The organism is Bacillus sp. GBSW19 (genome assembly GCF_002998655.1).
Taxonomy (GTDB): Bacteria; Bacillota; Bacilli; order Bacillales; family Bacillaceae; genus Bacillus.
This window is the reverse complement of record NZ_PVRF01000001.1, coordinates 345,796-460,079: the sequence shown is the minus strand read 5'-3', so window position 1 is coordinate 460,079 and position 114,284 is coordinate 345,796. Positions and strand designations below refer to the sequence as shown.

Here is a 114,284-nt window from a genome sequence, read left to right as displayed (position 1 = left end):
ATTGTCCCCTTTTTTCAGCGGTCTTTTAAGTGACATGTATGATTTGCCGTCTTTTTCGAAGGTCTTAGTCAGCTCAAGCATGATGACGACATTTGCTTCATCCGGGATTTTTGCTCCTGTCATGATACGGATGGCTTGAAAGGGACCGATGGTTTTTGCTGAGACCATTCCTGCACCAATATGGTCAATGACCTCAAATTCAACCGGATGCTCGCTTGACGCTTCTTTTGTATCTTCTGCCCGAAGTGCAAAACCATCATACGGGGAACGATCAAATGCAGGAACATCATGATCTGCTAAAATATCTTCTGCAATGAACCTTTCAAGGCTATTTTTTAAAGGCACCCATTCTGCTTCTCCATGCTTTTCATATTGATGGACTTTCTGAATGGCTTCTTCTACTGGAATTGGCTGACGTCTTTCCATCACACTTCACTCCTATATCCCTAGCAGTCTTGCTAGTAATGAATTGGCTGCTTTTTCATCATTCGTCCCATGGATTAATGCACGTCCACCTTTGAAAAAGACAATACGATAAGATTCATAGCGGACATGGATTAAGAAGTCATTCACTTCCACCTCACAAATAGATGACAGCCTCTCTTTCATATGCTGAAATGATAGATTTGCTAAATCTTTAGATACAACTTGAACTGTATCCCGTCCGCAAAGAATCGTCGTTTTTTTACGCTGCTCATGTAAATAAGGATAGGTTCTTTCTTCACCGCAGGATGGGCAGTTCTTCTGCTTAGTACGAGACAAATCCATTTTAAATGATGTCGCCTGCCAAAGATCAAATGTGACAAATTTCCGTTCGATTTGATCTTCATGTCCTGTTAAATATTTTAGCGCCTCTGTTTGCTGATAAGCAGAAACCATTTGAACTGCTGGAGAAATAATCCCCGCTGTATCACACGTCAAGCCGCCAACAGGCAGTTCTGTAAAGACACACGATAAACACGGCGTTTTATCCGGCAAAATGGTCATATACATCCCCTGGCTGCTCACACAAGCGCCATATATCCACGGCGTCTTCGTTTCCTGCGATAAATCATTCATCACCATTCTCGTCTCAAAATTATCCGTCGCATCAATGACAATATCTGCGCTCTGAAATAACGGTCTTAACAGCCTCGCGCCTGCATCTTCAATCAGGGCGTGTATGATCACTTCATGATTGATCTCTTGGAGACGTTTTTTTGCCGCAGCTGCTTTTGGCACATGTGCCTTTGCATCATGTTCTGTGTACAGCTGCTGCCGCTGTAAATTTGAAAACTCTACATAATCACGATCAACAATCGTCAACGTGCCGATCCCAGACCGGACAAGCCCTTCAGCGGAGGCAGTTCCAAGTGCACCGGCTCCAACGATCAGAACATGACTGTCAGCAAGCGCACGCTGACCCTTTTCCCCAACCGGAGGGAACAAGATTTGTCTTGAATATCGGTCATTCAATGCTGTTCTCTCCTCACCATTTTTATGTATCATATCATACCGTTTTCAGGTAAATCGCTTCTTTTATTGATATTTCGAAATTCATTTGGTGTTACGTTCAGTTCCTCCTCTGGGACGATGCGCACCTTAAGCCTTTGAAGTAACTCTTTGATGGCTAATTGATTCTCTTTTAAACACGCATCAATGGACGGCAGACAGCGGCGGTGATAAAGCGCAAATAAAGGCTGTAATCTGCCCTGAACAAGCGGGATGATAGCATCTACGTGCTCGCTGCAATAGGACGATAATGCTTCGGCGGTCTCCCTCCGTATGAAGGGCATGTCACATGCCATCACCAAATACCATGCTGCTTCTTGCTTTTGCATCGCCGTATACATGCCGGCAAGCGGCCCGCATCCGCGCACCCGTTCATCATCTAACCACACACTTCGTTCACCTCTTTCTTTAAAAAAGGGCAGAAGTGATGGATGGCTGATGATGACCGTCTGTCCTTTCAAAAGCTGATTTTTCACATGCTCATATAGTGGTTTTCCTTGATACATATAACTTGCCTTTGGCTCTCCAAAACGTCTGGAAGCTCCTCCAGCTAAAATGACATTCACTACATCCATTCTCTCACCCTCCTTGGATATGGTTGTTCTAATCGCACTCATTTCGCATACTTTATTGGTAACATGAATAAGGAGGGTCTATCTATGAACAGGCGCCATGCTTCTCCCCTATTCCATGACCTATCTCAAGAGAATTTATACTTAAAAGCTGAAACAGCCAAATATCAACAAATGATCTCTGATTTACAGTCCTCATATACGTATTCTAAAAATAAGAAGTTAACTCAAGAATATCATGAGATGAAAAAGGATTACACGCTATTAAAACAACAATTGGATGAAATGACCATTGATCAAGACGATGCAGCCTCAAAAATACAGGATCTCTCCTACAGCAAATCTGAATTATTACATAAAATAGTCCTTCTTCATGAAATGCTGCAAAAGGAAACCTTTCATAGAAGAAAAGAAACGGAAGAAAAACACCGGCTGCATTTAAAAGTGATCAAATATAAAGAAATCTCTCAACAATTAAATGAACGGATGCAAGATCAAGATCAACGGCTTGCAAAAGAGGAGAAAAAAGGAAATACTTTATCCGCTGTGATTGAGAAACTGCAGCAAACATTGGGTGATAAAAACGCAGAGCTCCATTTATTACAGGAAGGCGTCAGACATCTTCAGGAGCGTTTTTATGAAACACAAGAGAAATTACTGCAAATTGAAAAAGCAAAGGAAACGATTTTTTATGAAACGCTCACAAGCTATCAAAAGCAGTTAGCAGAAAGTGAGGAATGGATCGCATCTCATTTTGCTGATATTGACCAGTCAGCTCAAACAAATTCACAGCCATTCTCTCGAGACAGCTTCCTGCAAACAACGGAAGAAATCGAACCCATCTTGAAAAAGCTGAACGAACAAGTTCAAATACTCCAGGCACAAGTCGATGCGGTGCAGCGAAATGGAGAGGTCATGACAGTGAAGATCGATGGCTTCAAAAAACAGCGTGATCACCTGTCAAAGGAACGAAAAATTGTCTATACAGTTGACCAAAAAAAGTAATTCTCGCAATAAAAAACTGCTGGCTTTTACGTCAGCAGTTTCTTTTTATTTATTCGTCTTCTGTTTGAATGTCGCCTTCTAAAATATACTGTCCGCGATATGGCTTTTTCACTTCAGGATACATTTTAATTAAGCTTTGCATAAACGTTGTCATATTTGGAATTTCAAGACCGCTCTCTTTTTCAATCTCTTTTTGAAGCTCAGAGCTTTTAATCGCCGCATTATGACGCTTTAACGTTTTAATCGCAGCTTCACGAAGCTTAGCTGCCTTTGAACCAGGGCGGGCTGTGCCTCTTCTGCGTCTAGTAGATCCTTCAGGAATACCTACAGGTACACCGTTTAGCTGTCCTGTTCCTAAAGATGATGCAGGATTTGATTGTGATTGTGCCGGCGGCTGGTAGCTTCTCATTTCTTGTGCAGCCAGTTCAGCTAATACAGGCAGCGAATCCGTCTTTCTTTCTGTACGCACTTCTTTTTTTGTATCTGACACTAGACCTGTTCCTTGACGGTCTAATTCTCTTAATTTTGCATAAATCGCATCTCGCTCAATTTGATATTCACGGATGACCTTTACTTCTGCTTCGTTTAGTTGTTCCAATCGTAATCGTAACGCTTCCCTCTCATTAAACAATGGATTTCCCCCTCATCATATAAAAAATATTCTATAGTAAATATTAGATTAGAAAACTAATTTTATCAACTATTTTTTTATCATTTTACAGTTTGCTATCAGATAGGTATTTTCAACTAAAATTTTGCCAAAGAGGAACAATCGGCATCCATTTCATTGCCACTAAAGGCTTTTGACAAACTTTAAAATATTGTAAAAAATTTGAATAAACACTTATACTACTTGATTTACATCGTTATTTACCAAACTGAAATTTCTTTTGTGCAAAAACGTTCTGAATAGTAAAAAGTTAAAATCTTTACATTTTCATTTCAAAACAAAAAAGTAAATAGGTCTTAATGCCCTTTTGTTTCAGGAATATTTTTTAATAAACTCCCTCAATTTCTCTTTTCTTAGGAATGACACGTACATAAAAGTCCATTCCGTGCAATAGGTCGCCTATTTTTGTCCATGAAAAAACCCCCATTTATGGGGGAAAGCCTATTCTGCGGCCTTTTCAGACTCAGAAAGCACTCGATTGACACGTTTCTCAAGCATTTTCATTCCGCTTCCGCCAGCTTGGAAGTGGCGCAGAGCACCTGTTTTATCAAATACATAATATGCTGGTACATATTCATTTTCAAAGGCTTCTGTTAAGTGATGATCACTGTCCACAAAAATTGGCTGCGTGATTTCATGCTCTTTCGCAACCTCTTTGATTTTATCTAGATCTAGGTCATCCTCTGAACGCGGCATATGAACGGCTACAACGTTTAGTTGATCCTTGTATTCATCACGGAATTGATTGACTTGAGGCATGGCCTCTTTACAAAGATGACAGCTGACTGACCAGAAATGAATCAATGTTGGTTTGTCACCAATTAGATCTTCTTTTGTTACTTCTCCATTTAACCATTCTTTTGCACCAGTTAGTTCTGGCATTGGTTGACGTAATTTCATTTTGAAGCGCCTCCATCCATTGTATGTGTCGAAACAAAAAGGTCTAACATCAGTTAGACCCTCCTGTTTCTTCAGCTATCAATTAAAGTGTTTTTTGACCAGGCTTCCAGTTAGCTGGGCAAAGTCCACCAGTTTGTAATGCTTGAAGAACACGTAATGTCTCATCTACATCACGACCGATATTGTTGTGGAATACTGTTTGATATTGAAGTTCGCCTTCTGGGTTGATAATGAATAGACCGCGAAGTGCAATACCTTCTTCTTCAATTAAAACGCCGTATTCTCTAGATACTGTGTGGTTTGTGTCAGCAGCTAGCGGATATTTCAATTCACCTAGACCATTTTCTTTACGGTCTGTGTTGATCCAAGCAAGATGCGTATGGATTGTATCAGTAGATACACCAATGATTTCTGCATCTAAATCTTCGAACTCATCATAACGATCGCTCATTGCTGTAATTTCAGTTGGGCAAACAAATGTGAAATCCATTGGATAGAAGAAAAGAACTGTCCATTTGTCATTCTTCATGTTTTCCTCTAAACTCACTTTACCAAATTCCTTGTTAGCAAGTACTGCTTCCATTTCAAAACGTGGAGCTTGTTTTCCTACAAAACGCTCTGCCATATGTAAATCCCTCCAAAAAATAATATCTTTATACAGACTTCTAAGCTGTATATAAAATGAGAATCAAAAGTTGAAATTCTCATTTAGTTAATAACTTCACAATTACAATTATAATACTTAAGCGGTTTTTAGTCAATATTAATTAATAATAAATTTAATTAACGATTTGTCACAATCTCTTGCTCCACTTAACAAAAGTTTAACATGTCTTGCATAAGGGAACAAATGATTAGCTTCTCTATTAGAGCATACATAGAAAGGTTTTGAAGAACATGAAAGCATTTGAACAAGTAGATTGGGTTTCCATTATCCTCAATAGCAGTATGATTTTGCTAAAACTAATCGTTATTTTTGCGATTTATTTTATCATCAGAGTCATCGGAAACAAGATGATTAGGCGTGCCTATTCCACATTCTCTGAAAAGCATGACGTCTCTTTATCAAGAGCTCAGACGCTGCAAAGTCTCACGTTAAATATTTTCGCCTACATATTGATTTTTATTCTAGTGGTCATGATCCTCGACTTATTTCATTATAACCCGACCGCTTTGCTAGCTGGCGCAGGCGTTGTGGGGCTTGCGATCGGTTTTGGCGCTCAAGGACTAGTGAGTGATATTGTGACAGGATTCTTTATATTATTAGAGAAACAATTCGATGTGGGAGAATATATAACAGTTGCTGGCTTTGATGGGATCGTAGAACAAATTGGACTTAGAACCACTCAGCTTCGAAGCTTTGACGGCACCCTTCATTTTATCCCAAATCGAAGTATATTGAACGTGAGCAACCATTCAAGAGGGACGATGCAGGCACTCGTTGATATCGAGTTATCTCCAGAAGAGAATGTGGATCAAATGATCACAGCCCTTCAAGCTGCGTGTGATGAGGTTCGGGAAGAAATCCCTCAAATTATCGAAGGACCTCAAGTTGTCGGCGTGGAGGCGTTCGGCTCCTCTTCCCTCGTACTGCGCATCATAGCTAAAACCGAAACAATGGAGCAATGGCGGGTAGAACGAATCTTGCGCAAAAAAATGAAAGAAGTACTCGATATAGAAAAAGAGCAAAAAGAACCGGGATTATAATCTACCGGTTCTTTTTCTTGTTTGTTTTATTGAACACGCTGTTCTACTTCTTGACAAATTTCATCAGCCGTCATACCTGACGCAGTAATCACAGATGCTTTTGTCGTTGTGTCTGAAATGCCAAGAACATTTGAATCCAGCCCTGTGACCACATAGCAGTCACACTGATCCATTTGCTGTTCATTTTGAATACGTACGACGTCATACCCTTTTTGCTTCAGTAGTTCTTCTACATCGGATAAAGATGGTTCTACACCAATTCTTGTCATAATCAAGAACACCTCCTGTTCATAAGGTGTACAGGAGGCAGCTTGATTATTCATTCACCTGCTTGCTTTTTGAAATAAGCTGTCATAACGTTTACAGCTGTTTCTATCGCTTTTTCATCAGGCATGAGTTTTGCATGATGCAGACCATATTCTGAATCGACCCCTAACCAAAACATGAATCCAGGGTATTTTTTCAACATGTAGCCAAAGTCTTCTCCTGTCATGGCTTCTCTGCATTCAACCACATTCGCAAGCCCTTCTCCGGCAACATATGACATAAATTCCTCTGTCAGATCCTTTGAATTGTCCACTTCGTAATAAGATGAAGGGTATCGCACGGTTGCCTTGCATTCGTAGCCAATTTCAATCCCTTTTGCTAGTGCTTCAATTCGCTTTCTCACCTTATCCATAGACTCTGGTGAAAGTGTACGAATAGTGCCGTCAAGCTTTGCATGCTGGGCAATGATATTTTGAGCCGTTCCGCCGTTAATCGTGCCAATCGTAATGACCGCACTATCAAGAGGATCGACATTACGAGAAATAACCGATTGCAGTTGACCTACAAGTGCACTCGCAGCCACAACCATATCATTCGCTAAATGAGGGTAAGCAGCGTGTCCGCCTTTTCCTTCAAGATCAATCACAAGCTCACTCGTATTAGCAAATAACAGCCCTGGCTTTGTGGCTATCGTTCCGACAGGATATTCAGGTGCAATATGCAGCGCTGTAATAAAGTCTGGCGTCCACTTTTTCAGCACATCGCTTGTAAGCATCGGTTCAGCTCCGCCTGGACCTTCTTCTGCCGGCTGGAACATAAATAATAGATCTTCTTTGATTGGCTCATGAACGAAATGATCAATGATTCCAAGTGCGATGGTCATATGAAGGTCATGTCCACATGCGTGCATGTTCCCTTCATGTACTGATTGAAATGGATACCCTGTCTCCTCAGGAATAGAGAGGCCGTCCATATCTGCACGATAAGCAAAAACGCGCTCAGGATTTGTTCCCTTTACTTTAACAAAAAGTCCAGTGCGCCACGTTTCCATCTCAACTCGATCTTTTGAATAAGCACCAAGATGCTTGATGAGATACGCTTGTGTTTTGAATTCCTTAAAACCAAGCTCAGGGATTTGGTGTAAATCTCTTCGAATGGATATTAATTGCTCACGATTTAACAAGTGAACTCGCTTCCTTTCCTCTATACGAATAAGACGTGGATATATATCATCCACGTCTATGTCTTCAACTGCGAATTATGTGAATTAAAGCTGACGCAGTTCTTGTTTGATTTCCGTTTTACCTTTTGTTTTTTCATCAATGTCTTTGATTTTCTTTGCAGGTGTACCTGCTACAACTGTGTAAGGCTCCACATCGTTCACAACGATCGCACCAGCTGCTACGACTGCACCTTTACCAATTGTCACACCTTCTAGAACAACAGCGTTCGCACCGATGACAACATCATCTTCTACAACAACTGGTTTAGCAGACGGCGGCTCAATGACACCTGCAAGAACAGACCCAGCACCGATATGACAGTTCTTACCTACTGTTGCACGGCCACCAAGCACCACGTTCATGTCAATCATGGTACCTTCACCGATCACAGAACCGATATTAATAGAAGCTCCCATCATGATGACTGCATTATCACCGATTTCTACTTGGTCACGAATGATAGCACCTGGCTCAATACGTGCTTTAATGTTCTTTAAATCTAACATCGGGATTGCAGAGTTGCGGCGGTCATTTTCCACGACAACATCTTCAATTTTGTCTTTGTTCGTTTCCAGCGCTTCTTGGATTTCGCTCCACTCACCGAAAACAACTCCAGTGTTTCCTGTGATGAACGTTTTTGCATGTTCACCAAATTTAATACCTTCTAAATCACCTTTGATGTAGACTTTCACAGGTGTTGATTTTGTACTATTTTGAATAAATGAAATAATTTCATTAGCGTCCATTTGTTTCATGTATGTATGTCCTCCTCTTAATTTATACTTCATTACTGTACCAAAGGAGAGTTTTAATGACAAGTGAAAGAGTTGACTCTTCAATGGAAAATAAAACAAGCGGGACCGATTACCCCGCTTCCTGCTGGTGAAGATGAACAAATTGTTTGCCAAAAGAAATCAATTTCTCTTCTTCTTCTCCTTCTGGATTCAGCTCAATCTTGACTGATGGCAAGACAATGTCACCGCCAAGTTCCTTCACTTTTTCTTCGATTAGGTCAACAGCTCCGCAAAAATGCTCATAAGATGTATCCCCAGAACCGAATATAGCAAATGCTTTTCCCGTTAAATCAAGCTCTTCCATTTCTTCATATAAATCAATAAAATCATCAGGAAGGTCACCATCTCCCCATGTGTACGCACCTAACATAATGTGCGTGTAATCATTGAGAAGCTCTGCATCAATATCCATCGCTTCATGCCGGTCCACGCTAGCTCCCGCTTCTGTTATTCCTTTTTCAATTAAATCTGCCATCGCTTCTGTATTCCCAGACATCGTGGCATACACCAATAAAACCTTTTCTGTCACTTTTTCTTCCTCCTTATCAATGAATCAATGCCGGCTCCTCATATGGCCTCACAAACTTGCTTTCATATAAACCAGCACAGAAAAAGTTTTCATTTTGATTGGCTACACGAAAACCGTGTCCTTTGATCGTATCAAACCATTTGAGCTCTTTTTGCTCAATATCAAGCTGATACACTTTAGAAAATCCGTGTTCATCTTGTGAGGTGGTCACATATACAATGCCATTATCCTCTGACACATCCAAAAATGATTCCTCTCTAGCAAAGGCCTGTGATTGAATATCATGCAGCATATTTGTATGTAAATCTAAAATTTGAACAGACCCCTTTTTTCCTTTTTTTGATCCTAATGCGCAAACAAGAAGATGTTCCTGACAGAGCAGCATAGAAGCTGTCATCCGGTGCTCCTCTCTGTTTAGGAGGAAAACCTGCTCACTCTCCAAGTCATACATCCATATTCCTCCGTGAACCTCATGAATCTGTGTTCCAATATAAAGGTGATCACCTGCAGCACATAAAGAACGAATAACAGGCGGGTGGTTCACATGAGCAAATGGCTTCATAATTTCCCAGGAAATCCCGAAATCATTTGACACATAAATACTATGTTTTCCATGTGCACACACAAACCCGTCTTTGCGTCCTGTAATAGACCAAACGACTGCATTTGTTGGAAATGATGATAGCGCCCATGTATTGCCTTCATCTCCTGATCTAATCACTGTGCCATTTTCACCAACACCGAATAAATAAGGTCCGATATAGCTGATGGCATGAATTTTATGCTTGAGCTTAAAGAGCTGCTGCCACCCGCTCTCCACACTGTAGTGAAAAATACCTTCCCGTTTTACAGCGACAAAGTATCCACCACTTTTAGAAGCAGCAACAGCTGTCGCTCCTTTATGAAACATGATTTTCAACTCGTTTCTCAGATAACGCCGCCCACGTTAAGAAGCTCGTAGCAAATTCCTGACAGCACGCCACATCCTCATCTGTATCTGGCGCAAGCTCCATTTTCAATGTTTCAGGAAATACGGATGCACCGGTTGATTTGAGCATGTTATGAAATGTATGGACAGCCTCACAAAACTTCGGGTAGCTGTAATCTCCAGATCCGAACACAGCTGCTTTGATGTCACTTAGTTCAAGCGTAGAGACCTCTTCATAAAAATCCTCAGCTTCATAAGGTAAATCACCATCACCCCATGTATAAGAACCGATGAACACATAATCGTATGAAGAAAGGTCCTCTGCATTCGTATCATCAAATTCCATCATCTCCGTATCTATCCCTTTTCCTTCAAGTGTTTGCTTTATGATTGCTGCCATATCTTCTGTATTACCAGACATACTCGCAAATGCAATTAGTGCTTTCATCTATCGGTCACCTCATCTAAATGATAATCATTTTCAATTATTATATGTACACTTTAAATGATAATGATTTTCATTGTCAAATGATTTTATGAAAAAGCTTTGACCAATCATTACTATAACCCAATGAAAAACCCGCTCATTCCAATTGGAAGGCGGGTTTTTCATATCGAAGAGATCATCGGTTCCTCATTCGTTCAATTCATCTATTCGAATAAAATATGGACCATAATCCGTTTCGTGCGTCATCACAAATGTCCATTTTTCATTCCAATCCATCACATACATATCGTTATAATCCATATTATTAGACTCATATGGTAAATCATTGATTAAAAGAGAGCTGGCATTTTCGAAAAGATACGCCTCGTCAACAAATTGATAAAAAACAGTACACTTATCCTTTGATTGGTGAAAAAATGCGTCTATCGCTTCAGCCTTTTCAAGGCATGTAACCATTCCAAAACTGCATAAATGCCATAAAAAATCATCTATTGATATCTCGTTTTGTTCTTTAATTGAAAGATGACTAGCAAAACGTTCACGCCACCTCACGCGCAAACGATCTCCCCATTCAGGTTTGTTCATTTTGATTAATTGATTGTTTTTCATAAGATCGAAGTCTCCTCTATGATTCGCTCCATCTATCTATTGGATATGCGTGCAATAAGTAAATTTAATCAAACTGATTATTTACCTAAAAAAGCACCTTCCTCTTCCAAGAAGGTACTTACACCGCATCACTTTCAAGCATTTCTTTGACCACACCGACAAATGCTTGCACCTGTTTTAATTGAAAAGAAGCTTCATAGCCTAGCAGCCATGTGTCACGTCCGATTTGCTCTCCATTCACGTCAACAAGCGGTGTTTTATGAACACTTTTTTCGTGGTCATATAAGGTGACTGAAGGCAAAATGGCGTAGCCGATGCCGTGGTAGGCCATTTGTTTACATGTCTCAATCTGGTCCACTAGAATCGTCTGCTTTGGAGACACTTTAAATTTTTGGTGCCACCAGTGCTGGATTTCCTGATAATACGTGCTGTCACTTTTAAATTGAATAAACGGGCGTTCTGTCTCGATTAACTCGTCCACGTCTTTGATGACAGAATCGACTAAATATAAATGATCTGTCATCAAATATTCCTTTGTTCCCTTCCAATCAGGGTTTCCGCGAATAATTCCAATGTGCACGTGGTCCTCGTATAAGCTTTTGAGCATTTCACTACTCCAGCCGGTCACAAGTGATACCTTCGCATTTGGATATTTTTCGACATACCGCTTTAACACTTTCGGCAACCAGTGCTGTCCAATAATGGATGCAACCGCAAGCTTTAGTGTACCGTGAATTTCCCCTTCAAGTTCATCGATTCGTTCTCTCACTCGATCTTGCTCAACCGTCACCTCTTTTGCAAATTGAATGATCTGTTCACCTGCCGAAGTCACGGTGAGCCCTTTCTGAGAACGAAAAAAGATTTTGGTTCCCCACTCTTTTTCGATCGTCTGCAATCTTTGGGATAAAGCAGGCTGAGAGACAAAGAGCCGCTCCGAAGCCTTTCTCATATTCAATTCTTCACTAAGCACAACAAGCATATGTAACTCCTGAAGCTGCATGGGCGTCCCCTTTCTCTCTATAAGATTTTCTTATTCCATATGGTCATTATATAAATTATAGCTTATGAAGGCAAAAAAATAAGCTGGGCTTCAGCTCATTTTTTCGCGGCATGAATCACTTCATTTAAGCGCTTTAATACAACACGTCGTGTAAATATTCCTTCAAAGACTTGCTCCTCATTTTCTACACAAACAAATCCATTATTCGTCACAGCGTGAACGCCTTTTAGCACAGGGTCCGTTGTTTTAAGTCTTGGAATATCAGTCAGCATGACCTCTTCTACCTTCAGTTGGTCCAGCTTTTCGAATTCAATTCGTTCTAAACCAAAGATCTTATCCATGATCATATTCGTTCCAATTAACCCATGCAGATGATAAGAAGGATCTAAAACCGGGATGGCTGTATATCCTGTTTTTGTTAGTACCAATAAGGCATGCTCAAGGTTATTTCCAATTTGAACATGTGCCACTTTATCTGCATCAATCATATGCTCGGCTATTGTTGACTCAAGCAATTGAGTTGGTTCTATCTCTATCATGTTTCTTCGACCCCTTTTCTCTCGATCATCAATCATACATTCCCCTTTACCATTAAGCATAAACTAAAACGAAATTTGTCGAAAGATTTTTTCTGCATAAAAAAGATACTCAGCTCCCGAGTATCTAATAGAATGTTAAATCAATATTAATTCTCAAACCTTACTCTGTCATACAATGTGATCAATTGCTTATACGTATTGTCATCGACATTTTTTGTTCCACATTCTATATCATTGATCTCACTGCTTAGTAATTCGACAGCATATTCCTGATTCAGCAATACGTTTAATAATAGCTTTTTCTCTTCTTCATTAAAACGATTTTCGATGACGCTCATCCAACATCAGGCCCCCTGTTTCATATATGCTTTTATATTGATTAGCAGGCTTTTGAATGTCTGCTTCCTCTCTATACAGCTAGAATAAGGAACTAGAATCGAATCGTCAACCGCACGTTTCGACAAGGTTTGGAGAAAAATGACGGATTTTATTTTGTGTATCGATTGGCATAGCAAAATGCTGCGTATGAGTCGGGTTTTATTTTAGCTTCAATTCCCATAGCTGTGATCATTCCGGTCATTTCCTGGATCAGCTCTTTCGTACTTCCTTTTTTGCCAATATCTAGATGGGCTTCAAAACGGAGGTCTGCCCCTTCCTCAGCAAACGGAAGAAGCAAATCCATCAGTTCTGTTAAAGGTCCCTCAAGGATGTCTGCACATACCTTTTGGCTAAACGCTGTCTCTAATGAAATTTTTTCTCTAAGACTTTGCACAGGCCTGCTGATCACTTGTTGTGTGAGGCAGCCCCAAGCCCCTTTGCCAATCCGGTGGAGATGAATTGCAGTCATAAATCTTGTGACATTTTGATTGACCTGAGAGTCCGTACCAATTGATAACACATAGGCGGATCTAGGGTCTTTTCGAATAAAGTCTTTCATTCTCATGACGACATCAGAAAACGCTAAATAATCTTCAGAAAGATTGTAGTAAAAAGAATCACTCACAGAAAGGAACTCCTTTTTAATGGTCTCTTATCCGAAATATGCGCTGATTGATCATCTTCCATTTGTACACAGCCAATAATGACACATGTATATTGCCGCAAATAAACGAAGGAATCCTTAGAAAAAACATTTCATACGATTCAGCTTAGGATTGTAGAAGCTCAAAAATCTCAATCGAAATCATATCAATGTTGTCAAATGGGAAAGTATTTGGCTTATCCCCTTGTTGAAAAACAGTCAATTCAAACGTTTGATTCTTTTCGAAATACTTAACACTACAGATTTTCTCACCGTTCACTTCGAAATAACGCTGTGCCGGTTCGTTTGCAGCTTCTGCTGTCTCTTGAAGACTTTGCAGCCTTGTAATGATACCCATTAATTGTGACATTCTAAAAAAAGACTCCTTTCAAAAAACAACTCAAGATGAACCCGTATTGATTATACACAAGTCCTACAAAGCATCATACCATAAAGTGTTCTCAGATGATATTTTTCCTCTTGAATTCAAAAAAAGAAAAAGAATCTGTTTTTTTAGTTTGAGTCTTTTTTCTGATCTCATGCGCCATGTTTTTTATAAACCCGCAGATCTCATCAGCCGTTTGGCAATTTCGTCAAAATCCTCTTTGGAAATGCCTGGGGCAAACTCTTCCGGTAATTCTCTATAATCTGGCACAGGTGCTCCTTGAGGCGTACCCTCAATCACTGTGAGCGGCTTTCCATCAATCGGATGGCTGCCTTTCCAAATCTTATTAATGTCCTTGTAATCCGTATCACTAAATGTGTACAGCTTTGTATGGACATTTTGATCTTCAAATTTCCTCGCTGAATCAAAGTATTTGTTGTCGAGGTTTGGGATCGGCAACATCTTTCCTAGATCTACACCCGTGGCTACCTCAAGCGCCTTTGCATATGCCACAACATGCACTCCGCCCCTGACGAGTAAATAACCGATCATCTCTCTTGCTGTAGGATGATCTGTCATTTCATATACGCGCATTTTGTGTGTACGAGCTCCGCATTCAAGGAAGAAGTTATGAAGGAGGTCAAGAATCAGGTTGCCGCTTGAGAACACATTCTCCCCGGTCCAAGGTTTTGCCATGGAATCAAACGGATAGCCTGTTTGAGCCGTTTGAATAAAATGCTGTGTATTTCGTTTATCGACAGCCGCTTTCATCGGTGTCGTATCTGGATCTCCGCCATGGGTGGTCCCTGTAATCATAAGATTCACAGCTGTGGTCACAAGTTCTACATGACCGAATTCTTCAGCCGTAATACTGGATACGAGGTCATAAAACGGTTTGAGTTTTCGTTTTCCTCTAAAGTTAAAGGATTGAAACATGTAATTATTTAATGTGGACATTTCACCGAATTTTCCGCCGAGTAATTCTTGCACAGCAGCAGCACCATTTGCATCTGGGTGATCTGGTCTTGGCAAATCAATCAGCAGCCGCTTGTCGCGTTTGATCATGACGTTCCCTCCTACCGTCTAACTATCATCACTTAAGATGTATGGAGGGATTGGGATGTCCTATGCATGAGGAGAAGATGAAAAGCACAAAAAAAACTTGGCGGGGGTAGCGCCAAGTTTTTTGGATCTTGATCTGATAGAGGGGTTGGGGAACAGAGAGTAGCTTCTCTCTATAACTAAATGATAATGATTATCAGTTTCATTGTCAACCATTTTTTATTTCTTTTTTCTATTTAAAAAAACAGCCTAAACGGCTGCTTTTAAATTAATCCATCTTGCTCATATAAATAGGCATACGGAAGGTCTATAAACAAATACATGTCTCCCTCTAACGGATAAGAAAACGTACGTATCCTCTCACCGGTTTCTAAATCGCTGTAAATATCACTGAAAAATCCTTTCCCGCTCATTCTCATTTGGAGAATATTCGCTAGGAAATAAGGGCGCCAGCTCCAGTTTTTCTCGATATATTCAGGCTGAAACAGCCATTCTTTTTCTTTTTTAAACACATTACCAGTGATTTGAAAGCCTTCTTCATTACACATATAAATCCGAAAGCTGCAATCCGTTAATTCTAATGCCAGCTTTTGTATGAGTTCATCATTTGTGCTGCATGATTTTTTTAATGTCGTGACCGCTTGATGAATTCGCTTATAAAATGTTTCAGAATGTTCGTAGACAGTTTGAAGTTTCTTTTTCTCATGGGCAATAAATTGCTGGAATTCTTCTCTCAGCTGATCTTTTCGTTTATTGCGGTCGATTAATTCCGCCACCGGCTCGTGAAGATAGAACCCTTGAAAGTATCTGCCGCCATTTCTCCAAGCATATTGCAGCTGAAAATTTGCTTCAATGTCTTCATAAATTAAAGCCGCCCCTATTTTTCTCGCAAGCAATGAAATGCTGTACAAGACATATTCATAGGAAGGAGAAGGAGCCGATGCCCTTAATGCGTGTAAATCTATTTTTAATAGATCGGGTGAGAGCAAGGCAATCCGGTCAAGATTGCTGCTTTCTTTTCCAATATTCGAGATGGCGATTTTAATACCATATGTACGAAAATACGTTATCGTATGGTAAAGCTGTTCAATATCGCCGCTAAACGTATGCTCTGTAAATTCGATAACAAACCGATTAAGCTGAATGCCCCTTGCTTCATATTCCTTCAAAAGTTCTAAAAAGCTTTCACCATGATCAAGCATCAGGATATTTGCATCATGATTAATAAAAATGAGCAAATCATCATCTGCTGTTGTGAAAAGATCGAGTGCTTGCGTCAGTACTTTATGATCTACTTCCACTTTATATTCGTCAGGAATAGATGAATCCGTAAAGAAGGAGCCTAGGCTAACTGTTTCAGACTCAAGCTTCATTCTTCCTAAAATCTCATAGCCTATCACTTTTTGCTCTTCCGCACTGAATATGGCTTGATAGTGCGGGAAAACATCTTCAATATTCGTTAAAATATCCAATGGATCGACCATTTTCATCACCTGCTTCTCTCTTTGTGTGATTATAACACATCAAAAGCAGGTCTTACATCGTCATTCAAAATGGGGATTGGTTGAGCCATTGACCCCCATCCATCGTGATACAATCTCCATTTATATATGAGGCTTGCTCAGATAATAAAAAGCTCGCAAGCTCTGCAATTTCCTCTGGTGTGCCCAGTCTGCCAAGAGGAACACTATCTAATGTTCTTTGCGCTGCCTCTTCCGATTCCCACAGTTTATCCGCACCGCCTGTTCTCTCGATTGGTCCTGGTGCGATGGCATTGACGCGAATTCGATATTGCTTTCCCCATTCCACTGCAAGCGTTCGAGTGAGAGATAAAACACCTGCCTTTGCTGCCGCTGAATGCGCCACACCTACACCAGCACCCCATGCATAGGTAGCCACCATATTGATCATACTTCCCCTTTTCTTTTGACGAATCCAGTAATTGCCCACTGCATGACTGCAAAAAAATGTTCCATTTAATACAATATCAATGACAGCCTTCCAGCCGTTAGGAGACAGTTTTTCTGCTGGAACCAAAAAGTTTCCTGCAGCATTGTTAATCAGAGCGTCCACATCACCAAATGTATCTACCGCAAACTTGACCATTTGATCGGCATCCTCTGGATTTCGCACATCCATTTGGAAGTAAGCGATCGAGCCGCCATTCTGCTTTATTTCATTTGCCGCCTTTTCTAACGTTTCTTCCGTTCTTCCAGTAATCACGACATTCCAGCCTCCGTGTGCCAAATGGGCAGCCATCGCCTTCCCCATTCCGCTTGATCCCCCTGTGACAATCACTGTTTGTTTCGTCATTTGTTCTCCCCCTCTGTGGTTTTGAATGACTATTCATTCATTATTTTCTATCATATCATGATTGACCCTAGATGCACCATATGGGAGATTCATCAAATATGATGCTATACTTAATTTTATTTATAAAGGAGTCTTATATGAAGCAACTTTCTCGGAGACAGTTTTTAAAAGGAGCAGCTGGCGCGAGCATTCTCGGTTTTTTAGCTACAACATGTGGATACGGATATGCCAGATACATCGAACCACGCATGATCGATACCGTGTCACTGACCATTCAGGATGCTCAACTTCCAGCTTCATTTGACCAGTTTAAAATCGCTCAATTTAGTGATGTTCATTTAAGTGATACATTTCCTGCGAAAGAATTAGAATCCGTCGTCCAGCAAATCAACGCTGAGTCTCCAGACCTCATTGTGTTCACAGGTGACCTCGTTGATTTTCAAGCATCGATTGAAGAGCATGAAAAAGCGAAAGCATATTTGACCAAGCTCCATGCCCCGTTTGGTAAGCTCGCAATATGCGGAAATCATGACTACGGACCATTTGGCGTTGATCTTTATGAGAAAACGATGAAAGCTTGCGGTTTTACAATATGTAAAAATGATGTGTTTCAATTAGAAAAAGAAGGGGCGCATATTCAGATTGCTACATTGGATGACCTGATGATGAGTGTGCCGGATTATGACCTGATTAAGCGGGAAGTATCCTCTGATTTATTTACGTTACTGCTCGTACATGAGCCTGATGCAGCATTGGAGTTAAATACAACTCCCATTAACTTGCAGCTTTCTGGACATACCCATGGCGGACAGGTGCAGCTTCCTTTCTATGGCCCCATTCTCACAGCACCTTACGGCCATACATATGTGGAAGGTTTATACGGAAGTTATCAGCACCGAATCTATGTCAACCGCGGACTTGGGACAACAAGACTGCCACTTCGATTTTTAGCCAAACCTGAATTAACCTTTTTCACCCTCTCCTCTCGCATTTAGACAGAAGCCAAATTGCTCCTTTTTGCATATGTATAATCAAAGATCTTTCTCATGACAAATGTTAGGAGAAACCTTCCTTCGCCTGATTCCGTCCATATATATATCTAGTGACGGACATCATGGCTTCTTTTATTTGAGTGAAAGGAGTGTCCTTTGGTGCTGCGATATACGGTGAAAAATGGAGAAACCCTTGCTTCTATAGCACTTGATTTCCGAACAACAACAGATGCTTTAAAGGCTGCAAATCCGTCACTTCAAGGTCAAGAGCCTGTACAAAATGAGGTCATCATCATTCCTGGTCTGCCCGATCCTAGTTCGATCCCTTACCGCATCTCTGTTTCGATTTCAAGGAAACGTCTCGTATTGTTTTCTGGATCACAGCTTATTCGGTCGTATCCGATCGCAACAGGAAGAATTTTAAATATGACACCGACAGGTTCTTATTATATTGTCAACAGACAGCCAAACCCAGGAGGTCCCTTTGGCGCCTATTGGCTGAGCCTATCGAAAATTCATTACGGCATCCACGGTACGAATAACCCGTCTTCAATTGGTAAAGCTGTGTCTAGAGGGTGCATTCGTATGTATAATCAGAATGTCATCGAACTTGCTTCAATCGTTCCAAACGGAACACCTGTGACCATTAGCCAGTAGGAGAAATTAATTGTATGAATGCTTAAAATTTTATATGATATAAAGTGGGATCTTCAGGTTAAGGAGCGTATTTATGGATATTTTTAAAAACAGAAATTTTGTTCGTCTCTTTTTTGCAGCACTTGCTTCGCAAATGGGGACAACAGTAGGCAATATGGCGTTTGCCTTTTATTTGCTCGATCATTTTAGTCATCAGCCCGCCTATGCCACATTAGCAGAGCTCATGTATTCACTTCCAACGATCTTTGTCTTTTTTATGGTCGGTGTAGTAGCAGATCGTTTTGATCGTAAAAAAGTCGCAGAGAATTGCGATTGGATACGAGCTGGGCTGACGATTGTTTTATTCATTGTGATTTATTTCAATTCACTTCCACTTATTTTCTTGATCTTGTTTATACGAAGTGCCATTACGAAGTTCTTCTATCCAGCTGAAGCCTCTCTCGTTCAGGCGATTTTAAATAAAGATCAATATGCCAAAGCCGCTGGCTTAAATCAAATGCTGTTTAGTTTATTCATGGTATTTGGTGTTGGAATCGGTGCTATTATGTATAAGACAATTGGACTTCACGGTGCCATTACCATTGATTTGATCAGTTTTATTGTTTCAGGCATCCTGATTCGTTCATGTAACATTCCAATTGAAGCACGTCAGCCAAATGGACAAGCAGGCTGGAGAGGCATGACCATTAAAACGTCTCTAAAAGATTTTAAAGAAGGCATTCTTTACATTATAAAAAATAAATTATTGGCTTCTTTAATTTTTGGCTTTTTTGTTTTTGGTCTAGTCAATGGCGCATTTGCTGTACTTCCAATGTTTACAATGAAATATGGCCTTTCACCGGACCATTTTGAACTGCATACATCCTTCTTTACAATCGCGATCGGTGCCGGTCTACTTGTTGGCAGCTTAATGGGCTCTGTTCTCGCTAAAAAAGTAAAGATGCAATATCTCATGTCGCTTCCGATTTTGGTTGCAGGCATTCTGATTTTTGTACTTGGTTCCACCCATACACTATGGTTGTTTTATGTCACATCATTTGTCATTGGTACATGTATTGGACCGGTCAACATTGTCATTGGCGGCTGGCTGCCGAGAATCGTCCATCCTCGTCTGATGGGACGTGTGTCAGGATGGGTTGATCCACTTACCATGTTTGCTCAATCCATGACATTAGGTCTGATTGCGGTACTATTTCCAAAACTCATTACAAACGTTTCTTATATTTATTACGGAATGGGCGTTATTATTTTACTCGTTTTCCTTTTTTACTTCATTACACTGCCGAAGTTCAGCAGAGAAGCTGCCGACTTAGACGTGCAGCGAGAACTAAAAGGCCAGGGAGCGCAATAATTGAACAGGAAAAAGGGCTTTCTTTAAAAGGAAGTCCTTTTTTTCATAGCTGAAACGCCCTACGACGTTATTTACTCTGTTGATTGAAGCTATTTGAAGCAACATCAACCAATAGAGGAGTCAACATACCCTTCAATCGATCCATTCTTCTTTTTTAACTTTTACCTCTTACATCCATTCTATCAATCCCTTTCATTATTTAGCCTTTATTTCTTTTTTTCAAAAAACAGGAACGTGTATAAAATTGCAAAAATTTTTATAAAATTTCTTTACATCTTTGGAAGTTTTATAGTAGGATAGTCAGGTTGGAGGTGAGGGGTATGCTAAAAAGTTATTATTTTATTCATACAAAAGATGATCAAGGACAGTATGTTGTACATACAGAAGATTGTGCATTTTTAGGTGATGCTGCAAGCCGTAAATTGATTGGTCTGCACATGAGTGGCGAGAGCGCCATTGATGAAGCTAAACAAATGACGAATGAAACTGATTTTAATGGTTGCTTCTATTGCGCTTATTCAAGTCATAAGAAATAGACCATGTTGTTAAACCATATGTTCGACATGTTGTCAGGCATATGGTAAAGTTTCAGACGCAATATGTAAAAATGAATCCAAATTGAGAAACTACCCATTTATTTAAATAGGTAGTTATCATGAACTAATAGTTCACTTCATATATATTTCATTCAGTCAATTCTTCTGCCCTTCTTGCAATGAACGTCTCTTCTCCTTTGCCCACCAATGACACCGTCAGCAATGGATTTGCCAACATTATCGAAAAGATGCTACTTCAAGATATCCCTCATGCTGGTCAGCTAAACCGCTCTGAATGCTGCAGATCCTTCAATTAAAGAAGTTTATAGAAGTTACCTCCTCATTATGTGAAAGTTCAACAAAGCCTCATCCTGCTTCAAAAAACGGACTTCAATACAGAAATTGCTTACCAAAGCAGCTTCAACTATGCTTAAAAGAATGAATATACAACACCTTTAGCATATAGAAAATGAAATGCGCCGCATTCTTTCCACCTGAAACAGATAGAAGAAAAATCATAGTGAATAGATGCTGTGTCTTTGCTGATCATTCTGCCATTTTTATATTCAACCACGTTTTAGAACCCTCCTGAATGGCTATTGTAGATAAGAGGGCTATGAATCCTATCGCTTTTACAATATCTCTATTTGCAATTTACTAATAAAAACGTATAATTTATACTAAGCACAGGAAGACGAAAGACAAAGGAGAGAAAAAATGGACGATTATGCTCATACTAAAGACATAGAACCTACAGCAGAAAACATCGCAAAAGCCATTTATACTGTTAACCGCCATGCTAAAACCGCACCAAACCCCAAGTTTCTTTATCTTTTGAAAAAACGTGCGCTGCAAAAACTATTGCAAGAAGGTAAAGGAAGAAAAGTGGGCCTACATTTCTCTAACAATCCCAAATATAGTCAACAACAGTCCGACGTGCTGATTGAAATTGGAGATTATTATTTTCACCTGCCACCAACCAAAGAAGACTTCGAATTTTTGCCACACTTAGGAAATTTAAATCAATCATATCGCAATCCGAAAGCGAATATGTCATTAAACCGAGCAAAGCAACTACTTCAAACGTATGTCGGTTTAAAAGAAAAACCTACCGCCACAAAACAAAAATCACATTACACAAAGCCCGTCTTCAAACGACTCGGGGAAAGTTATTTTTAAACAAAAAAACCACTCATGCCGAGTGGTTTTTTGTTTAGATAATAAAGTGATCGACTTTTTCAATCAGCTGATGAATTTCTGGTTTACTAATTTGATCATCTGCACCGATTGTTTCCCCTTTATGGCGCAAATCTTCAGTGATTAACGAAGAGAAGATGAGAATCGGTATGGAACTCGTTAAAGGATTTTCCTTCAACAGTTTCGTTAATCGGTGACCATCCATTTTTGGCATTTCAATATCCGTAATAATCATATCAATTTCTTCTGTCACACTGATTCCTTTACTGACAAGGTCCATGACGTGGTCATATGCCTGTTTGCCATCTTCAAAGGTCACAATGTTTTTATAGCCTGCTTCGGTTAATTCATTTGTTAATAAACGCATGAGAAGCGGAGAGTCTTCAACGACATAAAGCTTCTTCCCTGTTCTTCTCTCGTCTTTCTCACCGTCAAACATATGATACGTTTCTACTCCAGAAGCGGATTCAATATCATAAATGATTTTCTCGTAATCTGGAAGGAAAATCATTTTTTCATCAAGCTTAATGATGCCCGTTAAATGACGGTCCATCCCTTGATTGAGTGCAGTTGGCTTTTCAATTTCTTCCCAGCTGACGCGGTGAATTTGTGATACCGTTCCTGTATGGAACACAAATTTCCGTTGGTTGAATTCAGTCACAATATATTTCTCTTGTTCTGACTGATCTGACTCGACATTAAAAAAGGAAAATAGATTGATGACTGGTAAAATCTCGCCTCGTAAACTAATCATCCCTTCTACATCTTGATGAGAGTGCGGTACAACCGTCACCTCAACCGGCTGAATGATTTCTCTTACTTTCATGACGTTAATGCCGAATTGATTTGAACCAATTTCAAACTTCACAATTTCCAATTCATTGGTACCAGAGTCAAGTAAAATTTCTTGTTTGTTTAAAGCCACGGAAATCCCTCTATTCTTCAATATAAGATTGTACTTTTTATATCGGCAGCATAGGTAAAAAGTTGACGTTTCTTTACGCTTTCTCTCGTACGAATTGATGAATCACAAGTCCTATCGCTGCAAGAATGAGTAAAGACCCTAGTGCAAGGCGGCTTGCGAGATTTCCGTGCTCTGCAAACAGCAGAGTGACTGAGCCATAAATGATGGGTCCAATAATGGAAGACACCTTCCCTGAGAATGCAAAGAGACCAAAGAACTGTCCTCTCTTTTCCTTAGGTGTCAGCTCAATTATCAATATTCGTGATGCCCCCCAGCTTGCGCCGAGTGAAATTCCGAATAAACTGCCGGCCACCCAGAAAACCCATTCCGTTGTGGCTGTCACAGCCAAAATCAGGGCCACGATCAAAATCACATACACGACTGTAATCGAGCGCTTTGCCCCAATCGCCTTTGTGATATATCCAAATAGAAAGGAGCCAATGATACTTGAAATGGTCGACACCAGATAAAGCAGAATAAATTGCCCAGCGGTAAAGCCAATGATGATTTTGGCATAAACAGCCATCATCGCAATCGCTGTCTGTAAGGCATCATTCATAAAAAAGAAAGCAATCATAAAGATAAAAGCCGGCTTGAATTGCTTCATCTCTTTAAACGTGCGAATAATTTCTTTATACCCGCTGAAAAATGACGCCTTTTTCTCTTGCTGCGGCAGCGGATGAGGGTCTTTTACAAAAAAGAGAAAGGGCAGGAAAAAGAGAAAGAATAAAAGCGCTGTCGGAATAAATGCTTCATGAAATTGGTCATTGCCGACAAGTAAATAAACTGAGAGACCGACAAGCGTCCCTAAATAACCAACGGCAATGCCAAACCCAGAAATAAGCGGTATTTCATCCTTTGTCCCAAGATCGGGCAGAATGGTGTCATAAAACACTAGGCTCGAGTGATAGAAAAATTTTGCGATCACAAACAAGGTGACCACTACTAATAAGGAGACAGGCAGCCCAAACCATTCGCTTGAGAAATCAATTCCAGCAAAGATCCCCATCAAAAACGTACAAGTTATACATATTAAAGTAAACACTGTGATGTAGCGCTTCTTTTTTCCTGTACGATCGATCAGAACCCCGTATAATGGTGTAAAAATGACGAGAAAAATGCTGGCTAGTGCGTTTGCATAAGAAATAAACGTACTGGCGATCTGATCCATTCTCGCACTTTCTCCAATCGTTTCCTGCAAGTAGAACGGGAAGAAAATGGTGATCATATTGGATGAAAATATCGTATTTGCAAAGTCATACAATGCCCAGGCCAAAACGGGTGCTGTCAAAAACAACCCGAAGCCTGCCCCTTTTTTCTGCATGGTCTTTTTTCCTGTTCTCAATCGTTTGTCTCCCTTCCCTGCCTGATTTTTCACTATCATTCTATTTTATGTTATGCTTCACTCTTCCATACAAGCAATCTATACAAAAAGCACCCCTTACGATTGAGCAGAGGTGCTTTTTTTCTTTATTTCTTCACAACAATCGTACTTGCAATTAAATCGTGAAGCGCTTGTTTTTTCTCTGTGAAAAAGGCAATGATGTACCCAATACATAAGATTGGAGACAAAAAGACTTTTGCAAAAAAGCGGCCAGTTGCTCGTCCGAATGTTACTTTTTCGCCTGTTACTTTTGTCACTTTGATCCCAAGAGCCATCTTACCAAGAGTTCCTTGCAGTTTTGATGCTTCCATAATAGCGTAATAAAGCCATGTCAACACGATACCGATTAAGATCGATGCTACGTAGAAAAAGATAAGTCCCATAATGACAGCCCATTCTTCATCCGTCATGACGGTTGTGGAATAGTAATAGCTGTCATCCTCTAGCATAAATGCTGCCTCTGGGCTTGAGACAAAAAAGAGTGTGAACAAAATAAACATAATGAAGGCATAAGGAACACTGATAATGACGCCGTCCAAAAGGTGGGCAAGAAAGCGGTAGCCCACGCCTGCTAGCTCAGGATGCTTCTTTTCTTGAATGTGTGGTTCTGTTATGTTTGTTTCCATCCTATTTCTCCTTTATTATGTATGTTTTCTATAAATTTCTTATAATCATTCGTTATTATATCTTATGAATATAGTAAGATCAATGGAGTTGTACACTTTTACATATATTTTAGATCAGTTTGTTCTTAATGTTTTATGTGAATAAATACTGAAAATTTGTGAAAGTCATGGCTCTTCTAGTTCTTTTACCTCCTGATTTTTTAACATTTTGTGATATTTTCGTCTTGTTTCCATTCTGCTGTTGACAACCGCTCTTCACATGGTACAATAGTCAAGGATTTTTTAAAGAAAGGTGTTCATGATGGGAACTGTCGTACTATTAAAGAACAACGAAATGACTGTGATTGAAGATATTTGCGAAGCTGATTTTTTGGACATGAAGCATGATTTGTCAAATGATGACGCAGCTTATATCTCTTGGTATGAAGATTACGATACTGCTTATGGATATTGATTTCATTTCATAGATGAAGCGTAAAAAAAGGCGATACAACCTAAGTTGGTTGATCGCCTTTTTTACGTTTGTGAAGTTCTTTCACTTTCAGGTTCTACATGAATAAAGATTTGTGCATGCGGAAATTCTTGCTGAATCTTCTCTTCAATTCGATCACATAATTGGTGAACATCTTCAATCGTTGTCTTACCATCTACAATTAAATGGAAATCAATATATTCCTCTGCACCGGATCGTCTTGTTCGAAAGTCATGATATTCGATGAACTCTTGACTGAATCCTTGAATGATTGCTTCTATCGATTTTTCTTCCTCGGGTGTTAGCCGGGCGTCTACAAGCGGCGGGAAGGCTTCTTTCATGAGTTTAAATGCTTCACGCATAATAAAGAGAGCGAGTATCATTCCAATGATCGGATCTAAGAAATACCAATCGGTTAATGCTACAAGCAATAAACTGAATGCGACCCCTAGTGACGTATACACATCTGTTAACAGGTGCAATGCATTCGATTTCATGGCAACAGAATGCACTCGCTCCGCCTCTTTGTTCACAACCTTCGATACGATAAAATTGATGAGCGCGCCTATCAGCATCACCACAATGCCAAGCACAGGCAGCTTGACTGGCTCTGGGTGCATTAATTTGTGAACACATTCGTATATGATCCAAATGCCAGCAACGAAAATCAGCAAGGTCTCAATCGTTCCAGAAATATTTTCGACTTTTCCATGTCCATAAGGATGTTTAGAATCTGCTGGCTTTCTTGAAATACGAACAGAGATAAATGCAATAAAAGATGCCATTAAATCGAGAAAAGAATGAATGGCTTCTGATAAAACCGCAACAGATCCAGTGAGCAGACCCACAATGATTTTTAAGATGACAACAAATGTGTTACTCATCACGGATAGAAACGCGATTTTCGATGTCTTCGCTGATTGTTCCATCTATCGTCCTCCTTTAGGAGATCGTATGTCTATGAAAGCAATTCCCATGACCTGATTCTCACGTTCTTTCAGTTTACACAGTTGTGACGTTTTCTAATCCTGTTCACCGCAGCCTGTATTTTCTCGTGAGGTTACGCTATAATAAATGTTGCTCTTTCTTCAATATATCACTCATGCTGTGATGAATAGGAGAATAGACTACAGATAATGATATCCAGTGCCTTTCGCGGGTGACATTTATGCAGTGAATGGTAAAATAGGATAAAAACATAAATTTTTAAGGTGATGAGAAATGGAGCATTTGCTGAATCCAAGAGTAAAGGATATTGAAATTTCAGGCATTCGAACATTTTCAAATCTCGTATCGTCATATGAGGATGTCGTTTCTTTGACGATAGGCCAGCCCGATTTTTATACGCCGCATCATGTCAAAACAGCTGCCAAAGCAGCCATTGACGAGAATTTCACCTCGTACACTCATAATGCTGGTTTCCTAGAGCTAAGACAAGCGATCCAGCACTACATCAAGAAGAAAGTCAATCTTGATTATGATGCAGAGTCAGAAATCATTGTGACGACAGGTGCAAGTCAAGCGATTGATGCTGCGTTTCGAACCATTTTGTCAGAGGGTGACGAGGTCATTTTACCTGGACCTGTCTACCCTGGCTATGAACCGATCATTCGAATGTGTGGCGGGAAGCCTGTACATATCGACACAACGAATGCTGGCTTTAAATTAAATGCCAAGCTGATTGAGGATGCATTAACGGAAAAGACAAAGTGTGTTGTGCTTCCTTATCCTTCGAACCCAACTGGTGTCACGCTTTCGGAAGAAGAATTGAAAGAGATTGCCCAGCTCCTTGAAGGAAAAGACATCTTTATTTTATCCGATGAAATCTATAGCGAGCTGACATTTGACCGGCCGCATCATTCAATTGCCTCTTTCTTAAAGGAACAGACCATTGTGATTAACGGACTGTCTAAATCTCATAGCATGACCGGTTGGAGAATTGGCTTTTTATTTGCTTCAGCTCCAATTGCTAAACATGTATTAAAAGTACATCAATATAACGTGTCTTGTGCCTCGGCTGTCTCACAAAAGGCGGCACTTGAAGCTGTGACAAATGGTGTGGATGATGCACTCATCATGAGAGAGCAATATAAGAAAAGACTCGATTATGTATATGATCGGCTCATTTCTATGGGGCTTCCGGTCATTAAGCCTTCTGGCGCTTTTTATATTTTTCCATCCATTGAATCGTTTGGGATGAGTTCCTTTGATTTTTGTATGGAGCTGTTAGAAAGTACAAGACTTGCTGTTGTACCAGGGTCTGCTTTCTCTCCACTCGGCGAAGGGTATGTGCGTCTGTCCTATGCTTATTCACTTGAAACACTGAAAGAAGGACTTGACCGCCTAGAACAATTCGTCCTTGAAAAACGTTCCATTCATTTAACAGACTGAAACAACGGCTCTCTTGCCGTTGTTTTTATTTTGCAGGAAACATGATGTGAAATACGGTGCCCTTTTCGGGATGACTATCCACACGGATCGTCCCGTTGTGATTTTCTAAAATATTAAATGTCACCATGAGGCCAAGTCCAGTGCCTTTTTCCTTTGTCGTTAAAAAAGGCTCTCCTATTCGCTTCATGACCGATTCAGGAATGCCGACCCCTTCATCACGAATGGTGACGAGAATCCCATCTCTTTCTGCTTTGGCCGTAATGTCAACCTTACCTCCGTCCGGCATGGATTCGACGGCATTTTTGATTAAATTGATAAACACCTGCTTGAGCTGATTTTGATCCCCGTTCATCAGGAGATCCTCTTCTATCTCACTTGTATTCATTAAAATACCATTTAAGTTCGCTTGTGTTTCTAATAGAGCCGTGACTTCGCTGATGATTTTTTTCAAATCAAGTGTCTGCATCGATGCCGTTTGCTGCGGTTTTGCCAGCATGAGCAACTCGCTTAATATAATCTCTATCCGGCTCAGCTCAGAGAAAACAATCTCGAAATATTGATCGCGATCTTTTGTTTTCGGTTTAATGAGCTGCAAAAAGCCTTTGATAGCGGTCAATGGGTTCCTGATTTCATGTGCAATGCCAGCTGCCAATTGACCTGCGATCGATAATTTTTCAGATCGGAGCATGAGCTCTTCTGTCTGCTTACGTTCCGATATATCTCTTAAAATAATTTGAACGGCTGTTTCCCCAAAGAATGTGGTTGGGATACACACCATTTCAGTATAAATCAGCTTGTGTTTAAATGTATGACAGCTCATCGTGACAATCTCGGAATCTGATGCTCTTTCAATAATACGCGACAAGCTCTTTTTCACTTTTTGCTGGTCACAGGAATGTATCTGGTGGAAAATATCCTTTCCTATTAATTTATCGTAATGTTCGGCTTCAAATAATTTAATGCCTGATTCATTCATAAACACCCATTTATGATCATGAATGACCGCAATCGTATCAATGGAGTTTTGGATGAGCAGCTGATACCGCTCCCGGCTTTTTTGAAGAACGGTTTGGAATTTCTTACGGGATGAAATGTCCACTAACAGCAAAAGCTCTGCCCGCTGATTTTGATAGATCGTAGGTGATGACTTCACTTCGATATGAATGCTGCTCCCATCTTTCCGCTTCCATATCTGTTCAATCATTCCGACTGGAAGGCCTTGCTGCAGCCTCGTAATTCGGCTTCTCACAATGTCATGGTACTCCTCAGCAATAAAGTCAAATGCAGTTTTGCCGATCATGTCATCTCTTGTACTTACCCCCATTAATTGAAGCATCGCATCATTCGCATAAACAATTTCCCCTAAAATCGTAATACATAACGGATTTGGCAGCATGGCAATCAATTGTTCAGCTTCACTGACATGTTGGAAAGCCGGCAGACTGCCTAACGACTGTTCTGACACTTCTGATGTTGTTTGAAATGCTGCTTTTTGCGGTTCAGCGTCCAGCACCCTCATTTTTAGGATCATTTCTCTACTTAATTCACTGTCTAACTCATCACAAGCAACAAAATCAATACTAGCTTCAATCCATACAGCTGTTAGGTCACTTCTAAGCAGCCTAAAGTGGGAAATCTCTAGCATGTGCTGATTGTAGAAATAACTCTCGACGAGAAATTGATCTTCGGTATGAACAAAGTCTTTCAAAAAACACCCTAGTAAATCCTTTTGTTCATAGAGCAAAAGCTGCTTACAGTTAGAAGAAATGTAGAGAAAGCGGCCATTAGAAGAAAGAACGGCATGTAAATCAATATTCGAATAAAGCTGATTCGAATCTTTCATTTTTTGTTCCATCGTCGTCCGACCCTCCTTTTCATTTTTTAGGGTTGTCCTTAGATTGATGTATAAAAAAGATTCGCTAGAAAACCCGTATTTTCCTTCCGTCATCGAGGGAAACGTCCATATTTTCAGCAAAAAAGAGCACATTCTCTTGCTGTGCTCTCTGCTGTTTACTGCTTTTCGTATTTCTTTTGTAATTCAACGTACTTATCAATAATTTTACTTGGGATGGTTTTAATGACGGAATCTTTATCTGAGACATAAGGTGTCACGACACTAAAAGCCACCTTCGGATTGGACGATGGATAATATCCCCCAAAGGTTAAATTGTACGTGGCATTTCCCCACCAGCTGCGGTTAGCACCATAGTAAAAGGTTTGGGCCGTCCCTGTTTTTCCTGCGACATCATGCTGACCAAAACGGCCAGCGGCAGTTCCACCTGTTGATGTGACCATTTTCAGCCCCATTTTGACGCGGTCAATATCTGCTTTCGAGTTGTTAATGGTGTTCAGCACTTTCGGCTCATATTTTTTCACGACTGGGCCTACTTCATTCTTCTTCGTTGGAAGGTGAACGCTTTTCACCACTCTTGGCTGAACGCGATTTCCTCCATTGGCGATCGTCGACATGTACTGGGCAACTTGAAGCGGTGTATACGTGTCATACTGGCCAATTGCTTCATCGAGCAAAAGTCCGCCGACCGTCTTAGGATGTGTCTGCATCCCGCTTGATTCCTGCGGCAAATCGATCCCTGTTTTCACGCCAAGACCGAATTGCGCATAGTAGTTTCTCATTTTTTGTAAGTGCTCAGGTCTTGCCGGTAACGGCCCATCCTTTTGATAGGTGATGCCCGCCATTCTCATCGCTACTTGGAACATGTAGACGTTGGAACTTTTTTGGAGAGCCTGAAGGTCATTGACCCATCCAAGAACTTTGTAAGACTGTTTCGGCTTTCCATTACTTCCTGCAAAATAAAGCGGTGTATCCATATAGGATTGGTTGTGTGACATCCCGTCCTGATAACCGCCAAGTACTGTGGCTCCTTTGACAACAGAGCCCATTTCGTACTGGGTCGTAAATGTTCCGATGGCATAATCTGTGACGTCTCTGCCATCCATTTTCTTGCCAGACATCGCAAGAACATCCCCTGTGTTAGGGTCCATCATCACGACAAATGCGCGGTCCATCATATAGTTTCTCGCACTAGCGGATCTAAGCTCTGATTCGACGATCTTGTCGACTTCCTTTTGCAGCTCCATATCAAATGTCAGTGCAAGATCAAGTCCTCTTCGTCCCTCTGTCCGCTTGATTTCATCGAGCAGCTTCCCGCCAACCTGAGTATATTGAACGGTCGCTTTCTCTGGGTTCAGAAAATCCTCGTATTGATACTCTAAATAGCTCTTCCCTACCCGGTCATTTCGTGAGTAGCCTCTTGCCATATAGTAATCTTCACGCTCTTTTATAATGCCTTGCTCTGGTGTGGTCACACCGCCAAGTACATTATAAAGCGTCTTTTCATACGGGTATTTTCTTGTCCAATCATTGATGACATTTACACCAGGCAGTTCATCCAGATGCTCTGACACAAGTGAAATCTCTTCATATGTCAAACTCACGGATGACGTCTGCTTTGACTCTTTTGTTTCATCGAGTAAAGCCACTTTTTCGTCCCCTTTTTTCTCTTCGTTCGGGTCCATTGCTTTCACAATTTGAGGCTCAAAGGCATATCCGCCTGTAAATCTACGATAGATCGCTGCAACTGCTTTTTCCTCTGCATCGTTTTCGATCGCCTTGACTTCTTTCTTAGACACACGCTCTACTTGAAGCGGATAGACATCCTTTGCTTTAAGATCCTTTTTCTCTGCTTTTGAAAGGAGCTTATCCGCTTTTTCCGGGTGGCTCGCCAGCCAAAAATCTCGAATGTCACGCTCTCTCAAAAAATCAGTATCCATTTTTATATAAGTTGCAAGTTTTCTTGCTACTTTAATCTTATCCTTCGCCTTCACACCACTTTCTGATGTATAAACGATGGCAGGTACACTTTCGTTATCAACGACGACTCTTCCTCTCGCGTCATACATTTTTCCTCTCGGAGACGGGTATGATGCTGTTTTGACCTCTGTTCGGTTTGCTTGCTTTTTATAATCCTCACCATTGACGATCTGCAGCACACCAAGCTTGATCACAAGTCCAGCAAATAAACTAAAGACAGCGAAGAAAAAGAGATTAATCCTCCAGGCGTTCCGGCGCTTGAATTTTTTCTGCTCGGCACCACCTTGATGCTGTTTCTCTCCCACTTATGTAGCTCCTCTCATCCTTTCAATCTTTTACAATTACCACTCATTATTGTAACACTTTTGTAATAGTTGTTACAGCGAAACAAGTGAAAAAAAGCTGTCAATCCCTATTATGCAAAAAAATATACTAACACTTTAAAATATTGGTATGTTTATGTCGTTTTCATTAAATGGAAGAATTCCCTATCCTTTGATATGAGGCGGGTTTTTTTGTGACTTTAACAAAAATGACAAACAGGCATTGTCAATGGAGGATGCTGGTACGTTTATAACAAAAAGTCCATGTTATGATTTTCTGTGAGAAAACAAAACAAAGATTTTAGGAGGAGTTACAATATGAAGAAGAAATCATTCTTTTTTTCAGCGCTAACGGCTGCTGCACTCATCACGTTCACTGGGGGACATTCAGCTGATGCGAAGGAGCTTAACCTGAAACAAGTAATACATGTACAGCATCAAACCATTGATCTTCATACATTAGCTGCAAAATTACATATCTCTTCAGATGTAAACAAGCTAAGCAAGTCGAATCAAAAAGAGATCGAAGCTCTTTTAAACAAGCTGATCAAAAGCGGTCAACCTGTTACTGGCACAAAAGTGGTGAAAGAAGTAAACAAAGCAAAAAATGAACAAAAACAAGAATCAGTGAAAAAACCTACTGCTTCTAAACCAAGTGCGCCAGCAAAACAAAATACAAACAACAATAACAATACAAAAGCTGATCAAAAAGACACAACGACAGCAAAAGCAGACAGCAGCTTGAATGCATTTGAAAAAGAAGTCGTTGAGCTTACAAACAAAGAGCGTGCAAAGCAAGGATTAAAAGCACTTTCTGTTGATTCAAAACTAAGCAAATCTGCTCGCGCAAAATCTCAAGATATGAAAGATAAAAACTATTTCTCTCATACAAGCCCAACTTACGGATCTCCATTTGATCAAATGAAGAAATTCGGTATCACTTACAAAACAGCAGGTGAAAACATTGCCCAAGGTCAAAGATCTCCTCAAGAAGTGGTGACTGCTTGGATGAACAGTGAAGGTCACAGAGCAAATATCTTAAATAAAAGCTATACACATATCGGTGTTGGTTATGTGAAATCTGGTAACTACTGGACGCAGCAATTCATCGGAAAATAAGATATCTAAAAAACCTGTCCCTAAATGGGACAGGTCTTTTTATTTTACCCATAATTTATATATACTCTGTGTGCCGCTGTTTTCTTCGCCCTGTTCGCTCAGCTTTTCATAAAGTGACTTTGCAAGTGAAAGTCCTGGCATTTCTTCTCCCATCAGTTCTGCTTCCTCAAGTGCAATGCCCATATCCTTGATAAAATGCTTCACGTAGAACCCTGGCTCGAAATCACCTTTCAGCATTCTTGGTGCAAGGTTTGACAAGGACCAGCTTCCTGCTGCGCCCGTTGTGATGCTTTTGAGCACGTGCTCTGGATCAAGTCCTGATTTTTCGGCATAGGCCATAGCCTCTGCAACGCCTACCATACCTGCTGCGATCGCAATTTGGTTACACATTTTGGTATGCTGGCCGCTTCCTGCAGGTCCTTGATATTGAATGTTTTCGCCCATTTGCTCAAATAAGGGCAGGCACGCTTCATAGGCTGATTTTTCTCCGCCAATCATGATCGCAAGCGTTCCATTTTTTGCGCCTACGTCTCCGCCAGAAACTGGTGCATCTAACGCAAACAATCCTTTTTCTTTCGCTTTCACTTCAATTTCTTTTGCCAGCTGAGGCTTCGATGTCGTCATATCTATCAGATAAGTACCAGGCGTAGCATGTGCCACAATCCCCTCTTCACCTAAATAGATTTCTTCTACATCTGATGGATATCCTACCATTGTGATGACAGCATCTGCATGTTCTGCAATTTCCTTCACTGCCGGCTTCCATGATGCGCCTTTTTGAATGAGCGCATCTGCTTTCGCTTTTGTTCTTGTATAAACGAGAACTTCATAACCAGCATCCATTAAATGTTCTGCCATACTGCGTCCCATTACACCAATTCCAATAAAACCAACTGTTTTGATTGTCACCCCATGTTCCTCCTTAAAGAGACTTTGTCAATCCACCATCAATGATGAGTGTTTGACCTGTCATATATGTACTTGCTTCAGATAAAAGAAAAGCTGCATATGCTGCAAATTCCTCTGGCTGTCCGTAGCGGCCAAGCGGAATCGCACGTTCAGCCTGTGCTTTGATTTCTTCAACTGTTTGGTGCTCTGCCTGTGCGCGGTGCTTGTCCAGCTGTTTAACGCGGTCTGTTTCAATTTTCCCTGGGGCTAACGTATTAATCAAAATTCCATCCTTTGCAAGCTCCTGAGCGGCTGTTTTTGTCCAGCCGACAATAGCTGGTCTAAAAGTATTTGACAGCATCAAGCCTGGGATCGGTTCTTTTACTGACATGGACGCAATGTTTAATACGCGTGCGCCGTGTTTTTTCAAATAAGGCAAGGCCTCTTTTAATAATCGAATATAGCTGAGTAAATGAAGCTGAAATGATTCCAACCAGTCCTCATCTGTTAAGGTTTCAAGCGTCCCTGTTTTTGGCCCGCCTGTATTGTTCACAAGAATGTCTAGACACTTCTCATCACCAGCTGCCGCTTGAACGAGCGCCTTGATTTGCTGCGCGTCAGACACATCACATACTTGATAAGTCAGCTTTCCTTTTACAAGCGGAGATAATTCTTTCACCGTTTCTTTCAGCGTGTGCTCATGCCTTCCTGAAAGCATCACATCCGCTCCCTCTTTTGCTAGAGCAAAGGCAATCGCTTTTCCGATACCTTGACTGCTTGCAGCGACCAATGCTTTTTTCCCAGATAAATTGACATTCATGTCAACACCTCCTCTGCTTTATTTTATCATACAAAAAGAACCTTGCTCACGCCGCAAGGTTCCTTTCCGCTTGATTACAGCTTAAACCGGTCAACCGCCTGACGTAATGCCTGGCTTGATTCGTTTAGCATTTCAGTCGAGGTTTTCGTTCTTTCTAACGCTTGGACTTGTTCATCTGTAGATGCATGCACTTCCTCTGCTGAAGCAGCAGATTCTTCTGAAATTGCAGCAATGCTTTGAATGGAGTCACTCATCTTCTGCTGTTCTTCTGTCATTTCATTGATCTGTGTATGAATGCTGTCGATTGAACCGACAAGTGCCTGCATTTCCATTGTGATACTGCTCAGTGCCTCGCCTGTTGCATTAATGGCTTCACCTTGTTCCTCATTCATCTTACTTGCTGCTGTCATCGCTTCAGCCGCCTTCTTCGATTCATCTTGAATGAGTTTGACGGTTTCACTAATGTGCTTTGTTGATTGCGCAGATTGTTCAGCAAGCTTTCTGACTTCTTCTGCAACAACAGCAAATCCTCGTCCGCTTTCTCCGGCTCTTGCTGCTTCAATGCTTGCATTCAGTGCAAGTAAATTCGTTTGATCAGAGATTTCAGAGATGGCGGTCACAACGTTTTCAATATTTTTCGTTTTATGCTCAAGGTCTAGCAGCATTTGCTCTACCTTTTTCGATTCTTCGCTCGCTTGTGTTGATTTTTGGACGAGCACACCAAGTGCATCAAGCCCTTTATAGCTTGCATCTTCAGATGATTTTGAGTTGGTTTGCATTTGTGAGGCAAGCTCACCCATATGGCGCACTTTCTCATACAAATGCTCTGATTTCTCATTAATCGTTTCTGCATCTGATGCCTGCTTAGACGCCCCTGTTGCCACCTCTTGAATGGCCGTTGCAATCTGTTCGCTCGACAGCAAGGTTTCATTTGATATTTGTGTGACTTCATCCGTTGATGTCACTACTTGGTCTGAAGCCCCTTTTACTTTTTCAATTAACTCTCTGATCCCCTCGGTCATTTGATTAAAGCTCTTCGTGAGGAAACCAATCTCATCTTGAGATTTCGTTTCAAGTGAGCTGGTTAAATCACCTTCAGACACCTTACGCACATGCTCGATCAGACGCTTGATTGGCGTTGTGATGCTTCTTGCTAATAAGAAACTGAGAATGATCGCAAGAACAATGGCAATGACTGAAATAATGATGCTTGTCTGATTCATTTGTTCTGTGATCCAAAGCAGTTTCTTTTTCTCAAAGCTGACACCTATTGTCCAATCGGCCTCTTTGATTTTAGATATGACCGTCAGTTCTTTGTTATCATCAAGACCGGAATTGTCGATCGCTTTTTTTACAGAAGCGACTTTTGATATGTTTTTTCCTTGCTCAGTTGGATGTGCCAAAATCGTTCCTTTGCCATCAACTAAAAAAGCGTTTCCCATATAAGGAATCTTTTGTTCCTTTATATACGATTGAATGGAAGACAGCTTCAAATCAAGTCCTGCGACTCCAACAACCTTTCCATTTCGCACAATTGCCTTGGTGGCTGAGACAACCATTTCATTCGTTGCTTTATCAATATACGGATCTGTCCAGATGACTTCATCAGGCTTTTCAGCCGAATTGATAAACCAATCTCGCTTAGTTGGATCATATCCTTCACCAAAATCAGACTCTGGGAAGGCAAACATTTTACCGTCACTTGTTCCTATATAGGCAAGTGAGATGAGTTCATCCTGCTCCTGCAAGACTTTTAGTTCATCGTTTTCAAAGGCTAATGTTTGTTTTGTTTGCTTTTGTGCAAAATCTTCAGTCAGTGTACTTGTTGCCAGTTTGTTAATTGTACCCCCGTAATTATCAAGCTTTTGTGCAATAATATCTCTCATGCTTTCTGCTGTTGCCGCTGTGGTGGTTTTTGCATCCCGTTCAATGAGTGGTGTTAATACTATGTTGGAACCCACTTGAACGGCCACGACGGTTAAAATTAAAATAACTGAGATGAAAACAGCTATTCTCACTTGAAGTTTCTTAAACATCTCATCACCCCTACATCCTACTTTCGCATCTTATTTTGTATATCGGCAAAATTGGTACCGCATTCAATAGTTGCAAGAAAATTTAAATAGAAAAAACAAGCCATAAAGGCTTGCTTTAAGTAAAATATTCAATTTTTGCAGACGGAAAGTACTGATCGATATATGATTCTAACGTCTGTCTTAGTTCTTGTTCCTCATCTTTTTGATAGATATATTTCCCAATTCCATATCTCCCCCACTTGTAACGTCTTTTTTCTTCATCCAATTCTAATTTTGATTTCGGATAGTTTTTTTGGATCACACGCTTCGCTGGTTTTGTAAAACGATGCTGAATCATTTCAAAGGTGATATCGTGCCTGACATCCTCAGTTAGGGCTGCATCGAGCTTTTCAAAAAGAACTTTATATCCTTCCTGCCAGCCTTCGTGAATGTAAATTGGGGCAATAATAAAGCCAAGAGGATAGCCTGCTTTTGCGACCTTAACAGCTGCTTCAATCCGCTGATCTAACGGTGATGTTCCGGGTTCGAAATATTTAATGACATAATCCGCATTGATACTAAAGCGGAATCTTGTTCGGCCATTATGCTTTGCATCAAGTAAATGATCGACATGATGAAATTTGGTGACAAAGCGAAGCTTACCAAGATCAGTCTGGCCGAAGTATTCAATCGCTGCCTTTAGTGTATGTGTCAAATGGTCAATTCCTACAATATCTGAAGTACAAGAAGCTTCAAATCTCGTGATTTCAGGCGCACGCTCGTTCATGTACTGCTCCGCCTGATCTAATATTTCTTCAACATTCACATATGTTCGAATGTACGGCTTACTTCCCATTGTCGTTTGCAGATAGCAATAATGGCAATGCCCCATACATCCTGTCGCAAATGGGATCGCATACTCTGCAGATGGTTTAGACGTATCAAACTTCAACGTTTTCCTCACACCAATGACAAGCGTTGATTTCGCATTACGATACTTTTGCAAGTCATTTTTACCCGGAATATTTCTTACTTGGTTATGTGAAGTCGTTTCTCTTATTTCAATACCCATACCCTCGAACTTTTCCTTCAGCTCTCGTCCTAACGGGTACTCTAACGCCCTTGGTTCAATGTAAACAAGCTGGGGCACAAAAGGTTTGATCATATTTAGCACATCCTTACCTTATAGGTTTTCATACGGTTACTTTAACCGCGCAGGATGGCTTTTATCCTTTCTAAAATCTCCCTTATTCAAACAAATCTTGATAAAGAGCTTCTGCTTCTTCATATGTTGGAAAGACCGCATCATCTGGAGCTAAAGGATGATACGTTTCAAGTAAAAATAGGGCAAGCTCCTCTTCGTTATATGGATGTGATACAATTTCTGCTTCTTTGATTTGTGCTACGTTTGCTGCATGTGGATTTCGATAAATCACATATACTTGATCACCCGGTTTATAGTCTGAGAAAGGCAATCTGGTCACCTCCATTTTTCTTATAGGATGCCCTTCTCTCTGCCGGATATGACCCAATATGATAAAATTCGACAAAAAAACCAGACAGGGTTACTGTCTGGTTTGAATTCACTTAGTGATGTTGAAACGTTTTCTTCACGAAATCAACCACTTCTTCTGTTGTGCTAAGTGATAAAATATGCTCTTTAAATGATGCAGCTTCTTCCTTAGAAAGCTTGCTTAGCTGTGTTCTTGCTGGAAGAATAGATGTTGCACTCATTGAGAATTCATCTAATCCTAATCCAAGTAGAAGTGGGATTGCGATTTCATCTCCTGCCATCTCACCGCACATGCCAACCCATTTACCTTCTTTATGCGCTGCTTCAATAACAAGCGTAATCAAACGTAAAATCGCTGGATTGTAAGGCTGGTAAAGATAAGACACTCGTTCGTTCATTCGATCAGCAGCCATTGTGTATTGAATCAAATCATTTGTTCCAATACTGAAGAAATCAACTTCTTTTGCGAATTGGTCTGCGATGACAGCGGTTGATGGAATTTCTACCATTATACCGATTTCAATGGAATCGGATACGTCTGTACCAGCGGCAACCAATGCTTCTTTTTCTTCAAGTAAAATGGCTTTTGCTTCTCTAAATTCTGATAATGTCGCGATCATAGGGAACATGATTTTCAAGTTTCCATATGTACTTGCACGAAGTAAGGCGCGTAGCTGTGTTCTGAAAATCTCCTGTTCTTCGAGGCAAAGGCGGATCGCTCTAAAGCCAAGGAACGGGTTCATTTCTTTTGGAAGCTGCAAGTAAGGGAGTTCTTTATCGCCACCAATATCAAGTGTGCGGACAACAACCGCTTTACCTTCCATCTTCTCTAACACTGTTTTATAAGCATTGAACTGTTCTTCTTCTGTTGGAAGCTGATCTCTGCCCATGTATAAAAATTCTGTACGGTACAATCCGACTGCTTCGCCGCCATTTTCAAGTACACCTTTTACATCTTCAGGTGTTCCGATATTTGCAGCTAGCTCTACGTGAACGCCGTCTTTTGTGACCGTTGGCTGGTCCACCAGTTTCGCCCATTCCGCTTTTTTAGCTAAGTAGTCTTCATGCTTTTTTTGATACGCTTTCACTTCATCTTCAGAAGGCTGAATGATGACGTCTCCGCTAATACCATCGACAATGATCAGATCATTGTTTTTCACCGTTTTTGTTGCTTCTTTTGTTCCAACAACTGCTGGAATCTCCATAGATCTTGCCATGATCGCTGAGTGAGAAGTACGACCGCCGATATCTGTCGCAAAACCTTTGACGAATTGTCTGTTCAGCTGAGCAGTATCAGAAGGTGTTAAATCTTCAGCGATGATGATGACTTCTTCAGAAATCATGCTTGGATTTGGAATGTCAACGCCTAGCAAATGTCCAGTTACACGTTTTGTTACGTCGCGAATATCCGCTGCACGTTCCTTCATGTATTCATTGTCCATTGCTTCGAACATGGTGACAAACATTGTCGCTGTTTCTTTTAAAGCAAATTCAGCATTTACTTTATCAGAGTTGATTTTATCCTTTACTGGGTTTAGCAGCTCTGGATCACTTAACACAAGAAGGTGTGCAGAAAAGATATCTGCTTTGTCTTGGCCAAGCTCTTTTAGCGCATGTTCTTTAATTGCTTCAAGTTCTTGTTTAGAAACATGAATTGCTTCTTCAAAACGCTTCACTTCTGTCTCTGGATCATTGATGTCTTTTTGGTGAACTGTTAAATCTGGTTCTTCCAGACGATATGCTTTTGCAATCGCAACGCCTGCTGAAGCACCGATTCCTTTCAGTTGTTGCATTACTCGCCTAGGCCTTCACTTTTCATTGTGTCTTTAAGCGCAGCAAGTGCATCATTTTCATCAGAACCAGAAGCAGAGATTGTGATTGTAGCACCTTTCGCAATTCCTAGAGACATTACACCCATAATAGATTTCAGGTTCACTGTTTTACCATTATATTCTAAGTTGATATCAGCATCATATTTACTAGCAGTTTGTACAAGAACTGTTGCAGGACGTGCGTGAATTCCAGAATCTGCAGTTACTTTGAATGTTTGTTGAGCCATTTTTATCAATCTCCTTTTTATACAATTAATACATCCACAATATTATATCATACTGCCGAGCTTGTCATCTAACAAGAACGGCAGTTATGAAAATTATTTTGAAATTTTCATGATGTTTTCTTGACCAGCTTTGATTTCACCGGATTCTTGAAGGTCAATAAATTGTCCTTCACCTAAGTTGGTAAATACAATTGGTGTCATCAAAGATGGTACTTCAGACTTAATTTTATCAATATCAACCTCTAAGAGTTTTTGACCGATTTCTACTTGATCTCCCTCTTGTACAAATGCTTCAAATCCTTCTCCTTTAAGGCTGACCGTATCAATACCGAAGTGGATTAAAATTTCAAGTCCACCGTCAGATTGCAGGCCAATTGCGTGTTTCGTTGGGAATACATTTAAGATCTTCCCTTTCACCGGTGAAACCACCGTTCCATCTGTTGGCAAGATGGCGAAACCGTCACCCATCATTTTCCCTGAAAATACTTGATCTGGTACATCTGTAATCGGATGAAGCTCCCCTGTAATTGGTGAAGCAAAAATTTCTTCACCTAGCTCGTTTTGAAGCGGTTTTGCAATGACTTCTTCGACCTGCTGGCTGACTTCTTCTTTTGCAGAAGGGTCTTTCGCTGGACGAGGCGTGCGGCCTGCAATGATGTCCTGCATTTGTGTTTTTAAATTATCAGAGCGTGGTCCAAAGATGGCCTGGATGTTGTTTCCTACTTCGAGAACTCCTGAAGCACCAAGCTTTTTCAAGCGGTCCTTGTCCACTTTCTTCTGATCATTGACAGTGACACGTAAACGCGTAATACAAGCATCAAGGTGTTTAATGTTTTCTTGGTCACCCATTGCTTCAAGAATTTCATAAGGTAAGTCATTACCCTTTTCAGACTTAGCACTATCTGCACCGTCAGCTGCTTCATCCTCGCGGCCTGGCGTTTTCAGATTAAATTTGCGAATGGCGAATCTAAATCCGAAGTAATAAATAGCAGCAAGTACGAGACCAACTGGAATCACAAGCCACCAAGCGGTTCTGTTTGGCAAGATACCGAATAAGAAGAAGTCGATTAATCCCCCTGAGAAGGTCATACCGATTTTCACGTTTAGAATATCCATAATCATAAAGGATAATCCAGCAAATACACAGTGGATTGCAAATAACACTGGTGCAACAAACAAGAATGAGAATTCAAGCGGTTCAGTAATCCCTGTTAGGAAAGAAGTCAGGGCTGCTGATCCCATAATTCCAGCGACAAGCTTTTTATTCTTTGGTTTTGCTTCATGGTAAATCGCAAGTGCTGCTGCTGGCAGACCAAACATCATGAACGGATATTTCCCTGTCATGAATGTACCAGCTGTCAGCTGAACACCATCTTTGATCTGTGCCATGAAGATACGCTGATCACCACGGACAAGCTCACCTGATAAGCTCTTATAACTAAAGAACTCATACCAGAATGGCGAGTAGAAAATGTGGTGCAGACCAAACGGAATTAATGAGCGTTCAATCACACCGAATACAAAGGCAGCAAGCGGCTCATTCGCTGCGAGCAGTCCTGTTGAAAACGAGTTCAGTGCACCTTGAATTGGCGGCCAAATGACTAGCATCAAAAGCCCTAAAATAAGTGCTGAAATAGATGTAACGATTGGAACAAAACGTTTACCAGCAAAGAAACCAAGATATTGCGGGAGCTCAATTTTGTAAAATTTATTATACATATAAGCTGCTAATACCCCGACAATAATCCCGCCGAAGACGCCGGTAGACAAGGTCGGAATGCCGAGCATATTAATATACGCTGGATGGCTTTCCTTAAAGAACTTAGCCAATTTGATGGAATCGGATGGAATCGATCCATTGGCCATTAATACGGCGCTCATTGTCACGTTCATGACAAGATAACCGATAATTGCGGCAATCCCTGCCACACCGTCTCCATTAGCAAGACCGATGGCAACCCCTACAGCAAATAAGAGCGGAAGATTCGAGAAGACAATGTTCCCCGCATTTTCCATGACACTTGCAACAAGCTGAATTGTATCATTGCTTAAAAATTGAGCCACATCAATCAGCTGCGGATTTTGCATCGCATTCCCAAGTGCTAGTAAAATACCAGCAGCAGGAAGGATCGCAACTGGAAGCATAAGTGCTCGTCCAATTTTTTGCAACACACCAAAAAGTGATTTAAACACTGGTTGAACCTCCTTTTGTTTTCGCTTACAACATACATGCGGGACGCTCCCTGACGTACATTTCATAATTAACCGTTTACATTTCACCTTCAAACACAAAAAAAGGCATGGTGATATAAGGTTGCGCAAATAACAGGATCTTATCCTGTATTTACCTTAAGTCACTCATGCCTGATCGAATCAGTTACACGTTTCAAGGAAACTATGAAATTTTATTTGTCAATCTGTACAGATGAAGTGTCAGGTAGACAGCCTCCGCATCCTGTACAGGCTTTTTCAAAGCATGTTGTAATATTTTGATCATTTTCCAAGCAGTATTGTAGCATAAAGGATATTCATTTTTCAATAGATGAAGCAATTTTTCTGGCTCCTCTAATGATTCTTCCCGTTTAATGCGCTCAATCGAAAATGTAATATGGCGCAATAAGCGTAAATAATGAATACTTTCACGGTCTACTTTCATATGAAATGAATCTTCTATGACTTGGACCATCTGCGTAATAAGCTGCGAATGACGGTTCACCTCAGATAAGGGCCGATTCGTCAAAGCTGAGTGAATATGGAGCGCAATAAAACCAATCTCTCCTTCTGGCAGCTTTGTTTCGACATCTGAACGCTCGTTAATCAGCTCAACGACTTCCTTTGCGACCTCGTATTCTTTCGGATACAGCGATTTAGTCTCAAGCATAAAGGGATTGGTGATATCATATCCTTGCTGCACCCGCTTAAAACTAAAGGCAATATGGTCAGTCAGGGCAATATGAATATGCTCATTCAAACGGTGCCCCATTTTTTCTCGTATATGATAAATGACGTCATTGGCAAGCTCGATCATGTTCTCATCAATGTGGTGAAGCAGCTGTTTATATTCTGTTTGTTCTTTTGTATTTTTAAGTACAAACATTTTTTCAAATGTGTCTTGATCGAGAACATCACCCGATTTTTTCCCGAAGCCGATTCCTTTCCCAATTAGAACCACTTCGCCCCAAGAAGGGTGTCTTGCGATGATGACATTATTATTTAACGCTTTATCAACGGTGAAGGATTCCATGAACATCCCCACCTCCTTCTTATTCAATCCCTCTTATCGTACAAAACAGATGAAACGTGCGTCAACGATTGTTTTTGAAAACGGTGGTTGATCGCTCGATCAGGCGAAATGGCAGCATTCTTTTTTCTGGTGCCTCTCCCTTTACGGCCCGGTCGAACAAGTCAAACGCTTCCTGACCCATACGTTTAAGCGGAATATCAATGCTGGAAATCCCCAAAGCCTCACTCAATTGATCATTTTGAAAGCCGAGTATGGCTGGAGATTCTCCTGCTTTTATATCATGACGCTGCGCCTCTAATAAAAAGCCTGCTGATACGTCGTCATTTGTGATGAATAATGCTGTGGGGCGATTCTTCATCTCCTGCCACTCTGTGAATAATTGTTTTCCATCAAAAAGTGTGAGCTTCCCTTCGATGATCCATTCTTCATCAATCTCCTGCCCGAGCGATTTCATCATATCTTGATAAGCTTGAAGTCGTGACTGGCTGTTTGCGCCTTCTATTCTGGCTAGAACAATCGCGATTCGCTGATGTCCGCATGCTGCTAAATGATGCAGCCCTTCTTTAAATGCTTGATCATGTGCAATCGACACCCTTGAGCAGTCTTCAAAAGGCGCCGGATGGCAAAAAATAATAGGCCCGGATTCCTGCCACCTTAAAATGTCTCGATCACTTAACGCATTTGAGCAAAAAATTAACCCATCCACGCGGCGCTCTTTTAAACTCATCAATGCTTCTTTTTCTTTTAAAGGATCATACCCTGTTTGAAATAAAGCAAAATGCATACCGCGCGCCTGTGCTTTCTCGGCAATCCCTGTGACAAGTCTGCTGAAATAAGAATGATCAATCGTTGGAAGAACAATGCCAAGCATATTTGAATAGCCCTTTGCTAAATGTACAGCCTGAATGTTTCTCGTATATTTGAGCTCTTTCATCGCATGTAGCACTCGTTCTCGTTTTTCTTCTTTGACATAAGGATGATCATTCAACACACGTGATACAGTTGTCACAGATACGCCCGCTCTTTTCGCAATCTCCCTTATGTTTGGCATTTTTTCTCCTACTTTCTCTTGATATGGTAAGCGTTTCATACTTTAAGATGTATGTGAGCTGAACAAATCACTGGATGGAAAGGGGAATTCAAGATGGGTATCATCATATGGATTATATTATGTATGACTGTTTTGTTTTCTGCTCGTTTTGCACTACATCCTTTAGGAAAAGAACATAAAATCAAACCGTTTGAATCAATTGATGATTTTTTTGTTGATAAGGATCGAAAAGAGTGACAAAAAATCACGATGACACTTCCAAGACATGGACGTTCATCGTGATTTTTTTATTACTTGATGATCGTCAGCTCTTTCGGATAATTGGTTAAAGTGACTGGACCATCTGCTGTGATCAGTACATCATCTTCAATTCTGACGCCGCCGACTCCTGGGACGTAGATCCCCGGTTCGATCGTATACACCATGCCTTCTTGGAGAAGATCATCATTTGCCTGGCTCATAGAAGGAAACTCATGAACAGACACCCCTAGACCATGCCCAAGGCGGTGAGGGAAATAGGCCCCATATCCAGCTTCTGTGATCAGCCCGCGTGCTTTTAAGTCCAGGTCTCCAATTCTCACGCCCGGCTTACTCATTTCAAGTGCCGCCATTTCTGCGTTCAGGACGGTTTGATAGATGTCCTTTTGCTTGTCAGAAGCTTCCTGATAGATGAATGTTCTTGTAATGTCTGAGCAATAGCCATCAACAATGACACCAAGGTCAAATAACACAAAATCGCCTTTTTTTAAGGCTGTCTGCCCTGGATTTCCGTGAGGCTCTCCTGATTTTTCGCCAAAGAGAACCATCGTCGAAAAGGACATGCCTTGAATGCCTTTTTTCTTTAGCTCATATTCAATGACAGCGAGCACTTCTGTTTCGGTGATTCCTTCTTTTAAGGCGTCCACCCCAATTTTTACACCTTCATCTGCCAATTGAGCGGCTTTTTTCAGTGTAGCTATTTCAGATTCATCTTTAATCAGTCTTAGCTGATTGAGCTCTTCTTCTGCCCGGACAAAAGTTTCTGCCCCGGTGGCAGCTTGAAGCTGCTCTGCTCTTTGAAGCGGAATCGACTCTTTTTCAATTGCAAGTTGAGTTGCTCTTACACCGCGTTTTTCTACTGCTGACTGAATGAAATCAAATGGATTCTCATGGTCTTCATAACCAATGATATCGCCTGACCATCCAGCATTTTTCGCCTGCTCGACTTCCATTTTAGGCAAAACAAAAAATGGATCTGCCTCTTGAAACACAAACAGCCCCATTACTCTTTCATGCGGCTCTGTGAAGTATCCAGATAGATAAAACACATTTTCCTTTGTATGTATAAATGCACCTTGAATGTCTTTTTCCTTTAGCCAAGAAGACAAGCTCTTCATTCGGTTCATCGTGATCCTCCTCACACGTTTTTCTACTGATCTATTGTATCAGTTTTTGCTATATTTCGCACAAAAGCGCACTGGCAGAAGCCAAGTGCGCTATGATGATTCGCTTAAGATGCCCGAAGAAGACGCAGTCCATTTAAAATGACCAAAATCGTACTTCCTTCATGCCCGATGACGCCAAAAGGCAAATCAAGCACTTGTAAGAAATTCGCACAAATTAACAAACAAATCACCGTTAATGAGAAAATGATATTTTGCTTAATGATTCGATTCATCTTTCTTGAAAGACGGATCATCTTTGTTAAGTTATTTAAATTGTTCTTCATTAAGATCAGATCTGCTGTTTCTAAGGCCACGTCTGTGCCTCCGCCCATCGCAACCCCCACATCTGCTGTGGCGAGTGCCGGTGCATCATTGATTCCGTCTCCTACCATGATGATGGAATTACCTTGTTTTTTAAGTTGATTGACCTCATGTACCTTTTCATCTGGAAGGCACTCAGCGACAACCGTTTGGATGCCGGCTTCCTGCGCAATGGCTTCAGCCGTTTTTTGCTGATCTCCTGTCAGCATAACGGTTTGGATGCCTAAATCATTCAGCTCTTGAATCATTTTTTTAGCTTCAGGTCTAATTTGATCCTTAAGGCCAAGGCAGCCAACGACTTCTTGATCCTTTTGAACATACACCACTGTGTATCCTTTTTCAGAAAGATAATCTTCCTTCTCTTCGATCTCGCGGTCCATTGAAGCCTTGCCGGCAAAGTCTTTCTTCCCAATCCGCCACGTTTCTCCATTCAATTGTGCCTTTACACCAAAACCAGAGGTTTCTTCAATGGTGACATGAGCTGATCTTTCTATGTGGTGCTCTTTTGCCATATCAGAGATCGCTTTCGCTAACGGGTGGTTTGATTGACTTTCAATTTGATAAAGCGCCTGATAAAAAGCAGCTTCCTCTTGTCCTTTAGCTATCACAACTTGATCTACAGCCGGCTTTCCGCTTGTAATCGTCCCCGTTTTATCAAAAGCAATCATGCTGCTTGTGCCTAGCTTTTCTAAAAAGACGCTTCCTTTGACAAGCATTCCGTTTCTTGCGCCGTTTGAGATCAGTGACAAAGCAGCTGGCATAATGGATGCAACAAGCGCACAAGGTGATGCAACAACCATAAATACCATGGCCCGGTAGAAGGTTTCACTCAAGCTCCAGCCTAGTACAAAATGAGGCAGAACCATTAAAATCGCGACGGTGATCAGTACACCTTTTACATACGCACCTTCGAATTTTTCAATAAATGCCTGGCTTGGTGACACACTTTCCTGAGCCGATTCGACAAGTTTAATAATTTTATGGAAAAGCGTTTCTTCATTATGTTTGGTGACTTCTACTGTTAAGGAACCATTTAAGTTCACTGTTCCTGCAAACACGTCTTCGCCCTGCCCTTTTTCTTGTGGTACAGACTCGCCCGTGAGCGCAGATTCATCTACACTTGTTCTCCCGCTTAAAATCACACCATCTGCTGCAATACGTTCCCCAGCTTTGATCATGATACGGTCACCTGGTGTTAAAGATGAAGCAGCGATTTGAATGGTCGTGCCATCTTCTTCAATTAAAGTCGCTTCATCTGGTGCGATGCTCATTAAAGCTGTTAAATCCTTCTTGCTTTTATTTGACGTATACGTTTCAAGCGCACCACTTAGTGAGAAAATAAAAATTAAGATAGCGCCCTCTGCCCAATATCCAATGATAGCTGAGCCTATGGCTGCGAAAATCATTAAAAGTTCAACATTCAAGCTTTTAGACGAAATGGTTTCTTCAATTCCTTCCTTCGCCTTTGCAAAACCTCCAATCATAAACGCAAGGATAAATAAAGGAATACTCCACATGCTCTCATCCTTTAGAATCCATCCAATCAAAATGAGAATCCCCGAGATACCTGCTGCTATTAATTCTCCGTGCTGTGCCCATTGATGAAGGGACCATTTCGATTCCTTTTGATTTGTTGTTTGATAAAGTGCTGTATTCTCATTCATGATTGTTTTCTCCTCTCTAATTGATAATGGTTTTCACATCATCAATCGTTGCCCGTTTCCTTTTTTCATCTATATTTTCTGCTATTTCAAGCTTTTTATAGGTCTGTCATTCATTATAACAGGTTCTGATCAATTTTCAATTAATAATTATTATAATTTCTTTTTGATAATAATTATCATTATTGATGTGGACCATTCCGTCTCTTCTGAGCACAGTTTATTCAGATGAAAAGCAATTGAACACAAAAAAGAACCAAAGGAATGAGCCTTGGTTCTTAACAATAAGGTTTCGTTCTAAAAATCCGTCCACTCTTTGATTTGTTTTTTCGTCAGTGGACCTACATGATTTTTCACTATTTCCCCTTTTTCATTTATCAAAAAGGTGGTTGGAATGGTGATGATTTGGTATTTCTTCATCATTTCTCCGTGCTCATCTAGAATGACCGGGAATGTAAACTTTCTGTCTTTCACAAATTGGGCAACCGCATGTTTACTTTGTTCAGCCCCTAGTAAATTCACGGTTAAGATATCAACATCACTCTGATTTTCTTTCACGATTTGGTCAAATACGGGCAGCTCCATTTTACAGGACGGGCACCATGTTGTCCAAAAATGCAGGATGGTCTTTTTTCCTTTCGGCGGAATCATCTGCGTATCACCAGTTAATGTAGAAGCCTCTATCCTTGGCGCCATAACGGATTCTTTTGCTTCAGCATCGTTGCCTATGAGTAATAGAAGCAGGATCATCATGAGAAGCCTGGCGGGTAGACATTTACGATTCATCAGGATCTTCCTTCCCAGTTTTCTTATAGCTTGCCCTCTCGATCACAATGACATTCAAGCTTTTTTCATTCTAAGAAACATGGAAACGCCGAGCTCCTTACATATTGTCGCATAATGCAGTGCAGTCAGCAGCAGCATCCCCGTATTCATCCCTAATATAACCCCCATCATATTTAAGCTTTCAATTGAACCAAGAAAATAGACCATAGAAAACGAGACGACATGCACCCATATATTATGTAGGAACACATCTTTAATGAGCCCCATACCGATTAAACACGCTTGAAATGGCATCACAAACAGATGGCATAAAAAGTACGGCCAAAGCAGCTGTAAATAGACAGCAGCTTGCGGTGAATCAAAAAAGAGATGTGTGAGCGGATAAGCAAAATAATACATCACCATCACTGCCGGCACCCCGTACCCAAACGTAATGAGTATTGCCTGCCTGACACGTTTTTTCACAAGATCATACTGACCTAATGCATAGGCTTCAGATACATTGGGAATCATCACAATCATGATGGAATGGGCGATAAACGCTGGGAAAAAACCAATCGACATCGCGACACCAGCCAGCATGCCGTAATGATCAACAGCAAGTGTGCCAGAGATGCCTGCTGCAATAAGCGCTCCTTTGATTAAAAACGGTTCAACCGCATTGGCGATCGCATGAAAAATCCGCATGCCCGTTGTCGGAATGGAGACGGCTAAGAGGCGCTTTCTCACGTCAATCCCTCTTAATTCAACAGACCTGACATTGACAGCATTTTTCGCCATGACGTATTGGGAGTATAAATAAATAAAGACGACGAGATCACTCGCGACAATGACACCGATGGCAATGAGTACCGCTGTTTCAATATCAAACGAATACCAATGAAAAAACAAAAACAAGCAGATAAGCTGGATCGTTTTCTTCAGCATATTGGCGAGAGCGATCCTGCCCATTTGCTGCTTTCCCATAAAATAGCCGCGTGCGATAGAGGTAAACGCAATAATCGGAATAAGAGACAGCACCAGCCCTTTCATGAGCGGATGATATGACTGAAATACAGGAATGAACGGCAGTACAATCGCTGCGATCCCCGTTGTTGTACATGTCACCACAAACGTCATTTTAAACGCATGGCGGAGCATACTTTTGTGGAGCCGCTCATGCGATTCTGCAATGAATTTAGAAATGGAGACTGGCAGCTCTAAGCTGGCGATCACAAGGACAAGCATGATGATTGGAAGGATACTCATATATAGACCCATTCCATGTTCTCCAAGCTCTCTCGCTAAAATCATATTGACTAAAAACTCTATACACTCCGCAATGAAAGCTGCGACAGATAGCAGAATGACCCCTTTTACAAATCGATTCATGTAGCCTCCCCTTTGTCTAAAAGCAAATTCTTTTCACATTCTATGAGACAAGTCCTGAAAATATTTTGATAATTGAAGACAAAAAAAAGAGCGATCTGATTGATCGCTTCTTTTCTTTATACGGCAAATACGTGACGACCGATACGTTCTACAATTTTGCGGGAACGAATCCAGTTATCTGTTGCCGTTTTGGGATTATAAAAATAGATGGCCTTTGTTGTTCTGTCATGTTCTTTCACTACCTGTTTCACAGCTTTAACAGAATCTTGATCTGCTTTATCATGAATACTTCCATTCGATACTGGCTGGAAAGCATTTCGCTGATAAATAACACCTTTGACACTGTCAGGAAACGAGCGATGCTCCACCCTGTTTAAGACGACGCTTGCCACAGCTTTTTTACCTGCGTAAGATTCACCTTTCGCTTCAGCGTGTACCAATCGTGAGAGTAGCTCCATTTCTTCATTAGAATAGCGTTTGGCGCTTTCCTCATTCGTCGTTTCTGATTTTACTCTTTTCTTTTGCTTCGTTTTTGAAGACTTTTCTTCTGTAGACGTACTAAGCATTTTGACTTTCGGCTGACGCTTCTCCTCTGAAAATGCTGGGATGACTTGATCGTGATCATCTTGATCTATATATGAAAGCTCATGCTTAACAGGTGCTTGTGAAAGTTCGTGACTTAATGTGCCTTGCTTCTCTTGTAGGTTGTCCATCTTCATGGCTGCGACCAGCATAAGGATGACAAAAAGAGCTGTATGAATTTTCATCATTCGCCTCATTCCTCCTTTAATCAAAATAGGCGGTAAGATACTTGTCCACTCTAACAAGAGCTCCTTCTATTTTCACGCACAAAGATTTGCATGCCTGTCCAAATTCCGTCATTAAATGGAATTTATTAGTTTGATTGCATATAAACTGGCATTGTTAGCGCTTAAAAAGGTCCTGTTTCCGCCTATAATCATCCTTATGCACCTGATTATGGGTTATTACATTTTCTTTTCAGATGTATCAAGCTCGTTTGAAGTGTGACAAAAGAACTAAAATAAAAAAGCTTTCTCTCATTCATGAGAAAAAGCTTTAGCTTCTTGCTTCTGTAAGATATTCAAAAATAACATCTCCACCATGTTTCGCAATCCCGCGAAAATGCTTAAAATCATCTTGATTCACCAAGACCGAACGAAACGTTAAAAAATCATCTTTTTGGATGGTCACTTGCTTTTCCGTCCCATTTCGTAACGATTCAAGGATTGTGAGGATTTGTTCTTCAGTCAAAAAAACCGCTCCTTTACAGCCATCATCAAATATTAAATATACCATCCGTTAGGAAAGCATACAACGAAAACGAAACAAAAACGTCTTTATCCTTTACATTGGTATGAAAATATTGCAAAATACTTTTTAATAGGGAATGAAATCTGTTTTTAAAGGAGAGGGATCGGTTGAAGATTGCAAAAATTGGAAATGTGATCGAATTTAGAAATGGTTTAACAGGTGTAGTTGAAAAAGTGAATGAAAACTCTGTCATTGTGGATGTCACCATTATGGACAACTATAGAGATTTAGAACTGGATTCGCTAACAGTCGTTAATCATAAAAACTATAAAATCATCAAAGACTCCGTACATTAATTTGCAATCCTCAATTCAGACTATCGTTACATACGTAAATACGAAGCAAAGCTGCTCTCGTTTGACAGTTTAGCTCTCTTTGACAATCACATATGAAAAAGACTGACACTATATGAAGCGGTGTCAGTCTTTTTGCGTATGAAAGGTTTGCATTTCCGCTTTCGTCTTGTACATGTCAACTTCCTCGGGGGTGATAACGCCTTTATCAATCAAAAGTGCAATCACTCCAAGCAATGTGGAGGCACTCCATTTATATCGTTCTTTGTTTTGATGTTCGAGCATTTGAAGCTCTTCTCTTAGCTCCATCAGCAGCTTCTCTGTCTTTTCTTCTTTGTTTGCCAACTCAAACGCCTCCGTTTTCCGTTCATTGCCCCCTATTTTATCTCAAAGCAAATAGGATAAGCAAAAAACACGATTTATCTTTACAAACATACGTTCTGTCATATATAATATGTTTACGAGCTGGTAGCCCCCAGCCGTCCTAGCAAGTTCTATTCCCATTTGTATGAGAAGAGCGACATGACTCTTCTCTTTTTTTATAAGTTCAGCCTGATTGATTCATTTTAACCCCGTAAAAAAAGACATGTCATCAGGCATGTCTTTTCCTATTGATTAGCGATTATCAATCGTTTCTGGATACATATCATGGTTCATCATACGATATGATGCCATTTCTTCATATTTGGTACCAGGTTTTCCGTAGTTCGTATACGGGTCAATTGAAATACCGCCTCTTGGTGTAAATTTGCCCCACACTTCAATGTATCTTGGGTCCATCAATTCAATGAGATCGTTCATAATAATGTTCATACAATCCTCATGAAAGTCACCATGGTTACGGAAGCTGAACAAATATAATTTTAGTGATTTACTTTCGACCATGATTTCATTTGGGATATAGCTGATATAAACTGTCGCAAAATCCGGCTGACCTGTTTGCGGACAAAGTGACGTAAATTCTGGGCAGTTGAATTTCACAAAATAATCTCTATTTGTATGTTTATTCGGAAACGTTTCAAGCACTTGTGGTGCATAATCAAACAAATAATTGGTCCCTTGATTTCCTAGTAAAGTGACACCTTCTAATTCTTCTGGTTTTCTTGTCGTCATGTCTTCTCTTCCTTTCTATACGCCTCGTTTATTTCCCCACAATAATGTGTGCAGCTGCGGCAGCACTCTTACGCGATTTAAGTCTGGATCTTGCGCTACTTGATCGACAAGCGCTTCATATCTCTTTAATAAATGCGTCAATAAGTACGCATCATCACCTGTCGTCGTGTCATCATTTCCTACCTGCAGATAAAAAGGAAGCTCTGGATATTTCGCATGAACATCCTTTGCATAGGCTAGATCATGATCGTCAAAGATCACGACCTTCAGGCTTGCATGCTGCAATCTATTTCCGCTTTTCAGCTCATCTATGATTCGTGTTAGTTTCGTAAAATCTGTTTTCATATTTGAGCTTGGCGGCTTCGGAGAAATGGTTAAATCATCGATTTTCAAAAACCAGTCCTGATACATCGTCCCTTGTGTTTCAAGCGCTGTATCAATTCCTTCTTCGTGCAGCAAATCAATAAGTGATTCCATTTGTTTTAAAAGCGCAGGGTTCCCCCCTGAAATGGTGACATGAGAAAAAGCCTGTCCGCCTATTCTTTTTAATTCTTTGACAATGTCTTCTGCGTGAAGCCACTGAATGTCATGCTTCGCTGAGCCATCCCATGTAAAGGCGGAATCACACCAGCTGCAAGAGTAGTCACAGCCAGCTGTTCTGACAAACATGGTTTTTTGTCCAATGACCATCCCTTCTCCTTGAATGGTCGGACCAAAGATTTCTAATACAGGAATCGCTTTAGCCATTGTTTTCAACTCGTTTCGGCCGGTAAATGCAGTAGCTTGTTGGAGTCTCCCTCACAAAGACCTGAACACATACCGGTTTGTTCGCTAAAGTCGATAAATACGCTGCCACTTTGTCATGGACTGTCTTTGCCACAACCTCTGTAGTAGGCATCGCGTATGGATCGGTTGACGAGAACTCTTCATGATCATTAAGCAGTGTGTGATCATACTGACCATGAATGAGCTTCTTCAATGTACTGAAATTGACAAGGAAACCCGATTCATCTAGCTCGTCTCCCGCAATGGTTATATTGATGGTGTACGTATGACCATGTACGCGGCTACAAGCACCTGCATCTTCTCTTGGGATGAAATGGGCAGCCGATACATGCATATCTTTGTTCAATTCAAATGAGTATGGATGATTCGTTTGTGGATAGATTTGAGAAAGCACTTATTTTGCCTCCTTCATTTCCATATAAGTGTCATAGCCATTTTTCCGAAGCTTACACGCAGGACATTCCCCGCAGCCATCAGAAATGATGCCATTATAGCAAGTGAGCGTTTCATTTTTTACAAAATCCAGCGCATTCAGCTCATCCGCAAGCTTCCATGTTTCTGCTTTATTGAGCCACATGAGTGGTGTATGGATCACAAATGGTTTTTCCATCGCCAAATTCACTGTGACATTACAAGACTTTACAAACTCGTCACGGCAATCTGGATAGCCGCTAAAGTCTGTTTCACATACACCGGTGATAATATGTCTTGCTCCGATTTGATATGCAAGAATAGAAGCGAAGGATAAGAACACTAAGTTTCGTCCTGGTACAAATGTGGAAGGCAGCTCTCCTTCTTTTTCCTCAATGTCAATGTCATCTCTTGTTAAAGCATTTGGTGCAAGCTGATTCAAAAGAGACATATCTAATAGATGATTCTTCACACCTAACTTGTCAGCAATTCTTTTGGCGACATCAATTTCTTCTTGATGACGCTGATTATAATGAAAGGTCACGGTTTCTACCTCTTCGAATTGTTGAAGTGCCCATAATAAACATGTCGTACTGTCTTGTCCCCCGCTAAAGACAACGACTGCTTTTTCATTTTTCATTTTCTGTTCTCCTCCTTTTGCAGATCTATACAATCGTACAAAGCTGCATCTGAAAGGCTCTTGAAAACCCCTATTTTCTCAAAAGAAAAGACACCTTTACAAGTGTATGAGGTGTCCCAGCCATAAAAAATAAAAAATGCCACATCCAAGGATACGGCAAGTCCTTAGTTTTTTATAGAGGGTTTTGCTAGAACCTCTCCCGTTTTACACGGATTTTTGTTCAATTTTCACAGAGGATAGTGTACCACATATTTTTCATGCAGGCTATCCCTTCTTTACTTATCAAGAGATGCAGGCACTTTTTTTAGACAAAGAAAGAGGATAAAAAAGATGCTCACATAGCCAAAAATAGGATAAACCGTTGATATCAATGTACCGTAACCGATTTTACTAATCACATAGCAGCATAAGAGAATAAGGGATATTGTCATGACACTGTTCATTCGTATATACGCCCTCACTTGTCTCTCGAGTCCATATAAATTGCCTATGACGGATGTAAAGACTTCGCCGAAGATCACAAATAAATAAATGAGGTGAATGGAGTTTGCTACTTGATACACTACCTGAGCCATTGGAATATCAAACGCCTCCAGCATATTTAATGAAGAAAGAGATAAAAAGCATGCCAGTAAAATAAGGGTCAGCATGACGCCCCCAAGCACAGCTCCCTTTTTAATCACCGCTTCAGAGGTCATTTCATTTGCGACGGGCACTAACACTGCTTGAGAAAGTGCTAAATTAAAAGCTCCATATGAGATAGCTGATAAAATCCACTCTCCCTCACCCATTTGAAGCGCAAGAACATAACTTTCACTACTGCTAAAAACGAATGAATCAAGAAATACGATCAATGAAAAGAAAATAAGCATTGGGACGACGAGAACATTGACACCAAATAATCCTTTTGAACCTTTCAAAAGCACAATGACGCTCAGAATGATCGTCAAAAAGATTCCATATTCCTTTGATATGCCAAGCTGCTCTTCAAAAATAGCCCCTGCGCCAGAAATCATCACTGAAGTGACGCCTAGTAAAATAAAAAACATGACGACATTAATATACCTGCTTGCAGCTGTGCCAAATAGAAACCGGTTCATATCTTGATAAGACTCTGCTTCAATTCGTTTAGAAATGAGCATCATTTTTGCACCAAGTCCAGTAAAAATAGCGCCGCTAATCAAGATTCCGAATAGTCCAATCCAGCCAAAACGAACAAAAAATTCTACGATTTCTTTTCCTGTCGCAAACCCAGCTCCAACCACTGTTCCTACATATAAAAAGGCAAGCTGAAAAGCGGATTCATTTGAACGTTTCATGTGACCCCTCCGCACCCATCACTTTCGATTGTCTTTTTTTATCCTATGAGACGAGTTCCTTGAAAAGAAGGACAAACCATGATTAAATGCAAAAAAGGATTTTCAACTGCCTTTGAGCAAAACAGTTGAAAGTCAAAATAGGTCAGAGTATACTATAGTCAAAGATGGTCAAACAACAGACCATTTTCTTTAACATTCATTGGTCAAATAAAGTCAAACTTTATTTTAAGGAGGTTATGGCAAATGCGTTGTCAACATTGTCAAGTAAATGAAGCAACTATTCGCCTGAATATGCAAGTGAATTCGTCCCGGAGCCAAATGGTTTTATGTGAAGACTGCTACACCTCTTTGATGGAGCAATCAAAAATGAAAATGGGACCTCAATTGTTCGGGGGAAGCTCATTCTTCTCTGAGCAAGCAGGACATGCACAAAGCGTAGAGCAGCCAAAGCAAAAAGGCTTACTCGATGAACTTGGCCGGAATTTAACAGATGGCGCAAATGCTGGTTTAATTGATCCAGTCATCGGCCGTGATGAAGAAGTCGCAAGAGTCATTGAAATTTTAAATAGAAGAAATAAAAATAACCCTGTTCTGATTGGTGAACCAGGTGTTGGGAAAACAGCGATCGCTGAAGGACTCGCACTGAAAATTGCAAGTGGCGATGTACCAAATAAATTAAAGAACAAACAAATCTATTTATTAGATGTCTCCTCCCTTGTAGCGAATACAGGGATACGTGGTCAATTTGAGGAAAGAATGAAGCAGTTAATCAAAGAATTGCAAAGCCGTAAAAATATTATCTTATTTGTAGATGAAATCCATCTTCTTGTAGGCGCAGGATCTGCCGAAGGGTCAATGGATGCTGGAAACATCTTAAAACCAGCCCTTGCACGAGGCGAGCTCCAGCTAGTAGGTGCGACGACATTAAAAGAATATCGTCAAATTGAAAAAGATGCCGCACTTGAACGACGCTTCCAGCCCGTCATTGTGGATGAGCCAACACAAGATGAAGCGGTCGAGATTTTAAAAGGCATTCAAGATAAGTACGAAAGTTATCATGGCGTCACTTATTCAGACGAAGCTATTCAAGCGTGTGTTCAATTATCTTCCCGGTATATTCAAGACCGTCATTTGCCGGATAAAGCCATTGATTTAATGGATGAAGCAGGTTCAAAAGCGAACCTCTCCATTGATGCAGCAAGTGAAGATGAACTAACGAATCGTCTGAGAGAAATTGCTGCTGAAAAACAAGCTGCTTTAAAAGAAGAACAATACGAAAAAGCAGCGAAGCTTCGAGATGAAGAAGAAGCCATTGAAGCAAGACTTCAAAACAAAACAAATGACAAAGAACATGTCGTCACAGCAGAAGCCATTCAAGCCATTGTGGAACAAAAAACAGGCATCCCTGTCGGCAAACTGCAAGCAGACGAACAAACCAAAATGAAAGAAATGGACGTCCGCTTAAAAGCACGGGTGATTGGTCAGGAACATGCGGTTGAAAAAGTGGCGAAAGCTGTGAAAAGAAGCAGAGCCGGCTTAAAATCGAAACATAGACCAACAGGCTCCTTCCTATTCGTTGGACCAACAGGTGTCGGGAAAACCGAATTGTCAAAAACGCTAGCTGAAGAATTATTCGGTTCAAGAGATGCGATCATCCGTTTAGATATGAGTGAGTACATGGAGAAACACTCAGTATCCAAGCTCATTGGTTCTCCTCCTGGTTATGTTGGACATGATGAAGCGGGTCAGCTGACGGAAAAAGTGCGCAGAAAACCATACAGCATCATTTTGCTGGATGAAATCGAAAAAGCACATCCTGATGTGCAGCATATGTTCCTTCAAATCATGGAAGATGGCCGGTTAACAGACAGCCAAGGCAGAACCGTCAGCTTTAAAGATACAGTCATCATCATGACAAGTAACGCAGGCAGCACAGATAAAACGGTCAAAGTCGGCTTCCAGTCTGATCAGGAAGAAGCGATTGAGGAACAATCACTCATTGATTCACTCAGCGCCTATTTCAAGCCAGAATTCTTGAACCGTTTTGACAGCATCATTCAGTTTGACTCATTAGATAGAGATGATTTAGTGAAGATTGTGGATCTTCTGCTCAATGAGCTGTCAGAGCAATTAAAAGAGCAACATTTAACAGTCCATGTGTCAAAAGAAGCGAAAGAAAAAATTGCAGAACTTGGATATCACCCTGCATTTGGTGCTCGTCCACTGCGAAGAACCATTCAAGAGCATGTTGAAGATCAAATGACGGAAATATTGCTTGAAGAAGAAAAGCTTTCAGGATTTACTGTAGATGTTGAAGATAACGAAATTGTAGTAAAAAAAGGATAAGTACATCCTAAGAAGGATCTACAGCTCCATCATGTTGCGGTGTCTAAGTTCCATCCGCACGCCGACGCCCCCTCCGCCTCTTTTCCTTTACGATAAAAGAAAAAGAGGTGGATCACATGATGAATTGGAGCTATGATCTTGTCAAAATTATGTATGAAGAAAAATTAAAAGAGCTGCTTTTAAATGAAACTGCTCAAAGAAATTAAAAAGAAACTCCCTTTATATCAGAGGGAGTTTCTTTTTTAAGGTAATAGAAAGCGCTTTCGTCAAAATTTCTTCACAGAAACTGCCTTAATTTTATATTCTGACTAAAACCCTTCTAGAAGACACCGATATTAACTATAGAAAAAGATAGTTAAAGGATTTGGTGAGATAATGGACAAAACATCGTTAATTGGTATTATTTTAGCATTTATTGCACTGAGTGTCGGTATGGTTTTGAAAGGTGTGAGTCTAACCGCTCTTATCAACCCAGCGGCTATATTGATCATTGTTGTTGGGACGATTGCAGCTGTTGTCATCGCATTCCCATCTAGTGAAATTAAGAAAACACCAAAATTGTTCGGCAAAATTTTCAAAGACAACCAGCTTCCAACGATTCAAGAAATGATCCCTCTTTTTTCAAACTGGGCACAAATTGCGCGTCGTGAAGGTCTTTTGGCATTAGAAGCTAGCATTGAGGAAGTAGATGACGATTTCCTTAAGAACGGCTTAAGCATGGCGGTTGACGGTCAGAGTGCAGAATTTATTCGCGACGTCTTAACAGAAGAGGTTGACGCCATGTCTGAAAGACATCAGTCAGGCGCATTAATCTTTACACAAGCAGGTACATACGCTCCGACGCTTGGTGTACTTGGCGCCGTTGTCGGACTTATTGCCGCACTTGCAAACATGGGAGATATTGAAGCACTAGGACATGCAATCAGTGCAGCCTTCGTTGCCACACTGCTTGGGATTTTTACCGGGTATGTGTTATGGCATCCATTTGCCAACAAGCTGAAGCGTAAATCAAAGGAAGAAGTAAAGCTTCGTCTGATTATGATCGAAGGGATCCTTTCTGTTCTTGAAGGTCAATCTCCAAAAGTGATTGAACAAAAACTTCTCATGTACTTACCAGCGAAAGAACGTGCAAATCTTGTCATTGAAGAAGGAGAAAAACAAAATGGCTAGGAAACGTAAAAAACATGATCACGATGACCATGTAGATGAATCTTGGCTGATCCCTTATGCCGATCTTCTGACGCTTCTACTCGCTCTCTTCATTGTGCTATTTGCATCTAGTTCGATTGATGCGGCAAAATACGAACAGATGGCAAAGTCTTTTAATGTCGTCTTTACGGGTGGTACTGGTGTCATGGATCAAACCAGCATGCAAAGCACTGAAGAAACTGAAAATAGCAACCAGACCAAGAAAGCAGCCGAAGAAGATGAAGAAGCCAAAGCGAAAGCTCGAGACCATGCCGTTCTCACAAAGGTCAAAAAGCAAGTGGACTCCTTCATTGCCAATAAGAAACTTGGAGCTAAGCTCGAAACAAAGCTCACGGACGAAGGTTTGCTCATTACGATAGAAGACAGTATCTTCTTTGATTCTGGCCGGGCGGTTATTCGCCCTCAAGATGTCCCGTTAGCAAAGGAAATCTCAAAACTACTTGTCATAAACCCCGCTCGTGACATCGTCATTAGCGGACATACTGATAATGTACCGATCAGAAATTCAGAATTTGAATCCAACTGGTATTTAAGTGCCATTCGTGCTGTAAACTTTTTGAGTATTCTTCTTGAGAACAGCAATTTAGACCAAGAGAACTTTAGTACAAAAGGTTTCGGTGAATTCAAGCCGGTTGCTTCAAACGATACAGCAGAAGGCAGAAGTAAAAACCGACGCGTAGAAGTACTCATTTTACCGATTGAGAAAAAAGCGAAATAAAAAAGGAAGCCCTCGGCTTCCTTTTCTATTTATTCTGTATGATCATATAAATGCTTTGCACGCAGTCCCACATGTTTGAGCATATCAATGCAGGCATCCTTCTCTTCTTCGCTAAGGACACTGATCATCTCATGAATTTCTTTCGCATGATCTGGGAAGATATCATCAAGCAAAGCTCGTCCCTGCTTGGTAATATGCGCAAATGTCACCCTGCGGTCTTCTGCACAGGCCCTACGACTGAGGAGTTCTTTCTTCTCCAATTTATCGACCACATACGTGATGCTGCCGCTTGCAAGTAAAATCTTATCACCGATTTGCTGAAGAGGCTGATCCCCTTTATGATACAGTAATTCTAATACTGCAAATTCAGTCGGATTCAGCCCGTGCTTCACAATATGTTTGTTCATGTGATGATTAATTGAGCGATAGGCACGTGATAATACAATAAATAATTTCAAAGATTTCTCAACATTATGATTTTCCATTTTTTTATCATCCTTTATGAAATGCAACCCACTAATGTGACATTAATAAACAATAAGTAAAATGTCAACATCTTGATCCATCTTTAGCATGAAAATGAGACCAGAACGAATCACCTAATTTTTTAAAAATCACACAAGTCATCGTAATAAAGATAGGTTCAATGCTATAATAAGTCTATTAGGTAATACGTTGGAGCGATGAATGATGAGTATACTGAAAGGGTTTTGGAAGAAGATCAGGCTGTACCTTATTTTGGTCATGATTCCAACCCTAATCATTAGTTATTTTATCTACGAAAAAGAAACGGAAAAAATCGACTTAAAAAACAAACAAACTGCTACACTTATGTTAAATATTCACAAAAACCAAATGAATTATTTAATTAGTGAAACAGAAGCGAGATTAACTTCACTTGCCATGGGATTTGACCAGCCTCTTGAGACGAAAAAAGTACAAAACATCCTAGAGAAAATCTATAAACAAGAACCTCGTTTTTCAGGTCTGTATCTCCTAGACAAAAAAGGAAATGTATCAGTAAGCACCACACCGTTAAAGGAAAAAATCAACCTGTCATTTAGAGATTACTTTAAGCGCATTCAAGTGACCAAGCAGACGGTGATCACAGATAACTATGTGAGCCGAATTACAAAACAGCGGATTCTCTCCATTTGCGTGCCTGTGCTAGATGAAAATGAAGAAGTCACCAATGTGCTAGTCGCCGCCATTCAAATTGATTATTTAAGAAATATTATGAATGTATTGAACCCTGATCTTCATTTTAAGATGCTGAATCAAAATGGACATGTGGTGTTTACAAGTGGTCCGCAGCCAGCATCAGAAAATGGCAGCACCGTGTCTACATATTTAGATGAAAACAGCTGGAAGCTGGAGGTCTTTCCGCAGCGCGCGTCTACAGGTGAAGTGCTGTCTGTTATGCTGATCCCTTTATCCAGTGCTTTTATTTTATTAAATATTTTATTCACACTTGTTCAATATATCATTTTAAGGCGTCAAACCCAGCAGGAGCGTCACCAAAATGAAGCGCAAAAGCTTGAATTAATCGGAACCCTCGCAGCAAGTACGGCACACGAAATTCGCAACCCATTAACAGGGATCAGCGGATTTATACAGCTTTTGCAAAAGAAGTATCATTCAGAAGAAGATCAGCTCTATTTTTCTGTCATTGAAGAAGAAATTAAACGAATCAACCAAATCGTCAGTGAGTTTCTTGTATTAGGGAAACCAACAGCAGAAAAATGGCAGAATAACTCTGTAAAAGAAATTGTAAGTGAGATCATGCCGATCGTTTTCTCTGAGGCGAACCTTTATAATGTTGAGGTTGATTTGCAAATTAATACGATTCAAGATGTTGGGGTATATTGCACAAAGGATCACATTAAACAAGTCGTATTAAATGTAGCGAAGAACTCGTTAGAAGCGATGCCAAATGGCGGTCATTTGAAGATTTTGATTGAGGCTGAAACAGAACATGTCATCATTAAAGTGAAAGATACGGGTGAAGGCATACCAGAAGAAATGTTAAAGCATATCTTCCTTCCTTTTATTACGTCGAAGGAAAAAGGTACAGGTCTTGGGCTTGTCGTGTGTAAACGAATTATTTCGATGTATGGCGGGACAATTGATATTCAAAGCGAAGTGAATAAAGGAACAACCGTCATGATCATGCTTCCTTCTGCTCACTCAGCATAGTTGAAACATTCAGCCGGTTTTGCTTAGGCAAGACCGGTTTTTCATGTCAATAAGAAGGGCGGTTCACAGATAGAAGACTCATTTGAGATACAAGATCATGAAAGGAGGGGGCAGATTGTTTCTCATGAAAAAGGAGATACTGATACTCATTCATCAGGTTGTCTAGTTCTTGACTATATTTAATTGTCGTCTCACCAGTGTAGCCTTCCGCTTGAGCAGCTTCTACCATCTGTTTTCTCTTCTCATCAATGGACATCAGCAATTGTTCTTTCCTTACATAAATATTCATGATCTCAGCTCCCGCAATGAATTCGACTGTCTATGCTCAAAATGATCCGACACCAAAATTATACTTTATTTGTAAATTAAATTAAATATGCTTATTTTATTTAATTTTTTACAGCCTAAAGACCTCTTACCCAATCTAATTTGGGGGTAAACTTCAAATTTGGACAGGACTGACACATGGATTAAACAGAATTTTATCCTATGCAGAAGATCAAAATCAACTATTTTCTTTCTCATTTTATGCCTATTTTCCTAAAAAAAAGCTGATCATCCGCCTCATGCGGAATGATCAGCTCCTGTCATTAAACCGTTTCTTCCTCGTAAATTGGCACCCAGCCCTCAGTTGTGACAAATATGCGAACTGCGACCACTTTGCGATCCTCTTGAAGTGTAAAGTAGTGACGAATATGTGGCGGGACAGAAATTAAATCGCCTGGATTCAGTCTCACATCAAAAAAGACGCCATCCTTACCCTGAATGGCAAAGATTCCATGCCCGCTTACAATAAAACGTACTTCGTCATCTGTATGATGATGCTCACGCTTAAAATTTTGGAGCAGCTCATCTAGATTTGGTGTGGCGTCAGATAATGAAATCACATCCTGCGCTTTGTACCCTCGTTTTTCAGATATACGCTGGATTTCCTTTTGAAAAACAGTCAAAATCTCTTCCTTTTCCTCATCTGTTAAATCATACTTTTCTGATAACCGGTTTGGCAGCTTTGCAATATCCCAATGTTCATAAATGACCCCCTGCTTTTCTAAATATGCTGCTACCTCTTGCTCGTTTTCAAGTAATGTGTTCTCTTCGTTATGAATCAAAATCGTCGCCATGTGCTTTTCCTCCTTTTTATCTGACAAGCTGCTTTTGATAAAGCGTTAATTTTAAGTGGTAGCTAAATAAAAATTCATACGCCTCTAATACTCGTTTTGCTTCAAAGGCTGTTTTTCCCCAGACAGTGATGCCGTGATTTCGAATGAGCACCGCACCTGATTCTGACTCTTCAGTGAGATGCTTTGCAAATTGTGCTGCAAGATGCGGAATATGGGCTGGATTTTCAATAATCGGTATCGACACTTCTGCATCCTCTTCCCAGTAACCAAGCGCCTTGATGATTTCGTTTCCTTTCAAACGAACCTCGCCCTTACCCCCATACAGCTCAGACATCACATTATTATCGATTGTATGGACATGGAGGCAGCAACCTGCTTTCGTCCGCTCATACACGTATGTGTGAAGCAGTGTTTCGGCTGAAGGTCTAAGCTGTTCGTTCGGATCATCAGGCTTGCCTGCTGCGTTCACTAAAACAAAATCTTCATCCGTTTCTTTTCGTTTATCTTTACCGCTTGCCGTCACCAAAAACGTGATTGGATCATCCGACACCTTGATCGATAAATTGCCGCTTGTTCCGTAAAACCAGTCTCTTTGTGCCAGTTCACGTTTGACGTCTGCTAGCTCCTGCCAGCGCTTGCTCTTTGCGTCTGCCATTCCTTCACTTCCTTTATTTGTTCAAATTGCGCTTTAAGATCAATAAATGTTTCATACTCTTTATATACAAGCCCAAGCTCCTTACATTCATTCAGCAAGTAGTCGCGCGCAAATGTGAGATCCGCATGCTTTGCCGCCTCCACATCGGTGACTGAATCTCCGATCATGATGATGAAGTCCTTCTCATGGGTCAGCTCTCGAATGATTGACGGCTTGCAGCATCCGCAGCCATTTTGACATTGCGAATCGCAGACATGCGGCCATTCAATCTGAATATGATCTTCCCCAAATGAGGCATGATTGCAATAAATATTGTCTCTGCCCACAATGCCCTCGAGTATGGGATAGACAAAAAAGTCCATCCCGCCGCTTAGCACATAGAAAGGAATATCAGCCTTTTTCACATAATCAACAAATTGCCTGAATCCTTCTCGAATCTCTGTATCTTCTAAAATAAACGACTGAATAGCTTCTTTTTGATCACTCGTCAGTAATTGAAACATCTGCCCGACGCCTTCTTGAATGGTGATCTCCTTTGTGAGAACATCATCCTTCAGCTTCGTCCATTCACTTGGTGCAAAGTGTTTCATGATGCGAATGATATTATCATTTTTTGTAATTGTTCCATCAAAATCACAACATACAATTGGTTTTTTCATTTATTCTGCTACCCTTCCCCATAGTTCAAGTGCTGCTTTTAAGTCTTGGCAAGAAGCTGCCTTCTCTTGGATCGACTCTCCATGTATCACCGCATCAATGATCGATCGAAATGCTTTCCCTCCACCGATGGCTCCACGCGGATGTCCGTGAATTCCTCCACCAGCATTAATCACATGATCGAGTCCAAAATCTTTAATCAATACTGGAACCATTCCAGGATGAATGCCTGCTGACGGGACTGGGAACGTTTTTTGAACCAAATCCTCTTTTACACAAGCTTCATAGATTCCAAAGGCATCTTTTTTCGGAAGTGCAACCGACCCATAAGGTGAGGGAAAAAGACTCAAATCAGCGCCAGCATATCGATTTAATTTACCTAAAAGAAGAGAATGCGAAAATCCATATTCAGGCGATGATGTCAAAGCGCCGCTTACTGCGGGATGGGCCATAATAGGCAATGGAATATCTGGATCCTCAGCTAAGCTTTGCATGACATCTAGTCCGTAGGCAAAGACATTGAATAAGAGTGCATCCGCTCCGAGTTCAGCTGCCTTTCTTGCTCGATCCTTCAGTTCAAAGGTTCTGCCTGTTAAATTAACGGCATATAACGTTCGGTGCCCTGTCTCTTCATATGTTTCTTTTAATATCTTTTTTCCTTCTTTGATTCGTTCTTCAAAAGGGGCTAGCGGGCTCTCAAATAAAATTTCATCGTCTTTGATAAAGTCAACGCCGCCTAATGCTTGTAAACGGAGCTGCTCTTTTAAATCCGCCATATCACGGCCAATGACACCTTTAAAAATACTCATCAACAACGGACGATCAAACACGCCTAATTTTTTGCGTATGCCATCAATTCCAAATACCGGTCCTGGCAGGCTTCTTTTAAATCTATCCGAGAATTGTATGTCGACTAGCTTCACTTTTCCATCAAGTGAAAGCTTTCCAAAGATCGTCGTCAAAACGGCCGGTATATCAGCTGAAAAGTTAGCCTCAGGATAAGCAATGGTCATCTCAGATTGATATACGCCATTTTCGGCTGAAGCAACCTTTTCTGATACTTTTTCTACCCGCCCTTTATGTTTTTGAAGCTGCTCCTTTTTGAGCTGCGGCAAATCTGTCCATGATCCCACTGTTAAACCAAGTGCGATCTGCTCCGCTTTTCGGTTCACTTGTTCATCCTCTCGATGTGTTAATACGTATGTTGCCAGTAATTCACTCACTAGGAATCCCCTTTCAATTTCGTCATGCATATGGTCAATAAAAAACCTCTTCAAGTGCTTTGTCAGCGCCTTAAAGAGGTTGTTTCGTGTCATTCATCCGAATCTTATCTCTCAGCGCTTGCTGCAAGAATTAGCACCGTGCTTCATGGAAGTCGGTTGCCGGGCTTCATTGGGCTAGTCCCTCTGCCTACTCTTGATAAGAATATTCAATTTTCTTAAATATTGTCTGAATTATCGCACCATTTTTTTATGTTGTCAATGGCTTATTTTCAAACAGATTCAAGGCAGCGATACGCCGAGCGGCTTCTTGTAACCGCTCCTCACTTGTTAAAAGCCCAACTCTCACATACCCTTCACCGTGAGTACCAAACCCATTCCCCGGAGCCACAACAACATGTGCTTTCTCTAATAATACGTCAGAAAAAGATTCAGATGTATATCCTTCTGGCACCTTTAGCCAAGCAAAAAATGACCCCTTTGGTGCTGTGACCTCCCAGCCAATCTCCTTGCATGCAGCGATCCACACATTTCGCCTATTTTCATATCGATCATTTTGCACCTGTACGCACGTTTGGTCGCTTAATAGGGCTTCCGCTGCTGCATCTTGAGTTGCTTTAAACAGTGAAACAAACAAGTGATCCTGATAAAGCTCAATCGCTTCAATAACAGACGGATTTCCTGCTGCAAAACCTACTCTCCAGCCGGCCATATTATACGTTTTAGACAATGTATAAATTTCAATACCCGTCTCTTTCGCTCCATCTGTTTGCAAAAAGCTGATCGGCTTTTTCCCATCAAACCCAATGCCGCCATAGGCAAAATCATGGACAACACAGAGTTTGTGATCTTTCGCAAACGTAACGGTTTCTTCAAAAAATGCACGACTTGCCGTGGCACCTGTCGGATTGTTAGGATAATTTAAATACATCAACTTTGCTTTTTTCTTATCATTCTCAGGCAATCGATCATAGTCAGGTAAAAAATCATTTTGTTCAAGAAGCGGCATCGTCACCATCTGAGCTCCAGCAAGCACGGCACCTGACCAATAATCAGGGTAACCAGGGTCTGGGACAAGGAGTGTATCTCCAGGATTCAGCAGGCATTGCGGCAGCTCAACAAGTCCCGCTTTTCCGCCAAATAAAATCGCAATCTCCTTCATCGGATCAAGCGTGACACCATATTCTCTTTCATAAAAGGCGGCGGCAGCCTTTTTTAATTTCGCTGTTCCGCGGAATGACGAGTATTGATGATTTTCAGGTTTTAATACCGCTTCCTGCATGGCTTTTACAATATGCGAAGGGGTTGGCTGATCAGGATTTCCCTGCCCTAAATTAATGATATCTGCCCCTTCCTGCACCTTTTTCTGCACCTTTAGGACAAGAGACGCAAAAAATTGTTTCGGTAATTGTTTCAATACATCTGATTGCTGGAATTCCATTTCTTCACCTTCTATTCAAGTTACGTAACAATACAAACACTGTAATGGATTGTTTTATGAATTGTAAAGCAATTTTGAAAAAAGATTGACATGTGAAGCGCAGCTCTGATAATATCTTGAATTAAGAAATGCAAACAGACACGAAATAATTACATATTGATTTCTCTTATCGAGAGTTGGGCGAGGGATTTGGCCTTTTGACCCCAACAGCAACCGACCGTTAATACCACTGTGAAGTGGGGCGCAGCAAGTAAGCGCCAAGACAATTGTCTTATAGGGCACGGTGCTAATTCCATCAGACGTATGTGCTGAGAGATAAGAGAGGCTTTGAGCATACACGCCATCAAGCCTCTTTCTCTCAGGAGAAAGAGGCTTTTTTATATGATTTGGAGGGATAGCAATTGGTTACACTTACGGCATCATATGAAGAATTAACAGAAAGCTCGGCAGTTGCACTCGCAATTAGACTTGGCTTGATCCAAGAAAGCAGTCATTTGACATGTACGGAAATCGGTGACGGGAATTTAAATTACGTCTTTCATATTTTTGATCACAAACAAGAAAAAGGATTGATCATCAAACAGGCCCTGCCCTATGCCAAGGTGGTCGGAGAGAGCTGGCCGCTTACATTAGACCGTGCGAGAATTGAAAGTGCTGCCCTGATCAAGCAGTCAGAATATACGCCGCACCTTGTACCTGCAGTCTATTATTCAGATACAGCTCTTGCTGTGACGGCAATGGAGGATCTATCACACCTGGAAATCGTCAGAAAAGGGCTAATTGCCGGAAAACAATATCCGCATTTATCCGATCATGTAGGAGAATTTTTAGGAAAAACACTTTTTTACACTTCTGACTTTGCCACAAATCCTAAAATCAAAAAGCAATTTGTGAAGCAATTTACGAATCCGGACCTTTGTGACATTACTGAAAAACTCGTCTTCACAGATCCTTTCTTTGATAGCGGCACAAATGATTTCGAAGAAGAATTAAGAGAAGCTGCCGAAGCGCTTTGGGCAGATCTTGAAGTGCAGGCCAAAGCAGCCGAACTGAAGCGTATTTTCCTGACATCTGCTGAAACACTCGTTCATGGAGATCTTCATACAGGCAGTATTTTTGCAAATGAGACGGAAACAAAAATCATTGATCCAGAATTCGCCTTTTACGGTCCCTTTGGATTCGATATTGGCCACTTTATCGCTAACCTGTTCCTGAATGCTTTGTCTCGTGAGAATGAACACGATCAGCAGCACCTTTTTGACCATGTCATCAATGTATGGACGACATTCAAAGAAGTGTTCGCAAAAGCTTGGAAAGAAGACAGCATTGAAGCATTTAGTGTATCTGACAGTTTTTTAGCAACAACCTTTGACCGTATTTTAAAAGAAGCGGCAGGCTTTGCGGGCTGTGAGCTTGTCCGCCGAACAATCGGCCTTGCTCATGCCGCTGATCTCGATGCGATTCCATCACCATCTAGAAGGATTCAGCAGAAAAAAGCAGCACTAACGCTCGGAAAAACAATGATCAAACAATATCATGCAGTGGAAGCAGCGTCTGACCTCGTCGCATTATTCCATCAATCTGTAAAGGAGTGACGGGTTTTGTCTAAAGAATTTGAAGTCCCCCGTTCTGTCGAATGGGAAGAAAACCATATTAACATTTTGAATCAGCAAAAATTACCGGCCGAAACTGAGTTTGAGCATTTATATACAAAAGAAGACGTGTATGATGCCATTGTCACGTTAAAAGTGCGGGGAGCACCTGCCATTGGCATTACAGCAGCTTTTGGACTGGCGCTCAGTGCCCAAGACATTGAGACAGAAGAAATTGATGTTTTTAAGCAAGAAGTCATTCAGATAAAAGAATATTTAAACAGTGCTCGTCCAACCGCTGTGAATTTAGCCTGGGCTTTAGAGCGATTATTGCAGCGCATTGAGCGTGCAGCTTCGGTCAATGCAGCCAAAACAGACCTTGTCCATGAAGCCATTCAAATTCAAATTGAAGATGAAGAAACATGCAGACAAATCGGTCAAAATGCACTCCAGCTCTTTAAATCGGGTGATCGTATTATGACCATTTGCAATGCAGGCTCCATCGCCACAAGCCGGTACGGAACAGCCCTTGCTCCATTTTATTTAGCCAAAAAGAAAAATCTCGATCTTCACATTTATGCCTGTGAAACACGCCCTGTTCTTCAAGGGGCTAGGCTGACAACATGGGAACTCATGCAAGGCGGCGTAGATGTGACGCTCATCACAGATAACATGGCAGCCCATACGATGAAAGAAAAGAAAATTTCTGCTGTCATTGTCGGAGCTGATCGTATTGCCCGTAATGGAGATACGGCGAATAAGATTGGAACGTTAAGTCTCGCCATTTTAGCTAAGCATTTTCAAATTCCGTTTTTTATAGCTGCACCGCTTTCCACCTTTGATGTATCAACCCAAGACGGGGCAGATATTCCAATTGAAGAGCGCGATCCGCTGGAAGTAAAGGAATTAAACGGCGTCCAAATTGCACCGCCTGATGTTCAGGTATTCAATCCCGCCTTTGATGTCACTCCTCACCATCTCATTTCAGGTATCATTACAGAGAAAGGGATTATCACATCGAACTATACAGAAGAGATTGATACTCTGTTCGCTGAAAACATCTCACTCTGATCATAAAAAAAGCGCCGTGTACTTATTATTTAAGAGCACCGCGCTTTTTTATTTCACTCGTTTTTGCTAAGATTTCTTTTTTCTGTTCTTCTGTCAAAACGTTCATTTTGACACATAGTGATGTGACGGCATACATTTTATTTTTTTTGCCCCAAAACATTCCCTAGCGCCCTCCTTTTTCCCTCAACCAACTTTTTTAGCTTAATAAAAGGATATGTCGCTTGACAAACATTTGGAACAGGTCAATCGATTTATTTTTGAACAAATGGGATACCTTCTAATTCTAGCAGGACCGCTTTCATGTCTGTTTTTGTTCCTGCATAGCCCGTCAGAGAGCGGTCTTTTCCAATCACTCTGTGACAGGGAATAAAAATAGGTAATGCATTGCGTCTGTTCGCTTGTCCAATCGCTCTTACAGCTTTTGGGTTGCCAATCGCTTCTGCAATGTCTGCATAGCTTTTTGATTCACCATATGGAATAGTCGAAAGTGCTTCCCACACCTGCTCTTGAAACGGAGATCCCTTTTGCTTGAGCGGGAGATCGAATACTTGGCGCTCTCCCTTGAAATATTCATCTAGCTGCTTTTTCGCTTCTTGTAATACAGGCGTTTCTTCTTCTTTTAGATCGGCTTTCTGCTTTTTTACTAAAAATGGCTCATCATCAAACATCACCTCGATGATGGCATCGTCTTTTTCTAGTATGTATAATGCCCCAATTGGTGCGTGATAGACGGTATAATACACGTTAGTGCTCTCCTTCTTGTTTCTTCTGCCTCAGTGGAAGCGTGAGATGGAAGACGGTTCCTACCCCTTCCTCACTTTCTACCTCAATCGTTCCTTGATGCTCTTCAATAATTTTATAACTAACCATTAAGCCAAGTCCAGTTCCTCTTTCTTTTGTCGTATAAAATGGTTCCCCTAGACGCTTGAGCTTGTCCTCTGCCATTCCGCAGCCTTCATCCCGCAGTGAAATGACAATATGCTCTTCGCCCTTCCGCTGAATGCTCACATAGACATTTCCTTTTCTCGGCATGACTTCAATTGCATTTTTTAAAATGTTAATAAAGACCTGTTTTAATTGGTTTTGTTCACAATAAATGAGCGGAATCTCATCCAACACATTGAGATGCATTTGAACGTTGCCGAGGTTCGCCTGTGCGTGCAAAAGATCCATCGTGTCTTTCATAATTTGCACCACATTTTTTTCTTCATATACGATGGCTTGCGGTTTCGCTAAAATCAAAAATTCGGTGATGATGGATTCAATTCTTTTCAGCTCAGATGTGATGACATTGAAATAGAGCGAATACTCCCCTTCTATATTCCCTTTTAACAGCTGAATGAAGCCTTTTAATGCTGTCATCGGGTTTCTAATTTCATGCGCAATTCCAGCGGCAAGCTCTCCCACCACATGAAGGGTATCTGATTTTCTCACCCGCTCTTCTAATTCCTTCCGCTCTGTCACATCTCTAAAGATCGCCAAATTCATATTATGAATAATGTTGCGTTTAAAAGAGAATTCCAATATACGCTGATCTGGATGGTTCAGCACAAACGGAACTTCATTGTCCATTTCATCTAACGACATCGCCTGAGCAGGCTGTGCCAAATGTTCAATTTGATAAGGCGCAAGGATATGGAAAAGGTTCATTTCCGTTAAATGATCGTCTTTCAATCCGAGCAGCTCGCTTGCGGATGGATTGACTTCGATAATGCGGTACTGGTTATCAAAAAGAACAATGCCGTCCATTGATCCATTAAATACTTTACGGAATTTGAGCTCACTTTCGCGCAGCTCCTCTTCCATTCTTTTTCGATCACTCACATTACGTAAAATGGTTAAGTGCTGTCCTTCTAATACCGCATGCTTTGATGTAAACTCGAGCTCTTTAAACTGACCATTTGCCATTCTGAACAACAGCTCTTCCCTTATTTCATGATTCCGAATATAACGTCTTCTAGTCGGCCTATATCTCTGATCAGATTTCACGAGAAAGTCTGTGAGTTTCTTGCCAATCAGTGAGTGCATAGGCAATTCAAAAATTCGGCAGGCTGATTCATTGGCTCTCACAATCTCTCCATCATCTGCCCATATGATGATCGCATCCATTGCATTTTCGAAAATTTCTCTAAAGCGTTCCTCACTTTTTAACAGCTTTTCTTCCATTAACCTTTTTTCTGTAATATCCCGCATGATGGACATATAAAAACCGCTCATGACATTTGATGTAATGGTGAGCTCGAATAATTTTTGCTGGCCAGATTGAAGGGTAACGGGAAGCTCTCCCTTGGCTTTCCCTGTTTCTTTAAGTGACGTTAAAAGGTGCTGCAAGGCTGGAAGATTTTCATCTTCGACAAATTCATTTAAATAACGATCGGTTAAATCGGTCTTTTGCAGCTCAAAGCTCTGACAAAAAGAGTGATTGGCGTCGATCATGCAGCCATCCTGATCAAAAATGACCATCCCGTCAATGGCTCGGTCAAACAAATCTTTGAACAGCTGCTCATTCATGGAGCGTTCTCGTTCTAGTATTTTCTTTGAGGAAATATCTCGCATGACCACGATATATTGCTGATTCACGACGTCATGCTCTGCGACAAATTCAATGTATTTTGTTTCCCCGTTTTCAAGCTGAATGGAGATTTCTCTTCTTAACTTTCCTTTTCGAAAAAATAAATCAAGGGAGCATTCAATTTTGTCTTTCGGGATGCCGTATAGGAAATCTAGAACGGATTTATTGAGGAGGTCTTCTTTCGATGTCTGTACAAGCCTGCATGTCGCTTCGTTGGCTTGGATAATATTGAGGTGCTGATCAAATATGAAAATGGCATCTAACGTCTTATTTAACAGCCTCTTTTGCTGCATCAACTCTGTTCGCAAATATTCGTTCTCTTTTTCTAATTTTCTGATATCTTCTGCGCCATCGAGCGTTTCAGTCATTCTCTTACACTCCTTTTCCAGCCTCATTCCTCTACAATATTTCTACAATATTTTCATTGTTCCTTCATTCGACTCATAAAAAAAAATAACTTTTTACACGAAGACTGTCTCATTTATTTCATTTGGATGACAGGATCGAACTGCGATTCTCTTTTCTTACGCTTCTTTTACAACCGTTCTACAATTTCACATCAAATAGCGAAATGAGCCAAAATGTATTTTAAAATGGGGCAAATACGGGAACAGTGCACAGAGACATTTATGTTTGAAATCAAGCAGGAAAGGTGATGTTATGGCATCTTCACGAGATAGTTATTTTGATAATGCGAAATTTCTTCTGATTTTTCTAGTTGTTTTTGGTCATTTGTTACGATCATTCATTCATGATAATGATTGGATGCTCTATTTATACAAGTTTATTTATACTTTTCATATGCCCGCCTTTATCTTGGTTTCCGGCTTCTTTGCAAAAGGCTTTAGAAAGCCAGGTTTTATGAAAAAAGTCGCCGTTAAGCTGATCATCCCATATTTAATTTTTCAGGTGATCTATTCAGTTTACTATTATCTCTTGCAGGATCAAAGCATGGCCAATTTAAATCCAATTGATCCGCAATGGTCTTTATGGTTTTTAATTAGTTTATTTTTTTGGAATTTGCTGCTCATTCCTTTTTCTAAACTTCCGTTTCACTGGGCGATGATCGTCAGTTTGTCAATTGCGTTACTTGTCGGTTACGTGGACAGCATCAGCAATACGCTCAGCTTATCGCGTACGTTTGTGTTTTTGCCGATGTTTTTAGCTGGCTTCTATTTAAAAAAGCAGCATTTTGAATTCATCCGTACAAGCAAAGGAAAGCTGGCAGCACTTCTTGTATTAATGGCTGTATTTTTATTTTGCTATTTCTATGAATTTGATTATTCCTTCTTATTTGGATCACAGTCATATGCTTCTCTTGGAGATGAGGGATTGATTGCGGCAATGAAACGAATGGCATGGTACATGCTTGCATTTGGCGCTACATTCAGCTTCTTTGCATTAGTGCCAACACGCCGTTTCTTCTTTACAAAATGGGGCACAAGAACGTTATATGTGTATTTACTACATGGCTTTGTGATCAAGCTGCTTAGAACGACTTGGTTTGACGACTGGGCCCTGAATGCAGCAAGTGTACTGATGTTATTGCTGCTGACCATTCTGTTAACCTTTACCCTGTCTAGCACCTTTGTTAAAAACGTTGCACAGCCAGTGATTGAGCTCAAAATGAACAATCTTTTGCGTACAATCACCGGCAGGCAAGGCAGTTATATCAAATAAAAAACGATCCCGCGAGGATCGTTTTTTCTATTTTTCATCCATGTGTCCATTGTGACATTCAGCATCTTTCTTAGGTTTTACAAGAGTATCAATCCATTTGCTGCTGTTGATATCTCCAAGCTCACTGCCAAATTCCTCTTCTAAGATATCTGGGTCCATTGGCCTCTTATGGTCTTTCATGTCCTTGCTCTTCACATGCTTTTTAGTCACGAGATCCTCCCCCTTGTTTCCCTTTGTGAGAATTTCGGTTTGCCTGACGATCTCTTGATTGTTCATCAAATTGGGTTTGTCCTTGATCATGTGCCATGCTTTCTGTCGGTGTCATATTATTTGTCAGTGCTTCATTTTTCGCTGCTTTTCTTTTCATCTGAAATCAGTCCTTTTTTAACATATTTAGTTCTTCTCTTAATTGGTCTAGGAGTTCCTTCATTTGTTTGACCGTCACGGGCTTTTCTTCTGGCTTTAACTCATAGCCAATTTGTCCATTGGCTTCTAGGGTGGCTTTTTTGAGACAGCTGATGTCTGTGATGCCTTGCTGCTTTAAGCGCATTTTGAATTCATCCCTTGTGAGCCTCGTTTTCTTCAGCTTGTGATCAAGCATTTCTCCATCCTGCAAAATGACCACAGATTTCCCTGAAACCAATTTTTCAAAGAAATCAGATTGGATAGACAATTTTTCCATGATGACGAGTGCAATGATAAATGTAGCAGCGGCATAAATCGTTTCAAGTAAATTGTGCTCAATAAAGGGTTGGATAATAATCGATCCGATTGAAATCATGATCACTGTTTGTTGAACAGTTAATTGACTAATGGATTTAGGCCCTGCTATTCTCAGCAGCAAGGTACCAACTAGCAGCATGACAATTGCTTTCCATATTACATCCAGCACGTCTCGTTCACCTCTTACCTATAGATTGCGAACATCTCGCGTGATTTAGCCAGTTAGATAATGGAAATAAAAAAACAGCATTCGCTCGGAATGCTGTTTAGCCGATGATGACACGCTCTTTCGGATAATGGTAATTCGCTTCGCTTTCTCTTCGGCCAATTAAGTACAAGAAGCTTGGAATGCCGATCCGTCCAATAAACATGACCATCATAATGATACACTTACCGAAAACAGAGAGCTCAGAGGTAATCCCTAGTGATAGTCCTGTTGTTCCGAATGCAGAACAGACTTCAAATAAATTTTGAAGAAGCGTATTTTGCTCGGATAAGGTTAATAAGAATGTAGCGCCAAACACCAATATAAAGGCCATCATCGTCACCATTAGAGATTTGTTTATATCCGCTTGATGCAGCTCTCTTTTGAAGATTTTAATGGACTTATTTCCCCGAGCAAAATGAAACAGTGCGAGTAAATTAAGGGCAAAGGTGGTTGTCCGAATTCCGCCCCCAACCGAGCTTGGAGATGCCCCGATAAACATGAGCAGACATAAAAATAACAGCGTCGGTTCTGTCAATTGAGTAATATCTAATGTAGAAAGTCCACCACTTCTTGTGGCGGTCGATTGGAACAATGAATAAAACAAAACTTCGTGCCAGCTCTTCCCTAAAAACGTAAACCGGGCTTCAAGGGCATAAATCCCAATAGCGCCAACAATGACTAAGCTGCCAAACGTAATCGTTGTGATTTTTGTAAACAATGAGAACGATGCGTGCTTTCGGTCCTGATTAAATAAGTAATCCTTTACTTCTACGAGGACAGGAAAGCCAATGGCTCCAAAGATGATCAGCAGCATCGTAATAAATTGGACAAAATAATCATCTTTGTAAGGGATGAGCGAGTTCCCTGTAATATCGAAGCCCCCATTGGTGGTCGCACTAATACTTGAGAAGAAGCCATGTAAGAATGCTGCCTGCACATCGTAATATTTGAGAAAATACATGCTTAAAATCAGACCGCCTACAAACTCAATGAGCAAAATTAAATATAAGACCTGCTTCATTAATTTCACAATTCCTGATAAATTGCTCTGGTTTTGATCTGCCATGATGAGCTTTCTTTCTTTAATCCCGATCCTTTTTCGCATGACAATCCACACAAAGGTACCGAGCGTCATAATGCCGATACCTCCGATTTGCAGGACAAACGCAAGGATCCACATACCTGCCACACTAAATGTTTGGGAGGTATCAACAACGGTGAGTCCTGTGACACTTACCGCACTCACTGCCGTAAATAATGCATCGATAAATGTCCACTTCACCCCATCTTGATGAGCGACTGGCAAACTTAGAAGAATAAATGAGACGGTCACAGCGAGAAAATAATAAAGGGCAATCAGCTGGAAAGCCGATAGCCGGTCAATTAGCTTTTTAATTGGGTTCATTGTCATTCCTTCTTTTAACTTTCATTTTTCAATACTTATCATTTTAATGAAAAGAGACATGATTTTAAAGGTATTTTATGCTTTATTTACTTTTTCATCAAAAAAGAAAAGACATCCTGTAACAGAATGTCTTTTCGTCTCTCTTATTTTGCTTCTAGTCTTCTGATTCTTTCGTTTAAATCAGGGTGTGTTGAGAAAAGAGAAGCTTTTCGTTTACCACTGATTTTAAGCGTAGCAACTGCTGTTTGATCATCATCTTTGATTCTTGACGTATACGCCTCAAGTGAGCGAAGCGCATGAATCATTTTATCTTTACCGGCAAGGTCAGCTCCGCCGCGGTCTGCATGGAATTCACGGTGTCTAGAATATGCAAACACGACAAGGCTTCCTAAGATAGAGAAAATGATTTGGAAAACAATCACTGCGATAAAATGAACAATCGGCACAAGCTCTTCACGCGGAACAAAGCGGCTTGCGATCCATGCCGCAATTCTTGAAAGGAAGACAACGAACGTGTTGACGATCCCTTGAAGCAGCGTCATTGTCACCATATCACCGTTCGCAACGTGAGCAACTTCGTGAGCGATTACACCTTCAACTGCTGCATCATCCATTTCATGAAGCAATCCAGTGGAAACCGCAACAAGTGATCTTCTCTTAGAAGGACCTGTCGCAAAAGCATTTACTTCAGATGATTGATAAATACCAACCTCAGGCATTTTAGAAAGGCCTGCTGCTCTTGATAATCTGTGCACGCGGTCAACAAGCTGCTGCTCATCATATGTTAATGAATCCTTTTCAGGGTTTAACACGCGCACACCCATCATCATTTTTGCCATCCAGCGAGACATTGCAAGTGACATGAACGAGCCAACAAAACCAACAACTGCACTGAATACTAGCAATGCTACAAAATTAATTCCACCATCTGCTCCTATATAAGAACCAACACCAGTTGCTGCACTAATAACCGATAGTACAATACCAATCGTAGTGATAACAAGAATGTTCGTTAATATAAACAGAAATATTCTTTTACCCATACATAACCTCCGCTGTCATATTAAGTTCATTTGAACTTATTAATAAAATTATAAAAATAAACGTCTCAAATTGCAAGGAAAAAGGAATCATTACTTATGTTTATCATAACGGCTTAAGCCCCGTCACTTCAATATTTACGACATTTGCTACAGCTGAAAAGTGAACAATTTGTGACGCCGCTTTCTGGATTTTAGTTTATTTTGCATTTTCATCAAAAAGAGATTATGATGTTGAATTAGATCAATTATGACGTTTTTGACGTACAAACGAGGTGGAATAATGGGTGCTTTTAAATTAACGAGAATTGACATGACAAGTCTTCTCTATTCTCTAAAAGGAGAGGGAGATCTGACTCCGCTTCAGCTATTAAATTTATCTGTAAAAAAAGACAAACATCACGAACATGACGAGCTAAAAATCCCTTCTTTTTTTGAGAGGCTTGAACGTCGGAAACACAAATCAGAGCATGGACTCTCCACAAATGAAATTGTAGAATTAGGAAACCTATGCGAACTGACTTCTCTTAAATCGACAGCGATTCAAAACTGGATCAAACGTGATATTAAAGATATGATTGGCCACCCTGAGCTTGGAAAGAAGTACTCAATTGATCAGGTCGTTATTTTATTAATTGTTAGAGATTTAAAATCAGTTTTTGACTTTGATGCCATCCGTACCATCTTATCTGCCTTATTTAACACAATTACGGATCGAACTGATGATATTATTAGTCCACTGCGCTTTTATGAAGCATATGCGCATGTCCTTGATTTTATTTATCATCATACTCATTTTCCGTTAAAAGAAACAAACTTACGGGAAATCACAGAGGAACAGACAGATAAGCTCCGTGAAGAATTTTCTGAATTGACACAGCACCAATGGCATTTGATCAAAGGCATTATCAGTTCAACCGTTTTTTCTGTCTTTACTTCACACTTGCAAAGTACGGCACAAGAAATGATGTTTCATACACTGCAGCATCAGGATAAAGAAGAACCGAGGTGAATCATCACCTCGGTTTTTTGTGCAGCAATTGCCAGCATAATTGTACGCTGTTTTCTTCAAAATAAGAAGGCGCAACAAACATGAGGTGAAAGGAGGAATATGGACATGGCAAACCGAAATCAACTTCTTGTTCCTGGAGTAGAACAAGCATTAGATCAATTTAAATACGAGATCGCTCAAGAATTTGGCGTGACTCTCGGTTCAGATACAGTCGCACGTGCAAACGGTTCTGTTGGCGGTGAAATTACAAAAAGACTCGTTCAACAGGCTCAATCACAAATGGGCAATCAATCTAAATAAAAACATGGTGAAATACGCCGGAGCTATTCTGGCGTTTTTTATTGTTCATATGTGTGCTCGCCCCGGTTCTCACGATAAGGGGACGGTACACCTTTTCCTTGCTTCATATGTTCTCTTTTTCGTTCAGCGGACGGCCGTTTCTGATCCCTGTCGTTTTTTTTTGTGTGCTTTTCAGCGCCATCACGTGATGTGCCGTTTGGATTTCTTTTGTCATCAGGTTCCGTTGAGTGATTTTTTTTTTGTTCTTTATCGAAAGAGCGATCCTTTTCTTCCTTTATTTGATTGTCTTTGCTTTCATCATCAGGTTTTGTTTGGTGAGGCTTTTGAACAGATCCTTGCTCTTCCCTCTCTAGTTCCTTCTGCTCTTTGTCTTCAGCTTCAGGAGCCTCTTGATCTGGCTTCACCTCTTCGCTATCGTCTGTCTTGACGTCATCTTGTTTGTCTTTGTCTGTTTGATCTTCATCATCTTTGTTAGGCTCTTCTTCTTTGACAGCATCACTCTCTGCTGCGTCTTCATCCTTTTGAATGTCTTCTTGATCTTTGTCTTGCATTTCTTGATTTCTGATATATGTGCCTGTTGAGATGCCTGCCTTTTGAGCTTTTTCTCTTGTTTCCAGGTCACTTTCCACAGTTTCTAGCTTGTAATCACGCTTTTGATATTCACCAGAGATGGTGTTAATTTTACTTTTGACGTTGGTTTTATATGTATGGTCCTGCGTGTTTTCATAAACCGTTGAAATATAAATGCTCTTAGAGTGGTTCACGTAACCTTTTTTGTCACAGTCGTCTATGATTTCCTGCACGACTTTGGTCATGTCATTTTTTTCTAAATCCTTCATACTGGCCAGTACTTGTTTCGCATCTTTATTCAGTGGTGTGACACCGATCACTTGATAATCGTGATCAAGCTTCAGTTCAAAGCTTGGGTTAATGTCAATTGTCATATATGCATATGCTTTTTGACTTGAGAAAGATGGCATCATAGTAAAAATCACGACAATAATCGCTGCGATTGATAGGATTCCTGCATTTAACGGACGTAAACGAAGCAGGTCAAAAAAACCGGCCCTTTTTCTTTCGAGACGTGATTCATTCGGAAATGTCACTTCTTGACCGATTTCATAGTCTTGCTGTTCATATTTTGTCCGCAGAAATTGTCCATCAGGGGTCAGCAGCGTGACATATTTTTTGTTTTTCTCTACTATAATGCCTCTTCTCATGAATTAAGCACCCCTTTAAGGTAATCTTTCAAATACACATAATCACCCGTCATAATGATCGCCATCGCAATGATGTATTTTCTATTTCTCTCAATCGTTTTGCGGCTGACTTCCACTAGCTTTTCAAGCTGTTTGACCGGCAATTGTTTTTTCTGAAATAAAATGGTTCTGAGCTCATCGTGTTCAACGAGTGTGTGAGCTACTTTAATAGCATTTTGCCTGGCATCTGCATGCTTTGGTGAATGTTCAAGCAGCTCTTGAAACGTGAGACCGTATACTTTTAATCGTTCTTTAAAATGTTCTATTTCTTCTCTTCTATGTTCTTGTTCAATTAAACGTCTATATTCATTTGTAGACAGCTCTGCTTCAATCATGCTTTGAGAGTACTCGCCATTTTCACTTTCTTGCAGGTCCATTTGAACCGTTGGCGCATTTCTCGCTTCTTTTCGAATATAGTCGATCACTTTTCTTTTAATAATTAATTCTGCGAAAGCAAGGAGTGAGTTTCCTTTTTCGGCAGAGTATTTTTCTATCGCTTCATTAAAGGCAATTAAGCCTATGCTGAATTCATCATCTTTTTCATCTATATATCGTTTACAAACGGATGAAACCGTCTTAGCGACAAATGGTTTGTATTGCTCTATTAATGCATTTTGCAGCTCGATATCACCTTGTTGAATACTGATAGCCGACTGCTCTAATGTTTGCTTTTTCTTTCCTTTTTTAAACAAAAGGCTAAGCAATGGTTTCACCTCAGTTCTCCCTATATTACTCATTTATGATAGCTAATTTATGAGGGAAGCGCAAAGGAAGAAATGAGGAATTCATTTCCTGTTACTCAATTATGACATGTATATCATCATCTACTTTACAATGTTTCGTCTAAAAGCAAAGAAATAAGGGGGTATCTCCCCCTTATTTGTAATATACGTGTTATGAAAATGAAATGATATTTCTTTCAAAAAACCTACTCTTCTAGGCGTCCCTCTTGTTTTCCATCGTTTTCTTGGCCGCCTTTTCTTGATGGACTTGATAAAAACCAGCCAAATGCTGCAATTGCGAGAAGCACCGTCCAGAAAATCACTTTCCATAATGTTGAATGAATAAAATGAGACGATACGACGCCAATGGCTGGATGTGATAGTGTATAAAGCGTGAGCTTCACACCAACCCATCCGACAATGACAAAGGCTGCTGTTTCTAGGCTCGGTCTTGTTTTGAGCAGTTTCACAAAGACAGTAGCTGCAAATCGCATGATGATAAGACCGATGATACCACCTAAAAGAATGACAATAAATTGACCGCCATCGAGTCCGCCGATTTGCGGAAGACTCGTTTTCGGCAATGTCACGGCTAATGCGACGGCCGCTAAGATGGAATCTACAGCAAAAGCGATGTCGGCAAGCTCGACTTTTACGACTGTTGCCCAGAAGCCGCTTTGCTTCATGTTTGTGTCTGATTCCTTTTTCTTAAATACGTGCGATTTTAAAATATGGTGAATGGAAATATAAAGAAGATAAATTGCACCAATGGCTTGAACTTGCCACACATCCACTAAAAACGAAATAAGAAACAGGGAACCAAATCGCATGACAAACGCACCCGCAAGTCCGTAAAACAATGCCTTTTTTCTTTGCTTTTCAGGAAGGTGTTTAACCATCACAGCCATGACCAGCGCGTTATCAGCTGCTAAAATCCCTTCTAATCCAATCAGCACGAGAAGAACCCACCCGTACTCTAAAATAATTGCTGCATCCATCATCATTCCTCCTTGTTTTTATCTATTGTCCCACAACAGACAAAGGCTTATGAATACAAAAAAGACCTTTGCCTGTAATGGCAAAGGTCTTGCTAGACATGTGATATGTAGAATCATGCCAACAAAGCCGATGGAACGTAAGTCCATGTAATGACGACTTTGTTTCCGGTAAAACCGGACGCTACTCCCCTTTGGTGGGATTTAAGAATATTTAGATTACTTATATCATAATCAATACACACTGTATTGTCAACAGGTGACTTTCAGTGATTAGGCCGTTGGTGTTTCTGTTTTTCTTTTTCTACGTTTCAGCCATATATACATCACGAACAACAACACAACCCCGATCCCAATCGGTAAAAGATATGGATCTAACATAGCGCCAACCTCTTTCCAGTTCTCCCCGAGCACAAACCCAAGATACACATACACAAATGTAATGGGCGTAATCGCCAAAAACGTATACAAGCAAAAGACCCACACATTCATCTTGGCAATACCGCACGGGATGGAAATAAGCGTTCTGACCCCTGGAATAAACCGGCCGCTAAAGGCGACGAAACCACCATGCTTTTCAAAGAAAGCATCCGATTTATCAAGCGACTCAGGTTTGACAAAAAAGTACTTCCCATATTTATTTAAAAAGGGTCTGCCGCCATAACGTCCTAACCAGTATAAGGTCAAAGGGCCAGCCACGCCGCCAATGGAGCCGGCAGCCACAACACCGATGAAGGCCATGTCCCCTTCTGAGACCCAGTAACCCGCAAGAGGCAGAACCACTTCAGCAGGAACAAATTCAATGCATAATGCGAGGAAGATGCCAAAGTACGACAAGTTCTTAAAAGCATCAGCTAAAGAAATAATAAAATCTTCGATGTTTATCAATCCCTTTCACACATAATCGTTTGACGATTCTATCTCTTTTAGAATCACACCATATATTAAACGAATAAAACCGAAGAAACGATTCACTTTTCGTCGTTTTTTTACATTAAATTTGATTTTACTATAAAAGACACGTGAAAAAAACGTTGATTGTGGTATTTAAGTGAAGGAAAAGTGAACACAGAAGCCATTCGATCCGATATATTAAGTATATGTCTGTTTTAAGATACTGGAGGTTTTCTCACATGACCCAATTAACAGGAAGCTACAACGGATGGCTTGTCTTTCTGTCAGTCGCTGTCGCCGCTGTGGCCTCCTACTCAGCTCTTCAGTTAGCCAGCCGAGTGATACAGTCAAGCGGTGCAAAGAAAAAGGTATGGCTGGTCATTGGTGCAATGATCATGGGGATGGGCATATGGTCGATGCATTTTATTGGCATGATGGCATTTCACATGCAAACCGGCATCACATATGAAACTCCCTTACTGATTTTATCGATTTTGGCGTCTTTTGTCGGTTCTTTGATCGCATTCTCGATATGCATTCAAGAGCAGCTCTCCATAAGACGGCTGCTCATTAGTTCAATCACCATGGGCTCTGCTATTTGCAGCATGCATTATCTTGGAATGGAATCAATGGCCAATGTCTCAATCAGCTATGATCCAGTCCTCTTTTTTCTTTCGTTTTTCATTGCTGCGCTGGCATCTTTCTTTTCACTGCATCTCTTTTTTCGGCTCCATCGATCCGAGAAAAAAAAGGAGGTTCATCTGTTAAAAATAGCTGGTGCACTCGTGATGGGTGGGGCTATTTCTGGCATGCATTATACTGGTATGGCTGCTTCTACTATGTTTTTTCATTCAGATGGACAGTCCGCTGCAGGCGGCTCTCTTGAAATGTCGCCATTCAGTCTGTCGATTTTCATCGGCTTGATGACACTGATTGTCCAAACACTGATGATCTTTGGTGCCTATATAGATCACCGAATCATGAAGCAGTCAGATCAGTTAAAGGAAAATGAACAGCGGTTTCAATCGCTCATTAAACATAATATCGATGGCATTATCGTGTTATCTGTCGATCGAAAGGTGCTTTCTGCGAACGACTCAGGTAAACAAATCTTAAAAATGTGCAATTCTTGGATTGGTGATGATGTCAGTCAATACGTGATGCCGACTGAGATGTGGGAAGAATTTATTTCCCGGTCAAAAAAAGCCATCACACGTGAAGCAGAACTGAAAGCAGCAGATCGTTTTTATTATTATCATGTCACTTACATACCTGTTCATGTCAACAATACACTTGACAGTATTTATCTTGTCTTAAAAGATTTAACGCAGCAGCGGATTGCAGAAAAAGAAATTCATGTCATGGCACATTATGATGCGTTAACTGAGCTTCCTAATCGGCGCCACGCCATCAACCATTTAAATGATGTTCTCTCCGCTCAAGAAGAGACAGGAACATCAACGGCTGTTCTGTTTCTTGACTTGAATCGTTTTAAAATTATTAATGATGCACTTGGTCATAACATAGGAGACTTACTACTTAAAGCAGCTGCAAACAGACTGACGCAATGTTTACCGGACAATGGCTTTATTGCAAGACTAGGCGGGGATGAATTTTTAATGATCTTCCCTCACATGGGACATGACACACACAAAATTGAGCAGCTTTCTCAAAATATCATTCGTCAATTTGAACGTCCTTTTTTCATCCAGAATCATCAGCTCATTACATCTATCAGCATTGGGATCGCCATCTCACCTCAAAATGGCAAAGATGGGATGGAATTGATGAGGAAAGCCGATATGGCGATGTATTTATCCAAAAAACATAAGCAAAGCCGGTATGAGTTCTTTACCGAATCAATGGAAAGATCAAGTGAAGACAGGTTAAATCGAGAGCTTGAGTTGCGGGATGCCATTCAGAGAGAACAGTTTGTGCTTCATTACCAGCCGCAAGTCAGTGCGAAAACAAGAAAGATGACTGGCGTAGAAGCTCTTCTAAGAATGAAGGCACCAGATGGTTCCTTAAAATCACCTGAGGCTTTTATTGAGCTGGCAGAGGAATCAGGGCTGATCATTGATATTGGCAGATGGGTCATTGATACCGCATGCAGGCAGGCTAAAACGTGGTATGACAACGGGCTGAAAATTCCTGTGGCTGTCAATTTATCTGCGAAACAATTCAATTCTGAAGACTTAATTGATTTGATTAAGCTGACACTGAAAAAATACAACCTGACATCGTCACTGCTCGAGCTTGAAGTCACAGAAAGTATGACAATGGACAATATCAAGCAATCAAAACAGGTGCTGACGTCGCTGAAACATCTGGGCGTTCGCATTAGTATTGATGACTTTGGTACAGGTCATAGCTCCTTAAGCTATTTAAAGGATTTGCCCATTCATCGACTGAAAATCGACAAATCCTTCATTGAAGATATTTTAAATGATTCGAAGTCTGAACAGATTACAGGTGCCATTATCGCGATGGGACATCAATTATCTCTCGAAGTCATAGCAGAAGGTGTTGAAACCTTTGCGCAGGCGCAGCTTTTATCTGCGCAAGGATGTGACGACCTGCAAGGTTTTTATTATGCAAAGCCCCTTCCAGCAACCGATATCGAAAAATTCATTGCCTATCCGGCTCATCAGCTGGACACATAAAAAAGGTGCCAATCATGGCACCTTTCAGCGTGTAGACAAACCCTCGCATTCGTTGTCAGTTCTGCGCTCCGATGCTCACGAATGTCAAATTCGCTCTGCTTCGGTGCTCGTCCTTCCTAGACTTCAAAGGTTTTCAGGTCACGCTGAAAAGAAGACAAAGGGCTAAAATAAAGATCATTTTAGCCCTTTGTCAACAATCTGAGAGGTGCCAATCATGGCACCTTTTCGTTCTATCTAAATAATAAATGTTGACTGTGAATGCCTGCTTTTTTCAATAGACTAATCAATTGTTCTTGTTCTTCACGCGAGAGGCCAGAGAACGCACGCGCAATCCGGAGAGAATGAATCGGGTAAATCTTATCAAGATAACTGCGCCCTTTATCCGTTAAATGGGCATAAACCGACCGTTTATCCTTTGGGTCCTGCTCTCTTTCAATGAAACCATTTCGTTCTAATTTGTCAATTACGTACGTCACATTCCCGCTGACAAGCAGGAGTCTTGAGCCGATTTGCTGAAGTTTTTGAGCACCTCTTGTGTACAGCAATTCAAGAACGGCAAATTCAGTTGGATTAAATCCATGCTCTTTGCTGTCTCTAATGCTGTGTTCTGAAACGCTTTTAAATGCTCTTGCAAATACCTTGTAAAGTGTCATTGAACGTTCTACTTCTTCTTCATTAAACGATAGTCTCATCACATATCTACCTCTTATAATATTTTTTTAACTTCAAGGCTTTCTTGCGGTGCAGTTGGAGCCTTTCGTAAAAAATAGAAGTACGTTTTTGAAAACCCTTTCAACCACATAAGTGACTCCATTCGTGTTATGTATAAGATTTCGATATAAACTTTTAAAATCCTTCTTATTTTTCACAATCATCTCGAAAAAAAGCTTTTTTAGCAAACCATCAAGATGCGACATAGTTTAACATAATCTGTAAAGGAACTGCGTTTCCTTACACTGTATTCGTCAAATTTCTACAAAATTCAATATTGCTATAATATTAAGCACGCAAAAAAAGAACCCTTTATGTGACATACGCACATTTCAAGGGATTTTCACAAATTACGCTCTGTTTTGTTGAAAAAGAAGTGATACTCTTTTTTTAAGTCACTAATTGTCATGTTCTTGGCCGCATCAGGGCTGTAAACTCCTAATGAACAGAGCTGCTTCGTATAATAATGTCTTTCCTTTGCTAAAGCTTCTGTTAAGATACGCCGCACCGATTATCCCCTCCTATCAAGTGATCTGGACCAGGTGCTTATGAAGATCTTTTATACAAATCATTTTGTACGGCTCTTAGAAGAGCATGTGCATTCTGACCTGCCGCCTGCATGAATCGCTCCAGTAATTCATCCCTCTTCATATCTAATGCGATGATTTCTTTTGCCATACAGATGATCTGTGTTTGCTCCATCATTTGCTCCTCCTCCTATTTCAACTCATCATCATTATATGCACGCACAACACTCATTTCACATTTGTTGTTATCTTTCCTTCCATGATTTTTTCGTTTTTTCGTTTTTGTGTTATATTTTCTGACAAATGATAGGTTTTTTTCCTTCTCATTCTGTATAATATGAAGAAAAGACTTGCAGGGGTGAGTATATGACGCAGGAAGATGTATCTTATAAAGATAAAAAAGTCATTTCAATCGGGATTGTCAGTGAATTAACAGGGCTATCCGTCAGGCAAATCCGATATTATGAGGAACGCAGACTCATCTACCCCCAGCGCTCAACAAGAGGCACGCGTAAATATTCTTTTTCTGATGTAGAACGTTTAATGGACATCGCCAACAAACGAGAAGACGGTGTGCAAACAGCCGAGATTTTGAAAGACATGAAGAAAAAAGAACAGGCATTAAAAAGCGGACAATATAAGAAAAAAATGCTGGAAGGCCAGATTAACGCACACTTCCGGTACAAAAATCGATAAACAAATAAAGATTCGCTTACTCTTTAAAATTAAAGACAAGTGAATGTATGATAACGTAGTAAAAAGAGACAGCGATTGCTGCCTCTTTTTCAACTAAAGCACCTGTTAAGTGCAACGATCTAGTGTTCATCCATTCGTTCAGGAATCGAAACAGTTCGTTCATTGACCACATTCCCCGTGTTTAGAGTCGTTTTGGGCTCAATTAAGAGCAAATGAACTTCTTCTTCAGCAATTGGCTGATGTTCAATTCCTTTAGGAATCACAAGAAACTCCCCTTCATTAAGAGCTATTTCTCTATCCCTAAAACGGATGACTAGATTCCCTTTACATACAAAGAACATTTCATCCTCGTCATCATGGTGATGCCAAATGAATTCACCCTTAATTTTTACCATTTTAATGTATGAGTCGTTCAACTCTCCACTTATTCTAGGATTCCAATAATCATTTATTTGCAAAAATTTCTCTTGGATATTAATCTTTGAAATCAATAGATTCCCTCCTCATTTAATTGGAAACGCCTGTTTTATCTTTTCCTAGTTAAAACTCTCTACCTTTCAATTCTCCTCCTCATGATAAATCTCTTATATCATTAAGTTTACTTATTCTATTGGATCACGTAAAATCAAAAAATAGTGTATAGTTCATCACAATTTATGATGCAAAAAGGAGCGTTATTTTGGATATTAAATCTTTGGAAATATTTAAAGCAGTAGCTATTGAACAAAGCATTACAAAAGCTGCCGAGAAATTAAATTATGTGCAGTCGAATGTCACTGCACGAATCCAACGTCTTGAACAAGAATTAGGTGTTCCTCTTCTCTATCGATATCACAAGAAGATATCCTTAACGCCTGCAGGACGTGAACTGTTGCCATATGTAAACAAATTACTCTACGATTTTGAAGAAGCGATAGAAGCAGTAAAGCTTTCCTCTACTCCGCGGGGAACTTTACACATTGGATCTATAGAGTCAACCGCTTCTACAAGATTGCCAATCATTTTTACAGAATATCATAAGACATTTCCACAAGTAGAATTGAGCATGTATATGGCACCTACTGTAGATCAGGTTAGTGCTATTCTTAACTACAAGGTAGACGGTGCATTGGTTGATGGGCCAATTCTTCATCCGGACATTATTGAGTACCCTGTATTGGAAGAATCACTTGTTCTGATTACAAGCTACTCCCGGGAGGAATTCCTGGTAGAATCAATCTTACATGAACCATTGCTTTCGTCATTTGCGCATTGCATCTATTTGGGGCGTTGGCAGCGATGGTTAGAGAGCAATGGCTACCCTCCTATGAAGGTAATGGAATATGGCACTTTAGAGGGCGTGCTTAAATGCGTTGAAAACGGGCTTGGAGTCACCGTATTACCAAAATCTATGGTTGAATCTCGGATGCAAGGCAGATTTACCTGTCATCCATTACCGGAACCACATAGAATCGTGCCCACTGTGTTTATAAGGCGCCGCGATTCGTACATGACCAGTGCCCTCTCACGATTTATGGAGTTAATGGGCATAACTCATATGTGATCAGGTCATTTGTGGTAAAAAAGAGGATAGATAGAGCGAAGTTCTTTCAGCTCTTCTATCCTTTTAAATAAAATCATTTTAGATTATACCTTGTCTTCTAATAAAATTTTTCATTGAGAGGAAGCGTCAGTTCCTTCAACGACCCCTACAAAGTCAATCCGTACACCGCCTTTTTCAGGATCTTCTATTACCCGCATGGCAAGTGCCTTTTTCTCCCCTGTTTTTTCATCTTCGTAATTCGCATGAAAGACGTGAATGCTGGCTTCTTCCAATTGAAAATCTTCATAAGAAAGCGTCTCTATGCCCCATTCCTTTTTCAGCTTTAGAATGTCATTTGGGCTTGGGACAGCACCTTCAACATAGATGTTTTCTATTTTTCGTTTATCTCCTTCGGTAATCGCTTCAATCATATACTCTGCTGCCACAAGTCTTCTGTCTTTCCCCTCGTCTTCCCTTGAACATGCACCTAGCAATACCATGCACATTAAAATGAATAAAAACTTCTTCATTTTTCTCTCCCACCTTCTCCTTAAAATGTAAAGGATGGAAGCGCTATATGCAATCTTTATTCAAAAAAGACTGTAAAACGTAACGTTTTACAGTCTTCTTGCTACATCAGTGTATGAAGGAATGCTGTTGCAATTCCAAAATAGATCAGTAAGGATAGAATATCATTCAATGTTGTGATCAGCGGGCCAGATGCAATGGCTGGGTCCACGTTTAATCTGTGTAAAATAATCGGCACGACCGTACCTGCCATTGTCCCAATAATCAGTGTTGCAAGCAGTGAGGAGCCGACAACAAAACCTAAAATCATATTGCCCTGCCACACCATTGCGACGACTGTAATAATAATGGAACAGACGATCCCAATGTAAATACTTGTTCTCAGCTCTCTAAAAATAAGACGCATAATGGTTTTTTTCGTTAATTCTTCTTTTGAAAGCCCTCTAATCACGACGGCAAGAGACTGTGTCCCTGTATTCCCTGTCATCCCGGCAATCATCGGCATGAAGAACGCTAAAGCAACGACTTGCTGAAGGGTATCTTCAAAATAATTTAAAATACTGCCTGAAATCAGCCCAATGAACAAGAGCAGAATGAGCCATGGAAGACGGCGGTATGCCGCCACAAATGCCGGCGTGTCGAACGTAATATCTTTACCAGAGGCAGCAAACTTCTCATAGTCTTCGCCTGCCTCTTGAATGACAACATCAATGATATCATCGACTGTAACGATTCCGACTAGGACATTGTTCTCTTCCACAACAGGAATGGCAAGAAAATCATACCGTTCAATCAGCTTTGCGATTTCCTCCTGATCTTGAAAGGCTCCAACGGCAATGACTCTTGTAAACATGAGATCCTGCACCTTTTCATCCGGTTCACCTAAAATGAGATCACGGTATGAGAGAACGCCTACAAGCTGTTTTTGATCATTAATCACATATAAATAGTTGATTGATTCCGCAATTTCTGCAAAGCTTTTCAGCTTCACAACGGCATCCTGCACCGTATAATGCTGAGGAATCCAAACGTACCGGTTGGTCATGATCCGTCCCGCTGTCTCAGCAGGGTAATTCATAAGAAGCTGGACGGCCTTTGATTCCTCTGCTTCCATGTTAGATAAAAGCTGATCCTTTAGCTCATCCTCCATCTCATCAAACAAGTTGGCTAGATCATCGTTATCCATTTTGTTTGTGACGAAGGTAGCTTTGTCTTTCCCTACTTTTTCAAGAACGATTTCTTGGTATTCCCGCTCCAGCTCACCCATCATTTCTGTCACGTCATCGACTGGTAAAAAGCTGAGGAAGCGGCCGCGGTGTTTTTCTGGAAGCTCTTTAAATAAGTAGGCCATATCATATGGCTGAAGTTCTTCCATGATGTTTTTAAATTCTTTGCGTTTTCCATCTCTTAGTAAAATAATGATGCGTAAAATGAGTTCATCGTACGTAATATTTTGTATCATCGCTGTTACCTCCCCAAAGTCAGGAGATACCCGAATCCCTTAGAATGTGCGGGGGGTCAGGATCTCCTCTATCTGATGTCTCAATCTGATCTTTTGACATATTCTCTATGTGTCTCGAATCGGGATGATCCATCCCCACACCTCCTTTTCCCATAAAAAAGCACCTTCAACCGAATGAAGGCGCTTTGTAAGCATAACAAAATAAACACTTGCTCCTTCAATCGTAGAGCTTTAGCACTGTATGGCATAGGAAAAATCCAGCTGCATTAAAAATCACCTTATGTCGATGATTTCTGTTGACCCATTGGCGTCTTTGGACATTTTTGGGCAGCAGCGTATCTCCATACAGGAGCCTCACCTAACGAAGTCTCATATTGTTGACACACTGAGATTACAGAAAAAGCGCAGTGATGTCAATAAGCAAGATGCCAAGTTTCCTCATGTATTCGCTTACTTTTGAAAAAAAGAGCGATAGACAAAGTTGACCATCGCCCTTTCATGTCTTTTATTCCTCTTCTGGCTGATTCATATCCTCTTGGGAGAGGAGATGAAAGGAATCATGCAAAAACAAAGCATATCCTTCTCCATTAGGATGCGGAACATATTCCGCATGGTCCATTGTCTGCTCTTCTTCTTTTTTCTTCATATTCTCTCGCCTCCTTTCCCGTAGTTTGTCCCAATGAAAAAACCTTACACATGAAAGTGTAAGGTTTGGTGATGGCTTAATCATCCCATTCTTGCTTCAGGATTTTGCCTGTTTTAGCGGAAATCTCAAAATCAACTTCCTCGCCGTTTGGTGTGGTGATTTCGACTTCATACAAGTACACACCATTTTCTTTATCTAAATCAGAATCTGTGACTGTTCCTTTTACTTTTGCAAGGGCAATTTTTTCAGCCTGCTTTTTAGTGATTTTCACATTCTGTTTCTTTTCTTTGACTGGATCGTTCAGCGCTTTTCCTGTTTTCGCATCGACATATACTTTATATTCAAAGCCGCCTTTTTTAATCTCGACCTCATACACCCATTTTCCTTTTTTACGCTCAAGATCCACATCGTCCACATACCCTTTCACGACTTTTAGGGCTGCTTTTTCAGCTTGTTTCTTTGAGACAAACGATGATTTCTTTTGCACCACCTGCTCGGCGTGTGCTGTTTGATTTGTATTTTGCGCTTGAAGTGTGAAACCACCTGCGACAAGAGTTCCTGTTAATGCTGTAGCTACTAGTACTTTTTTCATCATGTTCATGTCCTCCTCTATTTGATTTCTCCTTTATCTTAAAGAAACAAGATGATAAAGAAAGGAAAGAAACATGAGAAAATCATGAGAAAAGGATTAGTTTTCGTACGTAATACCTTCAATGTCTCCTGTATATGCGTTCACAAGCACCTCTGCCTCACGCCCGTCAGGCAAATCCAGCTCCACCTCAAAGACGAGCATACCGCTAAATGTTTCAAGATCTGCATCATCCACTGTCCCTCCGACTTCTTTTACCGCAATTCGGATGGCTTCTTCAACCGTGATTTTCGTCAGTTTCTTTTCTTTAGAGGTTGGTTTTTTCTTTTCTGCTTCAAGCACCTTAAACGTTTGCTTGTCGACATCGACTTGATATAATTCTTTTTTTGATTGGATCGTAAAGATAAAACGATCTGACTTTTCTTTCTTTTGGATGACAGTACCGCTTACTTTTTTAACAGCCGCTTCCTCTGCCTGGAGCTCAGCATTTTTTTCATTTGGCTTTTGATAGCTTTTGGTCTGTCTGATTTCTTTCATTTGACCGCTTGCAGAAGATGCAATGATTTGATAGATGCCATTTGCATTTTCCAGCGTCAATGTATAGTCCTGTTTATGATTGATTAAATCAATATTTGTAATGTTTCCATTGTAGTCTTTTGCGATGATTTTTTTGATTTCTGCTTCACTTAATATTTTTTGATCAATGGTTTGAATCATGAGCATTGCAAAGGCAGCAAGAACGACGAGACATCCTGCGAGCGCAAGCACCATTTTCGTTTTTCTAGACATGCAGCGCCTCCTTCCTATTTCCTATTTTATAAGGAGGAAATGAGAAATTGATGAGAAAAGACCTATTTTATTTCCGGAAAAGAATGGTCATGGTTGTCCCTTCGCCGATTCGGCTGTCTACCTTCAGCTCAGCTCTATGCTCTTCTGCAATTTGCTTCGCAATTGAAAGACCAAGACCCGTTCCGCCCGTCTCACTGTTTCTTGCTTCATCCACACGGAAAAAGCGGTCAAAGATTTTCGGCAAATCCTCTTCTTTTATGCCAATCCCATGGTCAACGACTGAAATAAACGGCTTCTCTCCCGCCCATCCGCATGTCACATCAACTGGCTCTGTACTATATTTGACCGCATTATCAATCAAGATGGTCAAAAGCTGTTTGATTTTCTCTTCGTCTCCTTCCACAATAAGCGGCTGATCTGTTTGCACATGAGTTTGAATGGTTCGATTGGTGGCCACTTCAAGTGTATGGCATATCTGCTTGCACAAATGACCAAGATCGACTGGCTTCATATCCACATATAGAGGCTGACCATTTTTTGCCAGTGTCAGCAATTGATCTGTCAGCCTTTTCATTTTTTTCGCTTCATCATGAATCGCTTGGGAGGATTCTTCAACAACCTCTGGACGTGTTTGCCCCCAGCGCTTCAGTAAATTACTGTAGCTCATAATGACGGTAATCGGTGTCTTCAATTCATGAGAGGCATCATGCAAGAATTGCTGCTCTTTCTCATAATGCTTCTCGAGGATTTCTGACATTTCATTAAAGGTTTGTCCCATTTGATACAATTCATCCTTTGAATCGCCTGCTAGTTTGATTCGTTTAAACGCCTTCTCCTTCATACTTGCCTTCATGGTGCTCGTCATTCTACTAATAGGGCGTACGATTTGTTTTGTTAAAATGTGGCCAGCAAAATAGGAAAGCACTATAATTAAAACGCCAGCAGCGATTAAAATCATTCTTAATAACGCCAAATTCTCTTCCGTATTTTCGATTTCTTCATATACTTGGAGCGACACAATCTCTCCATTTGTCCAAATAACCGGGATCGCAGCGAACGCAGTCATATGCTTGTTGTATTCTTTGATTTCTGCTGTCTGCCCAGATTCATATGTGAAAGGCAGTGAACTAAACGTTGACTCCTTTGTGACAGTCAGCTTTGATTCACCCGTTTCTGTCACGACACGGATCATGCCATTTTGGGGCAAGTACGCTTTCAGAAGCTCCGAAGATGGAAGACCTTCTTCTTCTGATTTTTTTAAAGCAATGGCGATATTTTCAGCCACCTCAGACAGCCGGGACATATCTTTTTGCGTCAAGGTTATCGAAAAAATAAAATAAATGGCTGTATGAAATAAGAGCACCATTAAAAACAAAGACAACGACGTATAAAGCTGGATCTTATTTTTTAATCTCATTCTTTATCCTTTCATCACATAACCCACACCTCTCACTGTGTGAATCAGCTGTTTTTCGAATGGGTAATCGACTTTTTTTCTTAAATAACGGATATAGACATCCACCACGTTCGTATCACCAAAATAATCAAAACCCCAAACGGCTGTTAAAAGTTGATCTCTTGTGAGCACTTGCTGCTGATGCTTCAGCAAGTGGACAAGCAGATCATATTCTCTCGGTGTGAGTTCAAGCATTTGGCCTGCCCTTTGTATGTCTCTTGTTTTCTCGTTGACAGTCAAATCTGCTATGCTCAGCTCTGTCTCCATCTCTTCTTGCGCATGAATATTCAACCTTAGCTGCGCGCGAATTCGTGCTAATAATTCTTCTATGTCAAAGGGCTTTGTAATATAATCATTCGCCCCAAGATCGAGCCCGCTTACCTTATCAGGAACACTTCCTCTTGCTGTAATCAACATAATAGGTGTCGCTGTATTTGTCTTTCGAACCCTTCTCAGCACTTCAAGACCGCTTAATTCTGGAAGCATGACGTCAAGCAGCACCAAATCGAAGCTTGCTTCTTCAAGAGCCTGAAGTCCATCCATTCCAGTCTCTTTGACTGTCACCTCATATCCTTCATATTCAAGCTCTAGTGACAGCACCCTTGCAATTTTCTTTTCATCTTCGACTACGAGTATCTTCCCTTTATTCATCTCTATCTCTCCTATCTGAAAGGCAAGCTTGTCTTTTCATTATTATATGTTGCCTTTCGCATTTGGAACAGTCACAATCTTCATGTCTATTTTTTATGAAAGAAACATTTATTTTTGAACAAAAACATTATACATACTTTTTATATCGCATTTATTGCTTGATTTCCTTGTTTTTTAGTTTGCCTCTTTTAGTCCTTTTAACCCATTTTCATCTGTACAGGTGCAAACTCACTATGCAGCATATCCTCCTTTTTCATATGATATCAAGAGTTTTCCTCAAAAGTTGAGTTCTTTCGTCAAGAAGTGAGGAGAACTGCACTTTTGATAATAGATTGATTATTTGAAAAATTATTACAATTGACCCTTTCCGATCAAAAGTTTCTTTTATACAATAACATTACGCAGCCTGAATCTACTTTGAAAACAAAATAAGGAGGGCTTTCTTATGAAAGGTGAAATTCGCTTAATTCCGTATGAAGTAAAAGCCAATGTGATGGAAGCGAAAGAGACGCCGGAAAGTATTCAGGAGATTAAAGCACCCGAACTTTGGTCAAGTGGCTTCAAAGGAAAAGGCATAACCATTGCTGTCCTTGATACAGGTTGCGACACGGAGCATCCCGACTTAAAAGATCAGATTATCGGAGGCAAGAACTTTACCGATGATGACAACGGAGATGCTGAAAATGTGAAAGACTACAACGGACATGGCACCCATGTAGCAGGGACGATTGCAGCAACAGATCAAAATGGCGGAATTCTAGGGGTTGCCCCTGAAGCCAAGCTGCTGATCGTGAAAGTTCTTGGCGGTGAAAATGGCAGCGGGAAATACGAATGGATCATTAATGGCATCAACTATGCCGCTGAGCAGAAGGTGGATATTATCTCCATGTCTCTCGGTGGTCCAAGCAATGAGCCCGCCTTGCAGGAAGCCATTCAAAACGCGGTGAAAAGCGGTGTACTTGTTGTGTGCGCAGCAGGAAATGAAGGGGATGGGGACGAGCGTACAGAAGAGTTCTCCTACCCAGCAGCATACAATGAAGTCATTGCCGTCGGCTCTGTCTCCCTTGCAAGAGAATCCTCTGAATTCTCCAATGCCAATAAAGAAATCGACCTCGTCGCTCCAGGAGAAGACATTTTATCCACTCTCCCTAACCATAAATACGGCAGACTCACAGGCACCTCAATGGCCGCCCCTCACGTAAGCGGTGCACTAGCCATTATTAAAAATGCCGAGGAAGAAGCGTTCCAGCGCAAGCTGACAGAGCCTGAGGTCTATGCTCAGCTTGTCAGAAGAACCCTTCCACTGAAGCAGTCGAAAGCCCTCGTCGGTAATGGATTTTTATATTTAACTGCGCCTGATGTCCTTTTAGAAAAAACATTGGAAGCAGATCTTTTATCTCTATAGCTTGAATAAAGGTCCTGAGAATAGATTGAATTTTCTCAGGATTTTTTTAATTAAAATTATTCAAAATTTACTTTGACGAAATGAAGTGGACGTTATATAATCGAACACAATAAATTCATAGTTTGAGAGTCGGTAATTCGATCACACGTCGAATTTTAATTGGGAAGACCGGTGAAAATCCGGCGCGGTCCCGCCACTGTGAGTGAGGAGAGCTTTTCTCATGAATCCACTGTCATAAGGATGGGAAGGATGAAAAGCTTGCAGATTCACCAGCCAGGATACCAGCCGCTCTATCACATCAAACCCCCTACGGTTGATAGGAGATGTCGGAAAAAGCGTCAGTTATGCTCACGCCTTATTTCGCACACACATTTTGTCTTTTTAAACCAGACATTTGCCCTCATCAATCTTCGCCATGAGTGTAAATGTCTTTTTATATTTAGAGGAGGAATTGGAATTGACAATTGTTAAAACAAGTAATCTAGGTTTTCCGCGAATTGGTTTAAACAGAGAATGGAAAAAAGCACTTGAGTCTTATTGGAAAGGTCAAACAGACCGCGAAACCCTCTTAAGCACACTGGATGAACAATTTTTAACGGCCATTAAAACGCAAATTGATCAACAAATTGATGTTGTTCCTTCTGGAGATTTTACCTTCTACGATCACGTGCTCGATACTGCTGTCATGTTCAATTGGATTCCAGAGCGCTTCCGCAGCTTAAAAGACCCGCTAGATACATACTTTGCGATGGCAAGAGGAACAAAAGATGCTGTCTCAAGTGAAATGACAAAATGGTTTAATACAAACTATCACTACATCGTTCCAGAATACGAAAAAAGCACCGAATTCAAACTCACACATAACAAACCGCTTGAAGCTTACGAAAAGGTGAAAACGGCGTTTGGTGTTGAAACAAAACCTGTTGTACTTGGTCTTTATACATTTGTCTCACTTTCTAAAGGCTATGAACCAAATGAAGTAAAAGAGATTCAGCAGCGTCTCGTGCCGCTTTATACTCAGGTTTTAAAAGAACTTGAAGAAGCTGGCGTCAAATGGGTTCAAATTGATGAGCCAGCACTTGTCACCGCTTCATATGAAGACGTGAAAGCCGTAAAAGAAATCTATCAAACGATTAAAGAAGCCGTACCTGCCTTAAACATTCTTCTTCAAACATACTTTGATTCAGTAGATGCCTATGAAGAGCTTGTCACATATCCTGTTGAAGCCATCGGTCTTGATTTTGTCCATGATCAAGGGCGCAATCTTGATCAAGTGAAAAAGCATGGCTTCCCGAAAGATAAAATTTTAGCAGCAGGCGTCATTGATGGAAGAAATATTTGGAGATCAGATCTTGGAGAAAGATTGTCATTCATTTCTGAGGTCATTGCTGACGTTCAGCCGAAGGAAGTATGGCTGCAGCCATCAAGCAGTTTGCTGCATGTACCAGTTGCAAAACACCCAAGCGAACAGCTTGAAGAGAAACTATTAAACGGACTGTCTTATGCCACTGAAAAGCTGGATGAATTAACAACATTAAAAGAAGGCTTAACAAAAGGAGCCGCAGCGATTGAAGCCGCCATCAATGAAGCCACGCAAGCACTTCTTACTTTAAAAGAATTTGCAAAAGGAACCAATGCGGATTTCACAGCAGAACGCAACAATCTTTCATCGAAAGACTTTAAACGTCCAGCTGCCTTTGAAGAGCGCCTTCGTATCCAAAACGAATCTCTTGAACTGCCGCTTTTGCCAACAACAACCATTGGCAGCTTCCCGCAGTCTGCTGAAGTGCGCAGTGCTCGTCAAAAATGGCGTAAAAATGAGTGGACAGATGCAGAATATGATGAATTTATTAAGAAAGAAACAAAAAGATGGATTGATATTCAGGAGGAAATCGGTCTGGACGTTCTCGTACATGGAGAATTCGAACGTACAGACATGGTTGAATACTTCGGTGAGAAGCTAGCCGGATTTGCCTTTACGAAATTTGCTTGGGTACAATCCTACGGATCACGCTGCGTGAAGCCGCCAATCATTTATGGAGATGTCGAGTTTACAGCGCCAATGACCGTGAAAGAGACGGTTTACGCACAAAGCTTAACGGAGAAAAAGGTCAAAGGAATGCTGACAGGACCTGTCACCATTTTAAACTGGTCTTTCCCAAGAACAGATATTTCCCGGAAAGACATTGCCTTCCAAATCGCTTTCGCATTACGTAAAGAGGTAGAAGCGTTAGAAGAAGCAGGGATTCAAGTTATTCAAGTGGATGAACCTGCGCTAAGAGAAGGTCTTCCACTCAAAGAAAGTGATTGGGCAGAATATTTAAACTGGGCAGCAGAGTCGTTCCGACTATCAACATCATCTGTTCAAAATGAAACGCAAATTCATACACATATGTGCTACAGTAACTTCGAGGATATTGTCGATACGATCGAAGACCTTGATGCCGACGTAATTACGATTGAACATTCACGCAGTCATGGCGGATTCCTCGATTACTTAGAAAAGCATCCGTATTTGAAAGGACTTGGACTTGGTGTATATGACATTCATAGCCCGCGAGTTCCATCTGTCGAAGAAATGAGTCAAATCATTGATGATGCGCTGAACGTATGTCCGACAGATCGCTTCTGGGTGAATCCTGACTGTGGTCTAAAAACGAGACAAGAGCCTGAAACCATTGATGCTTTGAAAAACATGGTGACGGCTGCTGAAGTCGCTCGTAAAAAGCTGGCGCAGCATGCATAATTGATTCCCTCTCCCCTGCCGAACATGGCGGGGGTTTTTATGTGCAGATTGTCCTGCTTGACCATCTACTAGGATGTTTCCTTTTCAAGCATGATTCGTTTATACTAGAGAAGTCAGTCGAACAAAGGGAGGAAGACAATGAATCACGAAGATTTTTTACAACGCGCAATTGATCTTGCAGTAGAAGGAGTCAATAGTGGTACTGGCGGCCCTTTTGGAGCAGTCATTGTCAAGGATGGACAGATTATTGCAGAAGGAAGCAACAATGTGACAACAACAAATGATCCAACCGCACATGCAGAAGTCACAGCTATTCGAAAGGCGTGCCAGACGCTACATACATACCAATTAGAAGATTGTATTTTATATACAAGCTGTGAGCCTTGCCCGATGTGCCTTGGCGCTATTTACTGGGCTAGACCAAAAGCCGTGTATTTTGCTGCTGGACATCAGGATGCAGCGACTTCTGGTTTTGATGACTCGTTTATTTATGAAGAAATCAACAAGGATTACGAATCAAGAAATATTCCATTTTACCAGCTGACACTTCAAAAAACCCTTGCACCGTTTGAAGCTTGGGAAACATACGAACAAAAGAAAGAATATTAAAAAAAGACACCTGCTTACCAGCAGGTGTTTCTGATTTTCAGCGTGATAGAAAACCTTTTTTATTCAGCCACTTCAAGCTCTACTTCGATGTTCCCTCTTGTTGCTTTTGAATATGGACAGAATTCATGCGCAGCCTCGACAAGCTCTCTCGCTTTGTCATGGTCAAGGCCTTTTGCAGACACAATCAGCTTGACACCAAGCTTAAAGCCGCCATCACTTTCATCTTTTAAAAGACTGACATGTCCTTCTACTTCCGATTCAATGTCTATCCCTTGCTTCTTCGCTACTTGTTCAAGTGCCCCTCCGAAACAAGCTGCATAGCCGGCTGCAAATAATTGCTCTGGATTCGTACCAGTTTCTCCGTCTTTCTTAGCATTAGGCATGACAATGTTATGATCGAGTACACCATCTTCTGAACGAACATGTCCAGCTCTTCCATGCTGCGCCTTTACTTTTGCTGTGAATAATGGTTTCATCTTCATCTCCTCCTTTATCTATTTATTCTTTTCACGTTCTATCCATTTCTCAAACATTTATCGCACATTAAAGAATTTTTCATTTTTGGGCTGTATTTATTTTAAAAAGGAAGAAAATCTTATACAATAATAAGTATGACAAAAAATAGTTGGTGACTGACATGACAAATGAATTCGAGCATATGAAGCTGGAAAATCAGCTTTGTTTCTTGTTATATGCAAGTTCAAGAGAGATGACGAAGCAATATAAACCGTTATTAGAAGAGTTAGACATTACGTATCCGCAATATTTGGCACTGCTTTTATTGTGGGAGCATGGGACATTAAATGTGAAAACGATGGGAGAGCTTTTATATTTAGACTCCGGTACACTCACACCTATGCTGAAACGGATGGAGCAAAACGGACTCATCATCCGAGAGCGCTCGAAAGAGGATGAACGTTCTGTGCAAATTCGTTTAACGGAATATGGCGAACAACTAAAAGAGAAGGCTACTGCGATTCCATTTCATATGCTGTCTGGGACAGGCAGATCGGAAGAAGAGTTAAAAACGCTGCGCGCCTCTTTGCATGAGCTTTTGCAAAAATTAACACAACCAAAAGGCTGAGGGAACATTCCCTCAGCCTTTTATGATGTCAATTATTGTACGACAGCTACTAGTTCTACTTCGATATTTCCTTGAGTTGCTTTTGAATATGGGCATACGCCATGTGCTTTATGAACAAGTTCATCTAATGCTGATTGCTCGATTCCAGTTCCTTTTACTTCTAGCTTAACGCCTAGTTTGAAGCCGCCATCTGAACTATCTTTCACTAAGCTCACATGTGCTGTTACTTCACTTTCAAAACGGATACGCTCTTGTCTCGCGACCATTTGAAGGGCTGAATCAAAACATGCAGAGTAGCCTGCTGCGAATAATTGCTCTGGATTTGTTGCTTTTTCAAGTTTTTTCGCTCTTGGTGTTCCAGGCATTGCTACATCATGCTCAAGCACACCATCGGTTGAAACAACCTTTCCTTCTCTTCCTCCGACAGCTGATACCGTTGCAGTAAATAAAATATCTGACATGAATATAACCCTCTTTCTCTCTAATAATATTTTCTACAATTTAATTGTACACAATTTAAATTCAAGAGTCAATGAATAAACACTCTTTTTTTAAGATTTCCTTCTCACCTCTATTTTATGAGCATGTCACGCAGATTCATTTTTAGACAGTAAAAAAAGCCCTTGAATAAGGGCTTTCAGATTGTTGACAAGAGCTTTTAGATGATGTCATACTGCGCATTTGGTTGTTCTAGCGTATGGTTTCTGTTATCCGGGTCGGCATTTGCTGCTGCCAGCCATAACGCCAGGATGGTGATGCTTGTACAGACGACTGCCCATTTTTTAAAATTCATATAAACAATCCCCTCTCTGAATATAGATTCGAGCATGTTCCGCTTCTCCGTAGAACATGGAAGATTTTTCATAATCTCCCATTTCATTATAATACTTTGCGGTGTCTAATGCCAGCTCCTCTATATCTGGATATGCATAGGCAGACTCTAAAAAATGAAAAATTCGTTTAATATGCTCCGCATCTTGCTTTAAATACAATGCTTCTAAAAATATCGTCTTCTGAATATGAATATCATCCTGAAGTGCTTCTGCTCGCTTCATACATTCTTCTCTGTAGTGTAAGGCTTCTTCGTGTTTACCTTGTTTGTATAATATCTGAGCGGCGGTATAAAGAGGGTCTATAGATCGACGAAGGTGATCGGATTGATTTTGGTCAAATAACGAGATGGATTCTTTCATTAGTTCGAGTGCGCGGTCAAGATCTCCCATTCGGTAATAACTGTTGCCCATATTAAACAAAGAGGAAGCAATAAAACGCACATTCTGAAAGTCTCTTGATCTCGCAAGCGCTCTCTCGAGATGTGGTAATGCCTTTTCATGCCTTCTCATATCATCATAGTTACCGGCCACAATAAATTCGCATTGGATCGTGCGAAGCGCATATAGCTCATGTTGAATATAGACATCCAGCGCCAGTTTGGCATGGTGCATCGAGATATGTGTTTGTTTCATGTGATAATATATTTCTGACATTTTAAAATGAAATTCCGCACGTTCAATATCATCTGACACAAAAGAAAGCTTGTGCTCTGCCTTTTGATAAGACGAGATGGCAGCAATATACTGCCTACGGCCAAATTCATACATGCCTCTGAAAAAATGATAGTAGTATTCAAGCATGCCTGTGACATGTGTTTGATGCTCATCTATTTCTTTCGAAAGCTCGGAAAAGTTGGCGCGAAGCTTTCCTTCCTTTAATGGCTTTAAGTAATCGAGCATGACCTCATGCCTGAATTCCATTAAAGAAAAATAGAGAAGCAAATTCTGATCTTCTTCCATTGAATCAAGAGAGGTGCGAATTTCCTGCTTTAATTGTTCTGCTTGTTCTGAATCAAATCTGCGGATTAATTCATACCACTTGTTGATTTTCACTCCAATATCCGAAGAGGGAATGATTTTCGCCATACGTTGCCTTCTCCAATCTTCTCAAAATATAAAACATTACCATATTTTATCATACTTGACCGAAGAAATACAAAAATGAAATGAAAGGAAAAAGAGAGCCTGCTGTCACAAGACTCTCTTTTGAATTCGTTATTCTCTTATTTGTCCTTGACCACGAATGACAAATTTTTCAGAGGTTAAAGCCGGCAGACCCATCGGCCCTCTTGCATGCAGTTTTTGTGTGCTAATCCCTATTTCTGCTCCGTAGCCAAATTCAAAGCCATCTGTGAACCGAGTAGAAGCATTATGATAGACAGCGGCAGCGTCGACAGCTGTTAAGAAAAGTGAAGCATGCTGATCATTTTCCGTAATGATCGCTTCAGAGTGCTTGGAGCTATACGTTTGAATATGCTGAATCGCTTCTTCTATGCTCTCTACGATTTTAATACTGACAATCGGCGCTAAAAACTCTGTTTCATAGTCCTCTTTTGTCGCTAATGAAGCACTAGGCGCAAGGGCACATACGGCTTCATCGCCCCGTATCTCTACCCCATTTGCATGCAGGGCTTCAAATAACGAAGCGCCATATGTTTTTGCCCATGTTTCATGAATGACAATGCTCTCAATCGCATTGCAAACAGATGGCCTTTGGGTTTTAGCATTCAGCACAATCTGCTCAGCCATTTCGTTTTTCGCTGTTTCATCAATATAGATATGACAGTTCCCTGCACCTGTCTCAAGCACTGGCACGGTAGACTCTCTCACGACAAGATCAATTAAATTTTTCCCGCCGCGCGGAATAAGGACATCCAGATATTCATTTAAAGTGAACAGCGTTTTCGCCGTTTCACGGCCTGTATCTTCAATCAATTGCACACTGTCTACTGGAATATCCGTTGTCTGAAGCGCTTCATGGATCACCTTGACAATCGCTTTATTACTATGAATGGCAGAGGAGCTCCCGCGAAGAATAACAGCATTCCCAGTTTTGAGGCAAAGGGTGGCAGCATCTACTGTCACGTTTGGCCTTGCTTCATAAATCATTCCAACCGTTCCGAGAGGCACACGCACCTTTTCGATGAACAGACCGTTTTCTTTTTGAATGGTTTCTAATGTTTCACCAATTGGGTCTTTTAAGTGAATCAGCTGAAGAGTAGCGTCTGCAATGGCGTCAATTCTCTCTTCTGTGAGTGTAATCCGGTCAATAACAGAAGGCGTGAACTGATTTTCCTCAGCAGCCTGAACATCCTTTTTATTCTCCCCCAATAAATAAGCGGAAGATGCTTTAAGTGCAGTTGCGATGGCATGTAAAGCTGCATTTTTTTGCTCCGTCGTTTTTAGCAGCAGCTGATCTTTGGCTGTACTTGCTTTTTTTGCTTTTTCAAGAACTTCATTCATCGTATTCCCTCCTCAGTTTTGTACATGCTGTACCCAGTGATCTCTGTGTATAACCTCAGGCTTCTCATTTGAAAGCTCATCACTTCGCATCCCTTTAATGCCGAGAAGCTCATCGGATGCGTACAAGGTTTGTCCTTTACCTACTAGTCCGTTCGGACCGACGACTTCAACGACCTCTCCTTTAGAAAAGTCACCAGCGACATCAATGACGCCAGCTGGAAGAAGACTTCTGCCATGATGCAAAATCGCCGCTTCTGCTCCTGCATCTATCATGATTTTGCCAGAAACGGGTGAATGGAATTGAATCCATTGACGGCGGTTGTTGATCGCTGATAAGTCCTGTTCTCCGATATACGTTCCGTCTCCTTGACCCGCTAGAATATGAAGCAGCTTATCTTCACCAGTACCTGTGCCAATGAAGACTTTCACGCCTAGTGAAAGTGCCGTTTGTGCAGCAGACAGCTTTGATTTCATCCCGCCTGTTCCCACCTTTGAGCCTGTGCTCTTCGCATATGAAAACAATTCTTCTGAAATGTGTGTTAGTACATCAAAACGCTTCGCCTCAGGATGCTCATTTGGATTTGCATTATAAATTCCATTTATGTCTGTTAAGATGATCAATTGGTCTGCATGAATTAATCCACTGACAAGAGCTGACAGCATGTCATTATCCCCAAAGGTAAGCTCCTCGATCGAAACTGAATCGTTTTCATTGATAATTGGTAAAATTTTTCTTTCCAGCAGCTCCATCATCGTTGCGTAAGCATTTCGATATCTTGTTCGATCTGAAAAGTCATTACGGGTTAAAAGCATTTGTGCAGGTGTCATGTGAAACTGTGAAAATAGCTCTGTATATTTCTGCATTAACAAGCCTTGACCAACGGCAGCTGCTGCCTGTTTCCCCTTTAAGGTCACAGGTCTTGATGGATACCCTAAGCTGCCAAACCCTGCTGCAACGGCTCCTGATGAAATTAAAATGATTTCATGCCCAGCCTCTTTCAGTTTTGCTATCGCTTTCACATGATCCTGCATTTTTTGTTCATCAATGGCTCCTTTTTGCTCTGTTAATGAACTGCTGCCAATTTTGATGACGATCCTTTGCTTTTTCATTATTGATTCCCTCCGCTATACCTTTAGGCACAAAAAAATCCCTTTTTCTCCTTGTTTAAAGGACGAAAAGGGATTTTCCGTGGTACCACCTTCATTGAATAAGCATACATCTAGCTTATTCCACTCAACTCCTGTAACGCCAGGCACGCGCTTAGATTTTTCCTCTAAGGCTCAAAGGGCAGGTTCAGCAGCTGTCTGCGGCAAATGTTTCAGCATGTCATTTGCTCTCTTTACGCATCAGTTCCTGCTTACTATTCCTTTTCAACGCTCGTTAATTTTTTTATATTATCACCAATTGCTCAGGAAAAGTCAAGCCGTCAATTAAATACAATCGTTTTATTCTCATGCACAATTATTCGATCTTCTAGATGCCATTTGACGGCACGTGCTAGCACACTCCGCTCAATTGTTCGGCCAATATTTTTTAATGCTTCTGCATCATCCCGGTGATCTACACGCTCAATATCCTGTTCAATGATCGGTCCTTCGTCTAAATCATTGGTCACATAATGAGAAGTCGCGCCAATTAATTTGACTCCCCGCTCATATGCCCGCTTATATGGATTTGCACCAATAAACGCTGGCAGAAAAGAATGATGAATATTAATGATTTTGTTCGGGTGCTGTTCAATAAATTCAGGCGTTAAAATTTGCATGTATCTAGCAAGCACAATGGCATCAATATCATACTCTTCTAATAATGCGAGCTGCTGTTTTTCCGCTTCTTTGCGAATGTCTTTGTTCGCCTTCACAAAATGGAACGGGATTCCAAGCGATTCTACTGTATCTTTTGCCGTTTCATGATTGCTGATCACGACCGCAATTTCAGCCATGACATTTCCACTTTGCCATTCCCATAGCAGCTCATGTAAACAATGAAGCTCTTTTGACACAAAGATCGCCAGCTTTTTAAGCTCACTTGCACGCGACATGCTCCACGTCATTTGAAATGATGCTGCAATTGGCTCAAACTGATGCTTCAGCTGATCCATATTTGCCGAGATGTCTTTCCAATCAAATTCAATTCTTAAAAAGAACCGGCCGCTTTCATGATCTGTTGTGTATTGGCTGGATTCAATGATATTCGCTCCGTGCTCAAATAAAAAGGAAGAAACAGCTGATACAATTCCAGGCTGATCCGGACAGCTGACAAGCAACCTTCCTTTTTGCTCATGCTTTTGTCTGTGTAATTCAAGTTTCTCTGTTATCAAAGTTCTCATGTATCATGACCTCATTTACGTTTTCATTCTAATGAAATATTATACTGGACTGGAAAGAGAAAAAGCAATGTAGAGTCCTGTTTTTTATTGAATATTCATTCAATTCTGCACCTAGCATGATATAATGTGAATAGACCTTTTATCATAAAAGGAGTGATGGAGATGAAAAGTATGACCTTGTTTGGTAAAGTGAGCTTTTGGCTCGGCATCGTTTGTCTGATCACAGGTATTTCCCTTTTTATAGCCGGTGAAAGACTCATTCCTTTTCTCACATTTGGTGTGTGTTTTCTGCTTGCGAGCCAGCTTTACCGCAAAAATGAAAACGATTCCAATCATCATTCAATGTAACAAAAGGCTGGCATCTATCTGCCAGCCTTTTCTTATTCAATGATTTTCAATCCTACTGCCGCAGATAAAATCAGGGCGATGAAGAAAATACGTTTTGCGTCTTTCGACTCTCCGTAAAACAGCATACCGACCATGGCGCCTCCAGCAGCTCCGATTCCAGTCCAAATAGCGTACGCCGTTCCCATCGGAATCGTATTCATCGCAAGAGACAGCATCAGAAAAGACATCGAAAAGCCAGCTGCAATGAATAAAATCCATTTGACATGCCGGTCTTTTTGGAATTGATTCATCATGGTCACACAAAGCATTTCTAAGATGCCTGCTCCAATGAGTAAAAGCCAGCTCATGATTCAGCCTCTCCCTTCTTTTCACCTGTTGTCAGCTTCAGTCCTAATACACCGCACAAAAGCATGACAATCAAAAGCAGTTTGACAAGCTGAACCGGCTCACCAAGCACCATGCCTATGAGGACGGTACCTGCTGTCCCAAGCCCGGTAAAAACGGCATAAAGTGTGCCAACTGGCAGTACACTTGTTGCTTTCATGAGTAAATAAAAGCTCACGATAATACAAACGATGGTTGCGCCCCATTCTATGAGCGAGTGGGCATATTTCAGCCCCATCACCCAGCCGACCTCAAAGATGGCCGCAATAAAGACATTTCCCCATTTCATCTGATCTTCTCCTTTCTGAACGATTCCAACCAACAAAAAAAGCCTGGAAATCGATCGTTTGATCAAATCTCCCGGGCTTTTATCCCTCCGTGTCCATATGGCCTCTTCTAAGACCCTATGTGTTTTCTCTCGGACCAGACTGCACCAGCGCACGGAACCCTAGAAAACCAATTCATGATATACAGACCTGACTTAGAGCAGATTCTGTATTAAAAATCTTATCACACCCCGATATGCCGGTCTACCAGTTTGCTCTCCCTCTTCAAATATACTTGTTCATTTTTCGAAAGAAATGATATGAGACCGGCGTATACTAAATGATAGACAGAGAAATGATCACATCGCTGATATAATGAAATAAGATTGATGTGATGAACGATCCAAGATGACGCTTTGTTTACCAGCCCAAAGTACGCTGAATCACATTTTATAGGAAACCAAGAGGTGGATCGTATGATGATAACCGACGAACAGAAACATGAATTTTATCAAGCACTGGTTGACAAGAACCCGCAATATGACGGCACATTCTTTGCCGGCATTAAGACCACTGGTATCTTCTGCCATGCCACATGTACCGCTAGAAAACCAAAATATGAGAACTGTGAGTTTTTCTTTACAGCAGAGGAAGCACTGCTAGCAGGATATCGTCCGTGCAAGCGCTGCACACCATTAACATACCCTAACAGCATTCCGGAAGAAGTCAAAACACTCGTTTCTGCAGTTGAAACACACCCTGAAAAACGCTGGAAAGAAGAAGACTTTCATCAATTAGGGATTCACTCTGCAACGGCACGGCGGAAATTCAAAGAAATCTATGGTATGACCTTTGTTCAATATGCGAGATCACGCCGAATGGGACTTGCCTTTAAAGAAATTCTGAATGGAAAAAAAGTGATTGATCAGCAGGTCGCCTTGGGCTATGAATCTTCGAGTGCCTTCAATGATGCATTTACGAAAATTATGGGAAATCCCCCTAAAAAGACGCAAACCAAGATTCTCCACGCTAATTTTATTTCTACACCGATCGGGCGGATGATCAGCGTGACAGATGCGACGCATGTGTATTTACTGGAATTTGTGGACAGGCGGGGACTCGAAAAGGAAATTGAGAACATGAGAAAAAAGCATCAAGCCCGTATTTTAGTCGGGGAAACAAACGTCCATCAGCAATTAGCAAAGGAATTGACCTTATATTTTGAGAAAAAACTCACGCAGTTCTCGGTACCACTTTCCTTACATGGCACCCCTTTTCAAATGAAGGTGTGGGACCTGCTCACACGCATTCCATCAGGCGAAACAAGTTCTTACCGCGAGCTTGCTGTGATGCTGGGCGATCCGCATTTGGTCCGGGCGGTAGGGAATGCAAATGGTGCCAATCAATTGGCGATCATCATTCCATGCCACCGCGTCATTCAAACAAGTGGTGAGCTCGGCGGCTACGGCGGCGGGATAGAACGGAAGAAATATTTACTTCAGCTAGAACAGCGGATATAAAATAAAAACGGCTCTGCTTATTTTGTAAGCGAGCCGTTTTCTTCGTTGCGGGTGATGCTGTAGACATCAATGATTTGGTCCCATTTCGAAATGGTTTTTTCTTTTTTCATGCCCATTTTTAAAGCGACCTTTACCGATGCTTCATTGTCTGGGCGGATTAAGCTCACCATTCGTCTGACTTTCATTTCATCAAAGCCATAGGTGAGACAGCCTTTTGCGGCTTCAGCAGCATAGCCATTTCCCCACGCTTCTTTCTTTAGCATGTAGCCGATTTCAAGTTCGGTTTGTCCTTCAATGTTTTGCAGAACAATCCCGCTTTGTCCAAGTGGTTCATTCGTTTCTTTGTCTTCAATGATCCAGAGGGAAGTATGATACATACGGTCATTCTTTTGATTCCATGCAATCCACTCTTTCGTCTGCTGCTCATCCTTCAAAGAAGGATAATACTTCATCACTTCTTCATCTTGGAACAACATATCATATAAAAATGGCGCATCATGTTCATTCATCGTTCTTAGCCTGAGCCGCTCTGTTTCAAGCACTGTCCGTGTTTGAAGTTTCATTTATGATCCTCCCCTCACTTACTTACTAAAAATATCTCCGAACAATCCATTTGAATCTGGGGCAAAGTAATGGATTCCCGCACCGGTTAAACTAGCTGCCAGCGCTGTCCACATCATTAAACTGACTGTCATCCACACTGCGACTTGCTTTCTTTTCGTTCCGAAGCTCATGCACATAAATGCCGCTAGATGACTGCCGATGATAAAAGGTCCGACGAGCGCTAATCCTGGGAGACCATATCGTTCCCAAATTCTTCTGGCCCGCAGCTGCTTTTTCTCTCCTTTTTCATCACTTTTGTCCTCTTTTCTCTTCAACCGCCATGCTTTGAAGCGGTCTACGAAAACAATGAGAAGGAAAACGGTAAAATAATTGCCGATGAATCCAATGACCGCAGTCGGTACAGGATGCATGCCACTTAAAATGGCCAACGGAACGACCCCTACCACTTCAAAAAAAGGCAAAGCAGCCAATACAAACACAAGTACATATCCCCATAAAATATCCAAGCACAGAACCCCTTTTCATTTTTGTCCTCTTCCCATTGTAATGAAAAACACGATACCATTTCTACATTTTTTTAGAAAAAGAAAAGCACATCTTATAGGATTATAGATGTGCTCTGTTTTTTACAATGTATTTTCATTTTTCTTATTCGTCCGGCGTAAAACAATGAGCATAAGCCCTATTAAGATCACAACCGATAGTAGACTTTGCAAGAGAAGCACGCTTGGTGATGTCCAGCCAATCCATTCAAATAGGAGCTGCGGTCCGAAAAAGATGATCGGAATCAATGAAACGACATTCGCCTTTAAGATCGCATTAAAGACAATGATACATAGCAGCATGAGCAGGATGACGCCCCATCTTTGACCTGAGGTCAGGACAAGTAATGGTGTGCCGAGTTTTTGATCCAATAGTTTGATTGTGACCATCGCGGTCAGCTGAAAGATTCCTAAGATCCAAAAGTAAAGAAATGCCCGGCGGCTTGTCTGAAAGGCAGACGCTCTAAACATCACAATGATCATGATGACATTGGCCACTAAAACGAGCGGATAGCCAATCAATGCATACCAAGAATAGGATAAGCTTTGACTGATCGCATCTGATAAAATCATGTAGAAGAGAGACCCGATTAAGAAGGCACTGATGAATGGAACCCAGTCTTTATGGTGTCCTGACAGCTCTTTTGCGAGTTCATCAGCATAGCTCCGCGGATCTCCGCCAAACACAGCCTCCCCTGTTTTACCATCTTTTTCAGCCTCTACCGCGTGTGTCGTCAATTCATCCATCAGCTCATCAATTTCGTCCACATTTTTTCCCTTTGATATGAGATATAATTTCAGCTCTAGTAGGATGTGTCTTGTTTCTTTTGATACCATAATCTCACTTCCCTTTTTGTAATAAGCGGTTTACATTTTTTGAAAGCTCACTCCAGCGGGTCATAAACTCTGTGAGCGCTTGTTCTCCAGCTTGTGTGAGCGTATAGTATTTCCTTTTCGGTCCGCTCGCTGATGTTTTTGTGACAGTAGTCACCAGCTGTTCCTTTTGCATACGCAGCAGGATCGGATAGATACTTCCTTCACTAATTTGATCAAACCCGTAATGCGCGAGCTTCTTTGTCATTTCATACCCATAAATCTCACCCTCAGAAATAATCGATAGCAGGCAGCCTTCCAAAATTCCTTTTAACATTTGTGTGGATGTTGTCATCTTTGTTCCTCCGATTCCAGTACCTTGCATCACAAGATAGCATCATCTTACCACACACTATCTTGTCATGCAAGATACTATCCTAGAAAAAAATCACCGCTGAAAGGGTGATTTTTACGCCCATGGTTTATCTGTTCCAAGTGCGTCAGCCAGTGCCTTGCTATGCTTTCGGCGGCTTTTTCTTTCCTCTGCCCGCTGCTTCGCTGTTTGATGCAGCATGATTTCTTCCTCTGTTTCCGGTACGACTTGTGGAACTCGTTTTGGCTTTCCGTTTTCATCTAGCGAGACAAAAGTCAGAAATGAAGTCGCTGCAAGTCTGCGCTCTCCAGACATCAAGTTTTCTTTCATGACTTTGACGAACACTTCCATGGAAGACGTGCCGACCCACGTCACATAGGATTCCAAGCATACTGACTCTTTTTGTCCAATCGGCTCTAAAAAGTCAACAGAATCCATTGACGCCGTGACCGTTTCACTGCGGCTGTGTCTTGCTGCTGAGATGGAGGCAATGTCATCTATATAACTCATTAATTTCCCGCCAAATAAGGTTTGGTGGTTATTCGTATCGAGAGGGAATACCCTGCTGGTTTTGACAACTTTCGATTCCTTGCAGTATTTGAAATTTTCTTCACTCATCATCATAGCTCCTTCTTGCTGTTTTCGTGAATGCGGAACGACTTTTATTAAACACTATTCTTTTAGGTTTGTCTAAACTTTTTGCTTTAGTCTCTTGTGAGAGATTTTCTTTCGGAAATGTTTCAACTATGACTAGAACGAGGAATAATAGAACTATGAACAAACAAGGAGGCCATTTGATGGATTCTATGAGAGCAGAACAAATACACAAAATGCCGCAATGCATGAGTGAATATGACGATTTACAAGAAGTCCTTTTATGCAGTCCCATCTATATGGAAATCAAACAGATCATCAACGAAACCCAAAAACATTTTGCAAGAGAAAATATTTCTCAAATGAAAGCCATTGCTCAGCATAAGCAATTGATCCAAACACTAAAAGACCATCAAGTACGCCCCATTATGCTTCCTGCAAATGACCGCTTTCCTGAGCAAGTCTTTACTCGGGATATTGGGTTTACGATTGGACATACACTCTTTGTTTCAAGCATGGCCGCTCCAGTTCGGCAAGGAGAAGAACAATTATTAAAAGAGTGGGCACAGGGAAAAGGCTGGAAAACTGTCACACTGACAAATGGAACGATTGAAGGCGGCGATGTACTTGTGGATCAAACACGCGTATTTGTCGGAACGAGCAAGAGAACAAACCCAGCCGCTATCCATGAGCTCGAAAAAGGACTGCCTGATCATGACATCATTCCCATTCATCTTCCTCCTCACATTTTGCATCTCGATTGTGTGATGAATATTCTCTCTCATGATGAGATATTGATTTATCCTGAAGCGTTCAAAAAAGAGGATCTTCACCTGCTTCAAATGCATTATCATCTAATTGAAATAAGCGAACAAGAGCAATTCACACTCGGACCAAACGTTTTATCCCTTGGACAGAAAAAAGTGATCAGTTTGCCCATCAATCAACAAACAAATGCTGCATTAACCGCTCACGGGTACACTGTCATTGAAGTGGATTTTTCAGAAATCATTAAATCTGGCGGCTCTTTTAGATGCTGCACATTGCCGATTCGGCGTTCATCCACTAAAAAAGCCAGCGTGTAGAACAGCTTGTCTACTTGCTGGCTTTTTTTCTGTCTATTTTTATGTTCGATCGTATAAATGACAGGCGACATCATGTCCTTCTTCTACTGCTTGTAATGTTGGCTTTTTTTCAGCACACACATCCATCGCTGCAGGACACCTTGTTCGAAATACACAGCCGCTTGGCGGGTTCACTGGACTTGGAATTTCTCCTTTTAAAATGAACCTTTTGCGCTTGTCCTCCACGTCAGGATCTGGAATGGGGATCGCTGACAGCAAGGCTTGTGTATATGGGTGCAGCGGTGTTTGATATAACATATCACTGCTGGTCAATTCGACGAGATGACCTAAATACATGACACCGATTCGGTCGCTGATATATTTGACCATCGACAAGTCATGCGCAATAAAGAGAAATGTCAGCCCTTCCTCCTTTTGCAGTTTCTTCAGCAAATTCACAACCTGCGCTTGAACGGAGACATCTAGTGCAGAAATTGGCTCATCTGCCACAATAAATTTCGGCGCTAAGGCGAGGGCTCTTGCAATACCGATTCTCTGCCTCTGCCCTCCGCTGAATTCATGAGGATAGCGAGTCGCAAAGTCATAGCTAAGTCCAACAGCTTCAAGTAGTTCTTTCACCCGGGCAACTCTTTTCTTTTGACTCCCGTAAAGGTTGTGAATCTCCATTGGCTCCAGCATAATATCTTTTACAGACA

The 114,284-nt window shown here is 40.9% G+C and carries 125 protein-coding genes, 1 pseudogene, 7 riboswitches and 1 other annotated feature (2 of these 134 only partly in view); of the genes and pseudogenes, 31 read left to right on the top strand and 95 right to left on the bottom strand.

Annotation, left to right across the window (positions count from 1 at the left end; translation table 11 throughout):
- The 3 genes in view from C6344_RS02470 to C6344_RS02460 are tightly spaced (at most 29 nt apart) and all read right to left on the bottom strand, a layout consistent with a single transcriptional unit that may run on beyond the window.
- On the bottom strand, positions 1-429 hold the beginning of the coding sequence (locus tag C6344_RS02470) for a molybdopterin molybdotransferase MoeA (protein ID WP_223254308.1). 849 nt of this gene lie to the left of the window's left edge; the window shows 429 of its 1,278 coding nt (coding positions 1-429); its start codon is at positions 427-429; its stop codon lies off the left edge, out of view.
- A 9-nt stretch (positions 430-438) separates the two neighbouring features.
- Positions 439-1,455: a thiazole biosynthesis adenylyltransferase ThiF gene (locus C6344_RS02465; protein WP_060596149.1), complete on the bottom strand. Its 1,017-nt coding sequence runs from the start codon at positions 1,453-1,455 to the stop codon at positions 439-441.
- Between the two features lie 29 nt (positions 1,456-1,484).
- Complete coding sequence (locus C6344_RS02460) at positions 1,485-2,066, bottom strand: molybdenum cofactor guanylyltransferase (RefSeq protein ID WP_106072692.1); 582 nt, start codon at positions 2,064-2,066, stop codon at positions 1,485-1,487.
- Positions 2,067-2,150: 84 nt separating this feature from the next.
- Between C6344_RS02460 and C6344_RS02455 the strand changes: the two genes are divergently transcribed.
- Entirely contained in the window at positions 2,151-3,068 is a 918-nt protein-coding gene (locus C6344_RS02455; RefSeq protein WP_066031766.1) for a coiled-coil domain-containing protein, read from the top strand.
- Positions 3,069-3,117: 49 nt separating this feature from the next.
- On the opposite strand, the gene C6344_RS02450 is transcribed toward C6344_RS02455, so the two are convergent.
- The 3 genes from C6344_RS02450 to ahpA form a co-directional block, all read right to left on the bottom strand.
- Positions 3,118-3,699: a Rok-like winged helix domain-containing protein gene (locus C6344_RS02450; RefSeq protein ID WP_034662739.1), complete on the bottom strand. Its 582-nt coding sequence runs from the start codon at positions 3,697-3,699 to the stop codon at positions 3,118-3,120.
- Between the two features lie 480 nt (positions 3,700-4,179).
- The gene (locus C6344_RS02445) at positions 4,180-4,638 is read right to left on the bottom strand and encodes a TlpA family protein disulfide reductase (protein ID WP_034662741.1); all 459 of its coding nucleotides are present in this window, start codon (positions 4,636-4,638) and stop codon (positions 4,180-4,182) included.
- An 82-nt stretch (positions 4,639-4,720) separates the two neighbouring features.
- Positions 4,721-5,263: a biofilm-specific peroxidase AhpA gene (gene ahpA, locus C6344_RS02440; RefSeq protein WP_034662744.1), complete on the bottom strand. Its 543-nt coding sequence runs from the start codon at positions 5,261-5,263 to the stop codon at positions 4,721-4,723.
- A gap of 272 nt (positions 5,264-5,535) precedes the next feature.
- Between ahpA and C6344_RS02435 the strand changes: the two genes are divergently transcribed.
- Positions 5,536-6,345, top strand: a complete 810-nt coding sequence (locus tag C6344_RS02435; protein WP_060596146.1) for a mechanosensitive ion channel family protein — start codon at positions 5,536-5,538, stop codon at positions 6,343-6,345.
- 26 nt (positions 6,346-6,371) lie between these two features.
- On the opposite strand, the gene C6344_RS02430 is transcribed toward C6344_RS02435, so the two are convergent.
- The 15 genes from C6344_RS02430 to fadH all read right to left on the bottom strand — a co-directional run bounded on the left by C6344_RS02430 (position 6,372) and on the right by fadH (position 17,463).
- Entirely contained in the window at positions 6,372-6,614 is a 243-nt protein-coding gene (locus tag C6344_RS02430; RefSeq protein WP_003211408.1) for a YkuS family protein, read from the bottom strand.
- 50 nt (positions 6,615-6,664) lie between these two features.
- Positions 6,665-7,795 (bottom strand): N-acetyldiaminopimelate deacetylase, encoded by a 1,131-nt coding sequence (locus C6344_RS02425; protein ID WP_106047731.1) that lies wholly within the window; start codon positions 7,793-7,795, stop codon positions 6,665-6,667.
- 84 nt (positions 7,796-7,879) lie between these two features.
- The gene (gene dapD, locus C6344_RS02420; protein ID WP_034662753.1) at positions 7,880-8,590 is read right to left on the bottom strand and encodes a 2,3,4,5-tetrahydropyridine-2,6-dicarboxylate N-acetyltransferase; all 711 of its coding nucleotides are present in this window, start codon (positions 8,588-8,590) and stop codon (positions 7,880-7,882) included.
- Between the two features lie 109 nt (positions 8,591-8,699).
- Entirely contained in the window at positions 8,700-9,158 is a 459-nt protein-coding gene (locus C6344_RS02415; protein ID WP_081311417.1) for a flavodoxin, read from the bottom strand.
- Positions 9,159-9,174: 16 nt separating this feature from the next.
- Positions 9,175-10,068, bottom strand: a complete 894-nt coding sequence (locus C6344_RS02410) for a WD40/YVTN/BNR-like repeat-containing protein (protein WP_060596393.1) — start codon at positions 10,066-10,068, stop codon at positions 9,175-9,177.
- Positions 10,058-10,534: a flavodoxin gene (locus tag C6344_RS02405; RefSeq protein WP_060596144.1), complete on the bottom strand. Its 477-nt coding sequence runs from the start codon at positions 10,532-10,534 to the stop codon at positions 10,058-10,060. The genes C6344_RS02410 and C6344_RS02405 overlap by 11 nt, the downstream gene beginning before the upstream one ends.
- 186 nt (positions 10,535-10,720) lie before the next feature.
- A complete protein-coding gene (locus tag C6344_RS02400) occupies positions 10,721-11,143 on the bottom strand; it encodes a DUF4275 family protein (RefSeq protein WP_060596143.1) in 423 nt (140 codons plus the stop codon).
- Positions 11,144-11,261: 118 nt separating this feature from the next.
- Complete coding sequence (gene ccpC / locus C6344_RS02395) at positions 11,262-12,143, bottom strand: transcriptional regulator CcpC (RefSeq protein WP_003211236.1); 882 nt, start codon at positions 12,141-12,143, stop codon at positions 11,262-11,264.
- 95 nt (positions 12,144-12,238) lie between these two features.
- Entirely contained in the window at positions 12,239-12,682 is a 444-nt protein-coding gene (gene cbpB, locus C6344_RS02390; RefSeq protein ID WP_034663872.1) for a cyclic-di-AMP-binding protein CbpB, read from the bottom strand.
- Between the two features lie 146 nt (positions 12,683-12,828).
- A complete protein-coding gene (abbA, locus tag C6344_RS02385; RefSeq protein ID WP_003210802.1) occupies positions 12,829-13,020 on the bottom strand; it encodes an antirepressor AbbA in 192 nt (63 codons plus the stop codon).
- A gap of 149 nt (positions 13,021-13,169) precedes the next feature.
- Positions 13,170-13,685, bottom strand: coding sequence for a ribonuclease H-like YkuK family protein (locus tag C6344_RS02380; protein WP_034662766.1), 516 nt, complete (start codon positions 13,683-13,685; stop codon positions 13,170-13,172).
- Between the two features lie 145 nt (positions 13,686-13,830).
- On the bottom strand, positions 13,831-14,073 hold the full coding sequence (locus C6344_RS02375; RefSeq protein ID WP_003212254.1) for a YkuJ family protein: 243 nt from the start codon (positions 14,071-14,073) through the stop codon (positions 13,831-13,833).
- A 183-nt stretch (positions 14,074-14,256) separates the two neighbouring features.
- Positions 14,257-15,153, bottom strand: a complete 897-nt coding sequence (locus C6344_RS02370) for a manganese catalase family protein (protein ID WP_106047730.1) — start codon at positions 15,151-15,153, stop codon at positions 14,257-14,259.
- 260 nt (positions 15,154-15,413) lie between these two features.
- Complete coding sequence (locus tag C6344_RS02365) at positions 15,414-16,634, bottom strand: EAL domain-containing protein (protein ID WP_060596391.1); 1,221 nt, start codon at positions 16,632-16,634, stop codon at positions 15,414-15,416.
- 64 nt (positions 16,635-16,698) lie between these two features.
- Positions 16,699-17,463, bottom strand: a complete 765-nt coding sequence (gene fadH, locus C6344_RS02360; protein ID WP_034662771.1) for a 2,4-dienoyl-CoA reductase — start codon at positions 17,461-17,463, stop codon at positions 16,699-16,701.
- A gap of 137 nt (positions 17,464-17,600) precedes the next feature.
- On the opposite strand from fadH, the gene C6344_RS02355 reads away from it, so the two are divergent.
- The 5 genes from C6344_RS02355 (at position 17,601) to C6344_RS02330 (ending at position 22,178) form a co-directional block, all read left to right on the top strand.
- Positions 17,601-18,458 carry a metallophosphoesterase gene (locus C6344_RS02355; RefSeq protein ID WP_060596141.1) on the top strand — a complete coding sequence of 286 codons (858 nt, stop codon included), beginning with the start codon at positions 17,601-17,603 and terminating at the stop codon, positions 18,456-18,458.
- Positions 18,459-18,614: 156 nt separating this feature from the next.
- On the top strand, positions 18,615-19,112 hold the full coding sequence (locus tag C6344_RS02350; protein ID WP_060596140.1) for a L,D-transpeptidase family protein: 498 nt from the start codon (positions 18,615-18,617) through the stop codon (positions 19,110-19,112).
- 73 nt (positions 19,113-19,185) lie between these two features.
- A complete protein-coding gene (locus tag C6344_RS02345) occupies positions 19,186-20,463 on the top strand; it encodes an MFS transporter (protein ID WP_034662784.1) in 1,278 nt (425 codons plus the stop codon).
- A gap of 320 nt (positions 20,464-20,783) precedes the next feature.
- Positions 20,784-20,999, top strand: a complete 216-nt coding sequence (locus tag C6344_RS02340) for a hypothetical protein (RefSeq protein WP_003211341.1) — start codon at positions 20,784-20,786, stop codon at positions 20,997-20,999.
- A 717-nt stretch (positions 21,000-21,716) separates the two neighbouring features.
- On the top strand, positions 21,717-22,178 hold the full coding sequence (locus C6344_RS02330; protein WP_012009774.1) for a YkyB family protein: 462 nt from the start codon (positions 21,717-21,719) through the stop codon (positions 22,176-22,178).
- A 34-nt stretch (positions 22,179-22,212) separates the two neighbouring features.
- On the opposite strand, the gene C6344_RS02325 is transcribed toward C6344_RS02330, so the two are convergent.
- The 3 genes from C6344_RS02325 to C6344_RS02315 all read right to left on the bottom strand — a co-directional run bounded on the left by C6344_RS02325 (position 22,213) and on the right by C6344_RS02315 (position 25,170).
- Positions 22,213-23,121, bottom strand: a complete 909-nt coding sequence (locus C6344_RS02325; RefSeq protein WP_034662787.1) for a chemotaxis protein — start codon at positions 23,119-23,121, stop codon at positions 22,213-22,215.
- A gap of 73 nt (positions 23,122-23,194) precedes the next feature.
- Positions 23,195-24,505 carry an MFS transporter gene (locus C6344_RS02320; RefSeq protein ID WP_181185446.1) on the bottom strand — a complete coding sequence of 437 codons (1,311 nt, stop codon included), beginning with the start codon at positions 24,503-24,505 and terminating at the stop codon, positions 23,195-23,197.
- A 125-nt stretch (positions 24,506-24,630) separates the two neighbouring features.
- Entirely contained in the window at positions 24,631-25,170 is a 540-nt protein-coding gene (locus C6344_RS02315; RefSeq protein WP_060596139.1) for an RDD family protein, read from the bottom strand.
- A 301-nt stretch (positions 25,171-25,471) separates the two neighbouring features.
- On the opposite strand from C6344_RS02315, the gene C6344_RS18795 reads away from it, so the two are divergent.
- Entirely contained in the window at positions 25,472-25,624 is a 153-nt protein-coding gene (locus C6344_RS18795; protein WP_162839369.1) for a hypothetical protein, read from the top strand.
- 62 nt (positions 25,625-25,686) lie between these two features.
- Here C6344_RS18795 and C6344_RS02310 read toward each other — a convergent pair whose 3' ends face one another.
- Entirely contained in the window at positions 25,687-26,571 is an 885-nt protein-coding gene (locus C6344_RS02310; RefSeq protein WP_060596138.1) for a cation diffusion facilitator family transporter, read from the bottom strand.
- A 292-nt stretch (positions 26,572-26,863) separates the two neighbouring features.
- Here C6344_RS02310 and C6344_RS02305 point away from each other — a divergent pair, with 292 nt between their 5' ends.
- A complete protein-coding gene (locus C6344_RS02305; RefSeq protein WP_003210942.1) occupies positions 26,864-28,033 on the top strand; it encodes an aminotransferase A in 1,170 nt (389 codons plus the stop codon).
- Positions 28,034-28,058: 25 nt separating this feature from the next.
- On the opposite strand, the gene C6344_RS02300 is transcribed toward C6344_RS02305, so the two are convergent.
- Together C6344_RS02300 and C6344_RS02295 are read right to left on the bottom strand one after the other, a co-directional pair.
- Positions 28,059-29,888: a PAS domain-containing sensor histidine kinase gene (locus C6344_RS02300; RefSeq protein ID WP_060596136.1), complete on the bottom strand. Its 1,830-nt coding sequence runs from the start codon at positions 29,886-29,888 to the stop codon at positions 28,059-28,061.
- A 155-nt stretch (positions 29,889-30,043) separates the two neighbouring features.
- Positions 30,044-32,170 carry a peptidoglycan D,D-transpeptidase FtsI family protein gene (locus C6344_RS02295; protein ID WP_106072691.1) on the bottom strand — a complete coding sequence of 709 codons (2,127 nt, stop codon included), beginning with the start codon at positions 32,168-32,170 and terminating at the stop codon, positions 30,044-30,046.
- 336 nt (positions 32,171-32,506) lie between these two features.
- Between C6344_RS02295 and C6344_RS02290 the strand changes: the two genes are divergently transcribed.
- The gene (locus C6344_RS02290; RefSeq protein WP_060596134.1) at positions 32,507-33,307 is read left to right on the top strand and encodes a CAP domain-containing protein; all 801 of its coding nucleotides are present in this window, start codon (positions 32,507-32,509) and stop codon (positions 33,305-33,307) included.
- Between the two features lie 39 nt (positions 33,308-33,346).
- Here C6344_RS02290 and C6344_RS02285 read toward each other — a convergent pair whose 3' ends face one another.
- The 11 genes and pseudogenes from C6344_RS02285 to C6344_RS02240 form a co-directional block, all read right to left on the bottom strand.
- Complete coding sequence (locus tag C6344_RS02285; RefSeq protein ID WP_262982144.1) at positions 33,347-34,177, bottom strand: NAD(P)-dependent oxidoreductase; 831 nt, start codon at positions 34,175-34,177, stop codon at positions 33,347-33,349.
- A 52-nt stretch (positions 34,178-34,229) separates the two neighbouring features.
- Positions 34,230-35,015, bottom strand: a complete 786-nt coding sequence (locus tag C6344_RS02280; protein WP_066030970.1) for an SDR family oxidoreductase — start codon at positions 35,013-35,015, stop codon at positions 34,230-34,232.
- A 74-nt stretch (positions 35,016-35,089) separates the two neighbouring features.
- A complete protein-coding gene (locus tag C6344_RS19185) occupies positions 35,090-36,037 on the bottom strand; it encodes a methyl-accepting chemotaxis protein (RefSeq protein ID WP_411265993.1) in 948 nt (315 codons plus the stop codon).
- A pseudogene (locus C6344_RS19180) lies at positions 36,029-37,051 on the bottom strand (cache domain-containing protein); the annotation flags it as partial. The pseudogene C6344_RS19180 and the gene C6344_RS19185, both read right to left, overlap by 9 nt.
- A gap of 115 nt (positions 37,052-37,166) precedes the next feature.
- Positions 37,167-38,195 carry a spore photoproduct lyase gene (gene splB, locus C6344_RS02270; RefSeq protein ID WP_060596131.1) on the bottom strand — a complete coding sequence of 343 codons (1,029 nt, stop codon included), beginning with the start codon at positions 38,193-38,195 and terminating at the stop codon, positions 37,167-37,169.
- 82 nt (positions 38,196-38,277) lie between these two features.
- Complete coding sequence (locus tag C6344_RS02265; RefSeq protein ID WP_044331928.1) at positions 38,278-38,520, bottom strand: transcriptional regulator SplA domain-containing protein; 243 nt, start codon at positions 38,518-38,520, stop codon at positions 38,278-38,280.
- A 97-nt stretch (positions 38,521-38,617) separates the two neighbouring features.
- Positions 38,618-40,336 (bottom strand): phosphoenolpyruvate--protein phosphotransferase, encoded by a 1,719-nt coding sequence (gene ptsP, locus C6344_RS02260; protein ID WP_034662824.1) that lies wholly within the window; start codon positions 40,334-40,336, stop codon positions 38,618-38,620.
- The gene (locus tag C6344_RS02255) at positions 40,336-40,602 is read right to left on the bottom strand and encodes a phosphocarrier protein HPr (RefSeq protein ID WP_003211078.1); all 267 of its coding nucleotides are present in this window, start codon (positions 40,600-40,602) and stop codon (positions 40,336-40,338) included. The genes ptsP and C6344_RS02255 overlap by 1 nt, the downstream gene beginning before the upstream one ends.
- 93 nt (positions 40,603-40,695) lie before the next feature.
- On the bottom strand, positions 40,696-42,795 hold the full coding sequence (ptsG, locus tag C6344_RS02250) for a glucose-specific PTS transporter subunit IIBC (protein ID WP_060596129.1): 2,100 nt from the start codon (positions 42,793-42,795) through the stop codon (positions 40,696-40,698).
- A gap of 202 nt (positions 42,796-42,997) precedes the next feature.
- Entirely contained in the window at positions 42,998-43,852 is an 855-nt protein-coding gene (glcT, locus tag C6344_RS02245) for a glucose PTS transporter transcription antiterminator GlcT (RefSeq protein WP_034662832.1), read from the bottom strand.
- Between the two features lie 55 nt (positions 43,853-43,907).
- Positions 43,908-44,897 carry a LacI family DNA-binding transcriptional regulator gene (locus C6344_RS02240; protein WP_106072688.1) on the bottom strand — a complete coding sequence of 330 codons (990 nt, stop codon included), beginning with the start codon at positions 44,895-44,897 and terminating at the stop codon, positions 43,908-43,910.
- A 93-nt stretch (positions 44,898-44,990) separates the two neighbouring features.
- On the opposite strand from C6344_RS02240, the gene C6344_RS18790 reads away from it, so the two are divergent.
- A complete protein-coding gene (locus C6344_RS18790; RefSeq protein ID WP_162839370.1) occupies positions 44,991-45,134 on the top strand; it encodes a hypothetical protein in 144 nt (47 codons plus the stop codon).
- Positions 45,135-45,187: 53 nt separating this feature from the next.
- Here C6344_RS18790 and C6344_RS02235 read toward each other — a convergent pair whose 3' ends face one another.
- The 6 genes from C6344_RS02235 to C6344_RS02210 all read right to left on the bottom strand — a co-directional run bounded on the left by C6344_RS02235 (position 45,188) and on the right by C6344_RS02210 (position 51,732).
- Positions 45,188-46,282: a M24 family metallopeptidase gene (locus C6344_RS02235; protein WP_060596127.1), complete on the bottom strand. Its 1,095-nt coding sequence runs from the start codon at positions 46,280-46,282 to the stop codon at positions 45,188-45,190.
- A gap of 104 nt (positions 46,283-46,386) precedes the next feature.
- Complete coding sequence (locus tag C6344_RS02230; protein WP_106071537.1) at positions 46,387-48,306, bottom strand: heavy metal translocating P-type ATPase; 1,920 nt, start codon at positions 48,304-48,306, stop codon at positions 46,387-46,389.
- Between the two features lie 294 nt (positions 48,307-48,600).
- A complete protein-coding gene (stoA, locus tag C6344_RS02225) occupies positions 48,601-49,089 on the bottom strand; it encodes an endospore biogenesis thiol-disulfide oxidoreductase StoA (RefSeq protein ID WP_106072687.1) in 489 nt (162 codons plus the stop codon).
- 54 nt (positions 49,090-49,143) lie between these two features.
- Positions 49,144-50,460: a polysaccharide biosynthesis protein gene (locus C6344_RS02220; protein WP_106072686.1), complete on the bottom strand. Its 1,317-nt coding sequence runs from the start codon at positions 50,458-50,460 to the stop codon at positions 49,144-49,146.
- A gap of 116 nt (positions 50,461-50,576) precedes the next feature.
- Entirely contained in the window at positions 50,577-51,230 is a 654-nt protein-coding gene (locus tag C6344_RS02215) for a cell wall hydrolase (RefSeq protein WP_106072685.1), read from the bottom strand.
- A 307-nt stretch (positions 51,231-51,537) separates the two neighbouring features.
- Positions 51,538-51,732, bottom strand: a complete 195-nt coding sequence (locus tag C6344_RS02210; RefSeq protein WP_024424688.1) for a hypothetical protein — start codon at positions 51,730-51,732, stop codon at positions 51,538-51,540.
- Positions 51,733-51,899: 167 nt separating this feature from the next.
- Between C6344_RS02210 and C6344_RS02205 the strand changes: the two genes are divergently transcribed.
- A complete protein-coding gene (locus C6344_RS02205; protein ID WP_003211747.1) occupies positions 51,900-52,088 on the top strand; it encodes a YkvS family protein in 189 nt (62 codons plus the stop codon).
- A gap of 123 nt (positions 52,089-52,211) precedes the next feature.
- Here the strand turns inward: C6344_RS02205 and C6344_RS02200 are convergent, their stop codons facing one another.
- The 6 genes from C6344_RS02200 to C6344_RS02170 form a co-directional block, all read right to left on the bottom strand.
- Positions 52,212-52,430 carry a hypothetical protein gene (locus C6344_RS02200; RefSeq protein ID WP_034662856.1) on the bottom strand — a complete coding sequence of 73 codons (219 nt, stop codon included), beginning with the start codon at positions 52,428-52,430 and terminating at the stop codon, positions 52,212-52,214.
- A 270-nt stretch (positions 52,431-52,700) separates the two neighbouring features.
- A complete protein-coding gene (gene queF, locus C6344_RS02190) occupies positions 52,701-53,198 on the bottom strand; it encodes a preQ(1) synthase (protein WP_003211403.1) in 498 nt (165 codons plus the stop codon).
- Positions 53,199-53,213: 15 nt separating this feature from the next.
- Positions 53,214-53,945: a 7-carboxy-7-deazaguanine synthase QueE gene (queE, locus tag C6344_RS02185; RefSeq protein WP_034662862.1), complete on the bottom strand. Its 732-nt coding sequence runs from the start codon at positions 53,943-53,945 to the stop codon at positions 53,214-53,216.
- The gene (queD, locus tag C6344_RS02180) at positions 53,938-54,378 is read right to left on the bottom strand and encodes a 6-carboxytetrahydropterin synthase QueD (RefSeq protein WP_060596123.1); all 441 of its coding nucleotides are present in this window, start codon (positions 54,376-54,378) and stop codon (positions 53,938-53,940) included. Before queD ends, queE begins: the two co-directional genes overlap by 8 nt.
- Complete coding sequence (gene queC, locus C6344_RS02175; RefSeq protein WP_024424683.1) at positions 54,379-55,035, bottom strand: 7-cyano-7-deazaguanine synthase QueC; 657 nt, start codon at positions 55,033-55,035, stop codon at positions 54,379-54,381.
- 158 nt (positions 55,036-55,193) lie between these two features.
- Positions 55,194-55,238: riboswitch (PreQ1 riboswitch) on the bottom strand.
- A gap of 72 nt (positions 55,239-55,310) precedes the next feature.
- On the bottom strand, positions 55,311-56,354 hold the full coding sequence (locus C6344_RS02170; protein WP_066030976.1) for a YkvI family membrane protein: 1,044 nt from the start codon (positions 56,352-56,354) through the stop codon (positions 55,311-55,313).
- 243 nt (positions 56,355-56,597) lie between these two features.
- Here C6344_RS02170 and C6344_RS02165 point away from each other — a divergent pair, with 243 nt between their 5' ends.
- From C6344_RS02165 to motB, 3 genes are all read left to right on the top strand, one after another.
- On the top strand, positions 56,598-58,700 hold the full coding sequence (locus C6344_RS02165; RefSeq protein WP_106047718.1) for an ATP-dependent Clp protease ATP-binding subunit: 2,103 nt from the start codon (positions 56,598-56,600) through the stop codon (positions 58,698-58,700).
- A 375-nt stretch (positions 58,701-59,075) separates the two neighbouring features.
- Positions 59,076-59,870 carry a flagellar motor stator protein MotA gene (gene motA / locus C6344_RS02160; protein WP_034662877.1) on the top strand — a complete coding sequence of 265 codons (795 nt, stop codon included), beginning with the start codon at positions 59,076-59,078 and terminating at the stop codon, positions 59,868-59,870.
- Positions 59,863-60,627, top strand: coding sequence for a flagellar motor protein MotB (gene motB, locus C6344_RS02155; RefSeq protein WP_060596120.1), 765 nt, complete (start codon positions 59,863-59,865; stop codon positions 60,625-60,627). Before motA ends, motB begins: the two co-directional genes overlap by 8 nt.
- Before the next feature lie 29 nt (positions 60,628-60,656).
- Here the strand turns inward: motB and mhqR are convergent, their stop codons facing one another.
- Positions 60,657-61,112, bottom strand: a complete 456-nt coding sequence (mhqR, locus tag C6344_RS02150) for a MarR family transcriptional regulator MhqR (RefSeq protein ID WP_034662884.1) — start codon at positions 61,110-61,112, stop codon at positions 60,657-60,659.
- Between the two features lie 205 nt (positions 61,113-61,317).
- Between mhqR and kinD the strand changes: the two genes are divergently transcribed.
- A complete protein-coding gene (gene kinD, locus C6344_RS02145; RefSeq protein WP_066030978.1) occupies positions 61,318-62,823 on the top strand; it encodes a sporulation kinase KinD in 1,506 nt (501 codons plus the stop codon).
- Between the two features lie 46 nt (positions 62,824-62,869).
- On the opposite strand, the gene C6344_RS02140 is transcribed toward kinD, so the two are convergent.
- The 6 genes from C6344_RS02140 to C6344_RS02115 all read right to left on the bottom strand — a co-directional run bounded on the left by C6344_RS02140 (position 62,870) and on the right by C6344_RS02115 (position 67,917).
- Complete coding sequence (locus C6344_RS02140) at positions 62,870-63,112, bottom strand: aspartyl-phosphate phosphatase Spo0E family protein (protein WP_034662891.1); 243 nt, start codon at positions 63,110-63,112, stop codon at positions 62,870-62,872.
- 301 nt (positions 63,113-63,413) lie between these two features.
- A complete protein-coding gene (locus C6344_RS02135) occupies positions 63,414-63,944 on the bottom strand; it encodes a 1,2-dihydroxy-3-keto-5-methylthiopentene dioxygenase (protein WP_060596118.1) in 531 nt (176 codons plus the stop codon).
- Between the two features lie 16 nt (positions 63,945-63,960).
- The gene (locus C6344_RS02130; RefSeq protein ID WP_060596117.1) at positions 63,961-64,599 is read right to left on the bottom strand and encodes a methylthioribulose 1-phosphate dehydratase; all 639 of its coding nucleotides are present in this window, start codon (positions 64,597-64,599) and stop codon (positions 63,961-63,963) included.
- Positions 64,563-65,258, bottom strand: coding sequence for a 2-hydroxy-3-keto-5-methylthiopentenyl-1-phosphate phosphatase (locus C6344_RS02125; RefSeq protein ID WP_060596116.1), 696 nt, complete (start codon positions 65,256-65,258; stop codon positions 64,563-64,565). Before C6344_RS02125 ends, C6344_RS02130 begins: the two co-directional genes overlap by 37 nt.
- Entirely contained in the window at positions 65,259-66,509 is a 1,251-nt protein-coding gene (mtnW, locus tag C6344_RS02120) for a 2,3-diketo-5-methylthiopentyl-1-phosphate enolase (RefSeq protein WP_189313020.1), read from the bottom strand.
- Between the two features lie 71 nt (positions 66,510-66,580).
- A riboswitch (SAM riboswitch) is annotated at positions 66,581-66,682 on the bottom strand.
- A gap of 44 nt (positions 66,683-66,726) precedes the next feature.
- Complete coding sequence (locus C6344_RS02115; RefSeq protein WP_106030761.1) at positions 66,727-67,917, bottom strand: pyridoxal phosphate-dependent aminotransferase; 1,191 nt, start codon at positions 67,915-67,917, stop codon at positions 66,727-66,729.
- Positions 67,918-68,080: 163 nt separating this feature from the next.
- Positions 68,081-68,239: riboswitch (SAM riboswitch) on the top strand.
- 79 nt (positions 68,240-68,318) lie between these two features.
- Here C6344_RS02115 and mtnK point away from each other — a divergent pair.
- Both mtnK and mtnA read left to right on the top strand, forming a co-directional pair.
- Entirely contained in the window at positions 68,319-69,512 is a 1,194-nt protein-coding gene (gene mtnK, locus C6344_RS02110) for an S-methyl-5-thioribose kinase (protein ID WP_060596113.1), read from the top strand.
- 6 nt (positions 69,513-69,518) lie between these two features.
- Positions 69,519-70,580 carry an S-methyl-5-thioribose-1-phosphate isomerase gene (gene mtnA / locus C6344_RS02105; protein ID WP_060596112.1) on the top strand — a complete coding sequence of 354 codons (1,062 nt, stop codon included), beginning with the start codon at positions 69,519-69,521 and terminating at the stop codon, positions 70,578-70,580.
- A gap of 25 nt (positions 70,581-70,605) precedes the next feature.
- On the opposite strand, the gene C6344_RS19085 is transcribed toward mtnA, so the two are convergent.
- The 3 genes from C6344_RS19085 to C6344_RS02095 form a co-directional block, all read right to left on the bottom strand.
- Positions 70,606-70,740 carry a hypothetical protein gene (locus C6344_RS19085; RefSeq protein ID WP_258182057.1) on the bottom strand — a complete coding sequence of 45 codons (135 nt, stop codon included), beginning with the start codon at positions 70,738-70,740 and terminating at the stop codon, positions 70,606-70,608.
- A gap of 91 nt (positions 70,741-70,831) precedes the next feature.
- Positions 70,832-71,323, bottom strand: coding sequence for a methylated-DNA--[protein]-cysteine S-methyltransferase (locus C6344_RS02100; RefSeq protein WP_066030983.1), 492 nt, complete (start codon positions 71,321-71,323; stop codon positions 70,832-70,834).
- A gap of 1 nt (position 71,324) precedes the next feature.
- Positions 71,325-73,520: a PAS domain-containing sensor histidine kinase gene (locus tag C6344_RS02095; RefSeq protein ID WP_060596110.1), complete on the bottom strand. Its 2,196-nt coding sequence runs from the start codon at positions 73,518-73,520 to the stop codon at positions 71,325-71,327.
- Between the two features lie 292 nt (positions 73,521-73,812).
- On the opposite strand from C6344_RS02095, the gene C6344_RS02090 reads away from it, so the two are divergent.
- A complete protein-coding gene (locus C6344_RS02090; protein ID WP_106036736.1) occupies positions 73,813-74,832 on the top strand; it encodes an acyltransferase family protein in 1,020 nt (339 codons plus the stop codon).
- Positions 74,833-74,859: 27 nt separating this feature from the next.
- On the opposite strand, the gene C6344_RS02085 is transcribed toward C6344_RS02090, so the two are convergent.
- The 5 genes from C6344_RS02085 to htpX form a co-directional block, all read right to left on the bottom strand.
- A complete protein-coding gene (locus C6344_RS02085; RefSeq protein WP_034662925.1) occupies positions 74,860-75,042 on the bottom strand; it encodes a hypothetical protein in 183 nt (60 codons plus the stop codon).
- Positions 75,035-75,199, bottom strand: a complete 165-nt coding sequence (locus tag C6344_RS18785; RefSeq protein WP_012009727.1) for a hypothetical protein — start codon at positions 75,197-75,199, stop codon at positions 75,035-75,037. The genes C6344_RS02085 and C6344_RS18785 overlap by 8 nt, the downstream gene beginning before the upstream one ends.
- A gap of 6 nt (positions 75,200-75,205) precedes the next feature.
- Complete coding sequence (locus C6344_RS02080) at positions 75,206-75,724, bottom strand: DUF421 domain-containing protein (protein ID WP_034662926.1); 519 nt, start codon at positions 75,722-75,724, stop codon at positions 75,206-75,208.
- A 97-nt stretch (positions 75,725-75,821) separates the two neighbouring features.
- Entirely contained in the window at positions 75,822-77,168 is a 1,347-nt protein-coding gene (locus tag C6344_RS02075) for a TrkH family potassium uptake protein (RefSeq protein ID WP_081311421.1), read from the bottom strand.
- A 143-nt stretch (positions 77,169-77,311) separates the two neighbouring features.
- On the bottom strand, positions 77,312-78,211 hold the full coding sequence (gene htpX, locus C6344_RS02070) for a protease HtpX (protein ID WP_034662931.1): 900 nt from the start codon (positions 78,209-78,211) through the stop codon (positions 77,312-77,314).
- Positions 78,212-78,491: 280 nt separating this feature from the next.
- Between htpX and C6344_RS02065 the strand changes: the two genes are divergently transcribed.
- Positions 78,492-79,220 (top strand): DUF1836 domain-containing protein, encoded by a 729-nt coding sequence (locus C6344_RS02065; RefSeq protein WP_060596106.1) that lies wholly within the window; start codon positions 78,492-78,494, stop codon positions 79,218-79,220.
- Positions 79,221-79,325: 105 nt separating this feature from the next.
- Positions 79,326-79,520: an alpha/beta-type small acid-soluble spore protein gene (locus tag C6344_RS02060; protein WP_003211343.1), complete on the top strand. Its 195-nt coding sequence runs from the start codon at positions 79,326-79,328 to the stop codon at positions 79,518-79,520.
- Positions 79,521-79,558: 38 nt separating this feature from the next.
- On the opposite strand, the gene C6344_RS02055 is transcribed toward C6344_RS02060, so the two are convergent.
- The 4 genes from C6344_RS02055 to C6344_RS02040 form a co-directional block, all read right to left on the bottom strand.
- Positions 79,559-80,740 carry an anti-sigma factor domain-containing protein gene (locus C6344_RS02055; protein ID WP_106072683.1) on the bottom strand — a complete coding sequence of 394 codons (1,182 nt, stop codon included), beginning with the start codon at positions 80,738-80,740 and terminating at the stop codon, positions 79,559-79,561.
- On the bottom strand, positions 80,737-81,492 hold the full coding sequence (gene sigI / locus C6344_RS02050; RefSeq protein ID WP_034662939.1) for an RNA polymerase sigma factor SigI: 756 nt from the start codon (positions 81,490-81,492) through the stop codon (positions 80,737-80,739). Before sigI ends, C6344_RS02055 begins: the two co-directional genes overlap by 4 nt.
- Positions 81,493-81,707: 215 nt before the next feature.
- Positions 81,708-82,499, bottom strand: a complete 792-nt coding sequence (locus C6344_RS02045; protein ID WP_106030757.1) for a TerC family protein — start codon at positions 82,497-82,499, stop codon at positions 81,708-81,710.
- 31 nt (positions 82,500-82,530) lie between these two features.
- Positions 82,531-82,701: riboswitch (yybP-ykoY riboswitch) on the bottom strand.
- Between the two features lie 68 nt (positions 82,702-82,769).
- On the bottom strand, positions 82,770-83,384 hold the full coding sequence (locus C6344_RS02040; RefSeq protein WP_106030756.1) for a DedA family protein: 615 nt from the start codon (positions 83,382-83,384) through the stop codon (positions 82,770-82,772).
- Between the two features lie 245 nt (positions 83,385-83,629).
- Between C6344_RS02040 and C6344_RS02035 the strand changes: the two genes are divergently transcribed.
- Entirely contained in the window at positions 83,630-86,053 is a 2,424-nt protein-coding gene (locus C6344_RS02035) for a bifunctional diguanylate cyclase/phosphodiesterase (protein ID WP_106072682.1), read from the top strand.
- A gap of 230 nt (positions 86,054-86,283) precedes the next feature.
- Here the strand turns inward: C6344_RS02035 and C6344_RS02025 are convergent, their stop codons facing one another.
- The 3 genes from C6344_RS02025 to C6344_RS18780 all read right to left on the bottom strand — a co-directional run bounded on the left by C6344_RS02025 (position 86,284) and on the right by C6344_RS18780 (position 87,466).
- Positions 86,284-86,748, bottom strand: a complete 465-nt coding sequence (locus C6344_RS02025) for a MarR family winged helix-turn-helix transcriptional regulator (protein ID WP_088004396.1) — start codon at positions 86,746-86,748, stop codon at positions 86,284-86,286.
- A gap of 359 nt (positions 86,749-87,107) precedes the next feature.
- A complete protein-coding gene (locus tag C6344_RS02020; RefSeq protein ID WP_034662950.1) occupies positions 87,108-87,272 on the bottom strand; it encodes a hypothetical protein in 165 nt (54 codons plus the stop codon).
- 38 nt (positions 87,273-87,310) lie between these two features.
- Positions 87,311-87,466 carry a hypothetical protein gene (locus C6344_RS18780; RefSeq protein WP_164847173.1) on the bottom strand — a complete coding sequence of 52 codons (156 nt, stop codon included), beginning with the start codon at positions 87,464-87,466 and terminating at the stop codon, positions 87,311-87,313.
- A gap of 191 nt (positions 87,467-87,657) precedes the next feature.
- Here C6344_RS18780 and C6344_RS02015 point away from each other — a divergent pair, with 191 nt between their 5' ends.
- A complete protein-coding gene (locus C6344_RS02015; protein ID WP_012009715.1) occupies positions 87,658-87,987 on the top strand; it encodes a MerR family transcriptional regulator in 330 nt (109 codons plus the stop codon).
- Between the two features lie 119 nt (positions 87,988-88,106).
- Here C6344_RS02015 and C6344_RS02010 read toward each other — a convergent pair whose 3' ends face one another.
- Positions 88,107-88,478 (bottom strand): cupin domain-containing protein, encoded by a 372-nt coding sequence (locus C6344_RS02010; RefSeq protein ID WP_080869519.1) that lies wholly within the window; start codon positions 88,476-88,478, stop codon positions 88,107-88,109.
- A gap of 188 nt (positions 88,479-88,666) precedes the next feature.
- Here C6344_RS02010 and C6344_RS02005 point away from each other — a divergent pair, with 188 nt between their 5' ends.
- Positions 88,667-89,530: a LysR family transcriptional regulator gene (locus C6344_RS02005; protein ID WP_106072681.1), complete on the top strand. Its 864-nt coding sequence runs from the start codon at positions 88,667-88,669 to the stop codon at positions 89,528-89,530.
- A 110-nt stretch (positions 89,531-89,640) separates the two neighbouring features.
- On the opposite strand, the gene C6344_RS02000 is transcribed toward C6344_RS02005, so the two are convergent.
- The 7 genes from C6344_RS02000 to C6344_RS01970 all read right to left on the bottom strand — a co-directional run bounded on the left by C6344_RS02000 (position 89,641) and on the right by C6344_RS01970 (position 95,630).
- Positions 89,641-90,039, bottom strand: coding sequence for a hypothetical protein (locus tag C6344_RS02000; RefSeq protein ID WP_106036734.1), 399 nt, complete (start codon positions 90,037-90,039; stop codon positions 89,641-89,643).
- Between the two features lie 101 nt (positions 90,040-90,140).
- Positions 90,141-91,499 carry a magnesium transporter gene (gene mgtE / locus C6344_RS01995; RefSeq protein WP_034662959.1) on the bottom strand — a complete coding sequence of 453 codons (1,359 nt, stop codon included), beginning with the start codon at positions 91,497-91,499 and terminating at the stop codon, positions 90,141-90,143.
- Positions 91,500-91,708: 209 nt separating this feature from the next.
- A riboswitch (M-box (ykoK) riboswitch) is annotated at positions 91,709-91,872 on the bottom strand.
- Positions 91,873-92,004: 132 nt separating this feature from the next.
- A complete protein-coding gene (locus C6344_RS18775) occupies positions 92,005-92,145 on the bottom strand; it encodes a hypothetical protein (RefSeq protein ID WP_189313000.1) in 141 nt (46 codons plus the stop codon).
- A gap of 76 nt (positions 92,146-92,221) precedes the next feature.
- On the bottom strand, positions 92,222-92,740 hold the full coding sequence (locus tag C6344_RS01985) for a PepSY domain-containing protein (RefSeq protein ID WP_034662966.1): 519 nt from the start codon (positions 92,738-92,740) through the stop codon (positions 92,222-92,224).
- Positions 92,741-92,833: 93 nt separating this feature from the next.
- Positions 92,834-93,523 carry a PepSY domain-containing protein gene (locus C6344_RS01980; RefSeq protein WP_066030991.1) on the bottom strand — a complete coding sequence of 230 codons (690 nt, stop codon included), beginning with the start codon at positions 93,521-93,523 and terminating at the stop codon, positions 92,834-92,836.
- A gap of 67 nt (positions 93,524-93,590) precedes the next feature.
- Positions 93,591-94,940 carry a HAMP domain-containing sensor histidine kinase gene (locus C6344_RS01975; RefSeq protein ID WP_060596099.1) on the bottom strand — a complete coding sequence of 450 codons (1,350 nt, stop codon included), beginning with the start codon at positions 94,938-94,940 and terminating at the stop codon, positions 93,591-93,593.
- Between the two features lie 3 nt (positions 94,941-94,943).
- Positions 94,944-95,630: a response regulator transcription factor gene (locus C6344_RS01970; RefSeq protein WP_106072680.1), complete on the bottom strand. Its 687-nt coding sequence runs from the start codon at positions 95,628-95,630 to the stop codon at positions 94,944-94,946.
- Positions 95,631-96,075: 445 nt separating this feature from the next.
- Between C6344_RS01970 and C6344_RS01965 the strand changes: the two genes are divergently transcribed.
- The 3 genes from C6344_RS01965 (at position 96,076) to guaD (ending at position 100,390) form a co-directional block, all read left to right on the top strand.
- On the top strand, positions 96,076-97,035 hold the full coding sequence (locus tag C6344_RS01965) for a S8 family peptidase (protein WP_003210884.1): 960 nt from the start codon (positions 96,076-96,078) through the stop codon (positions 97,033-97,035).
- Between the two features lie 112 nt (positions 97,036-97,147).
- Positions 97,148-97,339: riboswitch (cobalamin riboswitch) on the top strand.
- A gap of 153 nt (positions 97,340-97,492) precedes the next feature.
- Positions 97,493-99,781 (top strand): 5-methyltetrahydropteroyltriglutamate--homocysteine S-methyltransferase, encoded by a 2,289-nt coding sequence (metE, locus tag C6344_RS01960; protein ID WP_106072679.1) that lies wholly within the window; start codon positions 97,493-97,495, stop codon positions 99,779-99,781.
- 138 nt (positions 99,782-99,919) lie between these two features.
- On the top strand, positions 99,920-100,390 hold the full coding sequence (gene guaD / locus C6344_RS01955) for a guanine deaminase (RefSeq protein ID WP_034662982.1): 471 nt from the start codon (positions 99,920-99,922) through the stop codon (positions 100,388-100,390).
- Positions 100,391-100,449: 59 nt separating this feature from the next.
- Here guaD and ohrB read toward each other — a convergent pair whose 3' ends face one another.
- Positions 100,450-100,866, bottom strand: coding sequence for an organic hydroperoxide resistance protein OhrB (gene ohrB, locus C6344_RS01950; protein ID WP_034662985.1), 417 nt, complete (start codon positions 100,864-100,866; stop codon positions 100,450-100,452).
- 161 nt (positions 100,867-101,027) lie between these two features.
- Between ohrB and C6344_RS01945 the strand changes: the two genes are divergently transcribed.
- The gene (locus C6344_RS01945; protein ID WP_034662988.1) at positions 101,028-101,474 is read left to right on the top strand and encodes a MarR family winged helix-turn-helix transcriptional regulator; all 447 of its coding nucleotides are present in this window, start codon (positions 101,028-101,030) and stop codon (positions 101,472-101,474) included.
- A 32-nt stretch (positions 101,475-101,506) separates the two neighbouring features.
- Here C6344_RS01945 and C6344_RS01940 read toward each other — a convergent pair whose 3' ends face one another.
- The 6 genes from C6344_RS01940 to purU all read right to left on the bottom strand — a co-directional run bounded on the left by C6344_RS01940 (position 101,507) and on the right by purU (position 107,100).
- Entirely contained in the window at positions 101,507-101,935 is a 429-nt protein-coding gene (locus tag C6344_RS01940; protein ID WP_106072678.1) for an organic hydroperoxide resistance protein, read from the bottom strand.
- Positions 101,936-102,132: 197 nt separating this feature from the next.
- On the bottom strand, positions 102,133-102,267 hold the full coding sequence (locus C6344_RS01935) for a phosphatase (RefSeq protein WP_106072677.1): 135 nt from the start codon (positions 102,265-102,267) through the stop codon (positions 102,133-102,135).
- A complete protein-coding gene (locus tag C6344_RS01930) occupies positions 102,257-103,393 on the bottom strand; it encodes a Rap family tetratricopeptide repeat protein (protein ID WP_060596094.1) in 1,137 nt (378 codons plus the stop codon). The genes C6344_RS01935 and C6344_RS01930 overlap by 11 nt, the downstream gene beginning before the upstream one ends.
- Before the next feature lie 129 nt (positions 103,394-103,522).
- The gene (locus C6344_RS01925; protein WP_106036731.1) at positions 103,523-104,770 is read right to left on the bottom strand and encodes a glutamate-5-semialdehyde dehydrogenase; all 1,248 of its coding nucleotides are present in this window, start codon (positions 104,768-104,770) and stop codon (positions 103,523-103,525) included.
- A 12-nt stretch (positions 104,771-104,782) separates the two neighbouring features.
- Positions 104,783-105,880 (bottom strand): glutamate 5-kinase, encoded by a 1,098-nt coding sequence (gene proB, locus C6344_RS01920; protein ID WP_106030749.1) that lies wholly within the window; start codon positions 105,878-105,880, stop codon positions 104,783-104,785.
- A 55-nt stretch (positions 105,881-105,935) separates the two neighbouring features.
- Positions 105,936-106,154: a binding site (T-box leader), on the bottom strand.
- Positions 106,155-106,197: 43 nt separating this feature from the next.
- Positions 106,198-107,100 carry a formyltetrahydrofolate deformylase gene (purU, locus tag C6344_RS01915; RefSeq protein ID WP_034663009.1) on the bottom strand — a complete coding sequence of 301 codons (903 nt, stop codon included), beginning with the start codon at positions 107,098-107,100 and terminating at the stop codon, positions 106,198-106,200.
- 162 nt (positions 107,101-107,262) lie between these two features.
- Here purU and C6344_RS01910 point away from each other — a divergent pair, with 162 nt between their 5' ends.
- A complete protein-coding gene (locus C6344_RS01910; RefSeq protein WP_060596091.1) occupies positions 107,263-107,448 on the top strand; it encodes a hypothetical protein in 186 nt (61 codons plus the stop codon).
- Positions 107,449-107,480: 32 nt separating this feature from the next.
- Here the strand turns inward: C6344_RS01910 and C6344_RS01905 are convergent, their stop codons facing one another.
- Together C6344_RS01905 and C6344_RS01900 are read right to left on the bottom strand one after the other, a co-directional pair.
- Entirely contained in the window at positions 107,481-107,795 is a 315-nt protein-coding gene (locus C6344_RS01905; RefSeq protein WP_034663013.1) for a DMT family transporter, read from the bottom strand.
- Positions 107,792-108,121, bottom strand: coding sequence for a DMT family transporter (locus C6344_RS01900; protein ID WP_034663015.1), 330 nt, complete (start codon positions 108,119-108,121; stop codon positions 107,792-107,794). The genes C6344_RS01905 and C6344_RS01900 overlap by 4 nt, the downstream gene beginning before the upstream one ends.
- Positions 108,122-108,187: 66 nt before the next feature.
- Positions 108,188-108,295: riboswitch (guanidine-I (ykkC/yxkD leader) on the bottom strand.
- Between the two features lie 279 nt (positions 108,296-108,574).
- On the opposite strand from C6344_RS01900, the gene C6344_RS01895 reads away from it, so the two are divergent.
- The gene (locus C6344_RS01895; RefSeq protein ID WP_060596089.1) at positions 108,575-109,618 is read left to right on the top strand and encodes a bifunctional transcriptional activator/DNA repair enzyme AdaA; all 1,044 of its coding nucleotides are present in this window, start codon (positions 108,575-108,577) and stop codon (positions 109,616-109,618) included.
- A gap of 17 nt (positions 109,619-109,635) precedes the next feature.
- Here the strand turns inward: C6344_RS01895 and C6344_RS01890 are convergent, their stop codons facing one another.
- From C6344_RS01890 to C6344_RS01870, 5 genes are all read right to left on the bottom strand, one after another.
- On the bottom strand, positions 109,636-110,181 hold the full coding sequence (locus tag C6344_RS01890; RefSeq protein ID WP_060596088.1) for a GNAT family N-acetyltransferase: 546 nt from the start codon (positions 110,179-110,181) through the stop codon (positions 109,636-109,638).
- A gap of 18 nt (positions 110,182-110,199) precedes the next feature.
- Positions 110,200-110,688 carry a small multi-drug export protein gene (locus C6344_RS01885; protein WP_106072676.1) on the bottom strand — a complete coding sequence of 163 codons (489 nt, stop codon included), beginning with the start codon at positions 110,686-110,688 and terminating at the stop codon, positions 110,200-110,202.
- A 120-nt stretch (positions 110,689-110,808) separates the two neighbouring features.
- On the bottom strand, positions 110,809-111,561 hold the full coding sequence (locus tag C6344_RS01880; RefSeq protein WP_106030746.1) for an HAAS domain-containing protein: 753 nt from the start codon (positions 111,559-111,561) through the stop codon (positions 110,809-110,811).
- A gap of 4 nt (positions 111,562-111,565) precedes the next feature.
- Complete coding sequence (locus C6344_RS01875) at positions 111,566-111,892, bottom strand: PadR family transcriptional regulator (RefSeq protein ID WP_060596085.1); 327 nt, start codon at positions 111,890-111,892, stop codon at positions 111,566-111,568.
- Between the two features lie 114 nt (positions 111,893-112,006).
- Entirely contained in the window at positions 112,007-112,528 is a 522-nt protein-coding gene (locus C6344_RS01870; protein ID WP_060596084.1) for an acyl-CoA thioesterase, read from the bottom strand.
- A gap of 179 nt (positions 112,529-112,707) precedes the next feature.
- Between C6344_RS01870 and C6344_RS01865 the strand changes: the two genes are divergently transcribed.
- Positions 112,708-113,589, top strand: coding sequence for a dimethylarginine dimethylaminohydrolase family protein (locus tag C6344_RS01865; RefSeq protein WP_106072675.1), 882 nt, complete (start codon positions 112,708-112,710; stop codon positions 113,587-113,589).
- 39 nt (positions 113,590-113,628) lie between these two features.
- Here C6344_RS01865 and C6344_RS01860 read toward each other — a convergent pair whose 3' ends face one another.
- A protein-coding gene (locus tag C6344_RS01860; protein ID WP_060596082.1) for an ABC transporter ATP-binding protein crosses the window boundary here: on the bottom strand, positions 113,629-114,284 show its 3' portion. 313 nt of this gene lie beyond the right edge of the window; the window shows 656 of its 969 coding nt (coding positions 314-969); its start codon lies beyond the right edge, outside the window — the gene reads right to left on this strand; the stop codon is at positions 113,629-113,631.

What these genes read in the sequence shown, in the direction of transcription:
- C6344_RS01980 (WP_066030991.1), bottom strand. Translation starts at nt 93,523, where the DNA reads ATGTCTAGAAAAACGAAAATGGTGCTTGCGCTCGCAGGATGTCTCGTC.
- C6344_RS02240 (WP_106072688.1), bottom strand. Translation starts at nt 44,897, where the DNA reads ATGCCAAACATAAGGGAGATTGCGAAAAGAGCGGGCGTATCTGTGACA.
- C6344_RS02235 (WP_060596127.1), bottom strand. Translation starts at nt 46,282, where the DNA reads ATGAACCGAATGAAGAGCTTGTCTTCTTGGCTAAAGGAAAAAGACATT.
- kinD (WP_066030978.1), top strand. Translation starts at nt 61,318, where the DNA reads ATGAGTATACTGAAAGGGTTTTGGAAGAAGATCAGGCTGTACCTTATT.
- C6344_RS01925 (WP_106036731.1), bottom strand. Translation starts at nt 104,770, where the DNA reads ATGAATGAAGTTCTTGAAAAAGCAAAAAAAGCAAGTACAGCCAAAGAT.
- motA (WP_034662877.1), top strand. Translation starts at nt 59,076, where the DNA reads ATGGACAAAACATCGTTAATTGGTATTATTTTAGCATTTATTGCACTG.
- queC (WP_024424683.1), bottom strand. Translation starts at nt 55,035, where the DNA reads ATGAAAAATGAAAAAGCAGTCGTTGTCTTTAGCGGGGGACAAGACAGT.
- C6344_RS02060 (WP_003211343.1), top strand. Translation starts at nt 79,326, where the DNA reads ATGGCAAACCGAAATCAACTTCTTGTTCCTGGAGTAGAACAAGCATTA.
- ahpA (WP_034662744.1), bottom strand. Translation starts at nt 5,263, where the DNA reads ATGGCAGAGCGTTTTGTAGGAAAACAAGCTCCACGTTTTGAAATGGAA.
- C6344_RS19185 (WP_411265993.1), bottom strand. Translation starts at nt 36,037, where the DNA reads ATGACCGAGGGGATCAGAGAGTTAATTGAAAAAGTAAAAGGGGCTTCA.
- C6344_RS02310 (WP_060596138.1), bottom strand. Translation starts at nt 26,571, where the DNA reads ATGGAACAATCAGCGAAGACATCGAAAATCGCGTTTCTATCCGTGATG.
- C6344_RS01880 (WP_106030746.1), bottom strand. Translation starts at nt 111,561, where the DNA reads ATGGTATCAAAAGAAACAAGACACATCCTACTAGAGCTGAAATTATAT.
- C6344_RS02330 (WP_012009774.1), top strand. Translation starts at nt 21,717, where the DNA reads ATGGACGATTATGCTCATACTAAAGACATAGAACCTACAGCAGAAAAC.
- dapD (WP_034662753.1), bottom strand. Translation starts at nt 8,590, where the DNA reads ATGAAACAAATGGACGCTAATGAAATTATTTCATTTATTCAAAATAGT.
- C6344_RS02125 (WP_060596116.1), bottom strand. Translation starts at nt 65,258, where the DNA reads ATGAAAAAACCAATTGTATGTTGTGATTTTGATGGAACAATTACAAAA.
- C6344_RS02255 (WP_003211078.1), bottom strand. Translation starts at nt 40,602, where the DNA reads ATGGCTCAACAAACATTCAAAGTAACTGCAGATTCTGGAATTCACGCA.
- C6344_RS01975 (WP_060596099.1), bottom strand. Translation starts at nt 94,940, where the DNA reads ATGAGATTAAAAAATAAGATCCAGCTTTATACGTCGTTGTCTTTGTTT.
- C6344_RS02285 (WP_262982144.1), bottom strand. Translation starts at nt 34,177, where the DNA reads ATGGGACGCAGTATGGCAGAACATTTAATGGATGCTGGTTATGAAGTT.
- C6344_RS02115 (WP_106030761.1), bottom strand. Translation starts at nt 67,917, where the DNA reads ATGGAATTCCAGCAATCAGATGTATTGAAACAATTACCGAAACAATTT.
- abbA (WP_003210802.1), bottom strand. Translation starts at nt 13,020, where the DNA reads ATGAGCGTCATCGAAAATCGTTTTAATGAAGAAGAGAAAAAGCTATTA.
- C6344_RS02400 (WP_060596143.1), bottom strand. Translation starts at nt 11,143, where the DNA reads ATGAAAAACAATCAATTAATCAAAATGAACAAACCTGAATGGGGAGAT.
- C6344_RS18775 (WP_189313000.1), bottom strand. Translation starts at nt 92,145, where the DNA reads ATGAAGAAAAAAGAAGAAGAGCAGACAATGGACCATGCGGAATATGTT.
- C6344_RS18780 (WP_164847173.1), bottom strand. Translation starts at nt 87,466, where the DNA reads ATGGAGCAAACACAGATCATCTGTATGGCAAAAGAAATCATCGCATTA.
- fadH (WP_034662771.1), bottom strand. Translation starts at nt 17,463, where the DNA reads ATGACGAAACAAACAGTGATTGTCACAGGGGGATCAAGCGGAATGGGG.
- C6344_RS02090 (WP_106036736.1), top strand. Translation starts at nt 73,813, where the DNA reads ATGGCATCTTCACGAGATAGTTATTTTGATAATGCGAAATTTCTTCTG.
- C6344_RS01940 (WP_106072678.1), bottom strand. Translation starts at nt 101,935, where the DNA reads ATGTCAGATATTTTATTTACTGCAACGGTATCAGCTGTCGGAGGAAGA.
- C6344_RS02305 (WP_003210942.1), top strand. Translation starts at nt 26,864, where the DNA reads ATGGAGCATTTGCTGAATCCAAGAGTAAAGGATATTGAAATTTCAGGC.
- C6344_RS01945 (WP_034662988.1), top strand. Translation starts at nt 101,028, where the DNA reads ATGACAAATGAATTCGAGCATATGAAGCTGGAAAATCAGCTTTGTTTC.
- C6344_RS19085 (WP_258182057.1), bottom strand. Translation starts at nt 70,740, where the DNA reads ATGTTTTGGGGCAAAAAAAATAAAATGTATGCCGTCACATCACTATGT.
- C6344_RS01865 (WP_106072675.1), top strand. Translation starts at nt 112,708, where the DNA reads ATGGATTCTATGAGAGCAGAACAAATACACAAAATGCCGCAATGCATG.
- C6344_RS02045 (WP_106030757.1), bottom strand. Translation starts at nt 82,499, where the DNA reads ATGGATGCAGCAATTATTTTAGAGTACGGGTGGGTTCTTCTCGTGCTG.
- C6344_RS18785 (WP_012009727.1), bottom strand. Translation starts at nt 75,199, where the DNA reads ATGAAAAGAAAAGCAGCGAAAAATGAAGCACTGACAAATAATATGACA.
- C6344_RS02315 (WP_060596139.1), bottom strand. Translation starts at nt 25,170, where the DNA reads ATGGAAACAAACATAACAGAACCACACATTCAAGAAAAGAAGCATCCT.
- C6344_RS01870 (WP_060596084.1), bottom strand. Translation starts at nt 112,528, where the DNA reads ATGAGTGAAGAAAATTTCAAATACTGCAAGGAATCGAAAGTTGTCAAA.
- C6344_RS02170 (WP_066030976.1), bottom strand. Translation starts at nt 56,354, where the DNA reads ATGAAACGTTCAAATGAATCCGCTTTTCAGCTTGCCTTTTTATATGTA.
- cbpB (WP_034663872.1), bottom strand. Translation starts at nt 12,682, where the DNA reads ATGATAGAGATAGAACCAACTCAATTGCTTGAGTCAACAATAGCCGAG.
- queE (WP_034662862.1), bottom strand. Translation starts at nt 53,945, where the DNA reads ATGGCTAAAGCGATTCCTGTATTAGAAATCTTTGGTCCGACCATTCAA.
- htpX (WP_034662931.1), bottom strand. Translation starts at nt 78,211, where the DNA reads ATGGGTAAAAGAATATTTCTGTTTATATTAACGAACATTCTTGTTATC.
- C6344_RS02365 (WP_060596391.1), bottom strand. Translation starts at nt 16,634, where the DNA reads ATGGTCGATCCATTGGATATTTTAACGAATATTGAAGATGTTTTCCCG.
- C6344_RS02410 (WP_060596393.1), bottom strand. Translation starts at nt 10,068, where the DNA reads ATGTTTCATAAAGGAGCGACAGCTGTTGCTGCTTCTAAAAGTGGTGGA.
- C6344_RS02355 (WP_060596141.1), top strand. Translation starts at nt 17,601, where the DNA reads ATGAAGCAACTTTCTCGGAGACAGTTTTTAAAAGGAGCAGCTGGCGCG.
- mhqR (WP_034662884.1), bottom strand. Translation starts at nt 61,112, where the DNA reads ATGGAAAATCATAATGTTGAGAAATCTTTGAAATTATTTATTGTATTA.
- C6344_RS02000 (WP_106036734.1), bottom strand. Translation starts at nt 90,039, where the DNA reads ATGAAGAAGTTTTTATTCATTTTAATGTGCATGGTATTGCTAGGTGCA.
- proB (WP_106030749.1), bottom strand. Translation starts at nt 105,880, where the DNA reads ATGAAAAAGCAAAGGATCGTCATCAAAATTGGCAGCAGTTCATTAACA.
- C6344_RS01935 (WP_106072677.1), bottom strand. Translation starts at nt 102,267, where the DNA reads ATGAATTTTAAAAAATGGGCAGTCGTCTGTACAAGCATCACCATCCTG.
- C6344_RS02130 (WP_060596117.1), bottom strand. Translation starts at nt 64,599, where the DNA reads ATGGCAGACGCAAAGAGCAAGCGCTGGCAGGAGCTAGCAGACGTCAAA.
- C6344_RS02220 (WP_106072686.1), bottom strand. Translation starts at nt 50,460, where the DNA reads ATGAATCGATTTGTAAAAGGGGTCATTCTGCTATCTGTCGCAGCTTTC.
- C6344_RS18790 (WP_162839370.1), top strand. Translation starts at nt 44,991, where the DNA reads ATGGGTATCATCATATGGATTATATTATGTATGACTGTTTTGTTTTCT.
- ptsP (WP_034662824.1), bottom strand. Translation starts at nt 40,336, where the DNA reads ATGCAACAACTGAAAGGAATCGGTGCTTCAGCAGGCGTTGCGATTGCA.
- C6344_RS02445 (WP_034662741.1), bottom strand. Translation starts at nt 4,638, where the DNA reads ATGAAATTACGTCAACCAATGCCAGAACTAACTGGTGCAAAAGAATGG.
- C6344_RS02430 (WP_003211408.1), bottom strand. Translation starts at nt 6,614, where the DNA reads ATGACAAGAATTGGTGTAGAACCATCTTTATCCGATGTAGAAGAACTA.
- ccpC (WP_003211236.1), bottom strand. Translation starts at nt 12,143, where the DNA reads ATGCAGCTTCAGGAGTTACATATGCTTGTTGTGCTTAGTGAAGAATTG.
- C6344_RS18795 (WP_162839369.1), top strand. Translation starts at nt 25,472, where the DNA reads ATGGGAACTGTCGTACTATTAAAGAACAACGAAATGACTGTGATTGAA.
- C6344_RS01930 (WP_060596094.1), bottom strand. Translation starts at nt 103,393, where the DNA reads ATGGCGAAAATCATTCCCTCTTCGGATATTGGAGTGAAAATCAACAAG.
- splB (WP_060596131.1), bottom strand. Translation starts at nt 38,195, where the DNA reads ATGATCAAACCTTTTGTGCCCCAGCTTGTTTACATTGAACCAAGGGCG.
- mtnW (WP_189313020.1), bottom strand. Translation starts at nt 66,509, where the DNA reads ATGCATGACGAAATTGAAAGGGGATTCCTAGTGAGTGAATTACTGGCA.
- C6344_RS01965 (WP_003210884.1), top strand. Translation starts at nt 96,076, where the DNA reads ATGAAAGGTGAAATTCGCTTAATTCCGTATGAAGTAAAAGCCAATGTG.
- motB (WP_060596120.1), top strand. Translation starts at nt 59,863, where the DNA reads ATGGCTAGGAAACGTAAAAAACATGATCACGATGACCATGTAGATGAA.
- C6344_RS02370 (WP_106047730.1), bottom strand. Translation starts at nt 15,153, where the DNA reads ATGATCAAACGCGACAAGCGGCTGCTGATTGATTTGCCAAGACCAGAT.
- C6344_RS02135 (WP_060596118.1), bottom strand. Translation starts at nt 63,944, where the DNA reads ATGGCGACGATTTTGATTCATAACGAAGAGAACACATTACTTGAAAAC.
- C6344_RS01875 (WP_060596085.1), bottom strand. Translation starts at nt 111,892, where the DNA reads ATGACAACATCCACACAAATGTTAAAAGGAATTTTGGAAGGCTGCCTG.
- C6344_RS02165 (WP_106047718.1), top strand. Translation starts at nt 56,598, where the DNA reads ATGCGTTGTCAACATTGTCAAGTAAATGAAGCAACTATTCGCCTGAAT.
- C6344_RS02055 (WP_106072683.1), bottom strand. Translation starts at nt 80,740, where the DNA reads ATGAGAAGAGGCATTATAGTAGAGAAAAACAAAAAATATGTCACGCTG.
- C6344_RS02065 (WP_060596106.1), top strand. Translation starts at nt 78,492, where the DNA reads ATGGGTGCTTTTAAATTAACGAGAATTGACATGACAAGTCTTCTCTAT.
- glcT (WP_034662832.1), bottom strand. Translation starts at nt 43,852, where the DNA reads ATGTTCATGGAATCCTTCACCGTTGATAAAGCGTTAAATAATAATGTC.
- C6344_RS01890 (WP_060596088.1), bottom strand. Translation starts at nt 110,181, where the DNA reads ATGAAACTTCAAACACGGACAGTGCTTGAAACAGAGCGGCTCAGGCTA.
- C6344_RS02280 (WP_066030970.1), bottom strand. Translation starts at nt 35,015, where the DNA reads ATGAATGTCAATTTATCTGGGAAAAAAGCATTGGTCGCTGCAAGCAGT.
- C6344_RS01900 (WP_034663015.1), bottom strand. Translation starts at nt 108,121, where the DNA reads ATGAAATGGGGAAATGTCTTTATTGCGGCCATCTTTGAGGTCGGCTGG.
- C6344_RS02015 (WP_012009715.1), top strand. Translation starts at nt 87,658, where the DNA reads ATGACGCAGGAAGATGTATCTTATAAAGATAAAAAAGTCATTTCAATC.
- C6344_RS01905 (WP_034663013.1), bottom strand. Translation starts at nt 107,795, where the DNA reads ATGAGCTGGCTTTTACTCATTGGAGCAGGCATCTTAGAAATGCTTTGT.
- C6344_RS02265 (WP_044331928.1), bottom strand. Translation starts at nt 38,520, where the DNA reads ATGGAGGTGACCAGATTGCCTTTCTCAGACTATAAACCGGGTGATCAA.
- C6344_RS02095 (WP_060596110.1), bottom strand. Translation starts at nt 73,520, where the DNA reads ATGACTGAAACGCTCGATGGCGCAGAAGATATCAGAAAATTAGAAAAA.
- C6344_RS02460 (WP_106072692.1), bottom strand. Translation starts at nt 2,066, where the DNA reads ATGGATGTAGTGAATGTCATTTTAGCTGGAGGAGCTTCCAGACGTTTT.
- C6344_RS02140 (WP_034662891.1), bottom strand. Translation starts at nt 63,112, where the DNA reads ATGAATATTTATGTAAGGAAAGAACAATTGCTGATGTCCATTGATGAG.
- C6344_RS01895 (WP_060596089.1), top strand. Translation starts at nt 108,575, where the DNA reads ATGATGATAACCGACGAACAGAAACATGAATTTTATCAAGCACTGGTT.
- C6344_RS02230 (WP_106071537.1), bottom strand. Translation starts at nt 48,306, where the DNA reads ATGAATGAGAATACAGCACTTTATCAAACAACAAATCAAAAGGAATCG.
- C6344_RS01985 (WP_034662966.1), bottom strand. Translation starts at nt 92,740, where the DNA reads ATGATGAAAAAAGTACTAGTAGCTACAGCATTAACAGGAACTCTTGTC.
- C6344_RS01970 (WP_106072680.1), bottom strand. Translation starts at nt 95,630, where the DNA reads ATGAATAAAGGGAAGATACTCGTAGTCGAAGATGAAAAGAAAATTGCA.
- queF (WP_003211403.1), bottom strand. Translation starts at nt 53,198, where the DNA reads ATGACGACAAGAAAACCAGAAGAATTAGAAGGTGTCACTTTACTAGGA.
- C6344_RS02435 (WP_060596146.1), top strand. Translation starts at nt 5,536, where the DNA reads ATGAAAGCATTTGAACAAGTAGATTGGGTTTCCATTATCCTCAATAGC.
- C6344_RS02340 (WP_003211341.1), top strand. Translation starts at nt 20,784, where the DNA reads ATGCTAAAAAGTTATTATTTTATTCATACAAAAGATGATCAAGGACAG.
- C6344_RS02215 (WP_106072685.1), bottom strand. Translation starts at nt 51,230, where the DNA reads ATGATGAAAATTCATACAGCTCTTTTTGTCATCCTTATGCTGGTCGCA.
- mgtE (WP_034662959.1), bottom strand. Translation starts at nt 91,499, where the DNA reads ATGATACAAAATATTACGTACGATGAACTCATTTTACGCATCATTATT.
- C6344_RS02405 (WP_060596144.1), bottom strand. Translation starts at nt 10,534, where the DNA reads ATGAAAGCACTAATTGCATTTGCGAGTATGTCTGGTAATACAGAAGAT.
- ohrB (WP_034662985.1), bottom strand. Translation starts at nt 100,866, where the DNA reads ATGAAACCATTATTCACAGCAAAAGTAAAGGCGCAGCATGGAAGAGCT.
- C6344_RS02290 (WP_060596134.1), top strand. Translation starts at nt 32,507, where the DNA reads ATGAAGAAGAAATCATTCTTTTTTTCAGCGCTAACGGCTGCTGCACTC.
- C6344_RS02455 (WP_066031766.1), top strand. Translation starts at nt 2,151, where the DNA reads ATGAACAGGCGCCATGCTTCTCCCCTATTCCATGACCTATCTCAAGAG.
- C6344_RS01910 (WP_060596091.1), top strand. Translation starts at nt 107,263, where the DNA reads ATGAAAAGTATGACCTTGTTTGGTAAAGTGAGCTTTTGGCTCGGCATC.
- guaD (WP_034662982.1), top strand. Translation starts at nt 99,920, where the DNA reads ATGAATCACGAAGATTTTTTACAACGCGCAATTGATCTTGCAGTAGAA.
- purU (WP_034663009.1), bottom strand. Translation starts at nt 107,100, where the DNA reads ATGAGAACTTTGATAACAGAGAAACTTGAATTACACAGACAAAAGCAT.
- C6344_RS02375 (WP_003212254.1), bottom strand. Translation starts at nt 14,073, where the DNA reads ATGTCACAATTAATGGGTATCATTACAAGGCTGCAAAGTCTTCAAGAG.
- C6344_RS02035 (WP_106072682.1), top strand. Translation starts at nt 83,630, where the DNA reads ATGACCCAATTAACAGGAAGCTACAACGGATGGCTTGTCTTTCTGTCA.
- C6344_RS02345 (WP_034662784.1), top strand. Translation starts at nt 19,186, where the DNA reads ATGGATATTTTTAAAAACAGAAATTTTGTTCGTCTCTTTTTTGCAGCA.
- C6344_RS02300 (WP_060596136.1), bottom strand. Translation starts at nt 29,888, where the DNA reads ATGGAACAAAAAATGAAAGATTCGAATCAGCTTTATTCGAATATTGAT.
- C6344_RS02075 (WP_081311421.1), bottom strand. Translation starts at nt 77,168, where the DNA reads ATGAACCCAATTAAAAAGCTAATTGACCGGCTATCGGCTTTCCAGCTG.
- stoA (WP_106072687.1), bottom strand. Translation starts at nt 49,089, where the DNA reads ATGAATCGTAAATGTCTACCCGCCAGGCTTCTCATGATGATCCTGCTT.